General features: G+C 71.8%; 108 protein-coding genes and 3 pseudogenes. 30 read left to right on the forward strand and 81 right to left on the reverse strand.

From position 1 onward, the window contains the following. The 3 genes from M8C13_RS22765 to def all read right to left on the reverse strand — a co-directional run. Window positions 1-751 (reverse strand): transcription antitermination factor NusB (locus M8C13_RS22765; protein WP_374213118.1); only part of this gene is annotated, 751 nt, incomplete at its 3' end. Next, on the reverse strand, window positions 751-1,677 hold the full coding sequence (fmt, locus tag M8C13_RS22770; protein WP_252482698.1) for a methionyl-tRNA formyltransferase: 927 nt from the start codon (window positions 1,675-1,677) through the stop codon (window positions 751-753). The genes fmt and M8C13_RS22765, both read right to left, overlap by 1 nt. A gap of 1 nt (window position 1,678) precedes the next feature. Further along, window positions 1,679-2,233 (reverse strand): peptide deformylase, encoded by a 555-nt coding sequence (gene def / locus M8C13_RS22775; protein ID WP_252482699.1) that lies wholly within the window; start codon window positions 2,231-2,233, stop codon window positions 1,679-1,681. Window positions 2,234-2,360: 127 nt separating this feature from the next. Between def and M8C13_RS22780 the strand changes: the two genes are divergently transcribed. Further along, window positions 2,361-2,957, forward strand: a complete 597-nt coding sequence (locus M8C13_RS22780) for an RNA polymerase sigma factor (RefSeq protein ID WP_374213119.1) — start codon at window positions 2,361-2,363, stop codon at window positions 2,955-2,957. Continuing rightward, window positions 2,957-4,312 carry a hypothetical protein gene (locus M8C13_RS22785; protein ID WP_252482700.1) on the forward strand — a complete coding sequence of 452 codons (1,356 nt, stop codon included), beginning with the start codon at window positions 2,957-2,959 and terminating at the stop codon, window positions 4,310-4,312. Before M8C13_RS22780 ends, M8C13_RS22785 begins: the two co-directional genes overlap by 1 nt. 4 nt (window positions 4,313-4,316) lie before the next feature. On the opposite strand, the gene M8C13_RS22790 is transcribed toward M8C13_RS22785, so the two are convergent. The 16 genes from M8C13_RS22790 to M8C13_RS22865 all read right to left on the reverse strand — a co-directional run bounded on the left by M8C13_RS22790 (window position 4,317) and on the right by M8C13_RS22865 (window position 21,454). Next, complete coding sequence (locus M8C13_RS22790; RefSeq protein WP_252482701.1) at window positions 4,317-6,323, reverse strand: primosomal protein N'; 2,007 nt, start codon at window positions 6,321-6,323, stop codon at window positions 4,317-4,319. 51 nt (window positions 6,324-6,374) lie between these two features. Then, window positions 6,375-6,740, reverse strand: coding sequence for a DUF5615 family PIN-like protein (locus M8C13_RS22795; RefSeq protein ID WP_252482702.1), 366 nt, complete (start codon window positions 6,738-6,740; stop codon window positions 6,375-6,377). After that, on the reverse strand, window positions 6,737-6,967 hold the full coding sequence (locus M8C13_RS22800) for a DUF433 domain-containing protein (protein WP_252482703.1): 231 nt from the start codon (window positions 6,965-6,967) through the stop codon (window positions 6,737-6,739). The genes M8C13_RS22795 and M8C13_RS22800 overlap by 4 nt, the downstream gene beginning before the upstream one ends. A gap of 212 nt (window positions 6,968-7,179) precedes the next feature. Then, window positions 7,180-8,376, reverse strand: a complete 1,197-nt coding sequence (gene metK, locus M8C13_RS22805; RefSeq protein ID WP_252482704.1) for a methionine adenosyltransferase — start codon at window positions 8,374-8,376, stop codon at window positions 7,180-7,182. Window positions 8,377-8,440: 64 nt separating this feature from the next. Next, complete coding sequence (gene coaBC / locus M8C13_RS22810; RefSeq protein WP_252482705.1) at window positions 8,441-9,691, reverse strand: bifunctional phosphopantothenoylcysteine decarboxylase/phosphopantothenate--cysteine ligase CoaBC; 1,251 nt, start codon at window positions 9,689-9,691, stop codon at window positions 8,441-8,443. Beyond that, window positions 9,688-9,975, reverse strand: a complete 288-nt coding sequence (gene rpoZ, locus M8C13_RS22815) for a DNA-directed RNA polymerase subunit omega (RefSeq protein ID WP_252482706.1) — start codon at window positions 9,973-9,975, stop codon at window positions 9,688-9,690. Before rpoZ ends, coaBC begins: the two co-directional genes overlap by 4 nt. Beyond that, window positions 9,972-10,586 carry a guanylate kinase gene (gmk, locus tag M8C13_RS22820; protein ID WP_252482707.1) on the reverse strand — a complete coding sequence of 205 codons (615 nt, stop codon included), beginning with the start codon at window positions 10,584-10,586 and terminating at the stop codon, window positions 9,972-9,974. Before gmk ends, rpoZ begins: the two co-directional genes overlap by 4 nt. After that, entirely contained in the window at window positions 10,583-10,900 is a 318-nt protein-coding gene (mihF, locus tag M8C13_RS22825) for an integration host factor, actinobacterial type (RefSeq protein WP_252482708.1), read from the reverse strand. The genes gmk and mihF overlap by 4 nt, the downstream gene beginning before the upstream one ends. A 344-nt stretch (window positions 10,901-11,244) precedes the next feature. Beyond that, window positions 11,245-12,081 (reverse strand): orotidine-5'-phosphate decarboxylase, encoded by an 837-nt coding sequence (pyrF, locus tag M8C13_RS22830; protein WP_252482709.1) that lies wholly within the window; start codon window positions 12,079-12,081, stop codon window positions 11,245-11,247. Continuing rightward, window positions 12,078-15,395: a carbamoyl-phosphate synthase large subunit gene (carB, locus tag M8C13_RS22835; RefSeq protein WP_252482710.1), complete on the reverse strand. Its 3,318-nt coding sequence runs from the start codon at window positions 15,393-15,395 to the stop codon at window positions 12,078-12,080. Before carB ends, pyrF begins: the two co-directional genes overlap by 4 nt. Beyond that, window positions 15,395-16,525, reverse strand: coding sequence for a glutamine-hydrolyzing carbamoyl-phosphate synthase small subunit (carA, locus tag M8C13_RS22840; protein ID WP_252482711.1), 1,131 nt, complete (start codon window positions 16,523-16,525; stop codon window positions 15,395-15,397). The genes carB and carA overlap by 1 nt, the downstream gene beginning before the upstream one ends. Next, a complete protein-coding gene (locus tag M8C13_RS22845; protein ID WP_252482712.1) occupies window positions 16,522-17,025 on the reverse strand; it encodes a transporter in 504 nt (167 codons plus the stop codon). Before M8C13_RS22845 ends, carA begins: the two co-directional genes overlap by 4 nt. Continuing rightward, entirely contained in the window at window positions 17,025-18,326 is a 1,302-nt protein-coding gene (locus M8C13_RS22850; RefSeq protein ID WP_252482713.1) for a dihydroorotase, read from the reverse strand. Before M8C13_RS22850 ends, M8C13_RS22845 begins: the two co-directional genes overlap by 1 nt. Beyond that, the gene (locus M8C13_RS22855) at window positions 18,323-19,255 is read right to left on the reverse strand and encodes an aspartate carbamoyltransferase catalytic subunit (RefSeq protein WP_252482714.1); all 933 of its coding nucleotides are present in this window, start codon (window positions 19,253-19,255) and stop codon (window positions 18,323-18,325) included. The genes M8C13_RS22850 and M8C13_RS22855 overlap by 4 nt, the downstream gene beginning before the upstream one ends. After that, complete coding sequence (pyrR, locus tag M8C13_RS22860; protein WP_308202842.1) at window positions 19,252-19,854, reverse strand: bifunctional pyr operon transcriptional regulator/uracil phosphoribosyltransferase PyrR; 603 nt, start codon at window positions 19,852-19,854, stop codon at window positions 19,252-19,254. The genes M8C13_RS22855 and pyrR overlap by 4 nt, the downstream gene beginning before the upstream one ends. Window positions 19,855-19,963: 109 nt before the next feature. Beyond that, window positions 19,964-21,454, reverse strand: coding sequence for an alkaline phosphatase family protein (locus tag M8C13_RS22865; protein ID WP_252482715.1), 1,491 nt, complete (start codon window positions 21,452-21,454; stop codon window positions 19,964-19,966). Window positions 21,455-21,797: 343 nt separating this feature from the next. On the opposite strand from M8C13_RS22865, the gene M8C13_RS22870 reads away from it, so the two are divergent. Beyond that, window positions 21,798-22,286: a transcriptional regulator gene (locus tag M8C13_RS22870; protein WP_016698573.1), complete on the forward strand. Its 489-nt coding sequence runs from the start codon at window positions 21,798-21,800 to the stop codon at window positions 22,284-22,286. Window positions 22,287-22,850: 564 nt separating this feature from the next. Here M8C13_RS22870 and M8C13_RS22875 read toward each other — a convergent pair. The 10 genes from M8C13_RS22875 to M8C13_RS22915 all read right to left on the reverse strand — a co-directional run bounded on the left by M8C13_RS22875 (window position 22,851) and on the right by M8C13_RS22915 (window position 29,174). Further along, on the reverse strand, window positions 22,851-23,639 hold the full coding sequence (locus tag M8C13_RS22875) for a hypothetical protein (protein ID WP_252482716.1): 789 nt from the start codon (window positions 23,637-23,639) through the stop codon (window positions 22,851-22,853). 16 nt (window positions 23,640-23,655) lie between these two features. Further along, window positions 23,656-23,970, reverse strand: a complete 315-nt coding sequence (locus M8C13_RS22880) for a hypothetical protein (RefSeq protein WP_252482717.1) — start codon at window positions 23,968-23,970, stop codon at window positions 23,656-23,658. Window positions 23,971-23,983: 13 nt separating this feature from the next. Further along, entirely contained in the window at window positions 23,984-24,721 is a 738-nt protein-coding gene (locus M8C13_RS22885) for a hypothetical protein (protein ID WP_252482718.1), read from the reverse strand. After that, window positions 24,718-25,152 (reverse strand): hypothetical protein, encoded by a 435-nt coding sequence (locus M8C13_RS22890; protein WP_252482719.1) that lies wholly within the window; start codon window positions 25,150-25,152, stop codon window positions 24,718-24,720. The genes M8C13_RS22885 and M8C13_RS22890 overlap by 4 nt, the downstream gene beginning before the upstream one ends. Before the next feature lie 67 nt (window positions 25,153-25,219). Continuing rightward, entirely contained in the window at window positions 25,220-25,348 is a 129-nt protein-coding gene (locus tag M8C13_RS44650; RefSeq protein ID WP_256509532.1) for a hypothetical protein, read from the reverse strand. 258 nt (window positions 25,349-25,606) lie between these two features. Further along, a complete protein-coding gene (locus M8C13_RS22895; protein WP_252482720.1) occupies window positions 25,607-26,215 on the reverse strand; it encodes a hypothetical protein in 609 nt (202 codons plus the stop codon). Then, window positions 26,212-26,964, reverse strand: coding sequence for a hypothetical protein (locus M8C13_RS22900; RefSeq protein ID WP_252482721.1), 753 nt, complete (start codon window positions 26,962-26,964; stop codon window positions 26,212-26,214). Before M8C13_RS22900 ends, M8C13_RS22895 begins: the two co-directional genes overlap by 4 nt. Before the next feature lie 85 nt (window positions 26,965-27,049). Continuing rightward, the gene (gene nusB, locus M8C13_RS22905) at window positions 27,050-27,475 is read right to left on the reverse strand and encodes a transcription antitermination factor NusB (protein WP_252482722.1); all 426 of its coding nucleotides are present in this window, start codon (window positions 27,473-27,475) and stop codon (window positions 27,050-27,052) included. Next, complete coding sequence (gene efp, locus M8C13_RS22910) at window positions 27,475-28,038, reverse strand: elongation factor P (protein WP_252482723.1); 564 nt, start codon at window positions 28,036-28,038, stop codon at window positions 27,475-27,477. Before efp ends, nusB begins: the two co-directional genes overlap by 1 nt. 41 nt (window positions 28,039-28,079) lie before the next feature. Beyond that, window positions 28,080-29,174, reverse strand: coding sequence for a Xaa-Pro peptidase family protein (locus M8C13_RS22915; RefSeq protein WP_252482724.1), 1,095 nt, complete (start codon window positions 29,172-29,174; stop codon window positions 28,080-28,082). 40 nt (window positions 29,175-29,214) lie between these two features. Here M8C13_RS22915 and M8C13_RS22920 point away from each other — a divergent pair, with 40 nt between their 5' ends. Beyond that, a complete protein-coding gene (locus tag M8C13_RS22920; protein ID WP_252482725.1) occupies window positions 29,215-29,610 on the forward strand; it encodes a hypothetical protein in 396 nt (131 codons plus the stop codon). 132 nt (window positions 29,611-29,742) lie between these two features. On the opposite strand, the pseudogene M8C13_RS22925 reads toward M8C13_RS22920, so the two are convergent. The 9 genes and pseudogenes from M8C13_RS22925 to M8C13_RS44655 all read right to left on the reverse strand — a co-directional run bounded on the left by M8C13_RS22925 (window position 29,743) and on the right by M8C13_RS44655 (window position 37,145). Further along, window positions 29,743-30,281 (reverse strand): annotated as a pseudogene (locus M8C13_RS22925) (GNAT family N-acetyltransferase). A 36-nt stretch (window positions 30,282-30,317) separates the two neighbouring features. Continuing rightward, a complete protein-coding gene (locus M8C13_RS22930) occupies window positions 30,318-30,881 on the reverse strand; it encodes a GNAT family N-acetyltransferase (RefSeq protein WP_252482727.1) in 564 nt (187 codons plus the stop codon). Beyond that, entirely contained in the window at window positions 30,878-31,306 is a 429-nt protein-coding gene (gene aroQ / locus M8C13_RS22935; RefSeq protein WP_252482728.1) for a type II 3-dehydroquinate dehydratase, read from the reverse strand. Before aroQ ends, M8C13_RS22930 begins: the two co-directional genes overlap by 4 nt. After that, window positions 31,303-32,409: a 3-dehydroquinate synthase gene (gene aroB / locus M8C13_RS22940; protein ID WP_252482729.1), complete on the reverse strand. Its 1,107-nt coding sequence runs from the start codon at window positions 32,407-32,409 to the stop codon at window positions 31,303-31,305. Before aroB ends, aroQ begins: the two co-directional genes overlap by 4 nt. Beyond that, entirely contained in the window at window positions 32,406-32,996 is a 591-nt protein-coding gene (locus M8C13_RS22945) for a shikimate kinase (RefSeq protein ID WP_252482730.1), read from the reverse strand. Before M8C13_RS22945 ends, aroB begins: the two co-directional genes overlap by 4 nt. Then, window positions 32,993-34,180: a chorismate synthase gene (aroC, locus tag M8C13_RS22950; RefSeq protein ID WP_252482731.1), complete on the reverse strand. Its 1,188-nt coding sequence runs from the start codon at window positions 34,178-34,180 to the stop codon at window positions 32,993-32,995. The genes M8C13_RS22945 and aroC overlap by 4 nt, the downstream gene beginning before the upstream one ends. 25 nt (window positions 34,181-34,205) lie before the next feature. Further along, on the reverse strand, window positions 34,206-34,877 hold the full coding sequence (locus tag M8C13_RS22955; protein WP_252482732.1) for an A24 family peptidase: 672 nt from the start codon (window positions 34,875-34,877) through the stop codon (window positions 34,206-34,208). A 1,258-nt stretch (window positions 34,878-36,135) separates the two neighbouring features. After that, window positions 36,136-36,588 (reverse strand): PTS glucose transporter subunit IIA, encoded by a 453-nt coding sequence (locus tag M8C13_RS22965; RefSeq protein WP_252482733.1) that lies wholly within the window; start codon window positions 36,586-36,588, stop codon window positions 36,136-36,138. Then, window positions 36,585-37,145, reverse strand: coding sequence for a PTS glucose/sucrose transporter subunit IIB (locus M8C13_RS44655; RefSeq protein ID WP_308202843.1), 561 nt, complete (start codon window positions 37,143-37,145; stop codon window positions 36,585-36,587). Before M8C13_RS44655 ends, M8C13_RS22965 begins: the two co-directional genes overlap by 4 nt. On the opposite strand from M8C13_RS44655, the gene M8C13_RS22975 reads away from it, so the two are divergent. The 4 genes from M8C13_RS22975 (at window position 37,026) to M8C13_RS22990 (ending at window position 40,393) form a co-directional block, all read left to right on the forward strand. Beyond that, window positions 37,026-37,829: a GntR family transcriptional regulator gene (locus tag M8C13_RS22975; RefSeq protein ID WP_252482735.1), complete on the forward strand. Its 804-nt coding sequence runs from the start codon at window positions 37,026-37,028 to the stop codon at window positions 37,827-37,829. The two genes, M8C13_RS44655 and M8C13_RS22975, sit on opposite strands and share 120 nt — an antisense overlap. Window positions 37,830-37,842: 13 nt before the next feature. Beyond that, window positions 37,843-39,138 carry a PTS transporter subunit EIIC gene (locus tag M8C13_RS22980; RefSeq protein ID WP_252482736.1) on the forward strand — a complete coding sequence of 432 codons (1,296 nt, stop codon included), beginning with the start codon at window positions 37,843-37,845 and terminating at the stop codon, window positions 39,136-39,138. 27 nt (window positions 39,139-39,165) lie between these two features. After that, window positions 39,166-39,444, forward strand: a complete 279-nt coding sequence (locus tag M8C13_RS22985; protein WP_252482737.1) for an HPr family phosphocarrier protein — start codon at window positions 39,166-39,168, stop codon at window positions 39,442-39,444. A gap of 160 nt (window positions 39,445-39,604) precedes the next feature. Then, window positions 39,605-40,393: an SGNH/GDSL hydrolase family protein gene (locus M8C13_RS22990; protein ID WP_252482738.1), complete on the forward strand. Its 789-nt coding sequence runs from the start codon at window positions 39,605-39,607 to the stop codon at window positions 40,391-40,393. 26 nt (window positions 40,394-40,419) lie between these two features. On the opposite strand, the gene M8C13_RS22995 is transcribed toward M8C13_RS22990, so the two are convergent. From M8C13_RS22995 to M8C13_RS23030, 8 genes and pseudogenes are all read right to left on the reverse strand, one after another. After that, window positions 40,420-41,325 carry a shikimate dehydrogenase gene (locus tag M8C13_RS22995; RefSeq protein WP_308202844.1) on the reverse strand — a complete coding sequence of 302 codons (906 nt, stop codon included), beginning with the start codon at window positions 41,323-41,325 and terminating at the stop codon, window positions 40,420-40,422. After that, the gene (gene mltG / locus M8C13_RS23000) at window positions 41,312-42,502 is read right to left on the reverse strand and encodes an endolytic transglycosylase MltG (RefSeq protein ID WP_252482739.1); all 1,191 of its coding nucleotides are present in this window, start codon (window positions 42,500-42,502) and stop codon (window positions 41,312-41,314) included. Before mltG ends, M8C13_RS22995 begins: the two co-directional genes overlap by 14 nt. Then, window positions 42,499-43,011, reverse strand: a complete 513-nt coding sequence (gene ruvX, locus M8C13_RS23005) for a Holliday junction resolvase RuvX (RefSeq protein ID WP_252482740.1) — start codon at window positions 43,009-43,011, stop codon at window positions 42,499-42,501. The genes mltG and ruvX overlap by 4 nt, the downstream gene beginning before the upstream one ends. After that, window positions 43,008-45,689, reverse strand: a complete 2,682-nt coding sequence (gene alaS / locus M8C13_RS23010) for an alanine--tRNA ligase (protein ID WP_252482741.1) — start codon at window positions 45,687-45,689, stop codon at window positions 43,008-43,010. The genes ruvX and alaS overlap by 4 nt, the downstream gene beginning before the upstream one ends. Window positions 45,690-46,001: 312 nt before the next feature. Continuing rightward, a pseudogene (locus M8C13_RS23015) lies at window positions 46,002-46,214 on the reverse strand (hypothetical protein); the annotation flags it as partial. Then, window positions 46,211-46,627, reverse strand: coding sequence for a DUF948 domain-containing protein (locus M8C13_RS23020; RefSeq protein WP_252482742.1), 417 nt, complete (start codon window positions 46,625-46,627; stop codon window positions 46,211-46,213). The gene M8C13_RS23020 and the pseudogene M8C13_RS23015, both read right to left, overlap by 4 nt. Before the next feature lie 138 nt (window positions 46,628-46,765). Continuing rightward, the gene (locus tag M8C13_RS23025) at window positions 46,766-47,371 is read right to left on the reverse strand and encodes a hypothetical protein (RefSeq protein WP_252482743.1); all 606 of its coding nucleotides are present in this window, start codon (window positions 47,369-47,371) and stop codon (window positions 46,766-46,768) included. Continuing rightward, a complete protein-coding gene (locus M8C13_RS23030) occupies window positions 47,368-48,726 on the reverse strand; it encodes a replication-associated recombination protein A (protein ID WP_374213120.1) in 1,359 nt (452 codons plus the stop codon). The genes M8C13_RS23025 and M8C13_RS23030 overlap by 4 nt, the downstream gene beginning before the upstream one ends. Window positions 48,727-48,818: 92 nt before the next feature. On the opposite strand from M8C13_RS23030, the gene M8C13_RS23035 reads away from it, so the two are divergent. Further along, window positions 48,819-49,880: a hypothetical protein gene (locus tag M8C13_RS23035; protein WP_252482744.1), complete on the forward strand. Its 1,062-nt coding sequence runs from the start codon at window positions 48,819-48,821 to the stop codon at window positions 49,878-49,880. 137 nt (window positions 49,881-50,017) lie between these two features. Next, window positions 50,018-51,649 carry an alkaline phosphatase gene (locus M8C13_RS23040; protein WP_252482745.1) on the forward strand — a complete coding sequence of 544 codons (1,632 nt, stop codon included), beginning with the start codon at window positions 50,018-50,020 and terminating at the stop codon, window positions 51,647-51,649. Window positions 51,650-51,700: 51 nt separating this feature from the next. Here the strand turns inward: M8C13_RS23040 and M8C13_RS23045 are convergent, their stop codons facing one another. Beyond that, window positions 51,701-55,273, reverse strand: coding sequence for a S8 family serine peptidase (locus M8C13_RS23045; protein WP_252482746.1), 3,573 nt, complete (start codon window positions 55,271-55,273; stop codon window positions 51,701-51,703). Window positions 55,274-55,381: 108 nt separating this feature from the next. Here M8C13_RS23045 and M8C13_RS23050 point away from each other — a divergent pair, with 108 nt between their 5' ends. Further along, a complete protein-coding gene (locus M8C13_RS23050) occupies window positions 55,382-56,131 on the forward strand; it encodes a metallophosphoesterase (RefSeq protein WP_252482747.1) in 750 nt (249 codons plus the stop codon). Here the strand turns inward: M8C13_RS23050 and M8C13_RS23055 are convergent. From M8C13_RS23055 to aspS, 6 genes are all read right to left on the reverse strand, one after another. Next, on the reverse strand, window positions 56,112-57,209 hold the full coding sequence (locus M8C13_RS23055) for an alanine--glyoxylate aminotransferase family protein (protein ID WP_252482748.1): 1,098 nt from the start codon (window positions 57,207-57,209) through the stop codon (window positions 56,112-56,114). The genes M8C13_RS23050 and M8C13_RS23055 overlap by 20 nt on opposite strands. Before the next feature lie 10 nt (window positions 57,210-57,219). Next, window positions 57,220-58,029 carry an SGNH/GDSL hydrolase family protein gene (locus M8C13_RS23060; RefSeq protein ID WP_252482749.1) on the reverse strand — a complete coding sequence of 270 codons (810 nt, stop codon included), beginning with the start codon at window positions 58,027-58,029 and terminating at the stop codon, window positions 57,220-57,222. A gap of 74 nt (window positions 58,030-58,103) precedes the next feature. Then, window positions 58,104-59,432, reverse strand: coding sequence for a pyridoxal phosphate-dependent aminotransferase (locus tag M8C13_RS23065; RefSeq protein ID WP_252482750.1), 1,329 nt, complete (start codon window positions 59,430-59,432; stop codon window positions 58,104-58,106). An 87-nt stretch (window positions 59,433-59,519) separates the two neighbouring features. Then, on the reverse strand, window positions 59,520-60,728 hold the full coding sequence (locus tag M8C13_RS23070; protein ID WP_252482751.1) for a hypothetical protein: 1,209 nt from the start codon (window positions 60,726-60,728) through the stop codon (window positions 59,520-59,522). Between the two features lie 209 nt (window positions 60,729-60,937). Then, a complete protein-coding gene (locus tag M8C13_RS23075; protein ID WP_252482878.1) occupies window positions 60,938-61,879 on the reverse strand; it encodes a DUF389 domain-containing protein in 942 nt (313 codons plus the stop codon). 5 nt (window positions 61,880-61,884) lie between these two features. Next, on the reverse strand, window positions 61,885-63,675 hold the full coding sequence (gene aspS, locus M8C13_RS23080; RefSeq protein ID WP_252482752.1) for an aspartate--tRNA ligase: 1,791 nt from the start codon (window positions 63,673-63,675) through the stop codon (window positions 61,885-61,887). 166 nt (window positions 63,676-63,841) lie between these two features. Between aspS and M8C13_RS23085 the strand changes: the two genes are divergently transcribed. Next, the gene (locus M8C13_RS23085; protein ID WP_252482753.1) at window positions 63,842-64,888 is read left to right on the forward strand and encodes a zinc-binding dehydrogenase; all 1,047 of its coding nucleotides are present in this window, start codon (window positions 63,842-63,844) and stop codon (window positions 64,886-64,888) included. Window positions 64,889-65,059: 171 nt separating this feature from the next. Then, complete coding sequence (locus M8C13_RS23090; protein WP_252482754.1) at window positions 65,060-66,403, forward strand: threonine/serine exporter ThrE family protein; 1,344 nt, start codon at window positions 65,060-65,062, stop codon at window positions 66,401-66,403. Between the two features lies 1 nt (window position 66,404). On the opposite strand, the gene M8C13_RS23095 is transcribed toward M8C13_RS23090, so the two are convergent. Genes M8C13_RS23095 through M8C13_RS23130 form a run of 8 tightly spaced genes read right to left on the reverse strand, consistent with a single transcriptional unit; the run spans window position 66,405 to window position 76,971 of the window. Further along, on the reverse strand, window positions 66,405-67,961 hold the full coding sequence (locus M8C13_RS23095) for a 4-coumarate--CoA ligase family protein (RefSeq protein ID WP_252482755.1): 1,557 nt from the start codon (window positions 67,959-67,961) through the stop codon (window positions 66,405-66,407). Window positions 67,962-68,005: 44 nt separating this feature from the next. Continuing rightward, complete coding sequence (locus M8C13_RS23100) at window positions 68,006-69,160, reverse strand: acyl-CoA dehydrogenase family protein (RefSeq protein WP_252482756.1); 1,155 nt, start codon at window positions 69,158-69,160, stop codon at window positions 68,006-68,008. 5 nt (window positions 69,161-69,165) lie between these two features. Beyond that, window positions 69,166-71,133 carry a biotin carboxylase N-terminal domain-containing protein gene (locus tag M8C13_RS23105; protein WP_252482757.1) on the reverse strand — a complete coding sequence of 656 codons (1,968 nt, stop codon included), beginning with the start codon at window positions 71,131-71,133 and terminating at the stop codon, window positions 69,166-69,168. Between the two features lie 11 nt (window positions 71,134-71,144). Next, window positions 71,145-72,743, reverse strand: coding sequence for an acyl-CoA carboxylase subunit beta (locus M8C13_RS23110; RefSeq protein ID WP_252482758.1), 1,599 nt, complete (start codon window positions 72,741-72,743; stop codon window positions 71,145-71,147). Then, the gene (locus M8C13_RS23115; RefSeq protein WP_252482879.1) at window positions 72,740-73,888 is read right to left on the reverse strand and encodes an acyl-CoA dehydrogenase family protein; all 1,149 of its coding nucleotides are present in this window, start codon (window positions 73,886-73,888) and stop codon (window positions 72,740-72,742) included. Before M8C13_RS23115 ends, M8C13_RS23110 begins: the two co-directional genes overlap by 4 nt. Window positions 73,889-73,893: 5 nt before the next feature. After that, entirely contained in the window at window positions 73,894-75,582 is a 1,689-nt protein-coding gene (locus M8C13_RS23120) for an acyclic terpene utilization AtuA family protein (RefSeq protein ID WP_252482759.1), read from the reverse strand. Then, window positions 75,575-76,363: a TIGR03084 family metal-binding protein gene (locus M8C13_RS23125; protein ID WP_252482760.1), complete on the reverse strand. Its 789-nt coding sequence runs from the start codon at window positions 76,361-76,363 to the stop codon at window positions 75,575-75,577. The genes M8C13_RS23120 and M8C13_RS23125 overlap by 8 nt, the downstream gene beginning before the upstream one ends. Next, the gene (locus M8C13_RS23130) at window positions 76,360-76,971 is read right to left on the reverse strand and encodes a TetR/AcrR family transcriptional regulator (protein ID WP_252482761.1); all 612 of its coding nucleotides are present in this window, start codon (window positions 76,969-76,971) and stop codon (window positions 76,360-76,362) included. The genes M8C13_RS23125 and M8C13_RS23130 overlap by 4 nt, the downstream gene beginning before the upstream one ends. 189 nt (window positions 76,972-77,160) lie before the next feature. On the opposite strand from M8C13_RS23130, the gene M8C13_RS23135 reads away from it, so the two are divergent. From M8C13_RS23135 to M8C13_RS23160, 6 genes are all read left to right on the forward strand, one after another. Further along, window positions 77,161-77,598, forward strand: coding sequence for a nuclear transport factor 2 family protein (locus tag M8C13_RS23135; protein WP_252482762.1), 438 nt, complete (start codon window positions 77,161-77,163; stop codon window positions 77,596-77,598). Between the two features lie 63 nt (window positions 77,599-77,661). Then, window positions 77,662-78,192: a hypothetical protein gene (locus M8C13_RS23140; RefSeq protein ID WP_252482763.1), complete on the forward strand. Its 531-nt coding sequence runs from the start codon at window positions 77,662-77,664 to the stop codon at window positions 78,190-78,192. Next, window positions 78,189-79,274, forward strand: a complete 1,086-nt coding sequence (locus M8C13_RS23145; RefSeq protein WP_252482764.1) for a hypothetical protein — start codon at window positions 78,189-78,191, stop codon at window positions 79,272-79,274. The genes M8C13_RS23140 and M8C13_RS23145 overlap by 4 nt, the downstream gene beginning before the upstream one ends. Next, the gene (locus M8C13_RS23150; RefSeq protein ID WP_252482765.1) at window positions 79,267-80,583 is read left to right on the forward strand and encodes a hypothetical protein; all 1,317 of its coding nucleotides are present in this window, start codon (window positions 79,267-79,269) and stop codon (window positions 80,581-80,583) included. The genes M8C13_RS23145 and M8C13_RS23150 overlap by 8 nt, the downstream gene beginning before the upstream one ends. A 41-nt stretch (window positions 80,584-80,624) precedes the next feature. Beyond that, the gene (locus M8C13_RS23155; RefSeq protein ID WP_252482766.1) at window positions 80,625-81,206 is read left to right on the forward strand and encodes a DUF4865 family protein; all 582 of its coding nucleotides are present in this window, start codon (window positions 80,625-80,627) and stop codon (window positions 81,204-81,206) included. A gap of 43 nt (window positions 81,207-81,249) precedes the next feature. Beyond that, complete coding sequence (locus M8C13_RS23160; protein WP_252482767.1) at window positions 81,250-81,798, forward strand: GNAT family N-acetyltransferase; 549 nt, start codon at window positions 81,250-81,252, stop codon at window positions 81,796-81,798. Between the two features lie 227 nt (window positions 81,799-82,025). Here the strand turns inward: M8C13_RS23160 and M8C13_RS23165 are convergent, their stop codons facing one another. Continuing rightward, the gene (locus tag M8C13_RS23165; RefSeq protein WP_252482768.1) at window positions 82,026-82,499 is read right to left on the reverse strand and encodes a helix-turn-helix domain-containing protein; all 474 of its coding nucleotides are present in this window, start codon (window positions 82,497-82,499) and stop codon (window positions 82,026-82,028) included. Window positions 82,500-82,829: 330 nt separating this feature from the next. Here M8C13_RS23165 and M8C13_RS23170 point away from each other — a divergent pair, with 330 nt between their 5' ends. Next, window positions 82,830-83,345: a PaaI family thioesterase gene (locus M8C13_RS23170; protein WP_252482769.1), complete on the forward strand. Its 516-nt coding sequence runs from the start codon at window positions 82,830-82,832 to the stop codon at window positions 83,343-83,345. Window positions 83,346-83,360: 15 nt separating this feature from the next. On the opposite strand, the gene M8C13_RS23175 is transcribed toward M8C13_RS23170, so the two are convergent. The 3 genes from M8C13_RS23175 to M8C13_RS23185 form a co-directional block, all read right to left on the reverse strand. Continuing rightward, a complete protein-coding gene (locus tag M8C13_RS23175) occupies window positions 83,361-84,416 on the reverse strand; it encodes an Rv2578c family radical SAM protein (RefSeq protein WP_252482770.1) in 1,056 nt (351 codons plus the stop codon). 229 nt (window positions 84,417-84,645) lie between these two features. Further along, window positions 84,646-85,581 carry a PLP-dependent cysteine synthase family protein gene (locus M8C13_RS23180; protein ID WP_252482771.1) on the reverse strand — a complete coding sequence of 312 codons (936 nt, stop codon included), beginning with the start codon at window positions 85,579-85,581 and terminating at the stop codon, window positions 84,646-84,648. Further along, on the reverse strand, window positions 85,578-86,363 hold the full coding sequence (locus tag M8C13_RS23185; protein WP_252482772.1) for a helix-turn-helix domain-containing protein: 786 nt from the start codon (window positions 86,361-86,363) through the stop codon (window positions 85,578-85,580). The genes M8C13_RS23180 and M8C13_RS23185 overlap by 4 nt, the downstream gene beginning before the upstream one ends. 75 nt (window positions 86,364-86,438) lie before the next feature. On the opposite strand from M8C13_RS23185, the gene M8C13_RS23190 reads away from it, so the two are divergent. Beyond that, window positions 86,439-87,410, forward strand: a complete 972-nt coding sequence (locus M8C13_RS23190) for an aldo/keto reductase (RefSeq protein WP_252482773.1) — start codon at window positions 86,439-86,441, stop codon at window positions 87,408-87,410. Window positions 87,411-87,426: 16 nt separating this feature from the next. Here the strand turns inward: M8C13_RS23190 and M8C13_RS23195 are convergent, their stop codons facing one another. Beyond that, window positions 87,427-88,281: an SDR family oxidoreductase gene (locus M8C13_RS23195; protein WP_252482774.1), complete on the reverse strand. Its 855-nt coding sequence runs from the start codon at window positions 88,279-88,281 to the stop codon at window positions 87,427-87,429. Window positions 88,282-88,409: 128 nt separating this feature from the next. On the opposite strand from M8C13_RS23195, the gene M8C13_RS23200 reads away from it, so the two are divergent. Beyond that, entirely contained in the window at window positions 88,410-88,772 is a 363-nt protein-coding gene (locus M8C13_RS23200) for a helix-turn-helix domain-containing protein (RefSeq protein WP_252482880.1), read from the forward strand. Window positions 88,773-88,930: 158 nt separating this feature from the next. Here the strand turns inward: M8C13_RS23200 and M8C13_RS23205 are convergent, their stop codons facing one another. Beyond that, complete coding sequence (locus M8C13_RS23205) at window positions 88,931-89,545, reverse strand: TIGR03086 family metal-binding protein (RefSeq protein WP_252482775.1); 615 nt, start codon at window positions 89,543-89,545, stop codon at window positions 88,931-88,933. A gap of 144 nt (window positions 89,546-89,689) precedes the next feature. Here M8C13_RS23205 and M8C13_RS23210 point away from each other — a divergent pair, with 144 nt between their 5' ends. From M8C13_RS23210 to M8C13_RS23220, 3 genes are all read left to right on the forward strand, one after another. After that, entirely contained in the window at window positions 89,690-91,243 is a 1,554-nt protein-coding gene (locus M8C13_RS23210) for an MFS transporter (protein WP_252482776.1), read from the forward strand. Window positions 91,244-91,276: 33 nt separating this feature from the next. Further along, on the forward strand, window positions 91,277-91,900 hold the full coding sequence (locus M8C13_RS23215; RefSeq protein ID WP_252482777.1) for an alpha-ketoglutarate-dependent dioxygenase AlkB: 624 nt from the start codon (window positions 91,277-91,279) through the stop codon (window positions 91,898-91,900). Window positions 91,901-92,434: 534 nt separating this feature from the next. Beyond that, on the forward strand, window positions 92,435-92,818 hold the full coding sequence (locus tag M8C13_RS23220) for an ATP-binding protein (RefSeq protein ID WP_252482778.1): 384 nt from the start codon (window positions 92,435-92,437) through the stop codon (window positions 92,816-92,818). 101 nt (window positions 92,819-92,919) lie between these two features. Here the strand turns inward: M8C13_RS23220 and M8C13_RS23225 are convergent, their stop codons facing one another. Then, window positions 92,920-93,225 (reverse strand): iron-sulfur cluster biosynthesis protein, encoded by a 306-nt coding sequence (locus M8C13_RS23225; RefSeq protein WP_252482779.1) that lies wholly within the window; start codon window positions 93,223-93,225, stop codon window positions 92,920-92,922. A 127-nt stretch (window positions 93,226-93,352) separates the two neighbouring features. Between M8C13_RS23225 and M8C13_RS23230 the strand changes: the two genes are divergently transcribed. Beyond that, window positions 93,353-93,964 (forward strand): TetR/AcrR family transcriptional regulator, encoded by a 612-nt coding sequence (locus tag M8C13_RS23230; RefSeq protein ID WP_252482780.1) that lies wholly within the window; start codon window positions 93,353-93,355, stop codon window positions 93,962-93,964. A 742-nt stretch (window positions 93,965-94,706) separates the two neighbouring features. Here the strand turns inward: M8C13_RS23230 and M8C13_RS23235 are convergent. From M8C13_RS23235 to M8C13_RS23245, 3 genes are read right to left on the reverse strand one after another with little or no spacing between them, the layout of a single operon-like run. Then, window positions 94,707-95,342 (reverse strand): hypothetical protein, encoded by a 636-nt coding sequence (locus M8C13_RS23235; RefSeq protein WP_252482781.1) that lies wholly within the window; start codon window positions 95,340-95,342, stop codon window positions 94,707-94,709. Beyond that, window positions 95,339-96,607, reverse strand: a complete 1,269-nt coding sequence (gene hisS, locus M8C13_RS23240; RefSeq protein ID WP_252482782.1) for a histidine--tRNA ligase — start codon at window positions 96,605-96,607, stop codon at window positions 95,339-95,341. The genes M8C13_RS23235 and hisS overlap by 4 nt, the downstream gene beginning before the upstream one ends. 10 nt (window positions 96,608-96,617) lie before the next feature. After that, window positions 96,618-97,319, reverse strand: coding sequence for an MBL fold metallo-hydrolase (locus M8C13_RS23245; RefSeq protein WP_252482783.1), 702 nt, complete (start codon window positions 97,317-97,319; stop codon window positions 96,618-96,620). A gap of 184 nt (window positions 97,320-97,503) precedes the next feature. On the opposite strand from M8C13_RS23245, the gene M8C13_RS23250 reads away from it, so the two are divergent. The 4 genes and pseudogenes from M8C13_RS23250 to M8C13_RS23260 all read left to right on the forward strand — a co-directional run bounded on the left by M8C13_RS23250 (window position 97,504) and on the right by M8C13_RS23260 (window position 102,728). Then, complete coding sequence (locus M8C13_RS23250; RefSeq protein ID WP_252482784.1) at window positions 97,504-98,355, forward strand: peptidylprolyl isomerase; 852 nt, start codon at window positions 97,504-97,506, stop codon at window positions 98,353-98,355. Between the two features lie 679 nt (window positions 98,356-99,034). Next, a pseudogene (locus M8C13_RS45810) lies at window positions 99,035-100,222 on the forward strand (sorbosone dehydrogenase family protein); the annotation flags it as partial. A 141-nt stretch (window positions 100,223-100,363) separates the two neighbouring features. Beyond that, window positions 100,364-101,881, forward strand: coding sequence for a LamG-like jellyroll fold domain-containing protein (locus tag M8C13_RS45815; protein ID WP_374213128.1), 1,518 nt, complete (start codon window positions 100,364-100,366; stop codon window positions 101,879-101,881). 49 nt (window positions 101,882-101,930) lie between these two features. Then, window positions 101,931-102,728 (forward strand): FkbM family methyltransferase, encoded by a 798-nt coding sequence (locus M8C13_RS23260; protein WP_252482786.1) that lies wholly within the window; start codon window positions 101,931-101,933, stop codon window positions 102,726-102,728. Window positions 102,729-102,737: 9 nt separating this feature from the next. On the opposite strand, the gene M8C13_RS23265 is transcribed toward M8C13_RS23260, so the two are convergent. The 10 genes from M8C13_RS23265 to ruvC all read right to left on the reverse strand — a co-directional run bounded on the left by M8C13_RS23265 (window position 102,738) and on the right by ruvC (window position 113,126). After that, window positions 102,738-105,032, reverse strand: a complete 2,295-nt coding sequence (locus M8C13_RS23265) for a bifunctional (p)ppGpp synthetase/guanosine-3',5'-bis(diphosphate) 3'-pyrophosphohydrolase (protein WP_256509533.1) — start codon at window positions 105,030-105,032, stop codon at window positions 102,738-102,740. Between the two features lie 212 nt (window positions 105,033-105,244). Next, window positions 105,245-106,162 carry an FKBP-type peptidyl-prolyl cis-trans isomerase gene (locus tag M8C13_RS23270; protein WP_252482787.1) on the reverse strand — a complete coding sequence of 306 codons (918 nt, stop codon included), beginning with the start codon at window positions 106,160-106,162 and terminating at the stop codon, window positions 105,245-105,247. Window positions 106,163-106,284: 122 nt separating this feature from the next. Next, complete coding sequence (locus M8C13_RS23275) at window positions 106,285-106,455, reverse strand: hypothetical protein (RefSeq protein WP_252482788.1); 171 nt, start codon at window positions 106,453-106,455, stop codon at window positions 106,285-106,287. Between the two features lie 188 nt (window positions 106,456-106,643). Beyond that, window positions 106,644-107,204 carry an adenine phosphoribosyltransferase gene (locus tag M8C13_RS23280; RefSeq protein WP_252482882.1) on the reverse strand — a complete coding sequence of 187 codons (561 nt, stop codon included), beginning with the start codon at window positions 107,202-107,204 and terminating at the stop codon, window positions 106,644-106,646. Between the two features lie 53 nt (window positions 107,205-107,257). Further along, a complete protein-coding gene (gene secF / locus M8C13_RS23285) occupies window positions 107,258-108,520 on the reverse strand; it encodes a protein translocase subunit SecF (RefSeq protein ID WP_252482789.1) in 1,263 nt (420 codons plus the stop codon). 1 nt (window position 108,521) lies between these two features. Then, a complete protein-coding gene (gene secD / locus M8C13_RS23290; RefSeq protein WP_252482790.1) occupies window positions 108,522-110,222 on the reverse strand; it encodes a protein translocase subunit SecD in 1,701 nt (566 codons plus the stop codon). Window positions 110,223-110,392: 170 nt separating this feature from the next. Beyond that, the gene (gene yajC / locus M8C13_RS23295; RefSeq protein ID WP_374213122.1) at window positions 110,393-110,746 is read right to left on the reverse strand and encodes a preprotein translocase subunit YajC; all 354 of its coding nucleotides are present in this window, start codon (window positions 110,744-110,746) and stop codon (window positions 110,393-110,395) included. A gap of 129 nt (window positions 110,747-110,875) precedes the next feature. Then, the gene (ruvB, locus tag M8C13_RS23300) at window positions 110,876-111,907 is read right to left on the reverse strand and encodes a Holliday junction branch migration DNA helicase RuvB (RefSeq protein ID WP_252482883.1); all 1,032 of its coding nucleotides are present in this window, start codon (window positions 111,905-111,907) and stop codon (window positions 110,876-110,878) included. Between the two features lie 27 nt (window positions 111,908-111,934). Continuing rightward, entirely contained in the window at window positions 111,935-112,531 is a 597-nt protein-coding gene (gene ruvA, locus M8C13_RS23305) for a Holliday junction branch migration protein RuvA (protein WP_252482792.1), read from the reverse strand. Window positions 112,532-112,535: 4 nt separating this feature from the next. Further along, window positions 112,536-113,126, reverse strand: a complete 591-nt coding sequence (gene ruvC, locus M8C13_RS23310; protein WP_252482793.1) for a crossover junction endodeoxyribonuclease RuvC — start codon at window positions 113,124-113,126, stop codon at window positions 112,536-112,538. Between the last annotated feature and the right edge of the window lie 39 nt (window positions 113,127-113,165).

The following is a 113,165-nucleotide window of genomic DNA, read 5'->3' on the forward strand; positions in this document are numbered from 1 at the left end:
CCGCGCCGGGGTCCAGGTGCACGCCGTAGGGCGAGTAGGGGGCTTCCTCGCCACCGGTGATGGCGGCCAGCTCCTCGGCGGTGACCTCGCCGGGACGCGCGGCCAGGTGCACGGCGGGCCGGGCGTCGTCGGCGGCCAGCGCGGCGGCCAGTTCGGCCTTGTCCGGGCCGAGCGCCTCGGCGAAGGCCTGGGCGATCCACTTGGGGTGGGCGTTGGCGAAGGCCAGGTGCCCGACCGGGTCGCTGTCCTCGTCGGGGGCGAGCTCGGCGACCCAGGCCTCCTCGTCCTGCTGGGCGACCCGGCGCAGCACCGCGTTGGCGAAACCGCCGGCGCCGGTGCCCAGCTCCAGGCGGACCAGGTCCACGGTGGAGGCGACCGCGGCGTGCGCGGGCACGCGGGTGCGCAGCAGCTGGTAGGCGCCCAGCCGCAGCGCGTCCAGCGCGACACCGTCCACTTCGGCCAGTGGCCGGTCGCTGCACGCCTGCAGGACCGCATCCAGGAGGCCCTGGGCACGGCAGGCGCCGTAGGTCAGCTCGGTGGCCAGCCCGGCGTCGCGGCCGTGCAGCCGCCGGTCGCGGAGCAGGCCGGGCAGCACGAGGTTGGCGTAGGCGTCGCGTTCGCGGACGGCGGTCAGGGTGTCCAGGGCGGCTTTGCGGGCCGGGTCGGTCTCCGGCGGACGGCGCGGCCCCGAGCGCCGGCGCGGGGGTCCGCTGCGGTCCGAGCGGGCCTGCCGACGGTTGGGCTGGTGCATCATCCGAGCCGTTCTCCCTGTTCCGGCCGCACGCCCCGAGCCCAGTCGGTGGCGGCCATCCGTTTCTTGCCCTGGGCCTGGACCTCGCCGAGGGCGAGTGGTCCGGTCGCGGTGCCGACGAGCACCCTGCGTTTCTCCACCCGCAGCTCGCCGGGCGGCAGCGCCTCGGCTTCGACCGGGGTGAGTGGTCCGAGTTTGAGGCGTTCGCCGCGGAACTCCGCCCAGGCCCCCGGTTCGGGGGTGACCGAGCGGACCAGCCGGTCCACCGCGGTGGCCGGCTGGGTGAAGTCGGCCTTGGCGTCCTCCACGGTGACCTTGCCCGCGTAGGTGACGCCCTCCTCCGGCTGCGGCCGGGCTTCCAGGGTGCCGTCCTCGATGCCGTCCATGGTCGCGGTGAGCAGCCGCGCGCCGGAGATGGACAGGCGGTCCAGCAGCTCACCGGCGGTGTCGCGGTCCCGGACGGTCTCGGTGACCACGCCGAAGACGGGTCCGGCGTCGAGGGGTTTGACGATCCGGAAGGCGCTGGCCCCGGTGATCTCGTCACCGGCCTTGATCGCGGCCTGCACCGGGGCCGCGCCGCGCCAGGCGGGCAGCAGCGAGAAGTGCAGGTTCACCCAGCCGTGTCTGGGGATGTCCAGGGTGCGCTGAGGCAGCAGCGCCCCGTAGGCGACCACCGGGCAGCAGTCGGGGTCCAGCTCACGCAGCCGCGCCAGGAACTCGGGGTCACCGGCCTTCTCCGGGGTGAGCACCTCGATGCCGTGCTCGTCGGCGAGCGCGCCGACCGGGGAGCGGTGCAGGCTGCGGCCACGGCCGGCGGGCGCGTCGGGGCGGGTGACCACGGCCACCACCTCGTGCCGCGGCGAGTCGATCAGGGCACGCAGGGAGGGCAGCGCCACCTCGGGCGTGCCGGCGAAGACCAGGCGCATGTCAGCGACCCCCGCCGAAGAGCGGGTGCGGGCTCTGCTTGATCACCGGGGCGGCGGTGTCCTGGCCGAACCAGCCGGACTCGCGGATCTGCTTGAGCGCGAGCTTGCGGGTCTCGGCGTCCAGCCGGTCCACGAACAGCACCCCGTCCAGGTGGTCGGTCTCGTGCTGGATGCAGCGGGCCAGCAGGTGGGAGCCCTCGACCTCGACGGGTTCGCCGTGCATGTTCCAGCCCTTGGCCACCACGTGCAGGTGGCGGCGGCAGTCCCAGCGCAGGCCGGGGATGGACAGGCAGCCCTCGGGGCCGTCCTGCTCGTCCTCGCCGACCACGTCGAAGGCAGGGTTGATCAGGTGTCCGGCGAAGCCGTCGCAGTGGTAGGTGAACACGCGGAGCCCGACCCCGATCTGCGGCGCGGCCAGCCCGGCCCCGCCCTGGCCCTCCATGGTGTCCCACAGGTCCTTGACCAGGTGGCGCAGCTCGGCGTCGAAGTCGACGACCTCGGTGGCGGGGGTCCGCAGCACCGGGTCCCCGAATAGCCTGATCGGCTGGACTGTCACACGGCTCCCTTCAGGGCGGTTCGGACTGGTCGAGTCTAGAGGTTGAAAATAATCCGCAACGTTGGACGCCGAGCGGTCACTTACCCATGTGACGGCGTTCGTGAGACAGAACTGGGGTGCGATGGTCTTGGCCCAACCTGTCGGCCAACCTGAGCCGGTTCCGCGAGCTGACGGGCGCGATGACGATCGGGTCCTGTGGCAGCGGGCGGCGGCGGATGACCGCAACGCCTTCGGTGAGCTGTTCGAGCGGCACGCCGAGGCGGTGTGGAACCACGCCTACCGGCTGACCGGGTCCTGGTCCGCGGCCGAGGACCTGACCTCCACCACGTTCCTGACCGCCTGGCGCAAACGGGCGGAGCTCACCCTGGTCCGCGAGTCCGCGCTGCCCTGGCTGTATACGGTGGCGGGCAACCTGGCCCGCACCGAGTTCCGCCGGGCCGGGCGGTTCCGGCGGGCGCTGTCCCGGATGCCGCACCTGCACGTGGTCCGCGACCACGCCGAGGACGTGGCGGACCAGGTCGACGGCGACCGGAAGCTGCGCAAGGTCCTGGCGGCGGTGGACGAGCTGCCCAGGGCCGAACGCGAGGCCGTGCAGCTGTGCCTGCTCGGCGAGCTGTCCATCGCCGAGGCCGCCGAGGCCCTCGGGGTGGCCGAGGTGAGTGTGCGTTCCCGGATATCCCGTGCCCGCAGCCGGCTGCGTGGCCTGCTGGAGGAGGAGCTGTGATGGACGACAAGTTCGAGCTGCCTCCGCGGCGGGAGCTGCCGGAGGACATCAAGGACCGGATGCGCGCCACGGTGCGGATGCGGATGGACGACCCGCGGTTCGAGCCGGAGGGCAGGGGCCGCCGGTTCATCGCCGCCGCGGCGGCGATCCTGGTGGTCGCGGTCGGGGCGGCCGTGGTGGTGCAGTCGGTGCAGGACGACCACGCCGCCAACGACGCCAAGGAGACCACCACCTCGCCGAACCCGACCGAGGGGTTCCAGAGCGGCAACCAGGCCATGGCGGACCGCTCCCTGGTGGACCGCTGCTGGCGGGCGGCGATGGCCAGCCCGCAGGCCGAGCGCTACCCCAAGCGCCGCGAGGAGTGGATGGGCGGGCGGCAGATGAACTGGGGCCAGGTGCGGCAGGTCGGGTTGCGGCTCGGCAGACAGGTCGCGGCCTGCGAGGCCAGTGAGACCACGGTGTGGCTGTCCGAGCCGCAGACGCCACTGGCCCCGGACGACCCGACGCCGATCCGGCTGATGATGCTCACCCCCAACGGCGGTTCGGCGGTGAACGTGCGCTCCGGGGTCGGCAAGACCGTCGTCGGGGTGGACCAGTCCGCGCGCGGCGGCAAGGTGGCCGCCCTGGAGCCCTTCGACGTGCTCTACGGGGTGAGGGTCGGCGAGCCGCGGCAGCTGCCCGGCGGCGCGAAGGTGCACGTGGGCACGCAGGCGCCTGGGGAGCAGTACAAGTTCAACGACGTGGAGTACCCGAACCCGCAGGGGCCGCTGGTCACCGTGCTGGACCGGCCGCTGCCGCCCGCCGAGCGCACCTCGGTGGCCGGGAAGAAGCTGGCCGAGTGCATCACCAACGAGCGGACCAAGCACTTCGACCCGATGGTTGACGCGGAGCTGCTCGTTCCCGGCGCCTACGTCGAGTACACCGCCAAGAACGGCAGGCAGCAGTGGGCGGTGGCGGCCCGGTACAAGGGCCGGACCGCGACCTGCAGCTGGGAGACCCGGTTCAAGGACTACCGGATGAACATCGGCCACTCCTTCCACAAGCCGTTGGAGGAGTCCGCCGATGTGATCAGTTTCGGCGACCCGCTCCAGGTCGACGAGGGGCAGCCACCGGGCAAGGAGAGCTGGACCATCTCCCCCGGTTTCAGCGGGTCGGTGTCCGAGCAGGCGGCGGAGCTGAGCATGAAGCTGCCCAACGGCAAGCAGCTGAACGTCACGCTCAAGAACGGCACCTACATCGCCATGGTGCCGGGTGAACCGGTGCGCTGGTCCGAGATCGACATCCCGCGGATCACCTACGAGGCGAAGGACGTCACCGGCAAGGTCATCGGCTCGGGACCGCTGTACCCGGAGTAGCGGCTCAGAGCAGTTCGAGTGGATCGAGCCGGACCCGGACCAGGTCCGGCTCTTTTCGCGCGGTGCGCGCGGCGACCGCGTCGTGCAGGGCGGCCGAGAGCGCCCGGCCGTCGGTGCGCGGGGCGCGGATGAGCGCGCGTTCGCGTTCCTCCTCCTGGCCGCGGGTCTCCAGGGGCACCGGGCCGAGGATCTGCGCGCTGGGCGGCAGGACCAGGCCGTCGAGGAAGTCGTTGACCGCGGCGGGGGTGCCGTCCACGGTGGCGATGCGCACCGCGGGCGGGAAGCTGAGCTCGGTGCGCGCGTCCAGCTCGGTCTCGGCGTGCCAGACCGGGTCCCAGCGGACCAGGGCCTGCACCACGGGCAGGCTGGAGTCGGCGATGACCACCACCCGGCCGCCCTCGGCGGAGCCGCGGACCAGTGCGGCGGCGGTGAGCCAGCGGCGCAGCGCCTCCTCGGTGGCGCGCAGGTCGGCCCGCGCCAGCATGGCCCAGCCGTCCAGCAGCAGCGCGGCCCCGTAGCCGCCTTCGACGTAGGGTTCCGCGCCGGGGGTGGCCACCACCAGCGCGGGCTTGGCCGGCACCTCGGCGAGCACCTCCTCCGCCCCGGAGGTGCGCACCGGGACCCCGGGAAAGGCCCGGCCGAGCTCTTCGGCGGTGCGTTTGGCCCCCACCACCACGAACCGCAGCCGCCGCGAGCCGCAGGCCGGGCAGGAGAACCCCGCCTCGGTCGCCCCGCACCACCGGCAGGCGGCAGGCCGCGGCACGTCCCCGCCCCCCGAGGGCAGCGCCAGCGGCCCTGAGCAGCGACGACAGCGGGCGGGCGCCCGGCAGCCGCCGCAGGCCAGCGCGGGCACGTAGCCACGCCGGGGCACCTGCACCAGCACCGGCGCACCCGCGGCCAGCGCGCCGCGGGCGGCCTCGAAGGCCACCGAGGGCAGCCGCGCGGCCCTGGCGGCGGCGTCCCGGGCCTCCTGCCGGTCGTCCTCGCCGATGGAGGTGACCCTGGGCGCGGCGGCGCGCAGCTGCTCGCGGGCGGCGACGATCTCGTGCGCCCACCCGGTGCGCACCAGCAGCGCGGCCTCCGCGGTCCTGGCGAACCCGGCGACCAGCAACGCCGCCCCGGTGGCGTGCGCGCGCAGCATCAGCACGTCGCGGGTGTGCGGGTAGGGCGAGCGCTGGTCGGCATGGAGGTCGTCCCCGTCGTCCCAGACCACCAGCAGCCCGGGGTCGACAACCGGCGCGAACGCCGCGGCCCTGGTGCCCACCACGACCTTGACCGCCCCGCGCCGCACCGCCAGCCACCGCTTGTACCGCTCGGCGGGCCCGAGCTCGGCGGCCAGCGCCACCACCCCGGCCTCCCCCAGCACCCGCACACAGGCCGCGTGCACCCGAGCGAGGTCCCGGTGGTCGGGCACCACCAGCACCGCCCCCCGCCCTGCCGCGGCCACCTGCGCCGCCGCCTCGGCCAGCCGCGCCGGCCAGTCCTCCCCCGGCAACGCCTGCCACACCGCGTGCGCGGGCCGGTTCCCCCGCAACGCCTCCAGGAACGCCCCGCCCCGGGGATAGCGCGCCCACCCGGCCGGGTCCGGCGGCTCGGGCAGCGGCGCGGGCTCGCGCGGCGGGGCCGCCTCGGCCTTGGCGTGCCGGGGCGGGATGGCCAGCCGCAGCACGTCGATCAGGGTGCCCGCGTACCGGTCGGCCACCGCACGGGCCAGCGAGAGGATCTCCGGGGAGAGCACGGGTTCGGCGGAGAGCACCCGGTCCAGGTAGGCGAGCTTGCCCTTGTGCCCGGACTCGGCCACCCGCTCCAGCAGGTACCCGTCCACCAGCTGCCCGGCGAAGCGCACCCGCACCCGGCACCCGGGCACCGCGTCCTCGGCGTACTTGTCCGGCACCAGGTAGTCGAAGGGCCGGTCCAGGTGCGCGAGCGGGACGTCAACGCAGATCCGCGCCACCGGCTCGATGGCGGCGGGCTGCTGTTCCCCACGTCGGTACGCGCCTGGTTTGGCCACCTACCTGGTCTATCAGACGACGCCGACAGTCCACTGTGGCGGGTCAGCGCGTCACATGGGCAGACGGCGAACCCGGATCCGGCCGTTGCCGATCGACACAACCGCTCCGGCGAGCAGATCCTCGTGCACCGCGGGCAGGTTTGCCACGAGCAGCCCGCCTTGCTCCTGCGGGGTGCGGTGGTCGGCGGACCGCAACAGGACCAGCGACGGCGACTTGAGTCCGGCGACGGCGAGCATGACGGTGAAGTCGGTGTCCGCCGAGACGATCACCAGTCCGTGGTCGATCGCGAAGTCGAGGATCTCCTGGTCGCTCGCAGCGAGCATGCCGTGGTCGCGCACGTGGGTCGCGGTGTGCCCGGCCTGCTCAAGCCATGTGGCGATCTTGGGCGAGAGGTTCGCGTCGACGAGGAAGTTCATGCGGATTCAGCGAGCGGGAGTTCACGCTCCGCGACCGCGACCGCGGCGAACTCCAGGGCGGCCAGCACATCCGCGACTTCCAGGTACGGATAGTCATCGATCACTTGCTCGATGTTACGGCCAGCCGCGAGTTGGCCAAGCACCGCCGCCACCGTGACCCGGGTGTCCCGGATGCACGGCAACCCGTTCATGCGGGTTGGGTTGATGGTGATGCGCTCAAAGGCCACCTTCGAAGTCTATCTGTCACCTTGTTCTCTCAGTGCACAAGGTTGCACGCGTGCATCACAAAGTTGCAGGCGTGCATGTCTCCTGGTTCGGCCAAAGTCCCTGGCTGAACGCTCGATACCCGCCAGGCACCAACGCTAGATCGGCCAACCCCCGGACACGGCAACGGCCGAGCGCACCCGGGTGGGTGGGCTCGGCCGTTGTCAGGTCAAGCTCAGACCAGCAGGCCCTTGAGGGCGTCGGCGCGGTCGGTGTTCTCCCACGGCAGGTCGAGGTCGGTCCGGCCGAAGTGCCCGTACGCGGCGGTCGGCGCGTAGATCGGGCGCAGCAGGTCCAGGTCGCGGATGATCGCGGCCGGGCGGAGGTCGAAGACCTCGGTGATGGCCTGCTGGATCTTCTCCGGGTCCACGGTCTCGGTACCGAAGGTCTCCACGAACAGGCCCACCGGGGCGGCCTTGCCGATGGCGTAGGCGACCTGGACCTCGGCGCGGGTGGCCAGGCCGGCCGCGACGACGTTCTTGGCGACCCAGCGCATGGCGTAGGCGGCCGAGCGGTCGACCTTCGACGGGTCCTTGCCGGAGAAGGCGCCGCCGCCGTGGCGGGCCATGCCGCCGTAGGTGTCGACGATGATCTTGCGGCCGGTCAGGCCCGCGTCGCCCATGGGGCCGCCGATGACGAAGCGGCCGGTGGGGTTGACCAGCAGGCGGACGTCGCTGGTGTCGAGGTCCAGGCCGGCCAGCTCGGGCAGCACGACCTGCTCGCGGATGTCGACGGCGAGCATCTGCTCCAGGTCGATGTCGGCGGCGTGCTGGGAGGAGACGACCACGGTGTCCAGGCGGACCGGGCGGTCACCGGCGTACTCGATGGTGACCTGGGTCTTGCCGTCGGGGCGCAGGTAGGGCAGCACGCCGTCCTTGCGGACCTTGGTCAGGCGGCGGGACAGGCGGTGCGCCAGCGCGATCGGCAGCGGCATCAGCTCCGGGGTGTCGGTGCTGGCGTAGCCGAACATCAGGCCCTGGTCGCCGGCGCCCTGCTTGTCGATCTCGTCCTCGGCGCCCTCGACCCTGGACTCGTGCGCGGTGTCCACACCCTGCGCGATGTCGGGGGACTGCGAGCCGATGGCGACGTTCACGCCGCAGGAGTGGCCGTCGAAGCCCTTGGCCGAGGAGTCGTAGCCGATCTCCAGGATCTTCTCCCGCACGATGGTCGGGATGTCGGCGTAGGCCTCGGTGGTCACCTCGCCCGCGACGTGCACCTGGCCAGTGGTGATCAGCGTCTCCACCGCGACCCGGCTGCGCGGGTCCTTGGACAGCAGCCCGTCGAGGATCGAGTCGCTGATGGCGTCGCAGATCTTGTCCGGGTGCCCCTCGGTCACGGACTCACTGGTGAACAGACGGCTGTTCTGGCTCACGGTTCTCCCCTGGAGACAAGTTAGGTATGGCTAAGTAGCTTAGTGGGGGTGCCTAGAGCATGGCTCACAGGCGGGCAGAGCCGGAAAGCCGCGCGATCGCGTCCCACACTGTGGACGCGAACCGGGCTTTCGAGCCCTGTGGGATGGGCGCCTCTGCGCCGTCTGCCGTGAGCAGCCATCCCTGGTTGTGCTCGACCTCGAAGGCCTTGCCGTCGCCCACCGCGTTGACGACCAGCAGGTCGCAACCCTTGCGGGCGAGCTTCGCTCGTGCGTGGTCCAGCACATCGCCGCCTGGATCTCCAGTCTCCGCGGCGAACCCGACGACCAGTTGCCCCGGGCGTCGTCCCTTGACCAGCTCCACCAGGATGTCAGGGTTTCGCCGGAGTTCAAGCGGGTGTGGCTCGGAACCTTCGGTTTTCTTAATTTTGTGATCCACGAACTCTGCCGGTCGGAAGTCGGCGACGGCGGCGGCCATGACCACCACGTCTGCCTGTTCCGCGGCCTCGAGCATGGCCGCGCGCAGCTGCTCGGCGGTGCTCGCGGAGACCATGGTCACGCCTGCGGGGTCGCTGAGCGCGCCGCCGGTGACGGTGGAGACCAGGGTCACCTGCGCGCCGCGCTGGGCGGCGACCCTGGCCAGCGCGTAGCCCTGTTTGCCGGAGGACCGGTTGGTCAGGTACCGCACCGGGTCCAGGGGCTCGCGGGTGCCGCCGGCGGAGATGGCCACCCGCACGCCGGTGAGGTCACGGGGCAGCGCGTCGGGGCGCTCCAGCAGCAGGGTGGCCAGCGCGACGATCTCACTGGGCTCGGGCAGGCGGCCCTTGCCGGTGTCCTTGCCGGTCAGCCGCCCGGCGGCGGGTTCGGCGACGATCACGCCCCGGGAGCGCAGGGTGGCCACGTTGGCCTGGGTGGCCGGGTGCTCCCACATCTCGGTGTGCATGGCCGGGACCATCAGCACCGGGCAGCGCGCGGTGAGCAGCGTGCCGGTGAGCAGGTCGTCGGCCATGCCCGCGGCGGCCTTGGCCATCAGGTCGGCGGTGGCGGGGGCGACGAGGACCAGGTCGGCGCTCTGCCCGATGCGCACGTGCGGGACCTCGGGCACGTCGCTGAACACGCCGGTGGCCACCGGCTGGCCGGACAAGGCTTCAAAAGTGGCGGCGCCGACGAAGCGGAGAGCCGCCTCGGTCGGCACCACGCGTACCGCGTGGCCGGACTCGGTCAGCCTGCGCAGGACCTCGCAGGCCTTGTAGGCGGCGATCCCGCCGCCCACGCCGAGCACGACCCGCGGCCGGTGCTCTGCTGGGGTGGAACTCACTCGCCTTCGGTGTGTTCGAGCACACCGGCGTGGATCTCGCGCATGGCGATGGACAGCGGCTTCTCCCGCGCGCCCGGCTCCACCAGCGGTCCGACGTACTCCAGCAGGCCCTCGCCGAGCTGCGCGTAGTAGTCGTTGATCTGGCGGGCCCGCTTCGCGGCGTAGATCACCAGCGCGTACTTCGAGGTGACCTTCTCGAGCAGGTCGTCGATCGGCGGGTTGGTGATGCCCAGCGGGGTGTTGGCCGGATCGGCCAGCACGCCCAGCTCAGTGGGGATGCTCACTCGCATGCTCCTGCGGTCGTGTTGCGCACCGGATGAGTATCAGTGCCGGTCAACAAGGTTACCAAGTCCTCGGCGGCGCGTTGCACGTCGTGGTTGACGATCACCACGTCGAACTCGGCCTTGGCCGCCAGTTCCTCCCGGGCGGTGTCCAGGCGGCGGCGCACGACCTGCTCCGGTTCGGTGCCGCGACCGACCAGCCGGCCGACCAGCACCTCCCAGCTCGGCGGCGCCAGGAAGACCTGGACGGCCTCGGGGGCGGCCTGCCGGATGGCCCGCGCGCCCTGGAGGTCGACCTCGACCAGGATGGGAAGTCCCTGGTCAAGACGCTGCTCGATCGGTCCTTTCGGGGTGCCCGAGCGGTGCGTGCCCCGGTGGATCTCCGCCCACTCCAGCAGCTCCCCGGCCTCGATCATGCGATCGAACTCGGCGGGGCTGACGAAGTGGTAGTCCTGCCCGTCCACCTCACCGGGGCGCGGGGCCCTGGTGGTGGCGGACACGCTGAACCACAGGTCGGGCATGATCTTGCGCAGCCGCCCGACCACGCTGCTCTTACCGACGCCCGAGGGGCCGGCCAGTACTACCAGCCGGCCCCTCGTGGTTGAGTCAGTCACTCGCCGCTGAACTCGGTCAGCAGCGCCTTGCGCTGCCGCTCACCGAGTCCGCGAAGACGACGGCTCGCCGCGATCTCCAACCGCTCCATGATCTGAGCGGCGCGAACCTTGCCAACGCCGGGAAGGGCCTCAAGAAGGGCCGAGACCTTCATCTTGCCCAGGACCTCATCGGTCTCCGCGGCCGCGAGCACGTCCTTGAGAGTGGTGCCGCCGCGCTTGAGGCGCTCCTTGAGCTCCGCGCGGGCACGACGAGCCGCAGCCGCCTTCTCCAACGCTGCGGCCCGCTGCTCCTCGGTCAGCTGGGGAAGGGCCACGTTATTCCTCCGTATGTGGGGTGTCCTCTGGAAAGGTGCCGCGACCGTACCGAGGGCTTCCGACTCGGCACAACGCGGGTCCGGATTCTCTGGCGCAAGCTAGCGCTGGAGTAGTCCCGTCCTCCGCCGGAAATCAGCCTGAGGGCTGAATCCCGTGCGCCGGGTCGTCGTTCTCGCGACGGACTTGGTTCGATGTCGTCCTTCGAAATTTCCGGTTCCGGCCTGGTTTCGCACCCAGTTCGGGACGCCGTTCTCGTCGGCCGTATCTGGCACCGGCCGCAACTACTACCAGCTCAGACCCTGTTGACGCCACCCGCCGCGGTCGGTCGCCTCGATCTTGTAGGTCACACGGAGGACGGCGCGGCCACGTCGGCGAGAGTTTTGCGAGCAGCCCCGCGAAGTGCTGCGACGTCCGGACCGTGCCGCAGGATGTCCCGCGAACTGGTCGGCAGGACCAGTGGCAGGGCGTCCCCGAAGACCGATTTCAGCTCCGCCGGACCGGCCCCCTGCGCCCCGTAGCCCGGCGCCAGAATAGGGCCGTTGAGCTGCGACAACTCCAGTCCGTGACGACCGACGGTGGCCCCGATGACCACGCCGATCGCGCCCAGCGGGGCGGCGCCGGAGTTGACCTCCGCCGCCGCGTCCACAATGGACTGTGAGATCGTTTTGCCGTGCTCGGTGCGCGCGGACTGGACGGTCCGCGCCTCCGGGTTCGATGTGAGCGCCAGCACGAAAATTCCCCTGCCGTTTTCCTGCGCGGCGCGCACGGCCGGGTCCAGAGAACCGAATCCCAAATACGGCGAAAGTGTCACCGCGTCCCCGGCCAAAGGTGAACCTTCGGTCAGATATGCGGCGGCATAGGCGGCCATGGTGGACCCGATATCACCCCGTTTGGCGTCCACGAGCACCAGGGCGCCCGCCGCCCTGCCCTCCGCAATCACCCGTTCGAGTACCGCCACGCCCCGGGAGCCGTAGGCCTCGAAGAAGGCGGCCTGCGGCTTGAGCACGGCCACCTCCCCGGCCAGGGCCTCCACCGCGGTCAGCGCGAAGCGCTCCAGCCCGGCCGCGTCGGCGGTCAGGCCCCAGTCGGCGAGCAGGCCGGGGTGCGGGTCGATGCCCGCGCACAGCGGTCCCCTGGCGGAGACCGCTGCGTGCAGGCGAGCGCCGAAGGCGGCGGTCACCGGGCGTCCTTGAGGGCGGCCTGCAGCGCCTGCAGCGGCCGGACCTCGATATCGCCCCTGATCAGGGCTTCGATGCCGTGCACGGCCGCGGCGGCGCCCTGCACGGTGGTGATGCACGGGATGTCCTTGGCCACCGCGGCGGTGCGGATCTCGTAGCCGTCGATGCGCGGCCCGGAGTTGCCGTAGGGGGTGTTGATGACCATGTCCACGCCGCCCTCGTTGATGAGTTCGACGATGTTGCGGCCCGCGGTCTCGCCCTGGCCCTCGAAGTGCTTCCTTACCACGGTGCACGGGATCCCGTTGCGCCGGAGGACTTCGGCCGTGCCCTCGGTGGCAAGGATTTCGAACCCGAGGTCGGCCAGCCGCTTGATCGGGAAGACCATGGCCCGCTTGTCCCGGTTGGCCACCGAGACGAAGACCTTGCCGCTGGTGGGCAGCGAGCCGTAGGCGGCGGCCTGGGACTTGGCGAAGGCCTTGCCGAAGGAGACGTCGATGCCCATCACCTCGCCGGTGGACTTCATCTCCGGCCCGAGCAGCGAGTCCACGCCCTTGCCCTCAGGGGTGCGGAAGCGGTGGAAGGGCAGCACGGCCTCCTTGACCGCCACCGGCGCGTTGGCAGGCAGCTCGGCGCCGTCGCCGGCGGCCGGGAGCATGCCCTCGGTGCGCAGCTCGGAGATCTTGGCCCCGAGCATCACCCGCGCGGCCGCCTTGGCCAGCGGGACCGCGGTGGCCTTGGAGACGAAGGGCACGGTGCGGGAGGCGCGCGGGTTGGCCTCCAGCACGTAGAGCACGTCGTCCTTGAGCGCGTACTGCACGTTGAGCAGGCCGCGCACGCCGATGCCGCGGGCGATGGCCTCGGTGGAGCGGCGGACCGCCTCGATGTCGGTGCGGCCCAGGGTGATCGGCGGCAGCGCGCAGGCGGAGTCGCCGGAGTGGATGCCGGCCTCCTCGATGTGCTCCATCACCCCGCCCAGGAAGACCTCCTGGCCGTCGCAGAGGGCGTCCACGTCGATCTCGATGGCGTCGTCGAGGAAGCGGTCCACCAGCACCGGGTGCTCGGGGCTGACCTCGGTGGCGCGGGCGATGTAGCCGGCCAGGGACTGCTCGTCGTAGACGATCTCCATGCCGCGCCCGCCGAGCACGTAGGAGGGGCGCACCAGCACCGGGTAGCCGATCTCGTCGGCGATCTTCTTGGCTCCGGCGAAGGAGGTGGCGGTGCCGTACTTGGGCGCGGGCAGGCCGGCGCCGACCAGCACGTCGCCGAAGGCGCCGCGGTCCTCGGCCAGGTGGATCGCCCCGGCCGGGGTGCCCACCACGGGCACACCGGCGTCGGTGAGCCGCTGCGCCAGGCCCAGCGGGGTCTGCCCGCCCAGCTGCACGATGACCCCGGCCACGGTGCCGGAGCGCTGCTCGGAGTGCACCACCTCCAGGACGTCCTCGAAGGTGAGCGGCTCGAAGTAGAGCCGGTCGGAGGTGTCGTAGTCGGTGGAGACGGTCTCCGGGTTGCAGTTGACCATCACCGTCTCGTACCCGGCCTCGCGCAGGGCGAGCGCGGCGTGCACGCAGGAGTAGTCGAACTCGATGCCCTGGCCGATCCGGTTGGGCCCGGAGCCGAGGATGAGCACCTTGGGCTTGTCCGGCTGCGCGGTGACCTCGCACTCGGCCTCGGGGTCGAGCTCGTAGGCGGAGTAGTGGTACGGGGTCTTGGCCGCGAACTCCGCGGCGCAGGTGTCCACCGTCTTGTACACCGGGCGCACGCCGAGCCGGTGCCGCAGGGTGCGCACCCCGTCCTCACCGGCCAGCTCCTCGCGCAGCACCGCGATCTGCCGGTCGGACAGCCCGGCCCGCTTGGCCCGGCGCAGCAGCGGCTCGTCGAGCACCGGCGCGGCCAGCACCTCGGCGCGCAGCTCCACCAGGGACAGGATCTGGTCGATGAACCAGGGGTCGATGCCGGAGGCCTGGTGCACCTGCTCGACGGTGGCGCCCAGGCGCAGCGCCAGGTCCACGGTGTAGAGCCGCCCGTCGTGGCCGCGTTCGAGCTTGGCCAGCACGGACTCCAGGGTGGCGTCCTCGGGGTCGGGCCTGGTCCAGAACCCGGCGGCCTTGGTCTCCATGGAGCGCAGCGCCTTGCCGAGGGCCTCGGTGAAGTTGCGGCCGATGGACATGGCCTCGCCGACGCTCTTCATGGTGGTGGTCAGCGTGGGGTCCGCGCCGGGGAACTTCTCGAAGGCGAAGCGCGGGACCTTGACCACCACGTAGTCCAGGGTCGGCTCGAAGGAGGCCGGGGTCTCCTGGGTGATGTCGTTGCGGATCTCGTCCAGGGTGTAGCCGATGGCCAGCTTGGCGGCGATCTTGGCGATCGGGAAGCCGGTGGCCTTGGAGGCCAGCGCGCTGGAGCGGGAGACCCGCGGGTTCATCTCGATGACGACCATGCGGCCGGTCTGCGGGTGGATGGCGAACTGGATGTTGCAGCCGCCGGTGTCCACGCCGACCGCGCGCAGCACGTCGATGCCGACATCGCGCATGTGCTGGTACTCGCGGTCGGTCAGGGTCATCGCGGGCGCGACGGTGACCGAGTCGCCGGTGTGCACGCCCATCGGGTCGATGTTCTCGATGGAGCAGATGACCACCACGTTGTCCCGGTGGTCGCGCATGAGCTCGAGCTCGTACTCCTTCCAGCCGAGCACGCTCTCCTCGATGAGCACCTCGGTGACCGGGCTCTCCGCCAGGCCGGTGGCGGCCAGCCGCTCCAGCTCCTCGTCGGTGTAGGCCATGCCGGAGCCCAGGCCGCCCATGGTGAAGGAGGGGCGGATGACCACCGGCAGGCCGACCTCGGCGACGGTGGCGCGGACCTCCTCCATGGTGTGGCAGACCCGGCTGCGCGGGGTCTCACCGCCGATGGAGGCGACGATGTCCTTGAACTTCTGCCGGTCCTCACCGCGCTCGATGGCCTCGATGTCGGCGCCGATCAGCTCGACGTTGTACTTCTCCAGGGTGCCGCGCTCGTGCAGGGCGATCGCGGTGTTGAGCGCGGTCTGCCCGCCCAGGGTGGCCAGGATGGCGTCCGGGCGCTCCTTGGCGATGACCTTCTCCACGAACTCCGGGGTGATCGGCTCGACGTAGGTGGCGTCGGCGAACTCCGGGTCGGTCATGATGGTGGCCGGGTTGGAGTTGACCAGCGAGACGCGCAGGCCCTCCTCCCGCAGCACCCGGCACGCCTGGGTGCCGGAGTAGTCGAACTCGCAGGCCTGGCCGATCACGATCGGGCCGGACCCGATCACCAGGACGTGCTTGATGTCGGTGCGTTTCGGCATCAGTTCTTCCCGTCCTTGTTCGCCATCAGGCTCACGAACTCGTCGAAGAGGGGCGCGGCGTCGTGCGGACCGGCCGCGGCCTCGGGGTGGTACTGCACGCTGAAGGCGGGCACGTCGAGTGCGCGCAGGCCTTCCACGGTGTCGTCGTTGGGGCAGTAGTGGCTGATCATCGCGGCGCCGAACTCGGAGTCGAAGCGCTCGCCGGGAGTGCCCTCGACTGCGAAGCCGTGGTTCTGCGCGGTGATCGCGACCTTGCCGGTGGCCACGTCGATGACCGGGATGTTGATGCCCCGGTGCCCGTAGCGCATCTTGTAGGTGCCGCGGCCCAGGGCGCGGCCGAGGATCTGGTTGCCGAAGCAGATGCCGAACAGCGGCAGCTTGCGGCCGAGCACCTCGCGGGTGACCGCGACGGCGTGGTCGGCGGTGGCCGGGTCGCCGGGCCCGTTGGACAGGAACACCCCGTCGGGGTTGAGCGCGAGGATGTCCTGGATGCCGGAGCCGACCGGCAGCACGTGCACCTCGATGCCGCGGGCGGACATCATCCGCGGCGTGTTGGCCTTGATGCCCAGGTCCAGCGCGGCCACGGTGTACTTCTTCTCGCCGATCGCGGGCACCACGTAGGTCTGCTCGGTGGTGACCTCCCCGGCGAGGTTGGCGCCCTTCATCTCCGGGGCCTGGCGGACCCGCCCGATGAGCTCCTCGGCCCCGGCCAGGTCAGACCCGGAGAAGATGCCGGCGCGCATCGCGCCGCGCTCGCGGATGTGCCTGGTCAGGGTGCGGGTGTCCACTCCGGCGATGCCGACGATCTCCTGCCGCACCAGTTCGTCGTCCAGGGAGCGGGTGGCCCGCCAGTTCGACGGGGTGCGGGCGGGGTCGCGGACGACGTAGCCGGCCACCCAGATGCGGCTGGACTCGTCGTCCTCGTCGTTCCAGCCGGTGTTGCCGATCTGCGGGGCGGTCTGCACCACGATCTGCCGGTGGTAGGAGGGGTCGGTGAGGGTCTCCTGGTAGCCGGTCATGCCGGTGGAGAAGACGACTTCGCCGAGCGAGGTGCCGGTGGCGCCGTAGGCCTCGCCGCGGAAGGTTCTGCCGTCTTCCAGCACGAGCACGGCGGCGTTTCGCGAACTCATCGAGCAGCCTTCCCTTGAGGAGTGAGGGCGGTGACCCAGTCGGCGTAGCCGGTCTTGTCATCGCCGCGGAAACCGGTGTCCAGCAGGTGGTCGCCGTGTTGCCAGGTGACCACGAGCAGCCCGTTGCGGCCGACCACCTTGCCGGCCAGCCCGCGCGCGGTGCGGGCCGCGCGGACGGCGTCGGTGTCGATCCACAGTGGACTGGCACCGGTGCGGTCGAGCAGGAGTCCTTGCGGGTACAGGGTCGCGGTGGCCTCGGCGCGGTGGCCGAGGTCGCCCGCGGTGATCCGGTCCACCCAGTTCTCAGCCGCGGTGGTGCCCACGTAGACGCCGGTCTCCGGCGGGAGCACCGGGTCCACTGTGGACAGTTCCGCGGGCGGGGCGGGGAACGGGGGCAGTTCGGCGGCTTGGCGGCGGGAGCGCTTGCGCCAGCCGTGCAGCATGCCGTAGGCGCACAACAGGATCAGCGCGAGCACGGCGAGGGTGAGCAGCAGGCGCATCAGGCGCGCACCTTCCCGTCGGCGGCGGTGACCTTGCCGCGCAGCATGGTCAGCACCACCTTGGCGGGCAGTTCCATGCCCTCGAAGGGCGTGTTGTCGGCAACGGAGGCGAACTCCTTGCCGCGCACGGTCCACCGGGCGTCCGGGTCGACCAGCACCAGGTTGGCCGGTTCGCCCTCGGCCAGGGGGCGGCCCTGGTCGGGCAGCCCGGCGATGGCGGCCGGGCGCTCGCTCATCACGCGGGCCACGCCGCGCCAGTCCAGCAGGCCGGTCTCCACCATGGTCTGGGCGATGACGGAGAGCGCGGTCTGCAGGCCGAGCATGCCGGGGCGGGCCGCGGCCCACTCGCAGTCCTTGTCCTGCACCGCGTGCGGGGCGTGGTCGGTGGCCACGCAGTCCACCACGCCCTCGGCCAGCGCGGCGCGCAGGGCCTGCGCGTCACTGGCCGCGCGCAGTGGCGGGTTGACCTTGTTGACCGGGTCGAAGGTCTCCAGCCGCTCGTCGGTGAGCAGCAGGTGGTGCGGGGTGACCTCGGCTGAAATCAAGTCGAGCCGCGCACTCTGCCTGTTCTTGGCCCAGCGCAGCACGTCCACGGTCCCCGCGGTGGAGACGTGGCAGATGTGCAGGCGCGCCCCGGCGTGCTGGGCGAGCAGGCAGTCACGGGCCACAATGGACTCTTCGGCCGCGGCGGGCCAGCCCTGGAGACCGAGGCGGGCCGCGTTCTCCCCTTCGTGGGCCTGCGCGCCGACGGTGAGCCGGGGCTCCTCGGCGTGCTGGGCGATCACCGCGTCCAGTGCCTTGCTGTACTCCAGCGCCCTGCGCATGATCAGCGGGTCGTGCACGCAGTGCCCGTCGTCGCTGAACATCCGCACGTTCGCCTTGGACTTGGCCATGGTGCCCAGCTCGGCGAGCTTGGTGCCGGCCAGGCCGACGGTGACCGCGCCGACCGGGTGCACGTCGACCAGGCCGACCCGCTGCCCCTGCGCGTGCACGTGCTCGACGATGAGCGCGTTGTCGGCGACCGGGTCGGTGTTGGCCATGGCGAAGACCGCGGTGTAGCCGCCGAGCGCGGCGGCGGCCGAGCCGGTGGCGATGGTCTCGGTGTCCTCGCGGCCGGGTTCGCGCAGGTGCACGTGCAGGTCGACGAACCCGGGCAGCAGCACCTGGCCGTTGGCCTCAATGACCTCGGCGTCCTCGGCCGTAAGGTCCGCGCCGATGCCGGCGATCACGCCGTCGCGGACGAGCACGTCCACCGGCTCGCCGTCGCCGTAGAGCTTGGCGCCCTTGATCAGGGTGCTCACGCGACCGCCTCCTCTCCGGCCAGCAGGTGGTACAGAACCGCCATCCTCATGTGCACTCCGTTGCTGACCTGGTCGGTGATGGCCGCGCGTGGCGAGTCGGCGACCGCGGAGGCGATCTCCATGCCGCGCAGCATCGGGCCGGGATGCAGCACGACCGCGTGCTCGGGCAGCATCCGCAGCCTGGCCTCGTTGAGGCCGTAGGCGATCGAGTACTCCTTGGCGCTGGGGAAGAACCCGCCGTGCATCCGCTCGGCCTGCACGCGCAGCAGCATCACCGCGTCCAGCGCGGGCAGTTCGGCGTCCAGGTCGTAGCAGACCGGCACCCCCCACTGCTCGATGCCGGCGGGCACCAAGGTGGGCGGGGCGATGAGCACGACCTCGGCGCCGAGGGTGCGCAGCAGGTGCACGTTGGAGCGGGCCACCCGGCTGTGCAGCAGGTCGCCGACGATGCCGATCCGCCTGCCGGCCAGCTCGCCGAGGCGTTCGCGCAGGGTGGCCGCGTCCAGCAGCGCCTGGGTGGGGTGCTCGTGCATGCCGTCCCCGGCGTTGATCACCACCGTGCCGGTGCCCGCCAGCCAGCCGGCCAGCCGGTGCGCGGCGCCGGAGGCGGGGTGGCGCACGATCACGCAGTCCGCGCCGATGGCGGAGAGGGTGAGCGCGGTGTCGCGCAGGGACTCGCCCTTGTTCACCGAGGAGGCGCTGGCCGAGACGTTGACCACGTCGGCGCTCATCCACTTCCCGGCGACCTCGAAGGAGACCCTGGTGCGGGTGGAGTTCTCGTAGAACAGGGTGATCACGGTGCGCCCGCGCAGGGTGGGCAGCTTGCGCACCTCGCGGCCGAGCAGGGTGGTCTTGAGTTCCGCGGCGGTGTCGAGCAGCGTGGTCGCCGAGCTCACGTCCAGCGTCGCGGTGGAGAGCAGGTGCTTCACCGCTGGTTGTCTCCTTCTTCGCTCCGGCGCAGCACGACCGCGTCGTGGCCGTCCACTTCGGACAGCAGCACGGCCACCTCCTCGGTGCGGGAGGTCGGCACGTTCTTGCCGACGTAGTCGGCGCGGATGGGCAGTTCGCGGTGGCCGCGGTCGACCAGCACGGCCAGCTGCACGGCGCTGGGGCGGCCGTGGTCGCGCAGGGCGTCCAGGGCGGCGCGGATGGTGCGGCCGGAGAAGAGCACGTCGTCGACCAGGATCACCAGGTGGTCGTCGATGCCGCTTTCCGGCAGCCGGGTGCGTTCCAGGGGCCGGTTGGGGCGGCGGCGCAGGTCGTCGCGGTAGAGGGTGACGTCCAGGGAGCCCAGCTCGACCTCGACGCCGCTGAAGTCGGCGATCCGCTCGGCCAGCCTGCGGGCCAGTGGGGCGCCGCGGGTGTGGATGCCGAGCAGCGCCACGGGCGCGCTGCCCGCCGCGTCCAGCGCGGTCTTCTCGATGACCTGGTGGGCCATCCTGGCGATGGTGCGCGCGACATCGCCGACCGAGAGCAGCTCGCGCTCTCCGGCCGGGTCCGCCGCGCCACCCCGCTGCGGGCGTGGCACGAGGGAGACCTCCTTCTCCGCCTCACGGGACGGGTCCTTAAAGGATGTGTCCGCACGGTAACAAACAAGACGGGGACCGGCGAAGCACCACCGGTCCCCATCTGTGGTTTCAGGGCTGCCGAGTGACAGAAACCTCGTCTACCGCCCAGTACCAGTTGTTCACGCCACTGAGCCGGAGCCCGATTCGGGCGGTTTTCGCACCACTGGGTAGTTGAACGGTCACTGATTCGCGCCCACCGGTGGTGTCGGCGGTCCATTTCCGCACTTCGGCCGGTGTGCCGCCGTCGACCTGCAGAAGAAGCTGCCCGAGTTGGCCGCCTTCCTGCCGGTAGTAGTGGGTCAGGTCCACCTTGAGCCTGCTCCCGGTCCCGGTGTCGGCCGGGGTCCAGAGGGTGGAGTCGAACTTCTTGCCGGTGGCATCGGCGGTGTCGGCCCACTCGTCGGAGTCGGCGACGGCGATCACGCCGCGGCCGCGGACGAAGGTCTCCCGGTTCTGCCCGCCCTGGGTCAGCGACCAGAACGCGTCGGAGGTCAGCGTCCAGCCTCGCCACTCCGGCACGCCCCCGGCGGGCATGGCGGCGTTGTCCACGCTCCAGCCGCCGGGCAGCTCCTGGGTCCAGCCGAGCACCGAGGCCGGGATCTGTTCCGTCTGCGCGGGCTTGAGCCGCGCGCCCTCGAAGGCGTCGGTGACCGGCGCGAACAGCGAGCGTCCGGCCAGCTTGGCGTCAGGGGTCACGCCGAGGTGGGTCAGCGCGGTGTGCGCGGCGTCGACCAGCCGGGTCGTGGTGGGCTTGGCCGCGGGCACGCCGTCGCCGGTGGCCAGGACGAAGGTGGACCGCTCGTCCAGGCTGGCTCCGCCGTGGCCGCCGCCGGGGGTGTGGCCGTGGTCGGTGGTGATCATGACCAGCCACTTCTCCGCCGACCGGGTCGCGCGGGCGGCGACGGCGTCGAGCAGTCGCTTGACGTAGCCGTCCACCTTGGCGATCTCGGCGAGGTACTCGGGGCTGGCCGCGCCCTTGTTGTGCCCGACGATGTCCTGCTGCCCGAGGTAGACGAAGCTCGCGTCCGCCTTGTCCTCGCGCAGGTGCGCCTCGGCGCGCTCGACGATGGTGGCGTCGTGGGCGACGTAGCCGTCCCGGTCGCCATCGAGGACGATCTTGGTATCCAGCTTGCCGCCGATGATCCGGTCGCCGATCGGCTTCCAGTCCATCGCCGCCCAGGTGTCCCGGCTGGGGTCGGCGGCCTCGACCCGGCTGAGCCAGTCCGGGTGCTCGGCCAGGCGGTTGCCGGTGAAGCTGTTCTCCTTGACGCCGTGCTGGTCGGGCCAGGTGCCGGTGAGGATGGTGGACCAGCCGGGGCCGGAGGAGGTGGCGGCCATCGGGCCGGCGTAGAGCAGGCTGCGCGCGTCGGTGCCGGTGCGCTGCAGGCCCTGCAGGGTCGGCGCCTTGGCTTCGGCGATCTTGGACACCAGCAGCCCGTCGATGCCGATGACCAGCACCTTCGGCGTCTGTGCCGCGGCGGCGACAGGTGAAATCGCGGTGAGCAGTAGCCCGATCGCCGCAGCGATCGCCCCCGCTGAGCTACGCAGTGGTAGCCGCATGCATCCTCCTTCGAAGTGGTCTAGACGTGTTATGGAACATTGCCGTCTACGAGGAGCCAACTAGCGAAGACCGGCCATCACCCGAATGACCGCAGGGTGAACGACACCCCGTCACCAACTTGCTCACGGGCTGACACAGAGCCGGTTACTGCCCGCTCAACTGGGGCGATGACGTGCGAAGGGTCAACCATCCGGGTGGTTGCGCCCCGCTCGCCCGCATGCCGCAACGAGATCAGCTTGACCTGGTGACTTCGACGAGTAACCATTACTCTCCGTATTGATCTGAGCTTTCCCCGCGGTAAGTGGTACCGGCTGACGGGGCGAACGAACGGAGAACCGCCACATGGGCGACTACGCCAAGGCGCTGGGTGCCAAGCTCCGCGCGATCCGTCAGCAGCAGGGCCTGTCCCTGCATGGCGTGGAGCAGAAGTCGGGCGGTCGCTGGAAGGCCGTTGTCGTCGGCTCCTACGAGCGCGGGGACCGTGCCGTCACGGTGCAGAAACTGGCAGAGCTGGCCGACTTCTACGGCGTCCCGGTGGCGGAGCTGCTGCCGGAGGGCCGCGTCCCCTCGGGCGCCGAGCCGGCCACCAAGATCGTGATCAACCTGGAGCGATTGCAGCAGCTACCAGCGGAGAAGGTCGGTCCGCTGGCCCGCTACGCCGCGACCATCCAGAGCCAGCGCGGGGACTACAACGGCAAGGTCCTCTCCATCCGGACCGAGGACCTGCGTTCGCTGGCGATCATCTACGACATGTCCCCCGGTGAGCTCACCGAGCAGCTCATCGACTGGGGCGTGCTGCCCCCCGAGGCCCGTCCGGCCAAGGAGGACTGAACGCCCAGGGACCGTGTCCTGAGGGTGGCTGTCGTGGAGCCATCACCAGGCCAAGGCTCTGAACTGCGACAACCGTGTCCGCACAGCGACACGGCAGCACCAACGATCGCCCGCGTGGTGGGAGACTCGACCCCTCCTCGACCTCCCACCACCTCCACCAACCCGGCTGACGACCGTCTCCCCATGCCCCGGCCAGCGTCGCCGCATGTCGCTGCGGCCCGCCTGTGAACGGGCTGGACTTTCCTGAGCACTCGTCCCGCGTCAGGGTTGATCTCGCCGACCGGCGGCTGTGCCGTGTCGCGATACGCCACTGAACGGCTTCCAGTCGCTCCACTTCCCGCCGGAAGGCTTCAGCAGCAGGCTCCTGCCGGTAGCGCGTGCGCGCGGACCTGTCTGGCGATCTCCGGCACGACCTCCAGCCAGACCGCGGACGCCGTGGCCACGCTGACGAGCGGGGTGGGATCGGCCCGGCTTGACGCCACCTGCAGCCCCTGAGCCGCGTGAACTTCGCCGGTCGTGTTACTGGAGCTCATCGATGGGTTCGCCCTGCTCCACCTGGCATCGTCACCGGTTGAGGGACCAATCGGCGTCGCCATCCTTGACACTGCCATCGTTGTAGGTGCCGGTGGACGGGTCCGGCCATTTGCCGCCGGGAAAGAAGCTGTTGTCGACCGCCTCGCCTTTGAGGCTGACCAGGTTCTGCGCCTGACCGCCCAGGAAGGTGACCAGCGCACCAAGCATTGTCATGAGCGTCGTCGTGGTAAAGCTGATCTCGCCCAGGATGAGTGCGAGGCCGGCCCATGAGAAGACAGCGGAGCCGAACGCCGCGATGGCAACCACAACGGCAGCGATGACCTTCGCCAGGAGCAGACTGATTCCCACGTAGAAAGCCAGCCCGGCTCCCGCGCTGAGCATCAACGCGGTCGAGGTCTTGTCAGCGATGGTGGCAATCTTGTTTGCGGCGTCGCCCTGAGGTTTGATGTTGGCCTTGTAGGCTGTTGCCGCCTGGCCGATCCAGGAGTTGGCCGCGGGCATCGCCTCGGGCTTCAGCTGGCCGACGACGTTGGTGGCACGGCCCCGAACGTCCTGCCACTCCAGGGAGTAGGCGAAGAAGTACAGCGGAGCGGCGACGCCGACTGCGATGTCCTTGACCAGCACGCAGAAGTGGTATCCCGCACTGTAGATCTGCTCGGCGCACCACTCGATGGCATCCCGTAGAAACTCCGGCATCATCGCCACCTGGGGCTGCGTGCGAATCGCCATGCGGAGGCCGGCCAGTTGAACCTCCAAGTCGTCGATCCCCTTGTCCACCTTCGCCTTCACCGCGTTGAACTGTGCCGGACTGAAAGCCATCGCGACGTCTCCCCCTTCAGTAAAGACCCTTGATCTTGTGCAGGTTGGCGGCCTCTTCCTGCTCGTAGGTGTTGGCCACCTGGCGCAGGGTGTTCGCGACCTCACCTATCCGCTCGACGCCCTCGGTCGACCTGCCGACCACCTGGTCGATCACATCGGTGTAGGTGTCGAAGACGAGTTGAAACACCCCCGCCTGTATCCGGTTGAGACGCATGGCCTCTGCCATCGAGGCGATCTTGCCCAATTCGCCAGCCTGCGCGTCCCACACGCCGGCTTCGTTGCGCAGTGCCGCGGTCGCGGCGCGGATGTGGTCCGCGGTCGGCGGTGCCATACCAGTTGGCCCTTCAGTCGAGGAGGCGGTCTGGGCTGTTCAGCAGCGCCACGGTCTCGGCCAGCATGGCGTCCACCCTGGCCATCGGATCCGTCCGTGACTTGCGCTGCGAGTTCTCCAGCGCTTCTTTGGCCATCTGGAGGGCCTCGCCGAGTGCGTTCATCAGCCGGGCGGCGGTCTGATCGGCTACCCAGCGCGGGTCCGCTGTGCAGGAGACCAGCCCACCCGGGGACAGGGCGAGCGCGAGCTTGCCGGACCGATCGGTACCGGTCGCATCAGGACTGTCGGTTTCCGAGGCCAAGGAGTCGAGCTTGTCGAAGGTCTTGAGCGCGTCTTCGGCAACCACGTCCAGCGATCGAGGCGACCCGAAGTCGGAGAGCCGGTGAGCTGGGGGCGGCGCCGACACTCGTCCGGTTGTACCCGGTGCCGCTTTCAGTTGATCGAGCTGGTTCTTCCAGCCGTCCGTGGCCAACGTCTCCGACCAGGTAGTCATCCGCTGCCTGATCGCTGCCTGGAACGCCTCCAGCAGCGCCGCCCCGAAGGCTTCCGCCCGGAGTCGGCGTGCCCAGTCGTTGTGCACACGGAAGGAGGCAGGCAGGCCGTCTGGTCCCACCGTGACCTGGACCGTCCCGCTGGTGTCGGAGCCCTCCGCCTGGCGAGGCATGGCTACCTCGGCGTCACGCAGCAGCGCCTGCATCGCCGCGGTCTGGTGCTGGAGCTGCGCGAGTTTCGAAAGCAGCTCATCGCTCATGGCCGTTTCCTTCCGGTGGAGTCGTGCGAAGCGGGCGGGGCGCCGACTACCCGGTGGGCTGCGCGCAGGAGCGGGAGCATGATGAACGCACCACCGAACAGGAGATATGACAGACCTGCACCGGTGAGCTGGGAGGCAATCGCCAACCCCCATGCGGCGATAGCCGTCAACCACAGCAGCACCACGGTGGCGATCCGCGTCCGCCTGGATGTCCGCGCCGACAGACCCGTGAGCACCGCCCCCGCGGCCAGCGCCACCATCACCGCCACGACGATCAATCGTGAACCGGCCGGACCGAACGGCGCTTCACTGGCCGCGATCGGACTGATGGACCAGACGACCAGGCCAGTCGCGAACAGGATCTCGGCGATCACCACGACGATCAGCGCGTCACGATGTTCGGCTCGGGCTCTTCGGTCGGCACTGGGCATGCGGTCTCCCCTCCCAAGCGAGTTCCATTCCCCGCCGAGCTCACCAACCACCGTCCGCGGCGTGGTGTCAGTCTCGGCGAACGCCCAGCTCCCCCAGGTAGCCCTTCGCGCGGTTGACGTAGGAGTCGGAGGCTACGACCGGCGTCTCGTCCAGCACCTTGCTGACCGGGTCATGTCGCACAGGGTCAGTTCGCATGTCGCGCGTATGCGTCGAGTTCCCTGGCCGACCACTTGGCCTCGTCTTGGACGACCCTGGCGATCTGCGGGCATTGTCCTTGTTGACCTTGAAGTCCGGCTCCGCCGTCGGCTGCCAGAGACACACTGGTGCCCCGGTCCCGTTCCCCTCGTGCACGATCTGCCCCCTTGTACGCGTCCCCGTACAGACAGTCACCGTACACGGGGCCGTCCGCGACTACGCAAGTGTCGAGTCCGCACCACCCACCCCGTCACCGCCTCAGGCCGCCCCGCGCGCCAGTGCACGCTGGACCCGCGCCGCGGCCTGCGGCAGACGTAGCTGGAGCACCGAGCCCTCGGCGAAGGTGATCTCCAGGACCCTCGGCATCGGCACTCCCCGGCCGGCGAACGGCGCGCGCACCCCGGCGATCCGCCCCGCGGGCAGGTCCAGGCCGGTGGTGAACACCGTGGCCGGGTTCTTGGGCTGGAACAACTTGGTCGGGTAGACGACCGCGACCCGCTGGTCGGTGAGGACCAGGCGGGCTTCGCCCCGGCTGTGCGCGAGGTGGTCGGCCAGCCGGATCGCGTCGGCGGCCGGGTCGGTGGCGGCGGCCCAGTAGCCGATGGTGGGGTCCTCGGCCCAGTCCTCGGCGGGCGCGGGGCTGGTGGCGGTGATCTTCGCGGGCAGCGGCCAGCGGTGGCGGCCGAGGTCCAGTTCCGGCATCGCGGAGATCGGTTCGTGCGGCAGGCGGGTCTGCCCGGCGAGCCAGGCGCAGACGTAGCCGCGCACCGGTGGGCAGCCCAGCAGCAGCCGCTCCCCCGGCCGGATCCAGAACTGGGTGAGCTCCGCCTCGACGATCTTGTCCTCGGGGTCCAGTGGCTTGGTCATCGCGCCCCGTTCGTCAGCTCGACCACGCGGGCGGCGAGCTCGGGGTCGGCCAGCCGGAAGTCGACGCCGGAACCGTCCACAAGGGACACTCGCAGGCAGGGTTCGCGCTTGCGGTCCACCGCGTGCACCGCGGCAATCCGCTGGCGGGGGATCTCGGCGAGCGGGACGAGGTCGGGCACGGGCACAGGTTCGCCTTCCACGTGAGACCCATAAGTTCGGCGGGTGTCGGCGACAATCTTGGCGATGTCCCGGCCGACGTCGAGCAGTCCCTTGCCGAAGCCGGTGGCCTTGCCCAGCAGTGAGCGGGTCTGCGGGGCGGGCCCGGGTTCCGGCGGCGGTTCGGGTGCGGGGCGGGGGCCGAGCACGGCGAGCCGGGTGCTGGTCAGCATCCACAGCCTGCCCACCCTCTTCCCCGGCGCCACGCCGAGCCGCGCGACGGTGGCTTCGGCCAGGCAGCCGGGCCGGGGCCCGAAGATCAGGTGGTCGGCTTCCGGTGGCTTGTCGCTGCTGCTGTCGTTGCCGCCGCCGAGCAGCACCTCGCCGATCCCGGTGAGCACGAACCCGCCCACGCCCCTGCCGACCGCGCCGACGCCTCGGACCAGGGCGTTCTTGCGTGGCTGGCCGAGTGGGTCGAGGCCGTCGACGTCGTAGTAGAAGACCTGGCCGCGGACGGCCCAGAGCAGCCGTTCGCCCGGTTGGCAGTGCTGCCGGGCGAGCAGTCCTGGCCCGAGTGGCCGGGAGAAGTCCATCGCCGCCTGTCCCCCTGGGGTCGGACGCGCCGCAGGGGCGCCCCGGTCCGGGACGCCCCTGCGGCGGGTTGGCTCTGGTGCCGCCTCAGCCGTTGTTGGCGGCGCGCAGGTGGTCGGCGATGCCGGCGATCCGGCCGAGCACGCCGTTGACGAACCGCGGGGAGTCGTCGGTGGAGAGCGCCTTGGCCAGTTCGATCGCCTCGTCGATGGCGACCGCGTCGGGCACGTCGGTGGCCCACAGCAGCTCGAACAGGCCCAGTCGCAGCACCGCCCGGTCGACCGCGGGCATCCGGGACAGGCTCCAGCCCTCGGAGTGCTCGATGATCAGCTCGTCGATGCGGTCACGGTGGCTGGTGACGCCTTCCACCAGGGTGACGGTGTAGTCGTTGACCGGCGGCACGTCCGGCGAGCCGACCCGGCCGGAGAGCAGCGTGACCGGGTCGAGGCCGCGCTGGTCGGCCTCGAACAGGACGTCCACCGCGCGCTTGCGGGCTTTGCTCCTGGCGCCCATCAGGAGTTGACGCGTCCGAGGTAGCGCCCGTCCCTGGTGTCCACCTTGACCTTCTCGCCGGTGGAGACGAACAGCGGGACCTGGATCTCCGCGCCGGTCTCCAGGGTGGCCGGCTTGGTGCCGCCGGTGGAGCGGTCGCCCTGCAGGCCGGGGTCGGTGTGCTGGATGACCAGCTCGACCGAGGCGGAGAGCTCCACGTACAGCGGGGCGCCCTCGTGCGAGGCGACCATCGCGTTGGAGTTCTCCAGCAGGTACTTCGCGGCGTCGCCGACGACGGCTTCGCTGACCGGGATCTGGTCGTAGGTGTCCAGGTCCATGAACACGAACTCGCTGCCCTCGCGGTAGAGGTAGGTCATCTCGCGACGGTCGACGGTGGCGGTGTCGACCTTCACGCCCGCGTTGAAGGTCTTGTCCACCACCTTGCCGGAGAGCACGTGCTTGAGCTTGGTCCGCACGAACGCGGGGCCCTTGCCCGGCTTGACGTGCTGGAACTCGACGACCGTCCAGAGCTGGTTTTCGATCTTCAGAACCAGCCCGTTTTTGAGGTCGTTGGTCGTGGCCACGGTAAGGGGATCTCCTGTTGTCGTGAACGAGGTTCGTGCGGCTAGACGACCACAAGATCCTTAGTGGTCAGGGTGAGCAGCTCGGGCGCGCCCTCGCGCACCACGAGCGTGTCCTCGATGCGGACGCCGCCCCGACCGGACAGGTACACGCCAGGTTCGACGGTGACCGCCATGCCGGCGGTCAGTGTACCTACGCCCAGCTTGGACAGGCTCGGAGCCTCGTGGATCTCGAGTCCGACGCCGTGGCCGAGGCCGTGCAGGAACCGCTCGCCGTGCCCAGCGGCCTCGATGACCTCGCGCGCGGCGGCGTCCACCGCGGCGACCTCCACACCGGGGGCCAGCGCGGCCCGCCCGGCCGCCTGCGCGGCCGCGACCAGCTCGTAGAGCTCCCGCTGCCAGTCGGCGGCGCGGCCGAGGACGAGGGTGCGGGTCATGTCGGAGTGGTAGCCGCCGAACCGCGCGCCGAAGTCGAGTTTGACCAGGTCACCGGATTCCAGCACGGTGTCGGTGGGCCGGTGGTGCGGGACCGCGGAGTTGGCCCCGGCGGCCACGATGGTCTCGAAGGAGGGTCCGGCCGCGCCGTGTTCGACCATCCGGTCCTCCAGCTCCCGCCCGACCTCCTTCTCAGTGCGGCCGGGCCGGAGCCCGCCGTGGGAGATCAGGTCGGCCAGGGCCCGGTCGGCGGCCGCGCAGGCCATCCGCAGCGCCTCGACCTCGTCCTCGTCCTTGACCAGCCGCAGCTTCTCCACCAGCTTGGGCGCCCTGGTCAGCTCGATCTTCCCGGCCGCCGCGGCGAGGGTGTCGTAGCCGTCCACGGTGACGTGGTGGCTCTCGAACCCGACCCGCCCGGCCCCGAAGGCGGCCAGCAGCGCCACGTCACAGGGCCGGTCGATGCGCCGTTCCAGGTCGGGGACCTGGGCCGCGGACTGGGTGAGGTAGCGCCCGTCGGTGCAGAACAGGCTGCCGCGCTCCTCGGCGGGGTCGTCGGCCGCGGCGACGAGCAGGGCGGCGTTGGAGCCGGTGAAGCCGGTGAGGTAGCGGACGTTGAGCAGGTTGGTGACCAGCATGGCGTCCAGCTGCCGGGCGCGCAGTTCAGTGCGCAGCGCGGCACGGCGACGGGCGTGCGACTCGGGCATGAGTGGAGCCTACGGTGCCCGCGCGATACTGTGCGCCCTCATGCGGACCTGGGTGTGGCGGGCACTGGTGCTGGCGCTGCTGCACGCCGCCGCGCAGACCGCGGTGGCCGCCATCCGGATCCACAACCCCCCGGCCACCACCCTCGCCCAGATCCTCACCCTGAGTTTCCTGGTGGCCCTGACCCTGGCCTGGGGCACGGTCGACGGCCGCCGCCGCCCAGCCTGCGCGATGACCTGGTTCTACACCGGCCTGCTGGCCGGCCCCATCGCCGGTTTGCTGGGCGTGCTGGCCCAGTCCACCCTGCTGGACGCCACCGGCCTGGAGTCCCTGGGCACCGCGATGACCGGCGGCGCGGCCTTCACCGCCCTGCTCATCGCGGCCCCAGCCCTGCTGGGCACCGTCCTGGGCCGCCGCCCCAGCCACCCAGCGACCTGACCCAGCCGGTCTGCCCCAGCCGGTCTGCCCCAGCCCGTCTGACCCTGCCCGCATGTCCCAGCCCGCCTGCTCCAGCCCAACCACAGCCCCGCCGCGCCCGGCCCAGTCCGCGGGTCGGCCCCCCGTCGCCGGTCAGCGTCTGGGCAGCGCGCCCATCCTCGGTGTGACCTGCCCCAGCCGCACCATCACCCGGTGCTCGGCCCCGTAGTGCCGCCCGGTGGCGACCTCGAGGAAGCCCAGCCGCCCGGCCAGCCGCAGGCTCGGCTCGTTCTCCGGCCGCACCAGCGCCCACACCGCGGGCAGCCCCAGCTCCCCGAACCCGAGCTCCAGCAGCGCCCGCGCCGCCTCCCGGCCAGTCCGCTTCCCCAGTGGGCGGACCCGATGGACCAGCCGGTCTCCACCAGCGGCGCGGGCAGCTCGTGCGAGGGCCGCAGGTGCCCGTAGCCGATGACCGTTTCATCCAGCCAGAACGTCCAGTACCCCATGCCCTCGGGGTAGTCGGCGGCGGTCCGCTCCAGCGCCCACTCCCGCACCGCCCCCGGCTGGGACAGGTCCCGTCCGAGCCAGCGGGAGGCGTCGGGGTCGGCGAAGACCTCGGCGAGCCGGGGCGCGTCGGCGAGTTCCAGCGGCCGCAGCACCAGCCGCCGGGTCCGCAACACCGCCGCGGTCATCGGTCACCTCCAGTCACGGGCCGCCCTCGCCCCTGGTCAGCGGTCACTCCCGGCCGGCCAGCCGGCGTCTCCCACTGGCCAGCGGGCGCCCGGGCGCAGGGCCACGTGCGCCTCCACCTGGTGGCCGAGCTTCTCCCGCCAGCCGACGAAGACGAACCCGGCCCGCTCGGCGAGCCGTTTGCTGGGCAGGTTGTCCGGGTGGATCAGCGCCCACACCGCGGGCACGCCCACGGTCTCGTGCGCGTGCCGGACCAGCTCCCGCACCGCCTCGGTGGCCAGCCCCTTGCCGCGGTAGCCCCCGCCCAGCGCCCAGCCGATGGAGACGAACGGCGGCGGGAACTGCCGGAACCCGGCCAGCCGCCCGAACCCGGCGACCACCCCGTCCACCTCGAACACGCAGTGCCCGAGCCCCTCGGCGCGTTCCTCGGCCAGGTTGGTGGTCAGCAGCGCCCGCAGCGCGCCCGGATCGGCCAGCTCGACCGAGGTGTAGGGCGAGCCGTCCCGTCCTTCGTCAGCGAAGGCGGTGATCAGGGGTTCCTCATGCTCGGCGCGCAACGGCCGGAGCACGAGGCGGTCGGTGCGCAGGACCGGCAAGCTCATGCGTTTCCGGCCAGCCACCGCAACGCCAGCGCGTAGCCGTCCACTCCCAGTCCGACGATCACCCCCGCGGCGAGCTCGGAGATGTAGCTGTGGTGCCGGAACCGCTCCCGCTTGTGCACATTGGAGATGTGCACCTCGACCAGTGGCGCGGTAAGCGCGGCGCAGGCGTCCCGCACCGCGATCGAGTAGTGCGTCCACGCCCCGGCGTTGAGCACCACGGGCCGCTGCGCGTCGGCGGCCTCGTGCAGCCACTCGAGCATCTGGCCTTCGTGGTCGGTCTGCCGCACTTCGACCTCGATGCCCAGCTCGGCCCCGGTGCGCTGGCACAGGGCGATGAGGTCGTCGTGGGTGGTGCTGCCGTAGATGACGGGTTCGCGGGTGCCGAGCCTGCCGAGGTTGGGGCCGTTGAGCACGAGCACGTTCACAGCAGCACTCCCCCGCCCGCGCTGTCGTCCTTGGCGATGGCCGAGTAGGCCCCCGCGAGCAGGCTCGGGTCGGGGCCTTCCAGCTTGCCGGGTTTGGCCAGCCCGTCGAGCACCACGAACCGCAGCACCCCGGCCCGGTTCTTCTTGTCCGAGCGCATGCCCTCCATCAGCTGCGGGAAGGCGTCGGCGTCGTAGCTCACCGGCAACCCGAGGGACTGGAGCACGCTGCGGTGCCGTTCCACGGTGGCGTCGTCGAGCCGTCCGGCGGCGCGGGCGAGCTCGGCGGCGTACACCAGCCCGACGCTGACCGCGGCCCCGTGCCGCCACCGGTAGCGCTCACGCCGCTCGATGGCGTGCGCCAGGGTGTGCCCGTAGTTGAGCACCTCCCGCAGCGAGGACTCCTTGAGGTCGGCCGAGACCACGTCCGCCTTGACCTGGATCTTGCGCCGCACCAGTTCGGCCAGCACCTCCCCTGTCGGGTCCAGCGCGGCCTGCGGGTCGGCCTCGATCAGGTCGAGGATCACCGGGTCGGCGATGAACCCGCCCTTGACCACCTCGGCCATCCCGGCGACCAGCTCGTTGCGCGGCAGCCCCTCCAGCGTGGCCAGGTCGACCAGCACCGCACTGGGCTCGTGGAAGACCCCGACCAGGTTCTTGCCCGCGTCGGTGTTGATCCCGGCCTTGCCCCCGACCGCCGCGTCGACCATGCCGAGCAGCGTGGTGGGCACGTGCACCACCCGCACCCCGCGCATCCAGGTGCCCGCGACGAACCCGGCCAGGTCGGTCACCGCCCCGCCGCCGAGCCCGATGACGACGCCGGTCCGGTCCAGCCCGATCTTGCCGAAGACCTCCCAGCAGAACGCGGCCACGCCCAGTGCCTTGCCGTCCTCGGCGTCGGGCACCTCCACGCGGTGCGCGTCGACCCCCGCCGCGGCCAGTTCGGCTCGCACCGTCTCGGCGGTCTCGGCGAGTGTCGGCTGGTGCACGATGGCCGCCTTGCCGACTCCCCGCAGCGTCTCCACCAGCTCGCCCAGCAGTCCCCGCCCGACGATCACGTCGTAGGGCGAGTCACTGGCAACCCGGATCCGCACCGGCTCGGTCATCGTGTTCCTTCCTCGATCCGCGCCTGCCGCCCACCATTGCCCTCCGGCGGTGCCGCCGCGGTTGTCCCGGGCGCCGCGGGTGCCGCGTCCAGTCCGGCGATCACCGCGTCGACGACCTCCTCCGGGGTCCGCGAGTCGGTGACCACCTCCACCGTGGCGACCTCCCGGTACAGCGGGAGCCGCGCGTCCAGCAACGCCTTGAACGTGGCCCGGGGATTCACCCCCGCCAGCAACGGCCGCGCCGTGGACAGCCCGGTGCGCCGCACGCCTTCGGCCATGCCGACGTTGAGGAACACCACGGTCTGCTCGGTCAGCCGCGCGCGGGTGCGTTCGGAGAGCACCGCGCCGCCGCCCAGGGACAGCACGCCGTCATGTTCGGCGAGCGCGTCGGCGATGGCCTGTTCCTCCAGCCGCCGGAACACGGGTTCGCCGTCGGTGGTGAAGATCTCCGAGACCGCCTTGCCCGCGGTCTGCTCCACCATGACGTCGGTGTCCCGGAAGACCAGCCCGAGCCGCTGCGCCAAGAGCTGACCGACCGTGGTCTTGCCGGATCCAGGCGGTCCGACGACCACCGCTCGCGGGCTCACCGGCGGTGCTCCAGCGCCTTGAGGTAGGCCTCGACGTTGCGCCGGGTCTCCTCGACCGAGTCGCCGCCGAACTTCTCCAGCACCGCGTCGGCCAGCACCAGCGCGACCATCGCCTCGGCGACCACACCGGCCGCGGGCACCGCGCACACGTCGGAACGCTGGCTGATGGCCACCGCGGGCTCACCGGTCGCCGTGTCGATGGTGTCCAGCGCCCTGGGCACGGTGGAGATCGGCTTCATCGCGGCGCGCACGCGCAGAATCTCGCCGTTGGTGATGCCTCCTTCCAGTCCGCCTGCTCGGTTGGACCTGCGGTGCACTCCGCTCGGTCCGCCACCCGGTTCGATCTCGTCGTGCGCCTGGCTGCCGCGCCGCCGGGCGGTCTCGAACCCGTCGCCGACCTCGACGCCCTTGATGGCCTGGATGCCCATCAGCGCCCCGGCCAGCCGGGAGTCCAGCCGCCGGTCCCAGTGCACGTGCGAGCCGAGCCCCGGCGGCAGCCCGTAGGCCAGTACCTCGACCACACCGCCGAGGGTGTCGCCGTCCTTCTTCGCCGCGTCGACCTCGGCGACCATCGCCTCGCTCGCCGCCGGGTCGAACGCCCGCACCGGGCTGGCGTCCACCGCGTCCAGGTCGGCGGGCTGGGGCAGCACCCCGGCCGGGGCGGCGACGGTGCCGATGGAGATGACGTGGCTGAGCACCTCGGCGCCGAGGGTCTGCTTCAGGAACGCCTTGGCCACCGTGCCCAGCGCGGTGCGGGCCGCGGTCTCCCGGGCGCTGGCGCGTTCCAGCACCGGACGCGCGTCGTCGAAGCCGTACTTGAGCATCCCGGGCAGATCGGCGTGACCGGGCCGCGGCCTGGTCAGCGGCGCGTTGCGACCAAGGTTGGCCAGCTCTTCCGGATCAACCGGATCGGCGGACATGACCTTGTCCCAGCGGGGCCACTCCGAGTTGCCCACGCGGACCGCGACCGGCCCACCCTGGCTGCGCCCGTGCCGGACACCACCGAGGAACTCGACCTCATCGGCCTCGAATTTCATCCGGGCCCCTCGACCGTGGCCGAGTCTCCGCCGGGCGAGCTGGATGGCCAGCTCTCCCGTGGTGACTTCCACCCCGGCGGGCAGACCTTCCAACACGGCGACCAAGGCCGGTCCGTGCGACTCTCCAGCGGTGATCCAGCGCAACACGGGTCGATCCTGCCATGTCAGCCGGTTAGCCGAGGACTCCGCCCTGCCCCGCCAGCACCGTGACCAGCCAGGTCGCGGCCAGCAGTCCGGGCCCGTGCGGCACCCCGGCCGGCGCGGGCGGCGCCCGCACGCGTAGCCGCCGAACAAGATCAGCGACCGCGGTCACCGTCCCAGCCACCGCCGCGACCACGATCAGCGCAGGCCACGACACCGCGGCCGCCACCGCACCGAGACTGGCGGAGAGCTTCACATCCCCGGCCCCGAGCGAGCCGGGACTGAACAGATGCACGACCAGGTGTGTGAGGAAGAACAAGGCGCCGCCCAGCGCGGCGCGTACCGCCATCCCACCATCCGGGCCCAATACCGCGGCCAGCGTGACCAGCACCGCGAACACCGGCACCGCGGTGAGGGTGAGGACATCCGGCAGCCGCCGATGTCGCAGGTCCACGGCCGTCAGTGGCACCGCGACCCAGGCGAGCGCGACCGGGACCGGCAACCAGGCCCAGGAGAGCAGGCCGGCCCCGGCCAAGCCGGCGGGGATCGCGGTCAGTACGGCGGTGGCGGGCACGAGCCAGGGCGGCGGGATGGCGGTGCCACGTGGGGTTCGGCGGAGCAGGGCATGGGTGGATGTTCCGGCGAGGAGGCCGAGGAGCGCGCCGAGAATGATTGTGATGAATGCGGGGAGGAGGTGGGGCATGGCATTGATGCTGCCATATTCAGCGGAGGGTTCCGACCACAAGCCGTCACTCGAAAGTGGGTATCTGCGGAATCAGGCGTCGGGGTTCGCCATTAGCGAACATTCACGAGGCTGTGGATAACTGGCGGCCTGTGGATGAGCGATTTGCGGAACCTTCCGGGCTGGTCGATATTGTGGAAATGGGGGGTCCCCCTCGCGCGCGGGCGGGGATTAGGAGGGAATTGGCGGAGATGGTGAGGCGGGGGTGGAGGCGGCTGGACGGGACGGAGCCGGGCGGGACTCGGCGAGGCAGGGTGCGGCCGGACCGGGCGAGGCGGGACGCGGCGGGGCGGGACGGGGTGGGGCGCGGCGGGGCGGGACGGGGCGGAACTTGGCGGGACGCGGCGCGGCCGGACGCGGTTCGGCGGGATGTGGGCCCGGGGGATGTGGGCCGGGGGCGCGGGCCGGCGGGATGGAGGCGGGGGCAATGCGGCGGTGCAAGGCGGGGCAGGACGTGGCGGGTTGGGAGGCGGTAGACAGGGAAGCAGCTGGGAGAAGCGGTGGGACGGGAGGTAGCGGGAGGGAGATGACGGCACGGGAAACGGCTGGGCAGGAGACGGTAGGCCGGGGAGCGGGAACAGGCGGCCGGTGGCACACAAAGCGGCCAGACGGAACGAAGTGAGCGTGCGAAGGAAGTGAGCGGGAAACGACTGTGCTGCGGCGGCCTTGGCCTCGCGACAGGTGGGGCGAGTTGCGGCAGAGCAAGGCGAGTCGGCGAGCGATGCGGCGGACGGGGATGAAAGGCCGAAGCAAGGCTGGGGAGTTCGCCGAGGGAAGGAACCGAGTCGGGTGAAGCGAACTAGACGGGATGGCAGACGAAGCCGGTCGGTGCGAAGTGGCCGGGCGAGGCAGAGCGAGCAGAAACGCGGCGGGACTGGACCGGACACAGGACCGGGAGGCAAGCAGGCGGGAGTTGGTGACCAATGACAGAAGTGGCAGTTCGGTAGTTCGATATCCGGAAGGTGGTGGCCGCACGGCTCGGCGACGGAGGCCGCAAGAAAGGCGAAAGGTCTGCGACGGCAAGGTGAGACAGCGGCTCCACCGCGTTAGGCGTCGCATCGCGGCGAGCAGTCAATGGCTGGCAGCGCAAAGCTGGAAACCGCTGAACGCTGAAAATCAGCGGCGACACCTGGCGCGAGAAAGCAGCCGACCTGGAATGAGTGGCCGAAAGACAAAAGGCCGCTCTCGGGTGGAGTTTCGCCGAGAGCGGCCGTCGTGTTCAGTTCCAGGTGAACAGCGGGTCGCCCGCGGTGACCGGGCCTGGTTCGCGCAGGTCGGTGAGCTTGTCCGCTGGGGCGTCCAGTGCGACCACCGGGCAGACCGGGGAGTAGCCGGTGGTCTCGATGTCCGCCGGGTTCCAGGTGATCATGGGCTGGCCGGCGCGGACCTTCTCGCCCTTGACCACGTGCTGGGTGAAGCCCTCGCCCTTGAGCTTCACCGTGTCGATGCCCAGGTGGACCAGGACCGCGATGCCGTTGTCGGTGGCCACGACGAAGGCGTGCGGGTGCAGGGTCACCACCGTGCCGTCGATCGGGGCCACCGCCTCGCCTGCCTCGCGGGCCGGGTCGACCGCGAGGCCGGGGCCGACCATGGCCTGAGCGAAGACCGGGTCGGGGACCTCGCTCATGGGCACCACGGTGCCCGTCACCGGGGAGAGGATCGACAGGGTCACATCAGGTCCTGGATGTCGTCGGCGAGGTTGTCCGCTTCCGGACCCACCACGACCTGCACCACGGTGCCCTGCTGCATCACTCCGTGCGCCCCCGCAGCCTTGAGCGCCGCCTGGTCGACCTTCCCGCCGTCGACCACCTCGCACCGCAGGCGGGTGATGCACGCCTCGATGTCCTCGATGTTCTCCGCTCCGCCGAGTCCGGCGAGAATCGCCGCCGCCTTGTCCGCCACCGTGACCTCCTCTGACTGTCCTGCTCGATCCGCGGTGTGCGGATGCTGCCACCAAGGCGACACGAAGCCATAACGGCCGTTGACACCCGTCGCGGTCGCGGAGCATCCTCCCGCACTAACTGGTTTAGACCGGACCGTACCAATCCACGGGCGGTGGGGCGAGACGGTGGTCCACGAGAAGGACCGGACAGCGACAAGGAGGTGTGCGTGGCCGGGGAGAGCAACATCGAGGACCCGTTCCTCGGACCGGCGGCACGCCTGGTGGAGGGGCCGACCCCCAAGCACGCGCAGCTGCGCGAGATCCTGCGCCGACTCGCCGAGGAGCACCTGCCCCCCGGCTCCCCGGTGCCCTCGGAACGGGATCTCGCCACGCACTATGGGGTCTCCCGGCTGACCGTGCGCGAAGCGGTCGGCCAGCTCGTCACCGAGGGCCTGCTCAGCCGGGTCCGCGGCAAGGGCACGTTCACCGCGCGTCCGCGGGTGGAGGCACAGCTGCACCTGGCCTCCTTCACCGAGGACATGCGGCGCCGGGGCATGGAACCGGCGACGGAGGTACTCGACTACGCCGAGGTGGTTCCCCCGGAGAACACCGCGGCGGCGCTGGGCCTGCGTCCGCACGAGCCCGCCTACTGGCTGTTCCGGCTGCGTACGGCCAACGGCACGCCGATGGCGGTCGAACGCGGCTGGTACAACCCGCGCGAGGTGCCCGGACTCCTGCAGCAGGACCTGTCCCGCTCGCTGTACGGCCTGCTGGCCGAGACCTATCGGGTGCAGTTGGACCACGGCCGCCAGACGGTCCTGGCCGACGGCGCCGATCCCGCCACCGCACGGCTGCTCGGGATCCGTCCCGGCAGTCCCGTGCTGGTCTTCCGCCGCGTCTCCACCTGCGGTGGGCGGCCGGTGGAGGACATGACCTCGTGGTACCGGGGCGATCTTTACCAGGTGACCATGCAGCTCGACCGGAACCTGCCCGGTTCCGGCTCCCACCCCGACCCGGGAGGTACCCGATGAGCGAGGAGCGGTCATGAGCGCCACTCCGGCGACCGGCGGTCGCGAAGTGAAGGGCCTGGCGACACTGCAGAAGCTGGGCCGCAGCCTGATGCTGCCCATCGCGGTGCTACCCGCGGCTGGTCTGCTCGCCCGCTTGGGCGACAAGGACATGCTCGGCTCGTTCACGTGGTTCCAGGACGCGGCGGCCGTGATCGCCGCGGCGGGTGGCGCGATCCTGGACGGGTTGCCGCTGCTGTTCGCGGTGGGCGTGGCCATCGGGTTCGCCCGCAAGTCCGACGGCTCCACCGCGCTGTCCGCGGTGGTCGGCTACCTGGTGATGCAGGGCGTGTTCAAGGCGCTCTCGCCGATCGTGCTGGAGAAAGCCGCCGAAGGCGCCAAGCAGCAACTAGTCGACTACAAGGTGCTCGGCGGCATCCTCGTCGGCATCATCAGCGCGTTGCTCTGGCAGCGCTACCACCGCATCAAACTGCCTCCCTACCTGGCCTTCTTCGGTGGCCGCCGGTTCGTGCCGATCCTGGTCTCGATCGTCATCGCGATCGTGGCGGTACCGCTGGCACTGGTCTATCCGGCCTTCGACTGGGGCCTGAAGCAGGTCGGCGAGGCGATCACCGCGAACGTGGTCATCGGCGGCGGCGCCTTCGGCGTGCTGAACCGGTTCCTGCTGCCGCTGGGCCTGCACCACATCGTCAACACCACCGTGTGGCAGGTCTTCGGCGACTTCACCGACGCCACCGGCAAGGTCGTGCACGGTGACTACAACCGGTTCCTGGCAGGCGACCCCAGCGCGGGCACCTTCCTCACCGGGTTCTTCCCGATCATGATGTTCGCCCTGCCCGCCGCGGCGCTGGCCATCTGGCACACCGCCAAGCCGGCGCAGCGCAAGCTGGTCGGCGGCATCATGCTCTCCGCGGCGCTGACCGCGTTCCTCACCGGCGTCACCGAGCCGCTGGAGTTCGCGTTCATGTTCGTCGCGTGGCCGTTGTACATCATCCACGCCATCCTGACCGGTGTGTCCCTGGCACTGGTGAACGCGCTGGACATCCACCACGGCTTCTCGTTCTCGGCGGGTGCGATCGACTACGTGCTCAACTTCGGCATCGCGCAGAAGCCGTTGTTGCTCATCCCGATCGGCCTGGCCTTCGCCGCGGTGTACTACTTCCTGTTCCGGTTCGTGATCACGAAGTGGAACCTGGCGACCCCCGGTCGCGAGGACGACACCACGGCGATCGACCCGAGTGCGGCCGCCGACGCCGCAGAGGACAAGAAGGCCGCAGAGGACAAGAAGGCCGCCCGGTCCACCAAGGGCTGAGCGGGCACTACCAAGGAGGAGTAGGACATGCCGGAACTGCGGGTCACGGTGGCCAGCCGAGTCGGTCTGCACGCACGGCCGGCCGCCGTGCTGGCCAAGACCGCGGCGGAGCAGCCGGTGCCGGTCACCATCCGCAAGGAGGGTGGCGAGCCGGTGGCCGCGGCCAGTGTCCTGGGGTTGATGACCCTGGGCGCCATGCACGGTGACGAGGTGGTGCTCGCCGCCGAGGGCGAGGGCGCCGAGGCGGCCCTGGCAGCGGTGGCCGCCCTCATCGGCACCGACCTCGACCAGGAGCAACCGGCCTGATCCCACTCCGCTGACGACCCCTGTGGATAAGTGTCGCGACACTTGTCCACAGGGGCTTTCGTTGTACACAAAGGGGTCAAGTGGGCCCGCGTGGCTCGCGATCGGGCAGGCCAGGGTGGTACTCCGGAATGGCACATCCCTTCCGCCCCCAGGAGTCCCCATGCGTGCCCTGCTCCCCTGTCTGCTCGCCCTGACCGCCCTGCTCTCCGGCCAACTGCCCGCCTTCGCCTCCGGTGGCGGCGAGTACGTGGCGCTGGGCGACTCCTACGCCTCCGGGGTGGGCGCCGGCGCCTACGAACGCGGCAGCGGCGCGTGCAGGCGAAGTCGCAACGCCTATCCACACCTGATAGCGAAGTCCTTACCGCCCAGCGCTTTCCACTTCCCCGCCTGCTCCGGAGCGTCCACTGTGGACGTGGTGGAGCGGCAGCTGGGCACACTCGGGGCGAGCACCGCGCTGGTGACGCTCACGGTGGGCGGCAACGACCTCGGCTTCACCGACGTCATGACCACCTGTGTCCTCAGTGGAGACTCCGCCTGCAAGCGCAGGGCGGACCGGGCCGCCGCCTTCGTCCGGGACGAGCTGCCGGCCCGCCTGGACCGCACCTACGCGGCCATCCGCGCGAAAGCCCCCAACGCCAGGGTGCTCGTGCTCGGCTACCCGCGGCTGTTCGAGGCGAAGTCCTGCTCCGGCGGGCTGAGCGCGGCCAAACGCGCGGCGCTCAACGCGGGCGCGGACCTGCTCGCGGACACCACCGCGGCGCGGGCCAAGGCCGCCGGGGTGCGGTACGTGGACGTGCGGGACCGGTTCGCCGGGCACGGCATCTGCGGCTCGCCGCGCTGGGTCAACCCACTGGTCTCCCCCACCACGGACTCCTTCCACGCCAACGCGCTGGGGCATGCCCACGGCTACGCGCCCGCGGCGCTGGAGAGCCGCTTAGCCGGGGCCTGAACGGCGGACGCGGGCCGCCGCCGGTGCTACAGCGGTAGTTCCAGCAGGTTGTCCGTGGCCGCGCGCAGGGCCGCGCGCATCGCCTCCCGGGGCGCCGGGCGGCCGGTGAACTGCTCGCACTGGCCGAAAGCCTGGTGCAGCAGCATGTCCAGGCCGGTGGCCAGGCGGTGGCCCTGGGCCAGGACCGCGGTGGCCAGCGGGGCCGGGAACGGGTGGTAGATCACGTCCAGCACGCAGGGGGCCGCGGCCAGTGCGGTGGCGTGTGGTTCGGTCGCGGCCGGTGGCACGGTGCTCACCAGGATCAGGGAGCTCGCGGCCAGGTCGGCGAGGTCGGTCTCGGAGAGGAGGGTCGTCTCGGTTTTCAGGCCTGCCCTGGCGGCGCAGTCGAGTGCGTCGGTGGCGCGGGCCGGGTCGCGGACCACCAGGGTGAGCTCGGTCAGGCCCAGTTCGGCCAGGGCGACGATCGCGGCCAGTGCGGTGCCACCGGCGCCGAGGATGGTCGCGTGGCCCCGGGTGACCGGGGTGAAGCCGCCCGCGGCGCGCAGGGCGCCGGTGACGCCGTCGATGTCGGTGCAGTCGGCGTGCCAGCCGTTGCCCGGCAACGGGGTCAGGGTGTTCGCGGCGCCGACCAGCCTGGCTCGTGCGGTGGCCTCGGTGGCGAGGTCCAGGGCACGGCGTTTGCCGGGCATGGTCACCGAGAAGCCGGCCCAGGCCGGGGTGGCCTGGGCGGCCTCGGCGAGCAGGCTCGGCAGGCGGTGCTCGTCGCATTCGACGCGCTCGTAGTGCCAGCCGGGCAGGCCGAGCGCGGCGAAGGCGGCGTTGTGCAGGACCGGGGACAGCGAATGGGCTACCGGTGAGCCCAGGATCGCCGCCCGGCGTGGACCAGCGAGTGCTCCGGTGCGTGCTCCGGCTGGCGACTCAGTAGGCGCCACGGGCCAGGGCCTCGCTGCGGTTCTGGTTGTGCTGGGCGTTGGTTTCGGCGAAACAGGAGGTGCCGTCCTTGTAGCACTTGACGAAGAAGATCCAGTTCCCGGCCTCGGGCTTGGTGGCGGCCAGGATGGCCTCGTTGCCGGCGGAGGCGATCGGGGTCGGCGGCAGGTTGGTGTTGGCGTAGGTGTTGTACGCGCCCGCTCGCTCCCGGTCCTCCTTGGTGGTGCGCACCAGCGGACGGTCCAGGGCGTAGTTGATGGTGGAGTCCAGCTCCAGCTTCATGTCCTTGGCCAGCCGGTTGTACAGCACCCTGGAGACCTTGGCGAAGTCCTTGGTGATGCCCTCGCGTTCGATCAGGGAGGCGATGATCAGCACGTCGTAGTCGCTGAACCCGGTGTCCCTGGCGATCTTGGGCAGGCCGACGGCCTGGAGCCGGGTGGCCGAGGTGCTCAGCACCGCCTTGAGCAGCTCCTCGGGCGTCGCGCCCGGCTTGACGTCGTAGCGGCCCGGCATGATCAGGCCTTCCAGGCGGTGCTTGGGGTCGGCCTTGGTGACGCCGCCGATCGCCCAGTCCGGCACGCCCAGGGACGCGGGGTCGGCCTTCTCCATGACCTCGCGGATGGCCTCGGCGCTGACGCAGGTGTCCTTGCCGTTGACCTTGGCGCAGCTGGCCTCGGCGATGCGGGAGAGGATGCCGGGGTTGATCTTGTCGCCGGGCAGCTTGGTGTCGTAGAGCTGGTAGCCGCCCTTGACCTCGAAGTCGCCGACGCGGGCTTCCTTCTCCAGCAGGCGGGCGCCCGCGGCCGCGCCGGACATCTTGGCCTTGAGCAGGTAGTAGCCGGGCTGGACGCCACCGAGCTTGGTGTTGGACTCGGCAGCCTCGGTGTAGGCGCGGGCGCTGGCGACCACGCCGGCGTCGGCGAGGGTCTTGCCGGTCTTGGAGATCGTGCCGGCCTCGATCTGCACGACCACGTCGGACTCGCCGGAGCCCTCGTAGTCGTCGTAGGAGCCGATGCCGATCAGTTCCAGCGCGCCCATCCACACCCCGACGCCGATGACCACGGCGGCCACCCCGGCGCCGATCAGCAACTTGGTGCGCTTGGCCTTCTTGTCACGGGCGGAGCGCTCCTCCGAGGAGTGCTGCCCCTCGTCGAACAACCCGAGATCGTCGCTGCTCACCGTTTCTCCTCGCCGCGTGCGGCCACCGCGTTGGCCCTGGCGTCCAGCCAGGACTGCAGGATCTCCACGGCGGCCGCCTGGTCGATGACGGCACGTTGCCGTTTGCCCTTGACGCCACGCTGACTGAGCATCCGCGCGGCACTGACCGTGGTGAGGCGTTCATCGGTCAACCGGACCGGCACCGGCGCGACGCGCTCGGCGAGCAGGTCGGCGTAGGCGGCCGCGGTCTGCGCCGCGTCGCCGTGCCGCCCGGCCAGGGTCCTGGGCAGGCCCACAACCACCTCGACCACCTCGTGTTCGGCGACGAGTGCGACCAGCTGATCCAGGTCCCGGCCGGTCTTCTCGTCACGCGACAGGGTAACCAGCGGGGTGGCGAGCATGGGAGCGGGATCGCTCAGCGCGATGCCGACCCGCACCGAGCCGACGTCCACGGCGAGCCGCCGCCCCGGGCCCACGTCGTGGGCGCCGGGGCGGTCGGGCTGGCGTGCTGGCTGGTCAGGCCGGGTCACGAGCCGCCCAAGGTCCGGTGCAGGGCGGCGATGGCGGCGGGCACGCCCGCCGGGTTGTCGCCGCCGCCCTGGGCCATGTCGGGCTTGCCGCCACCGCGGGCGCCCAGGTCACCGGCGAAGCTCGGCACGAGCTTGCCCGCGGCGTGGCCGAGGTCGCGGGCGGCGGCGGTGGTGGCCACCACGAAGGCGACCTTGCCGGCGTCCGGGTCGACCGAGAACAGCGCGACCACGCCGGGGCGGGAGCCCAGGCGGTTGCGCACCTCGGTGGCCAGGGCGCGCAGGTCACCGGCGGGGACGCCGTCGGTGATCTGTTCGGCGACCACGGAGAGCTCGCCGAGCTGGACGGCGCGGCCGGCGATGTCGCCCGCGGAGCGCAGCACCTCGCCGACGCGGAGCTGCTCGATGGTCTTCTCCGCGGCGCGCAGCTTGGCCAGCACGCCGGAGATCCGCTCGGGCAGCTCGGCGGCGGGCACCTTGAACTGGTCGGCGAGCTGGGTGACCAGCAGGTGCTCCTTGTTGATGTAGCGCACGGCGTCCATGCCGACCAGGGCCTCGACGCGGTGCACGCCGGAGCCGATGGAGGCATCGCCGACCAGCTTGACCACGCCGAGCTGGGCGATGTTGCGCACGTGGGTGCCGCCGCAGAGCTCGCGGGAGTACTCGCCCATGTCGACCACGCGGACGCTGTCGCCGTACTTCTCACCGAAGAGGGCGACCGCGCCCAGCTCCAGGGCCTTGTCCATGGTGGTGGTGAAGGAGTTGACCTCCACGTCCTCCTGCAGGTAGGCGTTCACCTCCTCCTCGACCTCGCCGAGCACCGAGGCCGACACCGGGGCGGGAGTGGTGAAGTCGAAGCGCATCCGGCCGGGCGAGTTGAGCGAACCGGCCTGGGCGGCGCGCTTGCCGTAGGCGCCGCGGACGGCGGCGTGCACCAGGTGGGTGGCCGAGTGCGAACGCTGGATGGCGCTGCGGCGGGCCACGTCGACCTCGGCCTCGAGCAGGTCGTCCAGGCCCACCTCGCCGGAGACCACGGTGGCGCGGTGCACGAACAGGCCGGGCACGCTGCGCTGCACGTCGGAGACGGCCAGTTCGGCCCCGGCGCCGAGCAGGCGGCCGGTGTCGGCGATCTGACCACCGCCCTCGGCGTAGAACGGGGTGCGGTCGAGCACCAGCTCGACCTCCTCGCCCTGGCCCGCGCTGCGCACCGGCTGGCCGCCGACGAGCAGGCCGACCACCCTGGCCTGGCCGGCCAGGTCGGTGTAGCCGAGGAACTCGGTCGGGCCGTGCTGCTCCAGCACCGAGCGGTACACGGTGAGGTCGCCGTGCCCGGTCTTGCGGGCGGCGGCGTCGGCCTTGGCGCGGTTGCGCTGCTCGGCCATCAGGGTGCGGAAGCCGTCCTCGTCGACGGTGAGGCCCTGTTCGGCGGCCATCTCCAGGGTGAGGTCGATGGGGAAGCCGTAGGTGTCGTGCAGCTGGAAGGCCTTGTCGCCGGGCAGCTTGGTGCTGCCGCCGGCGCGGGTCTGCGCGGCGGCGGTGTCGAAGATCTTCGAGCCGCTGGAGAGGGTGGCCAGGAAGGCCTCCTCCTCGGCGCGCATGACGGCGTCGATGCGGTCGAAGTCGGTCTTGAGCTCCGGGTAGGACGGGGCCATGGCGTCGGCGACGACCTTGGTGAACTCGCCCAGCACCGGCTCCTGCACGCCGAGCAGGCGGATGGAGCGCACGATGCGGCGCAGCAGGCGGCGCAGCACGTAGCCGCGGGCCTCGTTGCCGGGGGTGACGCCGTCGCCGACGAGCATCACGCCGCTGCGGGCGTGGTCGGCGATGACCCGGAAGCGCACGTCGTCGACCTGGTCGGCGCCGTAGCGGCGGCCGGAGAGCTCCTCGGCCTTGGCGATGACCGGGCGGATCAGGTCGGTCTCGTAGACGTTGGGCACGCCCTGCAGCAGCATGGCCACCCGCTCGATGCCCATGCCGGTGTCGATGCTCTTGGCCGGCAGGTCGCCGAGGATCGGGAAGTCGGTCTTGCCGGTGCCCTCGCCGCGGAGGTTCTGCATGAACACGAGGTTCCAGAACTCCATGTACCGGTCGCCGTCGGGCTCGGAGCCGTCACCGGAGTCGACGAACTCCGGACCGTACTCGGGGCCGCGGTCGATGAGGATCTCCGAGCAGGGGCCGCACGGTCCCGGCACGCCCATGGACCAGAAGTTGGGGCCCTTGCCGAGGCGGATGATCCGGGACTTGGGCACGCCGATCTTGTTGTGCCACAGGTCGTAGGCCTCGTCGTCGTCCTCGTAGACGGTGGTCCACAGCACCGACTCGTCCAGGCCGTAGCCGCCCTCGGACTGCGGCTTGGTGACCAGCTCCCAGGCCAGCTGGATCGCGCCGTCCTTGAAGTAGTCGCCGAAGGAGAAGTTCCCGGCCATCTGGAAGAACGTGTTGTGCCGGGTGGTCTTGCCGACCTCGTCGATGTCCAGGGTGCGCACGCACTTCTGCACGCTGGTGGCGGTCGGGGACGGCGGCGGGGCCTCGCCGAGGAAGAACGGCTTGAACGGCACCATGCCGGCGTTGACGAACAGCAGGTTCGGGTCGTCCAGGATCAGCGAGGCGCTGGGCACGACGCGGTGGCCGTTGCGTTGGAAGTGGTCGAGGAACCGCTGGCGGAGGTCATGGGTCTGCACGGGGAGTCCTAGGTGTGGCTGTGCGCGCACGGCGCGGGTTGACGGGTGGTCGGCGGGGGCGGCGAAGGGCAGGGGCGTCGGGGCTCAGCCCTCCGCCCAGCGCGCTCGCCGGTCCCCCTCCGATCCGCCTCGTGGCGACTCGTCCAGACCGGTCAGCCAGCCGGCGTCGGCGGCGCGGTGCGAACCGGTCTCGCGGACGGCGCGGCCCGGCTCGCGGGCTCCGGTGTCGCGGCCGGCGCTGTCCCGGGCGCCGGTGTCGCGGGCCGGGCGGTTGTGCCTGCGCGAGCGGGAGCCCAGCGGCTCCTGGGCACGGGCGACCACCTCGGAGAGCTCGTCCTCGCGTTCGGTCATGCCGGCGCGCACGTCGGCGCCGAAGGAGCCGACCGCGCCGGCCAGCTCACGCACGGCGTCGCCGAGGTTCTCCGCGATGCCGGCCGGGGTGAGCTGCCTGGTGGTGGCGGTGGCCTTGCGGGCGATCGCCACCCCGGCGGCCACGCCGAGACTGAGCCAGAACAGCCGCCTCATCGCTTACCACTCCTGCGGGTGGTGCGCCGGGAGTGCCGTCCGGTGGGCTCCATCGCGGCGGTGCGCTTGCGCCGGGCGCGCAGCGCCTTGCTGACGCCGTAGGAGAACGCGGCGGCCTTCACCAGCGGCCCGCCCAGCGTGGCGGTGAACAGGGAGGTCAGCGCGGAGACGTTGCCGCTGACGGCGCGCGCGTTCGCGGTGATCCCGTCCACCCGTTCCAGCTGGGTGTTGACGTGGGTGAGGGTGGTGTTGGCCCCGTCGAAGAGCGGATCGCTGTTCTCGTGCGCCTTGCGGATGGCGATGGTGGCCTCGTCCAGCGTGCGGCCCAGCTTCAGCAGCGGGATCGCGAGCAGCAGCACCAGCAGCACGAAGGCGCCTGCCGCGACCAATGCGGCAATCTGCCCTGGTGACACGAGCCCTCCATGCGTAAGTAGAAGTCGGGTACCCCAGCGCCGCGACGGGAAGGCCCACGCGCGGTCACGCAGGTCTTCAGGCGTGTCGCAGGCGCTGTGGATGATCGGGGACAGGTTACCGCGCCGGTGTCACGTGCCTCACCCCGGTTGCTGCTGGGTCAGCTCGGCGGCCACCGCCTCGGGCAACTCGGGGAAGGCGGCCACTCTCGGGTCCAGGCGCAGCAGGCTGGCCAGGCCGATGCGTTTCTGCTCGCCGACGGCCGCGGTCAGCCGCCGGGTGGCCAGCACGTGGAAGACCCACTGGTCCACATCCAGGGGGTTGGCGGTGGCCTTGTCCTGGTGCCGGAACAGGCAGAAGACGTAGGCGTCGGACTGCCGGGCGCGGGCGGCGGTGGTGTTGGTGGCGTGGTCCCAGCCCGCGGTGGGCCGGATGTCGAAGGAAATGTCGGAGAGCCGTTCCTGCCGCCAGCTCTGCAGGTAGGCCGCGGACTTGACCTCGATCCGCCAGCCCTGGGCGGTGCGCAGGTCGGCGGCGTCCCACTCGATCCGGGTGCCCCCGGTGACGCAGTCCAGGGCGAGGCCGACCAGGTACTCGGCGAGCACGCCGCGCATGGCGTTGCCGACCAGGTCGGAGCAGGACCAGCTCCAGAACCCGCGCAGGTCCGCCCCGGGTGGCGCGCCGGCGCCGGTGATCGGCTCGGCGCCGGTCTTGGGGGTCACGACCAGCGCGTCCAGCCCGGTCACGCCTGCTCCCCCCGGATCATGCGGCGCAGTTTGGGCACCCGGTCGGCCAGCACGCGTTCGGCGCCGCGGTCCACCGGTTCGTAGTAGTCGACGCCGACCAGGTCATCCGGCGGGTACTGCTGGGCGAGCACGCCCTCGGCGACGTCGTGCGGGTAGCGGTAGCCCTGGGCGTTGCCGAGCTTGGCCGCGCCCGCGTAGTGGCCGTCACGCAGATGGGGCGGGACCGGGCCGACCGAGCCTTTGCGCACGTCGGCCTGGGCGGCGCTGATGGCGGAGTTGACCGCGCCGGACTTGGGCGCGGTGGCCAGGTGGATGGTGGCCTGGGCCAGGGCGAGGCGGGCCTCGGGCATGCCGATCAGCTGCACGGCCTGGCTGGCGGCCACCGCGGTCTGCAGCGCGGTCGGGTCGGCCATGCCGATGTCCTCGCTGGCGTGCACGACCAGGCGGCGGGCGATGAACCGGGGGTCCTCGCCGGCTTCGATCATGCGGGCCAGGTAGTGCAGGGCGGCGTCGACGTCGGAGCCGCGGATGGACTTGATGAAGGCGCTGGTCACGTCGTAGTGCTGGTCGCCCTGGCGGTCGTAGCGGACCGCGGCCTTGTCCACGGTGGACTCGACGGTGGCCAGGCTGATCTCGGTGGCGCCGGTGCTGGCCGCGGCGTCGGCGGCGGCCTCCAGGGCGGTCAGCGCGCGGCGGGCGTCACCAGCGGCGAGGCGGACCAGGTGGTCCTCGGCGTCGGCGGCCACGGTGAGCGCGCCGCCGAGGCCGCGCGGGTCGGTGGCGGCGCGCTGGATGACGGCGCGGATGTCCTCGTCGGTGAGGGACTTGAGCTGGAGCACCAGTGAGCGGGACAGCAGCGGGGAGACCACGGAGAAGAACGGGTTCTCGGTGGTGGCGGCGACCAGCAGCACGGTGCGGTCCTCCACCGCGCCGAGCAGGGCGTCCTGCTGGGTGCGGGAGAAGCGGTGCACCTCGTCGATGAACAGCACGGTGGACTCGGCGGTGCGGCCCAGGCGTCGTTTGGCCTCGCCGATGACCTCGCGGACCTCCTTGACCCCGGCGTTGAGCGCGGACAGCGCGACGAACCGGCGGCCGGTGGCCAGCGAGACCAGGGTGGCCAGGGTGGTCTTGCCGGTGCCGGGCGGCCCGTAGAGCAGCACGGAGGCGGGCGCGGCGCCTTCGACCAGGCGGCGCAGCGGCGCGCCGGGGCCGAGCAGGTGCTGCTGGCCGACCACCTCGTCGAGGGAGCGGGGCCGCATGCGCACGGCGAGCGGGGCGTTGGCCGCGAGATGTTCCTCCGCCTTCTCCTGGGCTTCGGCCGCGAACAGGCCGCTTTCGAACAGACCGTCGTCCACGTGCGCGACGCTACCCGGAGAGACTGACAGTCGCGGTCCGCGGTGTGCGAGGATCAACACCCGTGCCGTCACCTGCCGTTGCGCTCAAGGTCGTGTTGCTCGCGGGTCCCTCGGGATCGGGCAAGTCCCACCTCGCCGCCCGGCTGGGCTGGCCGGTGCTCCGCCTGGACGACTTCTACCGCGACGGCGACGACCCGGCGATGCCGGTGGACGAGGCCGGCCGCGCCGACTGGGACCACCCCGACTCCTGGAACGCCGAGGCCGCGCTGGCCGCGATCGTGCAGCTGGCGAGCACCGGTGCGGTGCGGGCCCCGGTGTACTCCATCGGCGAGGACCGGCGGGTGGGCACCCACGAGGTCCGCGCGGACGGGCCGTTCTTCCTGGCCGAGGGGCTGTTCGCGGACCGGCTGGTGGCGGGCTGCCGGGCGGCGGGGGTGCTGGCGGACGGGATCGTGCTGGCGCCGAACCGGCTGGTGACCTTCGCGCGACGGCTGGTGCGGGATGTGGCCGAGGCGCGCAAGCCGTGGCCGCTGCTGGTGCGGCGGGGGTTGCGGCTGGTGCGGGAGCAGCCGGGGGTGGTGGCGCGGTGCACGGCGGCCGGGTTGCGCGGGGTGGCGCCGGGGCGGGCCGGGGTGGAGCTGGCGGCGATGGTGGCGGCGGCGCGGGGCGAGCGGGCGGCGGCGAGCGCGTCGGGCGAGCGGGCGGGGCTGGCGGCGGGCTCGCGGGATGAGCGGGCGGCGCTGGCGGTGGGCTCGCGGAATGAGCAGGCTGTGGCGGCGGTGAGCGCGCCGGACAAGCGGGCGGTGCTGCCGACGAGCGTGCGGGATGAGCGGGCGGCGCTGGCGGTGGGCGAGCAGGCGGTGCTGGCGGCGAGCGCGCCGGGCGAGCGGGCGGCATTGGCGGTGGGCGCGCCGGACGAGCAGGCGGCGCTCGCGGTGGGCTCGCGGGACCAGCAAGTGGCGGCAGAGGCGGCGCGGAAGCAGCGGGTCGCGGCCGAGACTGCGCGGGAACAGCGGGTCGCGGCCGAGACTGCGCGGGAACAGCGGGTCGCGGCGGTGGAAAGCGCGCTGGATGAACGAGTCGTGGCGGCGGAGAAGGCTCGGGAGCAACGAGTCGCGGTGGCGGAGGGCGCGCGGGTGGTTGCGGCGGGCTGAGTCGGCGCGGGCCTCGGGAGCTGGCGATACCGGTTTTTGGCTGCTGTGGCACCGCATTTCAACCGGCTAGTTGCCGCCGGATGAACACCTGAACGGCCGCCTTCTCGACCTGGCCCGGTCAGGCCAGAGTGCTGAACATGAATCATCCTCTGGACCGGCGGGCCGTGCTGCGCGCCACCGGAGCCGCGGCCCTGGGTGTGGCCGCCGCGACTGCTCTGCCCACCACGAGTTCGGCCGCTGCCGCTGACGTTCCGGTTTTTGGGCATGGCGTGGCTTCCGGCGATCCGTTGCCCACCGGGGTGTTGCTGTGGACCCGGGTCACCCCGACCGCCGAGTCGACGCCCGGTTCCGGCGCTGGGCCTGAGGTGCAGGTGCGGTGGGAGGTGGCCAGCGATGCCGGGTTCGGCTCGGTGGTGGCTTCCGGGGTCACCGTGACCGGGCCTGGGCGCGACCACACGGTCAAGGTCGATGTGGGCGGGCTGGCCCCGGCCACCGACTACCACTACCGGTTCACCGTCAACGGGGTGCGCTCCCCCGCCGGGCGGACCCGGACCGCGCCGGCGGCGGACGCGGCGGTGCGGCGGTTGCGGTTCGGGGTGGTGTCCTGCTCGAACTGGCAGGCCGGGCACTTCGCCGCCTACCGCTACCTCGCCGAGCGCGGGGACCTGGACGCGGTGCTGCACATGGGCGACTACCTCTACGAGTACGAACCGGGCGGATTCCCGGTCGGAGAGTACGTGCGGCCGCATATGCCGCCGCGCGAGATACTCAGTCTCGCTGACTATCGGCAGCGGCACGCTCAGTACAAGACCGACCCGCACCTCCAGCGCCTGCACGCCACCTGCCCCTGGATCTTGACCTGGGATGATCATGAAGTGGCCAATGATGCCTGGTCAGGGGGTGCGGGCAACCACACGCCGGGGACCGAGGGTGAGTACGCGGTGCGGCGGGCGGCGGCGCACCGGGCGTACTTCGAGTGGATGCCGGTGCGCAACGCCGGGGACCGGCTGTACCGGCGGCTGCGGTTCGGCACGCTGGCCGAGCTGTCCATGCTGGACCTGCGCACGCACCGCTCGCAGCAGGTCAAGGCGCTCTCCGGGGAGGTGGACCGGCCCGACCGCACCATCGCGGGCAGTGAGCAGCTGGCGTGGCTGATCGACGGGCTGGTGTCCTCCAGCGCGCAGTGGAAGCTGGTCGGGACCTCGGTGATGATCACGCCGACGCTGATCCCGCCGCTGCCCGCGGAGCTGCTCGGGCCGCTGCTGAAGCTGCTGGGCCTGCCGCAGGAGGGCGGGGCGGTGCTCACCGACCAGTGGGACGGCTACACAGCGGACCGGCGCAAGGTGCTGAAAGCCTTGGCGGAGAACAAGGTCACGGACACCGTGTTTCTCACCGGGGACGTGCACTCCTCCTGGGCGGCCGACATCCCGGCCGACGCTGGGTTGTACCCGTTGAGTCCGTCGCTGGCCACCGAGCTGGTGTGCACCTCGGTGACCTCGGACAACATCGACGATGTGCTGAAGGTGCCGCCGCGCACCGCGAGCCTGGTGGTGGAGAAGGCGCTGACCGGGCTGAACCGGCACATCAAGTGGGTGGAGTACGACTCGCACGGCGCCTCGGTGCTGGAGGTGACCCCGGCGGGCACGCAGATGGACTGGTACTACGTGGCCGACCGGACCAAGGCGGACAGCCCGGTGCGTCACGGCCGCTCGTTCCGGGTGAAGGCCGGTACCCAGCGGGTGCAGTCGGCGACCACTCCGATTGTGTGACAAGGGAACCCGGTGCCGCTGTCGCCGTGACAGCGGCACCGGGGTGCTCGCTCAGCCCACGCGGTAGGCGCGGACCACGGTCTCGGTGACCGAGCCGCCGTCGGCGTCGATCGCCTTGGTGCGCAAGGAGACGAACCCGCCTGCCGGGTTGGTCACCTTGGCGGTCCAGGAGTTCCCGGCGGGCAGCACCGGGACGGGTCGCCAGGTGGCGCCGTCGTCGGTGGAGACCTCCATGGTCACCGCCACCGCGCCGCGACCGCCGGAGCCCGCCTGGTGCGGGGCCGTGACGGTGAAGGCGAACTCGCCCGGCTTGGCCCGGTTGGCCAGGTCGAGGGGCAGGTCGTAGCGGATGTCCAGCAGTGGCAGCGAGGTCTCCTTCGCGGTCTGTCCACTGTGGAACTTCCAGGTGGCCGCGGCCTTGGTGCCCAGTTCCGCGCCGGGCAGTGCCCTGGTGGCTTCGGCGGTCAGCTCCAGCAGCTGGCGGCGGGCCGGGACATCCACGGTGGCGATACCGGGCACGTCGCTGCCGCCGACGCGCTTTCCGTTGGCGGACAACGAGGTGCTGCCCTTGTCGAAGTCCGGGCTGAAGTAGCCCAGCGCGCCGGGCTGGCTGAACATGGGCAGCTCGACCCGCAGCTTGTCGCCGGTGCGGGTGATCGCGGGCCGGGGCAGCTCCGGCCCGAACGGGCTGCCGAACAGCGTCAGCTTCGTGCTCTGCCCGGCCCGGTAGGTGGTGGGCAGGGTCTCCTGGATGCCGTAGGCCGCGGTCTGGGTCTGGCCGAGCGCCGCGCCGGTGATCCAGGGCAGGCCTGGGGTGTAGAGCACGTCCAGCTCGCCGGGCACCCGGACCGGGGCGACCGAGCCGAACCACATGTCGCCGACCCGCACGTTGGCCTGCACCGAGAGGGCCGACTCGCCGTTGCCGACCTGGGCCAGGCGGATGCGGGTCTTGCCGAGGTCGCGGGCGGAGTGCGACCAGGTGATCCCGTCCGGCAGGCCGCCGGTGACCCGGTCGTGCAGGACGTACAGGCTGGGCGGGTTGGCGATGCCGCGGATGGTGACGCTGCCGCCGGGCTGGGCGCGCAGCGCGGCGCTGGCCTCGCCGTAGATGTTGACCACCGGCCCGGTCCAGGCGGCCTGGTGCTCGGCGTAGGCGTCGTCCAGGATCACCCCGGCCGCACCGGCGGTGAAGGCGGCGGCGACCCGCCGGTTGACCTCCGCGGTGGGCTGGCGGCCCGGCTGCATCAGGGCGAACTTCTCCCGCACGCCGGCCTGGGCGATCTCCTCCGGGGTGCCGCCGCCGACGTCGGCGACCGTGGTGGTGCGCTCGCCGCGGAAGCCCAGGGGGTTGAGGTCACGCGGGTTGAGCTCGCGGTCACCGAGCTTGGCCGAGAGCAGCGGCCGGTTCCAGGAAGTGTTGCTGTACAACACAAGTCCGGGTGCCGGGGCGCTGGGCACCAGGTACTCCCGGCCCGGTTTGGACACCATGGCGACCCCGGCCTTGGGCTTGCCGGGCAGGTCGGAGAACAAGCCGACCTCGTGGCCGAGCTGGAACGGGGTCTGCACCGCCTCCGGGTCGTCCACCCGCACCTGGATCGGCTTGGCCTTGCGGCCATCGAGGACGATCTCGGTGTCCTTGTCGACGGTGACCTCCTGGAGGAGCTTGACCCGGTCGGTGAACACGCCGTTGGGCACGCCGGGCGGGTACTCGGTGTCGATCACCTGGGCGAGCACCCGGTAGCGGCCGACCGGCACGCCTTCGCTGTTGCTGTTCATGATCCGGGCGTGGCCGGTGTCCACGTTCTGCAGCACCACGTTGGTGAAGGCGTCGGTCTTGCCCTGGCGGCTGAAGGACTTCACGGTGAGGATGTGCTCGGCCGGTCGCCGTTCGGCCACCACCGAGGTGCGCAGTTCCACGCCGTCGCCGCTGGCGGTCAGCCGCGCCCCGACCAGGCCGGTGGCCTTGGTGAAGTCGGCGGTGACGGTGACCTCGGCCGAACCCTTGGCGGGCACGGTGACCTGCTTGGCGTCGGCGGTGAACAGGCCGCCGTGCGCGGGCAGGTCGAGCTTGAGGGTGACCGGGCGGTCGGAGTCGTTGGTGTAGCGCAGTTTCCGCTTCTCCGGCTGCTCGCCGCCGGTGGGCACGCTGCCCATGGACAGCGAGGCCGGTTCGACCCGCACCCGCTGCCGGTGCGCCCGCGCCAGGTCGAGCCTGCCGACGCCCTGGCCGAAGACGTTCACGCCGTCCAGCGGGGTGGCGGCGCCCATCAGCGCGGCCTTGAGCGCCTCGCCGGTCCAGCCCGGGTTCTGCTGGGCCAGCACGGCCGCGGCGCCCGCGACGTGCGGGGTGGCCATCGAGGTGCCGGAGATCCGCAGGTACTGCTCGCTGACCGCGTACTGCGGCATGGTCCCGGCGGCGCGGGCGGCCACGATGTCCACGCCGGGCGCGGTGATGTCCGGTTTGGCGGCGTGGTCGAGGTGGCGGGGTCCGCGCGCGGAGAACGGGGCGAGTTGCCCGGACTTGGTGCTGGCGGCCACGGTCAGCGCCGCGTCGGCCGCGCCGGGTGACTCCACAGCTGCCTCCGAGCCGTTGTTGCCCGCGGCGATGACGAACAGGGTGCCCTTGTCCGCCGAGAGCCGGTTCACCGCCTGGGACAACGGGTCCGTGCCGTCGGTGGGCGGGCCGCCCAGGCTCAGGTTGACCACCTTGGCGCCCTGGTCGGTGGCCCACTGCATGCCGGCCAGGATGGCGTCCTCGGGGCAGTACTCGTCGCAGACCTTGCCCACCAGCAGGTTCGCCTCATACGCGATGCCCCGGTAGCGGCCGCCGGAGGCCTTGCCGGTGCCGGAGATGGTGGAGGCGACGTGCGTGCCGTGGCCGTTGGTGTCCTGCACCGGCTGGCCCTCGATGAAGCTCGAGGAGGCGGCCACCCGGCCGGTCAGGTCGGGATGCCGCTGGTCGTAGCCGGAGTCCAGCACGCCGACCTTGACCCCGGCTCCGGTGCCCCCGGCCTGCCAGGCCTGTGGCGCGCCGATGACGCTCGCGCTCTGGTCCAGGTTGAGGGAAAGCCTGCGGTTGAGCCAGAACTTGCCCTCCGCGGCGCGCAGTGACGGCCCGGTCAGCGAGGCCCAGAACTCCCCGGCCCGCTCCTTCGGCTGCCTCAGCGCGGTGACGCCGAGTCCGGGCAGCTCACGGGTGACCGCGCTGGCCGCGGGCAGGTCGGCCGCGGCACGAGCCCGCGGCTGACGGGTCAGCAGCAGGGGCAGCGCGGTGTCGCGGTCGAAGCCCTGGCGCAGCAGCTCGGTGACGTTGAACAGGTTCTCGTCCAGGCGGTTCGCGCGCACCAGCGGCAGCGCGTCGGCCGGGTAGACGAACCGGCGGCCGTTGAGGATCACCTTGTGGAAGGCCAGGTCCTCGCGTCCGGCGGCGGGCCGCACCTGCACCACGTCCGCGCCGCGCACCACCACCTCATCGCCGCTGAGCAGGGTGAGCACGCGCTGTGGCGGCGCGGAGTCCGGTGCTGTCTCGGCCGCGCCCGCGACCGGGGTCAGCGTGGCCCCGGCCAGGGCGAGCAGCGCCGCGGTCGCGCCCCAACGGCGGCCGCGGCGGGAGTGTGTCCCCATTGATGCTCCCTCGTTGGCGAGAACTTCCGTGTTCTCGCTCCGCGAAAACTTACGAAGATCTCGCCTGTGAGGTTGCTCGGTAACAAGAACTCTGTGAGGTTCGGGGGCATGACCCGACTGGTGGCGGTGCTCTCCGACGTCCACGGCGTGCTGCCCGCCCTGGAAGCCGTGCTGGCCGAGCCGGACGTGCGGGCGGCCGACTTGATCGTGTTGACCGGTGATCTCGCGGCCGGTCCGATGCCCGTGCCGACCCTGGACGCCCTGGCGGCGCTGGGCGAGCGGGCGGTGTGGGTGCGCGGCAACGCCGACCGCGAGCTGGTCGCGCTGGCCGCCGACCAGACCCTGCCGGTGCCGGACGAGGTGTCCCGGTGGGCGGCGCGGCAGCTGCGCCCGGAGCACCTGGACCGGCTGGCCGGACTGCCGCACCCGGTCACCCTGGAGGTCGAGGGGTTCGGGCCGGTGCTGTTCTGCCACGGCACCCCGCGCGATGACGAGGAGATCGTGCTGGTGGACAGCCCGCTGGATCGCTTCGACCAGGTTCTGTCCACTGTGGACGAACAGGTGCGCACGGTGGTGTGCGGCCACACGCACATGCCCTTCGCACGCCTGGCCTCGGGCCGGATGGTGGTCAACCCGGGCAGCGTCGGCATGCCCTACGGCCGTTCCGGCGCGCACTGGGCGCTGCTGGCCGGTGGCGGGATCCAGTTGCGGCGCACCGAGTTCGACCTGGACGCCGCCTGCCGCCGGATCGCCGAGGAGTCCGGCTATCCGGAGGCGGCGGCCTGGGCCGAGTACTTCCTGCGCGCCAAGGCCACCGACCGGGAGGCCCTGGCGGTGTTCAGCCGAGCAGCGACCTGAGCGCGGCCAGCACCAGCGCGGGCTTGGCCGGGGTGGCGTTGGGGCCCATCAGCCCGATCCGCCAGACCCTGGTGGCATACTCGCCGACGCCCGCGCCGATCTCGATGCCGTAGTCGTGCAGCAGCCGGGTCCGCACGGTCGCGGAGTCCACGCCCTCGGGCACCCACACCGTGGTCAGCTGCGGCAGCCGGTGCCCGTCCGCGGCGAAGAGCTTGAGCCCCAGCTCGGCCAGCCCGTCCTGGAGCTGCTCCCCCGCGGCCCGGTGCCGGGCGTGCACCGCGGGCAGGCCCTCCTCCAGGATGCGGCCGAGTCCGGCGTGCAGGGAGGCGACCATCGCGGTGGGCGCGGTGTGGTGGTAGGTGCGGCCGCCACCGGCGCCGCCGCTGACGTAGTCGCCGATCAGCCCGAGGTCGAGGTACCAGCTGCTGGGCCGCTGCACCCGCTGTTCCCAGGCGCGTTCGGAGAAGGTGAACGGCGCCAGGCCCGGTGCCACGCCGAGGCATTTCTGGGTGCCGGCGTAGGCGATGTCCACGCCCCACTCGTCCAGGTTCAGGGGCAGCCCGGCGATGGAGGTGACGCAGTCGGCGATGACCAGGGCCCGCTCGTCCCTGGCGTGCACGGCCTCGGCGAGCCCGCCGATGTCGCTGAGCACCCCGGTGCTGGTCTCGGCGTGCACCGCGGCCACCAGGTCGGGTTTCGGGTGCGCGTCGAGCATGCGGCGGATGTCGATGGGCGCGCCCCACTCGTGGTCCACCCGCACCACCTGCGCGCCGTGCCGGGCGGCCACCTCGCACATGCGGTGGCCGAACAGGCCGTTGACGCCGATCACCGCGATCGTGCCGGGCCGCACGGTGTTGACGAAGGCGGCCTCCATGCCCAGCGACCCGGTGCCCGACAGCGGCAGGGTGCGCCGGTTCGCGGTGCCCCACACGGTGCGCAGCCGGTCGCAGGTCTCATCCAGGATGCGCAGGAACTCCGGGTCGAGGTGGCCCAGCAGCGGGGCCGCCAGCGCGAGGGTGGCCTCCGGGTAGGGGTTTCCCGGTCCGGGGCCCAGGAGCACACGATCAACCAACGCCATGCCCGGCACGCTACTCCCCGCCGCGCCGCCGCTGCCGCAGGTCCCGCCAGATGATCTGGGCGGCATAGGGCAGCAGGTCCGAGCCACGCCGCCACAGCCACGGCAGGCCCTTGAACACCAGCCAGCCGGCGTGGTGCAGCGGGGTGATCTTCACACCGCCCGCGCAGGTCATGGACACCGGTTCGGGCAGGTGGCAGCCCGCCGCCGCCAGGAGGTCGCCGAAGCCGCGGGCGAGCATCCGGTGGCCGAGCTCGGAGGGGTGCAGCCGATCCACGCTCCAGGCGGGCAGCTCGTAGGCACCGGGCAGCGCGTCCAGGTCCAGGCAGCCGATCCGGTGCCGGGCGACCACCTCGTCGGTGACCGCGTTGACCTCGGCGATCCGGGCGCGCAGCGCGCGGGCCAGCGGGCCGGGGATGCGGAAGACGCGGGCGTGGTCGTGGTAGCGGGCGGTGAGCACCACGGTCCCGGCCGCGGTGAGGCTGCCCACCACCTCGTCCAGGTCGTCCCGGATGGCCTGGGCGTCGAAGTCCGAGCGCAGGGTGTCGTTCATGCCGACCACCAGCACCGCGGCGTCCGGGCGGCGGGCCAGGGCCTGGGGCAGCTGCCGTTGGCGGACGCAGCGCATGCGCGCGCCCTGGAAGGACAGGTTGTGCAGCTGGGCGCCGAGCCCGGCGGCCAGCAGCGGGGCGAACCCGCGCCAGCCGCCGGAGACCCGGTCGCCGATGCCTACGGTGGTGGAGTCGCCGAGCGCGACCAGGCTGTGGACCGCTCGCCCGGCGGCGCCGGAATCGAGCGCCGGGGCGGTGAGCTCAACCGTCACGCTGCCACGATCGGGGCCTTCGGCTCACTGCCGGTGAGATCAGGGTGACCGGGTGGAGACAGGTCGGGGAACTTTCACCGCGACACCGCCATCCCGTGCTGGATGCCCGCGCCTGCCAGCCGGTCCACGGCCTCGGTGAGCACGTCCTGACCTGGGCCGAGGTACATCCGCATGTAGGGCAGCGGGGCCGCGGTGGGCGCGTAGGGCCAGGGCCAGGCGGGGGCGAAGAGCACGCCGGTGCGGGCGAAGACCTCGTCCCGGAAGCGGGCCTCGCCGTCGTCCAGGCCGGCGTAGGCGGCGGGCAGGGCGAAGAGCAGGTAGGAGGTGCAGGAGCCGGTGTGCACCGCGCCGGCGGGGTAGCCGAGGCGGGCGCTGAAGAGCCGGTCGACCAGGCGGCGCTTGGCCGCGTACTCCGCGCACTGGGCGGCCAGGAACGCCGTGCTGGCCGGGTCTGCCAGCCAGTCGGCCATGGCGTGCTGGTAGACCCCGCCGTACATCAGCGAGCTGTGCAGCCGGTACCGGTTGACCAGCAGGTCCAGCGTGGCGGGTTCGGCGGTCATCAGGCCCAGGCCCCAGCCGTTGCAGTGGAACTGCTTGCCCAGGGAGCGGACGGCGAGCCAGCGGCGGCGGGCGGCGGGCGGGGCGCCGGGCAGGCGGGAGAGCAGGACGCGCAGCGCGGAGGTGGGTTCGACCTCGGGGTCGTGCACGCCGAAGTAGGCGTCGTCGACCAGCAGGCCCGCGCCGTGCTGGTGCGCCAGGTCCACCGCGGCGGCGACGAACCCGGGCCGCCAGTTGACCGCGGTCGGGTTGTGCTGGGCGTTGACCACCACCATGGCCAGCCGCTGCCCGGGTTCGGCGCTGATCCGGTCGGCCAGGTCCTGGAGCTCCCCGGCCATCGGGCGGAACCCGGTCTCCGGGCGCAGCGGCAGGTAGCGGACCTGGTAGCCGAGGGTGTGGAAGACGCCCTCGTAGTCCCAGCTGGGCCCGGCGGCCACCACCACGGGGACCCGGCCGTCGGAGCCGAGCTCGTCGAGCAGGTAGCGGCCGAAGTCGAACATGGCGCCGCGGGTGCCGGTCCAGGTGGCGGCCACCTCGAAGTCCCGGCCCGGCTGGGCCACCGCTTCCAGGCGGTGCGAGCGGGTCACGTAGTCGCGGGCCACCTTGCGCAGCTTGGGCAGGCCGTACATGGACAGCTGGTAGCCGTGGGCGTGCAGCGGGCGCTCGTGCAGGTGGTCGAGCAGCCCGGCCGGGGCCTGGTTCCAGGTCTCGCCGAAGCTCAGGCACAGCGGGTCGCCGTGCCGGCAGCCCTGCTCCAGGTAGGCGCGCAGTAGGCCGACGTCGGGCATGCGGCTGGGCAGGATGTCGTCGGTGACGAGAGCGGCGAAGTCGGCACGAGTGGTCATGGCCGGTTCATACGACCGCCGTTGGCGAACGGTTCACCGGATTTCCAAGAATATCGTGATTATTCTTCCGAGACGGGTTTGCGCAGGTCAGCGGAAGGCCGGGTAGAGCGGGAGGGTTTCGGCGTCGGGTCCGAACCGGCGCACGATGGCGGTGGCGACCGCCTCGGCGTGCTCGGCCAGCTCGTGCCTGCCGGAGACCACCGCGTCGGCCCGCAGCCTGCGCCAGCGGGCGGCCAGCGCGGCGCTGCGGCGCGGGGAGAGCTGGTTGGCGTCGATGGGCCGGTCGGTCTCGGTGATCCGGGGCAGCAGCCACCAGGTGGACAGCCACACCCACAGCACCTGGGCGTCCAGCAGCCTGGGCAGCAGCACCGCGTCGTCGTCCAGGTCGGGCCACACCGTGCTGGCCTCCGAGCGCCAGGCGGCGAGCATGGCCTCGGTCATGCCCTGGGGCAGGGCGAAGGAGCACCAGCAGGACGGGAACGGCACCCGCAGGTAGGCCACGTCCAGGGCGACATCGCGCATGCAGCCCCACTCGAAGTCCAGGAACCGCACGCCCCGGTTGGTGACCAGGTTGTTGTCCGGGCACACGTCGGAGGGGCTGAACGCGCGGTAGCGGGTGCCGCCGAGCAGCCAGCCGGTGTTGCGGGCGGCCTCGGCCACCGCGTCGGAGGTCTGCACGCCGATGGCCTCGGCCAGCAGCGCGGGCAGTTCGGTGAGCGCGGTGCGGGCTTCCGGGGCGATCGGGTCGGTCCAGCTGCGCTGGCCGAGGCGGCGCATCAGCGCGTCGAAGTCGGCTTCGCGGCCCGCGGTGTTGGCGTGCACCCGGCCCAGCGCCCTGGCCCAGGCCAGCAGGGAGCGTTCGGCGGCGCGGGCGTCATCGCCGAGCAGCTTGTCGGCCAGGGTCGGCGCGCGGCCCAGGTCCTCCATGACCAGCAGCCGTTCGGCCGGTCCGTGCGCGATCAGCTCAGGGCTGACCCGCTCGCCGACGGACAGCGCGGTGAACAGCTGACTGCTGGCCGCTTCGTGGGCGAAGGGGTCGGCGGTCTGACCTGGAAGCAACGGGGTGCGATATCGCTTGATCACCAACGTGCGGGGCATGGCGAAAGGGGTTTCCACCACTCGCACGCGGAGCACGACCGACCGGTCGCTCCCGCCCAGATCCTCGGCATCACTCAGCCGGACGCTCGCACCGAAGCGGCGGCGCAGCACTGCCTGCGCAGCGGCGACCGTCTCGGCCACCTCCGCTGCCACCGCGTTGTGGACGTCCAGCGGGCCGGTGGAGATTTCCACGCTCATCGTTGTCGACCCTACCGGGCTTGGCTATCACGGATCGGCATGATCTGGTTACGCTCTGGCAAAGCTATCCCGACCAACGAGCCTGACGACATTGTCTTTCTGTTCCGATCTCGTTGCGGCGCAAGCCCTCTGCTGCGCGCCGATTCCACCCAGGCGGCGTACTACCAACGATGGACAAGGGTCCGGAAGTTCCTCGGACAGGGCTGTTTTCACCCTTCCGCGAGTGGTCGGCCGTTGTCCCGGCGGCGGTTCTGGCGGTTGCGCAGCAGCAGCACGAGCACCGCGGCCAGCACGATCCCGGCCAGGTTGACCAGCAGTTGCAGCCCGGACTGCCCGGCCCGCCCGTATTCTCCCAGCACCAGCGCCAATGCCGCGTAGCCGGCCGCGGGCACGGTGGTGACGGAAATGAAAACCCCTACCAGTGCGGCGGATTTCGACGAGGTCAGCGAGAGCATGCCCGCCGCGCCCGCGAGCAGCGCGACGATCAGGGAGAACGGGCCGACCTGGAAGACGAAGTCCACGTCGTGGTTGCTGGTCATGATCGATTCATTGAACAGTCCGGCGGCGTAACCGAGTGCGGCCAGTCCGGCGGTGATCACCACCGCGAACTGGAAGCCGAACACCAGTGCCGCGCTGGCCCTGCGGACCAGGTCCCAGCGTCGCCGGACCAGGCCGACGGCCAGGGCGGCCAGTGGTCCGAACTCCGGGCCGACGACCATCGCGCCGACGATGGTGACCGCCGAGTTGGTGATCACGCCGACCGCGGCGAGCAGACAGGCGATGGTGAGGAAGCCCAGGTAGGTGAGGTTGAGCCGGGACTCCTCGCCGGTGCGGGCGATCAGCTCCTCCCACACCACCGCGTCCGCGCCCTCGCCCGGCGCGGCGGCCTCGGCCCGGTCGGCGGCGTCGGAGAGCGCGGTGTCGATGCTTTCCAGGGTGATCGCGCCGTGGTGGTCAATGCCCAGCTCGCACAGCTCGGCCAGGAGGTCGTCCAGGGACTCCCTGGCCACGTCGGCCTCGATGACATCGCCCTGGGGGCGCACGCCCGCGCCGGGCAGCAGCACCAGGTGGGTGGCTCCCGCGCACGCGTCAAGCAGCCGGAGCACCGCTTCGGTGTGCTCCGGCTGGTTGACCACGCGCAGGTGCAGCAGCGAGCTCACGCGGTCGCGACGTCACCCTTGACGGCGGGCTTGGCGTCCACGCCCGCTTCCTTGCGCTGCTGCGCGGTGATCGGCGCGGGCGCGGCAGTCAGCGGGTCGAAGCCGCCGCCGCTCTTGGGGAAGGCGATGACGTCGCGCAGCGAGTCGGCCCCGGCCAGCAGCATGCAGATCCGGTCCCAGCCGTAGGCGATGCCGCCGTGCGGGGGCGCGCCGAACTTGAACGCGTCGAGCAGGAAGCCGAACTTCTCCTGGGCTTCCTCTTCAGACAGGCCCATCACGCCGAAGACGCGCTGCTGCACGTCGGCGCGGTGGATACGGATCGACCCGCCGCCGATCTCGAAGCCGTTGCACACCATGTCGTAGGCGTAGGCCAGCGCCGAGCCGGGGTCCTTCTCGAAATCGTCGAGGCAGTCCGGGGTGGGCGAGGTGAACGCGTGGTGCAGCGCGGTCCAGGAGCCCGAGCCGACCGAGACGTTGTCGGCGTCGGCCTCGGAGGTGGCCTCGAACAGCGGGAAGTCCACGATCCAGGCGAACTTCCAGTCCCCGTCCTTGATCAGCCCCAAGCGGTTGGCGATCTCCACGCGGGCCGCGCCGAGCAGCGCCCGCCCGGCCTTGGGGGTGTCCGCGGCGAAGAACACGCAGTCACCGGGCTTGGCGCCCACCGCGGCGGCGAGGCCGGCGCGCTCGTCCTCGGAGAGGTTCTTGGCGACCGGTCCGCCGAGGCTGCCGTCCTCCTGCACCAGCACGTAGGCCAGGCCCTTGGCGCCGCGCTGCTTGGCCCAGTCCTGCCAGGCGTCGAGCTGCTTGCGCGGCTGGCTCGCGCCGCCGGGCATGACCACCGCGCCGACGTAGGGCGCCTTGAACACGCGGAAGGGCGTGTTGGCGAAGTACTCGGTCATCTCGACCAGCTCGAGCTCGAAGCGCAGGTCCGGCTTGTCGCTGCCGTAGCGGGCCATCGCCTCGGCGTAGGGGATGCGCGGGATCGGCAGGGACAGCTCGACGCCGAGCACCTCACGCCAGATCGCGGCGATGATCTGCTCGCCGAGGCCGATCACGTCGTCCTGCTCGACGAAGCTCATCTCGATGTCGAGCTGGGTGAACTCCGGCTGCCGGTCGGCGCGGAAGTCCTCGTCCCGGTAGCAGCGGGCGATCTGGTAGTAGCGCTCCAGGCCGCCGACCATGAGCAGCTGCTTGAACAGCTGCGGGGACTGCGGCAGCGCGTACCAGGAGCCGGGCTGCAGGCGGGCCGGGACCACGAAGTCGCGCGCGCCCTCGGGGGTGGAGCGGGTCAGGGTGGGGGTCTCGATCTCGACGAAGTCGTTGCGGTGCAACACCTCGCGCGCGACCCGGTTGACCTCGCTGCGCATCCGCATGGCCTTGGCCGGTCCGCTGCGGCGCAGGTCCAGGTAGCGGTGCTTGAGCCGGATCTCCTCGCCGACCTCCAGGTGGTCGTCCAGCGGGAAGGGCAGCGGCGCGGACTCGTTGAGCACCTCGAGGCCGGTGGCCAGCACCTCGATCGCGCCGGTGGGGATCTCGGCGTTCTCGTTGCCCTCGGGCCGCCGGGCGACCTCGCCGACGATCTTGACGCAGAACTCCGCGCGCAGCCGGTGCGCCCGCTCGGCCATCTCGCCCTCGCGGAAGACGACCTGGGCGACCCCGGAGGCGTCCCGCAGATCGATGAAGATCACTCCGCCGTGATCGCGACGCCGCGCCACCCAGCCGGTGAGGGTGACGGTCTGGCCTGCATGCTCGGCGCGGAGTGCTCCGGCCTCGTGCGTGCGCAACACGGGTACTGATCTCCTAGGTCGGCGGAGTCGGCGGGAATGCTTCCCAGCAGGTTAGCCAACGCCCCCGGGGTGCCTGCCAGCAGGTTTCCCCGGCGGTCACCGGCGCGGCCGGCGCCCCGTCCCGGTAGCGTGCAAGCTACCAGCGGGTAACGACGGAGGGCCGGTTATGCGTGCGGCGAGGTTCGACCTGGAGACCGGGAAGTTCGGGCTGCACGAGGTCGAGGTGCCCGCGCCGGGGCCGGGCCAGGTGCTGGTGAAGGTCGCCGCGGCCGGGGTGTGCCTGTCCGACGTGCACATCATCGACGGCAGCCTGACCGGTTTCCGCACCGTGACCGGCCAGACCGTGATCACCTTGGGCCACGAGGTGGCGGGCACCATCGCCGAACTGGGGCCGGGCGTGCCGGAGTTCTGGCAGCCGGGCGCGCGGGTGGTGCTGGCCGCGGGCGACCGCTGCGAGCGCTGCCCGAACTGCCTGTTCCACACCGGTTTCTGCCTGCTGCCGCCCGCGCGCGGGGTGAGCTACGACGGCGGCTGGGCGGAGTACGTGCTGACCAGCCACCGCTCGGTGGTGCCGCTGCCGGAGAACGTGCCCTTCGAGCAGGGGGCGATCATCCCGGACGCGGTGTCCACCCCGTACGCGGCGCTGTTGCACCAGGGTGAGCTGTCGGTGGGCGAGGCGGTGGGCCTGTGGGGCATCGGCGGTCTGGGCGTGCACGCGGTGCGGATCGCCCGGCTGGCCGGGGCGGCCCCGATCATCGCCTTCGACCCGCTACCGCTGGCCCGCGAACGCGCCCTGGAAGCGGGCGCGGACCACGCCTTCGACCCGGCCGAGGAGGACCTCGAAGCCAAGGTCCGGGCGGTCACCGGCGGCCTCGGTCTCGACCTGGCGGTGGACCTGGTCGGCCATCCGGCGGTGCGGGCCGCGGCCGATGACCTGCTGGCCCCGCACGGGAAACTGGTCCTGGTCGGGATGACCCAGGCCCCGCTGCACCTGGAGCACGCGGCCCGGTTCAACGTCGCCCAGCACCAGGTCCGCGGCGCGTGGGGCTCGGAGCCGAAGGACCTGCACACCCTCATCCGCCTGGTCGCCTCCGGCCGGCTGGACCTCTCCGGCTCGGTCACCGAGGTCATGCCGCTGGAGGAGGCGCCGGAGGCGGTGCACCGGCTGGCGAACAAGATCGGCAACCCGATCCGGATCGTGCTCAAGCCTTAGCGTTTACCCCGCGTTCCGGCCCGGCACACGTGACCTTCGCGACACCGTGCAACGGCCGGGTCCGCTCGCGCGATGCCCTGGTCGGCGGCGTGCGGGTGGCGGAGGTGTGTGGTGGGTCTGCGGGGACTTCTGCTGCGGCGGGAACGGGTCGAACCGGCGATCATGAGTGCCATGTTGCACGGACCGAAGGTGCCGGATGCCTCCACAGTGCACCAGGTGCTGGACCTGGCGTTGCGCATCGGCGAGCTGCAACTGGCCTGCGGGGCCGGGGCCGCCGACGTCACCGCCACCATGCTCGCGGTCACCAACGCCTACGGCCTGCCGACCACCGACGTGGACGTCACGTTCACCTCGATCACCGCCTGCTGCCACCGCGGCAACCTGGCCGCCCCGGTGACCACCACCCGCGTGGTGCGCGCCCGCAGCCTGGACTACACCCGGCTGACCGCGCTGGAGCGCCTGGTGCGGGAGATCACCGCGGGCAAGATCACCGCCGATGAGGCGCTCACCGGCCTGGAGGCGGTCTCCACCGCGCCGCACCCGTACCCGCGCTGGGTGTCCACGCTGGCCTGGGCGGCGATGGCGGCGGCGGTGGCGGTGCTGCTGGGCGGCGGGCCGCTGCTGGCCGGGATCGCCGCGTTCACCACCGCGGTGATCGACCGGGTCGGCCGGATCGTGAACCGGCTGGCGCTGCCGTTCTTCTTCCAGCAGGTGATCGGCGGGGTGCTGGCCACCGGCATGGCGCTGGGCGTGCACGCGATGGATCCCGGCAGCCACCTGGTCCGGCCGTCGCTGGTGGTGGCCACCGGGATCATCGTGCTGCTGTCCGGGCTGTCCATCGTGGGCACCGTGCAGGACGCGATCACCGGCTACAACGTCACCGCCGCCGGCCGCGCCATGGAGGTGCTGCTGATGACCGCCGGTCTGGTCATCGGGGTGCTGCTGGTGCTGCGGCTGGCGGTCTCCCAGGGTCTGCACATCTCGGTGGCCGAACCGCCGCCGCCGCTGCTGGCGCACGTGCCGCAGATGATCGTGGCCGGTGGCCTGACCTCGTTCTGCTTCGCCTGGGCCAGCTACGCCACGCTGCGCGCGCTGTTCGTGGCCGGGCTGGCGGGCGCGGCGGGCACGGCGTCCTACGGGGTGCTGACCGTGCTGGGCACCGACGTGGTCATCGCCTCCGCGGGTGCGGCCATCCTGATCGGGTTCGTCGGCGGTGCGATCTCGCGGCGGCTGCGCATCCCGCCGCTGATCATCGCGGTCTCCGGGCTGACCCCACTGCTGCCGGGGCTGACCACCTACCACGCGCTGTTCCAGCTGGCGGTGGACCAGAACATCGGCAAGGGCGCGCAGTCGCTGATGCTGGCGGCCGGCATCGGACTGGCCCTGGCCGCGGGCGTGGTGCTCGGGGAGTACCTGGCCCAGCCGGTGCGCACCGGCCTTGGCCGGCTGGGCCGCACCCTGGCGGGGCCCCGGTTCTCCGGGCCGTTGCGGCCCACCGAGACCCCGCTGGAGTGAGTCAGCGGCCGCGCAGCTCGCGGCGCAGGATCTTCCCGGACAGCGCCCGTGGCACCGCGTCGATGAACTCGACCACCCGGATCTTCTTGTACGGCGCGACCTTCCCGGCCACGTACTCCATGACCTCCCGCTCCGCCAAGGCTTCCTGACCCGGCGCGCGCACCACGAACGCCTTGGGCACCTCCTCGCCCTCGGCGTCGCGGACCCCGATCACCGCGGCGTCGGCGACCCGGGGATCGGAGAGCAGCACGGCTTCCAGCTCGGCGGGCGGCACCTGGTAGCCCTTGTACTTGATCAGCTCCTTGAGCCGGTCCACGATGAAGAAGTTGCCCTCGGCGTCCACCCGGCCGATGTCGCCGGTGTGCAGCCAGCCGTCCTCGTCGATCATCGCCGCGGTGTCCGCGCCCCTGGCGAAGTAGCCCTTCATCACCTGCGGCCCGCGAATCCACAGCTCGCCGGCGCCGTCGGTGTCCTGCCCGGTGGCCGGGTCGACGATGCGGCATTCGGTGTTGGGCACCAGCTTGCCGACGGTGCCCTCGGGCGGGTGTTCATCGGAGTCGGGGACCACGTGGGAGACCGGGGACAGCTCGGTCATGCCGTAGCCCTGGGTGATCCGCACGCCGAGCCGGGTGGCGCACAGGTGGCCGGTGTCGGCATCGAGGGGGGCGGCCGCGCAGAGCACGGACTTCAGCGCGGAGAGGTCGAAGCGGTCGACCATGGGATGTTTGGCCAGGGCGAGCACGATCGGCGGGGCCACCGGCACCTTGGTCACCCGGTGCTCGGCCAGCGCGGTGAGGAACTGCTCCAGCTCGAACCGGGGCAGCACGACAACCGTTGTGCCGCACCGCAACGCGTGGTTGAGCAGCACGGTGATGCCGTAGATGTGGAACATCGGCAGGATGGCCAGGATCCGGTCCTCCGGGCCGGTGGGCTGCATCCCGCCGGCCTGGGCCATGTTGGCCACGATGTTGCGGTGGGTCAGCATGACGCCCTTGGCCTTGCCCGTGGTGCCACTGGAGTAGGGCATCACCGCCACGTCCTCGGCCGGGTTGATCTCCACCTCCGGCACCGGTCCGTCGGTGGCCATCAGCTCCAGGATCGAGCGGTGGCCCTCGGCGGTGTCGCAGACGAAGACGTGTTCGATCCCGGCCGCTTTCGCCGCGGGCACCGCGCGGTCGAGGAACAGCGAGATGGTGACCAGGAACCTCGCGCCGGAGTCGCGCAGCTGGGTGGTCAGCTCCTCGGTGGTGTACAAGGCGTTGACCGTGCTGACGACCGCGCCCAGGGTGGTGGTCGCGTAGAACACCACCGGGTAGGCCACCGTGTTGGGGCTGAACAAGGCCAGCACGTCGCCCTTGCCCAGCCCCTCCTGGTGCAGGCCCGCGGCGAGCCTGCCGACCGCGGCGTCCAGCTGGCCGTAGGTCAGCCGCATCCCGTCCGGTTTGCTCCCGTCCACCACCGCCAGGTGGTCGCCCCTCTCCCGCGCCCCGGCCAGCACGTAGGTGTGCACCGGCAGATCGGGGATCTCGACGTCGGGGAGCGGGCTGCGGTGGATCATGGCGACCTCCGGTGGCGTCGTTGCCGGGTGGGCCTTCTACCGTGTCAGTACGACTTGCCGAGGTCCAGGGTGTGCTGGGCGACGAAGTTGAGGATCATCTCCCGGCTCACCGGCGCGATCCGCCCGACCCTGGCCGCGCCGTAGAGGGTGCCGACCCCGTACTCGGTGGCCATCCCGTTGCCGCCGTGGGTCTGCACGGCGGCGTCCAGCGCGGCGATGGCGGCTTCGGCGGAGGCGTACTTGGCGATGTTGGCCGACTCGGCGGCGCTGGGGTCGTCCTGGTCGTAGGCCCAGGCGGCGCGCTGGGTGGCCAGCCTGGCCAGCTCGACCTCGATGTGCGCCTTGGCCAGGGGGTGCGAGATCCCTTGGTGCGAACCGATGGGCGAGTCCCACACCTTTCGGGTGCGCGCGTAGTCGGCCGCCTTGGCCAAGGCGTACCGCCCGATGCCGCAACCGTAGGCGGCCACGGTGATCCGCTCGGGGTTCAGCCCGGCGAACAACGCGGCCAGACCGGCGTCCTCCCCGCCCACCAAGGCATCCGCCGGCAGTTTCACCTCGTCGAAGAACAGGGTGAACTGCCGCTCCGGGGAGGTGATCTCCATCGGAATGGGGTGGTAGGAGTAGCCGGGTGCGTCCGTGGGCACCACGAACAGCGCGGGCCGCAGCTTGCCGGTGCGCGCGTCCTCCAGCCGGGCCACCACCAGGGTCGCGTCGCTCTCGTCGACCCCGGAGATGTAGTACTTGCCGCCGCTCAGGCGCCAGCCGTCGCCGTCGGCGCGGGCGGTGGTGACGATCCGGTGGGAGTTGGAGCCCGCGTCGGGTTCGGTGATGGCGAAGGACATCTTCAGCGACCCGTCGGCGAAACCGGGCAGCCAGTTCTTCTTCTGCTCCGGGGTGCCGGAGTTGGCGATGACGGTGGCCGCGATGGCCGGGGACACCACGAGCAGCAGCAGCGGGCAGCCCCCGGCGGCGAGCTCCTCGCAGACGATGGCCAGTTCGGTGATGCCGCCCCCGCCGCCGCCGTACTCCTCGGGCACGGCGACGCCGAGGTAGCCGAGCTGCCCGGCCTCGGCCCACAGTTCGGTGGTCCTCTCCCCCGCTTTCGCCTTCTCCACCCAGTAGCCGTGCCCGTACTTGGCGGCCAGCGCGGCCACCGAGGCCCGCAGCGCGCGCTGTTCGTCGGTCTCCCGGAAGTCCATGTCCGTCAGTCCTCCATCGGCTTCGGCCCGGTCGGGGCGGGTTCGATCACGGCGAGCACGGCCCCGGCCTCGACCTGGGCGCCCGCGGTCACGGCGAGTTCGGTGAGCACGCCGTCGGCTGGCGAGCGCACCGGGTGTTGCATCTTCATCGCTTCCAGCACCAGCAGCTCCTGCCCGGCGCGCACGGTGTCGCCGGGCGCGGCGGTGACCGCGACCACGGTGCCGGGCATCGGCGCGAGCAGTGATCCCTCGGCGTGCGCGGCGCCGGGTTCGGTGAAGCGCGGCAACCGGCGCAGGGTCACGGGTCCGAACGGCGAGTCCACGAACACCTGGTCGCCGTAGCGCGCCACGTGCAGCGTGCGCCGCACCCCGTCGACCTCCACCACCACCGACTCCGGCGCGGCGGAGACCACGTTCACCTCGGACAGGTTCTCGGTAATAATCCCGTTTCTGGTGAAGCGGTACTCGACCTCGATCGTCCCTTGTGGACTGTCGTAGGTCTTGACCTGGTTGGCCGAGTGCAGGTTCCGCCATCCGGCGGGCACGCGCGGCTGCACGGTGGCGGCGGCCCGGTTGGCCGCGGCCTCGGCGAGCGCGGCGGCCAGCGCGGAGATCCGCACCCCGCGCTCCTCGGCCAGTGGCAGGTCGAGTCCCGGGCGGGTGAGGAAACCGGTGTCCACCCGACCGGCCAGGAAGTCCGCGTCGCGCAGCACCCGGACCAGGAGGTCCCGGTTGGTGGCCGGGCCGTGGATGCGCGCCCCGGCCAGTGCGGCGGCGAGCCGGCGGGCGGCTTCGGCGCGGGTCGGGGCCCAGGCGATCACCTTGGCCAGCATGGGGTCGTAGTGGGTGCTGATGACCGAGCCGTCCACCACCCCGGCGTCCAGCCGCAGTCCGCGTTCGCCGGTGCCGGTGAACTCACTGTCCACTCCGGACACCGCGAAGCGGTGCAGCGGTCCGCTGCCGGGCCGCCAGTCCGCGGCCGGGTCCTCGGCGTAGAGCCGGACCTCGATGGCATGTCCGCGCGGCACCGGCCCTTCGGCGGGCAGCGGGCTGCCTTCGGCGATGGCGAGCTGCCAGGCGACCAGGTCGACGCCGAAGACGGCTTCGGTGACCGGGTGCTCCACCTGGAGGCGGGTGTTGGTCTCCAGGAAGTAGAACTCGCCCTTGGCCGAGACCATGAACTCCACGGTGCCCGCGCCCCGGTAGCCGATCGCCCGCGCCGCCGCCACCGCCGCCGCGGACATGGCCTCGCGCAGGGCCTCGTCCACCGCCGGCGAGGGCGACTCCTCCACGACCTTCTGGTAGCGGCGCTGCACCGAGCAGTCCCGCTCGCCCAGTGCCCACACCGCGCCGTGGGCGTCGGCGAGCACCTGGATCTCCACGTGCCGCCCGTGTTCCAGGTAGGGCTCGCAGAAGACGGTGCCGTCACCGAAGGCGCTGGCCGCCTCCGCCCGCGCCGCGGCCACCGCCCCGGCCAGCTCCTCGGGCGCGCGCACGATCCGCATGCCCCGGCCGCCGCCGCCGGCGGAAGCCTTGACCAGCAACGGGAACTCGGTCACGTCCCCGGGGTCGAGCTCGGGCAGCACCGGCACCCCGGCCTCGGCCATCAGCTTCTTGGCCTCGACCTTCGCGCCCATGGCCTCGATGGCCTCCGGCGGCGGGCCGATCCACACCAGCCCGGCGTTGAGGACGGCGCGGGCGAACTCGGCGTTCTCGGACAGGAAGCCGTAGCCGGGGTGCACCGCGTCCGCCCCGCTGCTGTGCGCGGCCGCGATCAGCGCCTCGGCCCGCAGGTAGGTCTCGCCGGGGGTCAGGCCGGGCAGGCGGACCGCGAGGTCGGCCTCGGTGACGTGCGGGGACTCGGCGTCGGCGTCGGAGAACACCGCCACCGTGCCGATGCCCAGCGCACGGCAGGTGCGGAACACGCGGCGGGCGATCTCGCCGCGGTTGGCGACCAGGACTCGGGTGATCACGTTGGGGGACCTCACATCCGGAAGACGCCGAAGTTCCTGGTGCCGCTGACCTGTCCACTGTGGATGGTCGAGAGGCAGATGCCGAGCACCGTTCTGGTGTCTCGCGGGTCGATCACGCCGTCGTCGTAGAGCCGCCCGGACAGGAACGGGGCCAGCGACTGCGCCTCGATCTGCCCCTCCACCATGGCCCGCAGGTTCTTGTCCGCCTCGTCGTCGTACGGCGCGCCCTTGGCCGCCGCGGCCTGCCTGGCCACGATGGAGAGCACCCCGGCCAGCTGGGCCGGTCCCATCACCGCGGACTTGGCGTTGGGCCAGGTGAACAGGAACCGGGGGTCGTAGGCCCGCCCGCACATGCCGTAGTTGCCCGCCCCGTAGGAGGCGCCCATCACCACGGTCAGGTGCGGCACGGTGCTGTTGGACACCGCGTTGATCATCATCGCGCCGTGCTTGATGATCCCGGCCTGCTCGTACTCCTTGCCGACCATGTAGCCGGTGGTGTTCTGCAGGAAGATCAGCGGCACGTCGGCGGTGTTGGCCAGCTGGATGAACTGGGTGGCCTTCTGCGCCTCCGCGCTGAAGAGCACGCCGCGCGCGTTGGCCAGGATGCCCACCGGGTAGCCGTGCAGGCTGGCCCAGCCGGTGACCAGGCTGGTGCCGTAGCGGGGTTTGAACTCGTCGAACTCCGAGCCGTCGACCAGCCGGGCGATCACCTCGCGCGGGTCGAAGGGCAGCCGCAGATCGCTGGGCGCGATGCCGAGCAGGTCCTCGGCGTCGTAGCGGGGTTCGACGCTGGCCCGGCTCGGACCGGGGCCGAGCTTGCGCCAGTTGAGCCGGGCCACGATGTCCCGGCCGATGCGCAGCGCGTCCCGCTCGTCCTCGGCCAGGTGGTCGGCCAGGCCGGAGACCGCGGCGTGCATCTCCGCGCCGCCCAGCTCCTCGTCGTCGGACTCCTCGCCGGTGGCCATCTTCACCAGCGGCGGCCCGCCGAGGAAGACCTTGGCCTGCTGCTTGACCATCACCACGTGGTCGGACATGCCGGGGATGTAGGCGCCGCCTGCGGTGGAGTTGCCGAAGACCAGGGTGATCGTGGGCAGTCCGGCGGCCGAGGCCCTGGTGAGGTCGCGGAACATCCGGCCGCCGGGAATGAAGATCTCGCTCTGGCTGGGCAGGTCCGCGCCGCCGGACTCGACCAGGCTGAGCACCGGCAGCCGGTTGGCCACCGCGATGTCCATGGCCCGGAAGGACTTCTTCAGCGTCCACGGGTTGCTGGCGCCGCCGCGCACGGTCGGGTCGTTCGCGGTGATCAGGCATTCCACCCCGTTGACCACGCCGATCCCGGTGACCAGGCTGGCCCCCACGGTGTAGTCGGTGCCCCAGGCGGCCAGCGGCGAGAGTTCCAGGAACGCCGAGTCCTCGTCGAGGAGCAGCTCGATGCGTTCGCGTGGCAGCAGCTTTCCGCGTTTGTGGTGCCGGTCCACGTACTTCGCGCCGCCACCGGCCAGCGCCTTGGCGTGTTCGGCGTCCAGCTCGGCGAGCTTGGCCAGCATGGCCTCCCGGTTCGCCACGTGCTCCGGCGCCGCGGTGTCCACTGTGGACTTCAAGACGGTCATGCCGTGTACCCCAATCGCCTGGCCGCGAGGTCGGCGAGCACCTCGCTGGCCCCGCCGCCGATGCCCAGGATCCGCGCGTCCCGGTAGTGCCGTTCCACCTCGGCCTCCCGCATGTACCCGAACCCGCCGTGCAGCTGCACCGCGGCGTCGGCCACGAACGAACACGCGGCCACCGCCGCGTTCTTGGCCAGGCACACCTCGGCCACCACCTCCTGCCCGGCGGCGGCGCGGGCGGCCACCGAGCGGGTGTAGGTGCGGGCCAGCTCGATCCGCTGGGTCATCTCCACCAGCTGGTGCCGCACCACCTGGCGACTGACCAGCGGGCGGCCGAAGGTCTCCCGCGCCTTCACCCACTGGACACTCAGATCTAGGCAGCGCTGGGCGGTGGCGTAGGCCTGCACGGCCAGGGTGATCCGCTCGGTCTGGAACTGCCGCATCAGCTCGGCGAACCCGGCGTTCTCCCCGCCCACCAGGTTGCCCACCGGTACGTGTGCGTCCACAAAGGACAGTTCGGCGGTGTCTGAGCAGTGCCAGCCCAGCTTCTCCAGCCTGCGGCTCACGGTGAACCCCGGCGTGTCCTTCTCCACCACGAGCAGGCTCACCCCGCCGTAGCCGGGTTCGCCGGTGCGCACCGCGGTGGTGACGAAGTCCGCGCGCGCCCCGGAGGTGATGTAGGTCTTCGCCCCGTTGACGACGAAGTGGTCCCCGTCGCGCACCGCGGTGGTGCGCAGCGCGGCCACGTCCGAACCCCCGTCGGGCTCGGTGACCGCCAGCGAACCGATCTTCTCCCCGGCCAGCGCAGGCCGCACGAACTTCTCCACCAGGTCCGCGCCACCTGCGGCCACGATGTGCGGCAGCGCGATGCCGTGGGTGAACAGCGCGGCCAGCAGCCCGGAGGAGCCACCGGCGGCCAGCACCTCCTCGTTGACCACCACCATGTCCAGGAGGTCGCCGCCGCTGCCGCCGACCTCCTCGGGGAAACCGATGCCCAGCAGGCCGATCGCGGCCGCGGCCCGGTGCAGCGAGCGTGGCACCTCCCCGGCGCGTTCCCAGTCGGCCAGGTGCGGCACGGCCTCCCGCTGGATGAACCGGTGCACGGTCTCCCGTAACGCCCGCCGCTCCGGCGTGCCGAACGGGTCGGATATCTCGTTCACCACAACACCTCCGGCACGTCGACAACCCGGGCCCGCAGCCATTCGCCGAGCGCCTTGGCCTGCGGGTCGAACCGGGTGGCCGAGGCCACCCCGTCGCCGAGCAGGCCGCGGAGGACGAAGTTCACCGCGCGCAGGTTCGGCAGCGCGTGCCGCTCGACGGTCAGCTCCGCGCACTCCGGCAGCAGTTCCTTGAGCCGCTCGACGGTGAGGTGGTGGAACAGCCAGCGGTAGGCCGGTTCCGAGCGCACCCACACGCCGAGGTTGGCGTCACCGCCCTTGTCCCCGGAGCGGGCCCCGGCGATCCGGCCAAGCGGTCCGCGCCGGGTCGGCTCGTGCCGCCCGAACGGCGCGGGTCCGCTGTCGGTCCAGGACGCGGAGAGCTGCTCTCCCACCGGTTCCTGGACTTCGACCCGGCTCCCGTCCGGCAGCACCGCCACCTGCGTCACCTCGGCGCGGTCCACGTAGGCGGCGGAGTACACGCCGAACGGGGTGCCGTCGCTGGGTGGCGCGGTCACGTGGAATCCCGGGTAGGAGGCCAGCGCCAGCTCGATCGCCGAGCGGGAGAACGCCTTGACCCGCTTGGGGTCGGTGTCCTTGATGGTGGCGTGCAGCAGCGCGCTGGCGGTCTCCTCGGTGTCCGCGTCGGCCCGGTCGGTGCGGGCCAGCGTCCAGGTCAGCCCCTGCCCGCCGACCGCCTGCTCCAGCTGGGCGCGCACCAGGTCGGCCTTGCGCTGCACGTCCAGTCCACAGAGGACGAACGTGGTGGCGTTGCGGAACCCGCCGAGCCGGTTCAGGCACACCTTGAGCTGCTCCGGCGGCGGCGCGCCGGTCACCCCGTGAATCCGCACCCGGTCGGGCCCGGCCTGCTCCAGCTGGATGGTGTCGAAGCGGGTGGTGACATCGGGCCCGAGGTAGGCCGGTTCGGCGATCTCGTAGAGCAGCTGCGCGGTGACGGTGTCCACGGTGACCGCGCCGCCGGTGCCCTCGTGCTTGGTGATCACCGAACTGCCGTCGGCGGCGAGCTCGGCGATCGGGAACCCCGGCTTGCGCAGGTCGGGCAGGTCGGCGAAGAAGGCGAAGTTGCCGCCGGTGGCCTGGGTGCCGCATTCCAGCACGTGCCCGGCCACCGTGGCCCCGGCCAGCGCGTCCCAGTCGGTGCGCGACCAGCCGAAGTGCGCGGCGGCGGGTCCGACCACCAGGGAGGCGTCGGTGACCCGTCCGGTGACCACCACGTCGGCCCCGGCGCGCAGGCACTCCGCGATACCCCAGGCACCGAGATAGGCATTCGCGGTCAGCGGCTCGCCGAAGCCGAGTTCGGCGGCCCGGTGCCGCAGGTCGTCGCCTTCGACGTGCGCGACCCGGACGTCCAGGCCCAGCTTTCCGGCCAGCGTCCGCAGCGCCGCGGCCAGCCCGGCCGGATTGAGCCCACCCGCGTTGGTGACGATCTTGACCCCGCGTTCCATGGCGAGGCCGAGGCTGTCCTCCAGCTGGCGCAGGAAGGTGCGCGCGTAGCCCAGCGAGGGGTCCTTGAGCCGGTCCCGGCCGAGGATGAGCATGGTCAGTTCGGCGAGATAGTCGCCGGTGAGGATATGCAGTTCGCCGTCATATAGTTGTTCGCGAACCGCGCTGAACCGGTCGCCGTAGAAGCCGGAGGCGTTGCCGATCCGCAGCACCTCGTCAGTCATCGAACCGCCCCGGCTCGCGGTCGGCTCCCGGCGGCCCGGCGAAGGCCTGCGCGATGCTCATCCACTTGGCCGCCACCGCCCCGGTGACGCTGAGCTTCACATCGGCCGGGTTGCGCCTGCGCACGACGAGCAGGCAGAACTCCAGCGCGGACCCGCTGACCCGGTCCTCGGCCTCCTCCGGTCCCCACTCCCACCGGTCGCCTGAGGGTCCGGTCAGCTCGACCCGGACCGGCTTGTCCGGCAACGGTTCCTGGCGCACCGCGAAGGCGAACCCCATGGTCCGCACGCCCAGGTGCGCGATGTGCCGCAGCCGGTCGGTGGGTTCGCGCCGGACACCCAGGGCGTCGGCCACATCCTGCCCGTGCGCCCAGGTCTCCATGATCCGCGCGGTGGCCATCGAGGTGGCCTTCATCGGCGGCCCGAACCAGGGGATCTTCTCCGTCGGCGGCACCGCGGCCAGCGCCTCGCGCAACGCGTTACGCCCGGCCCGCCAGCGCCCGAGCAGCGACTCCGGCTCCTCGCCGACCCCCTCGGCCGCGCCTTCCTCCACAAAGGACAGTGGGTTCGCGGTCTTCAGCGACTCGGCGAACCCGGCCGGGTCGGTGGCGGCCAGGATGGCCTGCCGGTCGGTCCAGGCCAGGTGCGCGAGCTGGTGCGCGATGGTCCAGCCCTCGGCAGGGGTCGGCGTGGCCAGCCCGGCCAGGTCGAGTCCGGCGACGAGGCGGTCCAGGTCACCGCCCTCGGCGTCGAGATCGGCCAGCAGTCCGGTCAGCGTGCTCATCGGCGTTGCCCTCCCAGCGCGTCATCCAGCATGGCCGCCCACTGCCGCACGATCCGCTTGCGGCGCTTGCCGTCGTCGGTGAGCAGGTTCGCCAGCGCCAGGCCGCGGATCAGGTCCAGCGTGGCCTGCACCGCCTCCCGCACCCCGGGCCTGGACTCGTCGACGCGGAGCAGCTCCAGGGCCAGCCGATGCGTCTCCCGGCCCAGCCGGGCCTGCAACGGCAGCACCAGCTCGTGCAGCTCCGGGTCGGTGCGGGCGGCGACCCAGAGCTCCAGCGCCGCGGTGAACAGCGGGCTGGCGTAGAAGTCGGCGAGCAGCTCGACCACCGCGGCGGTGTGCCCGCCCTCGGCGGGCGCGCTCGCGGCCTGCGCGCGCAGCTGTTCCACGCCCATCGCGCCCACGTACTCCACCGCGGCCGCGACCAGCTCGCCGCGGGTCCGGAAGTGGTGCAGCTGCGCGCCCCTGGACACTCCGGCGCGCTGGGCGACCAGGGTGGTGGTGGTCCCGGCCCAGCCACGTTCGACCAGCGCGTCCACGGTGGCCACCATCAGCTTGCGCCGCGTCTCACGGCTGCGGTCAGCCTGCCTCTGCCTGGTCGGCGCGCCCATGCCGGCAGAGTCTTCCGCCGAACTAACAAACAGTCAAGCCTGCTTGTTAGTTGCGCGCGCAGCGACCCACGTCACACCACTTCGGCCGCCAACCGGCTTGCACCGCCGAATCGTACGCTGTACCGTACGCCATACGAACTGCTGGCGTGGCCGCGCGCCCGCAGCTCAGCGCGAGAAGAAGGAGCCACCTTGACCCACACCCCCGTTCTGCCCACCGACGGCGCCGGTTTCGTCCCTGCCAGCGAGGACGTCGAAAGCGTGCTCGCCTGGTTCGCCGACTACGACGCCGCCGCGGGCGCGGGCGAGATCCAGCGGATGGCCGACATGGCGCTGTTCCCGATCAACGTGATCAGCACCGATGCCGAGGGCAACGCCTCGGCCGCTTCGTGGACCCGGGAGGTCTTCGTCGAGCGCTGGACCGAGATCCTCGGCGGCGGCCACGACATCGAGATGAAGTCGGTGCGCACGCCGCACTTCGTCAGCCGGGAGCTGGTGTTCGTGACCACCGACTCCACCTTCACCGTGGAAGGGCACACCCAGACCGTGCGCTACGGCGACCTGCTGGTGCGCGTCGGCGGGCGCTGGCTGTTCCAGACCATGGTGCAAGGCGGCTGGGGCCAGCAGTAACGATGCGCACGCTACGACGGGTCCGGCCTGCCGCGCGGGCCCGTCGTGGCGCACACTGCACGGGTGATCACCGTTGCGCTCAACCAGAACGCGGTGGCCGCGCTGCGCGGTCCCGGCCCGCGCGCCAGCGCGCTGCCGACGGAGCCGCTGCACGCCTCGCTGCACACGGCGGTCATCGAACCCGGCCTGGCCCGGCTCTCCGGCGCGCTGGTCTTCGCCGCGCTGGCCGGCTCCGGCATCCCGGCCGGTCCGGACCTGACCGGCCGGGAGTGCCTGGCCAACAAGCTGCACCTGGGTTACCACCTGCCGGTCTCCACCGGGGTCCCGGACGACGGCAGCGAGCTGGACGTGGACGAGGGCGACCAGCGGCTGATGCTGCGCCAGGGCATCCTGCTCGGCTTCGCGGTGTGCGAGCTGGCCGGGAAGCTGCCCGAGCCGGTGCCGGTTCGCTCGATCGTGTCGGTCAGCCGCGCTGCGGGAACTTTCCGCTTCCACCAGGTCCGGCCGGCCGAGCACTGGCTGACCGAGGAGCTGGACGACTACAAGGACGAGCGGATCGCCACCGTCGACTTCCGGCCCCCGACCGCGGCATGAGCGATATCGACTTCTACGCCGACCTGGTCGCCACCGGCGCGGTGCTCGGCGCCGACCGGCACTGGACCCCGGCCGAGCTGGACGAGCTGTTCGACGCGGACAACCGCGAGTACGTCGAAGCGGTCTCCACCGAGGCGCTGAACCTGGACTACGGGCTGCTGGAGTACTTCTGGGAACGGGAGTCCCCCCGCGCCCCGTGGCACGGCGTGCACCTGAGTGCCCAGGTGCACCGGCTGGCCATCGGCTGGGCCGACCCGCCCGCCCTGCTGAGTGAGAACTACGGCTCGTTCGAGCCGAACCCGTCCTTCGCCGAACTCCGCGCCGAGCTCGACCGCCGCGACATCCCCCTCATCGAGCTGCCCCAGGAGCTGCCGGCGCACCGCTCCTACTGGCAGCCGGACAGCCAGGCCGTGGTGGTCGAGATCATCGCCCAGGAGGAGTTCGTCACCTCGCCGTCGGAGGAGATCGGTTCGATCAACGGCATCTCCGCCCCCGGCCTGCTGCACAACCTGCCCCGCCCCCGCTTCGACGCCCTCCGCCAATCCCTCCACCAGCTGGCCGAGGCCAGCCCCGCCGCCCGCGAACGCTGGCTGGACAAGCACGCCACCGACGCGGACTGGTGGCGCGACCGGCTGACCGTGTTCGCGATCAAGCTCGGCTGGCGGGAAAGCGCCGAAGCGGTCTGGGTGCCGCTCTACCTGTGGTTCGCCGAAGCGGCCCTGCGCCGCGGCGCCCTGGATGCCGCCGAGCTGGCCCGCCGCGTCGCCGAGACCGCCGCCCGCCTGGACCTCTACACCGCCGAGGAGCTGCCCCCGCTGCTGCCCGGCGCCGACGAGCTGACCACCACCCTGCTCACCGGCCTGCCGCTGCACCGGGGCGAGGCCGACCAGCGCTGGGGCGTGCCCGGCCTGCCCGGCGAGGAGGTTCGCCCCCTGCTGCGGTCCCGGCAGCTGGTGGAGACCGCGGCCCGGCTGCGCCCGTTCCTGCGCGAGACCGCGGTCATCGCGGAGCTGGGCGAGTGGCTGCGGGTGTGGCCGGAGTTCGGCCGCGCGGCGGGCTTGTTAGAAATGCGCAGTGACTGATCTGGACTGTTACGTCGAAGCCCTGGCCACCGGCACGCTGCTGGGCATCGACCGGCACTGGGGCCCAGCCCAGGTCGACGCCCTGCTCGGCGGCGAGGGCCACGACGGCCTGAACGTGGACGCGCACAACTGGTGGCGCGACTACGGCCTGGCCGAGATCTTCTGGCAGCGCGGCTCCCTGGCCCACCACTGGCGCGGCCACCACTTCTCGCTGCAACTGCACCGGCTCCCGCACGACTGGTGCACCCCGAACGAGATGCTGCGCGCCCGCTACGGCGAGTTCCGCCCCCGCACCAGCTTCACCGACCTGCAAGCCGCACTGGCCGAACGCGACATCCCCCTGGTCGAGGTGCCCCGCCACGACGAGGACTACCGCGAGTACCGCCAGCCCAGCTCCGGCGCCACGGTGCTCGTGGTCAACCACCACCCCGACCCGGACCCCGACTACCCCACCCTGGCCTTCGGCGACCTCTACCGGATCGGCTCCGCCCCCGCCCTGCCCCACCTGGACCGCCCCCGCTGGGAAGCCCTCGGCCAGGCCCTCACCCCGGTCCCGGCCCTGTCCCCGCCCGAGCGCGCGGCCTGGCTCACCGAGCACGAACCCACCGGCCCGGACCAGAGCGCCTGGTGGCACGGCGTGCTCACCCACCTGTCCGACCTGGACAAGCCGTTCGAACCAGCCCAGGCCCCCCTGCTCCGGTGGTTCCTGCACGAGTCCCTGAGCCGCCCCGCCCCGGTCATCGCCGTGGCCCTGGACTGGCTGGAGGACCTGCGCGACACGTCGTCCCCACTCGCCAACGCCACCCAGCGCGCCACCAACAGCGCCGCGCCCACCGCGACCAGCGCCCCGCTCCGGCCCGACAGCACCGCCGCCATCACGACCAGCGCCCCGCCTCCGCCCGGCAGCACCGTGCCCACCGCGACCAACACTCCGCCCGTGCCCGGCAACGCCCCGTCCGCCCCCGGCAGCACCCCGCCCACCCCTGGCAGCACTCCACCCCCGCTCGACGCCACCCCGCCCACCCTCGCCAGCACCGCGCCCCTGGCTGACGACGCCCGGCCCGCCACCGCCACCGCCAGCGCCCTGCCCACCGCCGACGACATCGTCCGCCTCGCCCTGTCCGCCGCCCCCCTCTCCCCCGCCCAGACCCGCTGGGCCGACCCCGGCGTCCGCGGCCCCGACCTGCCCGCCCAGCTGCTGACCAGAGACCTGATCGCCGCCGCCGCCCGCCAGCGCCGCCACCTCACTTCCCCTGACCTGCGCGAACAGCTCCTCCCCTGGCTCGAGCTCTGGCCGGAACTGCGCTGACCCTCCCGCTCTGTACCTAGTAGTATGTACAGTACGGACCCATGCACGCGATGCGCTACGCGATCACCCTGCCCGCCGACTACGACATGGACGTCATCCGCGAGCGGGTGGCCACCCGGGGACACGCGCTGGACGAGTTCCCGGGCCTGGGCCTGAAGTCCTACCTGATCCGGGAACGCGGCGTGGCCGGCTCCCCGATCAACCAGTACGCGCCGTTCTACCTGTGGCGAACCCCGGCCGGGATGAACGACTTCCTGTGGGGCAAGGGTTTCCAGGGCATCTGCGACGACTTCGGCCGCCCCGTCGTCCAGCACTGGCTGGGCCTTGCCTTCGAACACGGCCCCGCCCACGCCGACTCGCCAATCTCCGCGACCACCGAGCTCACCACCCTCTGCACCGCCGAACCCTGCACCGCGGTCACCTCCGCCGTCGCCGACCTGGCCGCCCACGCCACCACCCCCGGCGTGCACTGCACCGCCCTGGCCATCGACCCCCGAACCTGGGAGCTGCTCCGCTACACCCTGTGGTGCGCCGAACCCCCGGCCGGGACAGGCATCCACTTCCAGGTCCTGCACCTGTCCCGCCCCGAGCTGGACCAGCTGCCCACCGGCCGCCACTGGTGAAACTCCCGCGCACACCCGGCCGGAAGTTGGCAGGATGCCACCCATGACCGCCCCACCCGAGCAGATCACCACGGACCGCCTGGTACTGCGCCGCCTCCACCTGTCCGATGTGGACGAAGTGCAGACCGTGGCCGCCGACGCGCTCCCCCACCTGCGCCCGTGGATGCCTTGGGCGGGAACGGAATACACCCGGGAGACCGCGACCAACTGGCTCACCTTCGTGCAAGAGGGATGGCGGACCGGCACCGCGTACAGCTACGGAATCACCCGGGCGGGCAACCTCATCGGCGCCACCGGCCTGGAACGCCGAATCGGCCCCGGCGGTCTGGAGATCGGCTACTGGCTACACCCGGCCCACACCGGCAACGGCTACGCCACCGAGACCGCCGCCGCCCTCACCCGCGCCGCGTTCACGTTGCCAGACATCACTTTCGTCCAAATCTGGCACGACCTGGCCAACACCCGCAGCGCCGCCGTCCCCAAACGCCTCGGCTTCACCGAAGTGGCCCGCCACGAGCCACCCCGCGAACCCCTGAGCCCCGGTAAGATCGGCGTGGACGTGGTCTGGCAACTGAACCGCCCCCCAAGCTGAACCCCAAACCCGACTCCAGGTTCACCAGTTCGAGCGACCCCAACCCGGAACCTTGCACTCTGATCGACTCGTTACCGCAGAGAGAGCAGTGGGCGGGGGCGGGGCAAGGTGACCCACGGCCCCACCCGGCCCGGGAGCGACGGCTGCCACCCCGGACCGTCGCCGACTGGCCGGAACCGTCGCCGACTGGGCCACCGGACCTGACCCCAGCCCCTGCCCCGGCGTCGTCAGCCCTGGCCCCGCCCCCGGCCTTCCGTGCCTCCGGCCCCGGCCCCAGGCAGGACCCCGGACAGCGCCCCGGGCACAGGCTCCAGGCCCGAGCCGGTGTCGGGAAGCTGATGGCCGTGCTCGCAGGTCAGGACGGCGCGCACCGTGCCGCCGCAGTCGCGATGCCGGAGCCGCAGCGGCGGTGACGCCGGGGCGACCAGGTGCTTGTCGCCCCACTGCATCAGCGCGGTCAGGACGGGCTGAAGCTCGCGACCCGCGGAGGTCAGGCGGTACTCGTGGCGGGCCCGCGCACCCGGGTCGCGGTATTCGTGGCGGGACAGGATCCCGTTGTCCACCAGGGTGTTCAGGCGGGCGGTGAGGATCGCTCGCGGCGCGCCGGTGTGCTGCCGGATGGTCTCGAAGCGGCGGTTGCCCAGGAAGACCTCGCGCAGGACCAGGATCGACCAGCGTTCGCCCAGGACCTCGAGGGACATCGCGACCGAGCAGGTCCGCGGAACGGCGCCAGCGCGGGGGGCCGCGCCAGCAGCGGCGACAGCGTCAGCACCAGTGGCCGAGCCAGCAGCGACGACCGAGCCAACGCTGGGGGCCGAGCCAGCACCAGGGACCGGGCCAGCACCGGCGACCGAGCCAGCGCTGAAGGCCGAGCCAGTACCCGGGACCGGGCAGGAACCGGGGGCCGTGCCGGAATCGGGGGCGCGAGCGGGACCAGAGGCTGGGGTGGCGTCGGGAGTGGGGACGGTCACGGCGGGAATTCTCGCACGAGCTGTGTTCGGATTGCGAACTCTGATGTTACGGTCTGGCGCATGAGCGAACTGGCGCCCGCGTCCTGGGGCGAGCCCCGGACCAAGACGGTCACCTGGTACGACCCGTTGGCACTGGCCAAGGCCGGCACGGGTTTGTCAGGGCTGGAGTTCCTGACCGGGATGGTCAACGGTGAGCTGGCGCCGCCGCCGATCGCCGGGCTGATGGGGTTCCGGGCGGTGTCGGTGCGCGAGGGCGAGGTGACCTTCGCCTGCACGCCGGACGAGTCCGCCTACAACGGGATCGGAGTGGTACACGGCGGACTGGTCTGCACCCTGCTGGACTCCGCGGCCGGGTGCGCGGTGCACAGCACGCTGCCGGCCGGGGTGGGCTACACCTCGGTGGAGATCAAGGTCAGCTACCTGCGACCCGTGCACGCCGACAGCGGTGAGCTGGTGGCGCGGGGCTGGGTGACCAAGCCGGGGCGGCGGATCGCGTTCGCGGAGGCCAGTGTCACCGACGCGGCGGGCAAGCTGGTCGCGACCGCCACCAGCAGCTGCCTGGTCATGACCCCCTGAGCCACAACCCTTGGGCTACAACAGGGTGAGCTGTTCCTGGTTGACCGGGGCGACGGGCGCGCCCTCGGGCAGGCTGCCTTCCGGCCACACCGCTTCCTCGTCGCCCGGCACCCCGGCGACCGCGCGGCCCCGGGGACCGTCCAGGCCGTGGCGGCGCAGCAGTGGGCCGACGCGTGCGGCGAGCCAGGCCCGGTAGCGCTTGTCGGCATAGCTGCCGCGACCGTAGATCCGCCGATAGCCCGCGACCCGGCCGGGATGTTCGCTGGCCAGCCATCGCATGAACCACTCGCGGGTGCCGGGTCGCAGGTGCAGCGCGAGCACCGTGACACCGCTGGCGCCCGCGGCGGCGATCTGGCGCAACAGCTCGTCCAGGTGCTCGGAGGCGTCGGTGAGCCAGGGCAGCACCGGGGCGATGAACACCCCGCAGGACAGTCCCGCGTCAGCGAGCCTGCGCACCAGGTCGAGGCGGGCCTGCGGGCTGGGCGTGCCGGGTTCCAGGCTGCGTTGCAGGTCGCGGTCCAGCAGGGCCAGGGACACGCCGAGCCCGACCGGCACCTGTTTGGCGGCCGCGGTGAGCAGCGGGATGTCGCGGGCGAGCACGGTGCCCTTGGTCAGGATGGACAGCGGCGTGCCGGAGTCGGCCAGCGCCCGGATGATGCCCGGCATCAGCTCGTAGCGGCCCTCGGCCCGCTGGTACGGATCGGTGTTGGTGCCCATCGCCACGTGCTCCCGCCGCCACCTCGGCCCGCGAACCTGCTTGGCCAGCACCTCGGCCGCGTTGACCTTGACGATCACCTGGCTGTCGAAGTCGCGGCCGGCGTCCAGGTCGAGGTAGGTGTGCGAGTTGCGGGCGAAGCAGTAGGTGCAGGCGTGCGCGCAGCCCCGGTACGGGTTGACCGTCCAGGCGAAGGGCATCGACGAGGCGGCAGGCACCCGGTTGAGCACCGACTTGGCGCGGACCTCGTGGAAGGTGACCCCTTCGAACTCGGGGGTGCGCACCGAGCGGATGAACCCGGACAGGGACAGCAGCGCAGGCTGCTCGGCGTCGACCCGTTGCGCTTCCCATCGCATGCGGGTGAGTCGAACATATGTTCGATTCGAACGCAACCGCGGTGGTACGAGCCAGGAACGGGGCGGTGGGTTCGGCGGGCCGCCATCGGCCGCTTCACGCAGTCCACAAAGGACACGAAGGCGTTCCGGGGCGTGACCGCGAAGCCACGCGCCGGATTCGGCCACGCGCCTGGTTCCCCGGCGGCGGCCGGAGGTCATCGTGCGGGCGGTCAGTGAGGTCGCGCGGTGATCACCACCCGTCCGCCATCAGCAGCACCACGGATCCGGACTCGCCGCGCTCGCGCATCCGGCCGGCCAGGTGCCGGGCCCCGTGCAGGCAGGCGCCGGTGCTGGCGCCCGCTGGACGGCCGGTGGTCTGGTGGAGCTCGCGCGCGGCGGCGGTGCTGGTGGAGTCCGGGACCGGGATGACCAGGTCCACCACCTCGCCGTCGAACGGGGGCTCGATCCGGGGGCGGCCGATGCCGTCGATCTTCGAGGGCATGCCGGTGGCGTAGTCGGCGCAGTCGGTGGCCCAGCCGGGGAAGTAGGCCGAGTTCTCCGGGTCGACCACGGCCAGGCGGGTGGGCGCGCCGGTGCGGCGCAGGTGCCTGCCGATCACGCGGGAGGTCGCGCCGGTGCCGACCCCGGCCACGATCCAGGCAGGCGGGGGCCGGTCGGCCGCGGCGAGGCCGTCCAGGATCTCGGCGGCCAGGTCGCGCTCCGCGCCTTCGTCAACGGCAGGGGCCAGGGTGTTGAGGTGGTCCAGGTGGTGGCCGCCGGACTCCTCCGCCAACCGCTGGGCGCGTTCGTACACCGCCAGCGGCGGGTCGGTCAGGTGGCAGGCGCCGCCGTGCCGCCGGATCCGGGCCAGTTTGGCCTGACTCGTGCGGGCGGGCACCACGGCGGTGAACGGGATGCCCAGCCACCGGGCGAAGTAGGCGAGCGAGACGGCCAGGTTCCCGCTGGTGGCCTCGACGATCGGCCGGCCGGGGCGGATTCGGCCGTGCCGCAGGGCGTGCCGGAGCAGGGCGCGAGCGAGGCCGTGTTTGAGGCTGCCGCTGGGTCGCCGCGACTCGTCCTTGACGAACAGCTCGACCCCGTTGTCCGGCAACGGATATCGCCGCAGCGGAGTGGGTTTCTCGTTGGCGCGGCTGGCTTCCAGCCGGGCGAGCGGATCGGCGGTCACACCGGCGCCTCCTCGGTGAGGTAGACCAGCAGGCGGCACTCCGGTGTCCCCGGCAGCGGCAGGCTCTCGTACGGCATGGTCAGCGGGCCCGCCACCGGATGCGTCCACCGCTGGACCCCGGTGGCCGCGGGCAGCACCGCCGCGGCGGCGAACCTGCGGCTGAACCCGGCGCCGAGCATGATGGCCAGTTCCTCGGCCAGCAGCGCCGCCCCGTAGTCGCCCAGGTCGGCCGCGGTGCGCAGTTGCGCGGCGTGCTCGTCGGCCACCTGCTCCCAGTCCGGGAACAGCTCGCGGGCGCGCGGGTCGGTGAAGACGAACCGGGTGAGGTTGGGTGGTTCCTCCGCCAGCAGGCCGGTCGGGTCCGCCAGCCGCCGGAACCCCTTGGTGGCCGCCACCACCTCGCCGCACGGAGTGAGGATGAGCGCGGGCGCGGGATCGAGGCGGTCCAGCAGGGCGAGCACGGTGGGCCGTAACTCCAGCGGCTCGGCGGCCAGCGCGCAGGTGTTGCCGGTGCCCGCCTTGATCAGCCGGTACAGGTGCACCCGCTCGTCCGGGGTGAAGCGCAGCGCGTCGGCCAGGGCGCCGAGGACCTGGCCGGAGGGATGCCGGTCGCGGCCGCGTTCCAGGCGGGTCAGGTACTCCACGCTGATCCCGGCCAGCTCGGCCAGCTCGCCGCGCCGCAGTCCGGGCGTGCGGCGACGCGGGCCGGCCGGCAGCCCGGCCTCGGCCGGGGTGACCGACTCCCGGCGGGCCCGCAGGAACCCGCCCAGCACGTTGTCCATGGGCATCGACCCTACGCGGAAAGGGGCCCTGGCAGGGCCTCCCATCCACAGGCCCCGGACAGCAGGATTTGCGGCATGCGGTACCGACTTTTCGGCCACACCGGCCTGCGCGTCTCCGAGCTCCTGCTGGGCACCATGGTCTTCGACGACCCCGCGGTGGCGCGCCGCATCATCGACGCCTACGCCGAGGCGGGCGGCAACGTGTTGGACACCGCCTCGGCCTACGGCGACGGCGAGTCCCTGCTCGGCGAGGTCCTGCGCGGGCGCGACCGGTTCGTGCTCGGCACCAAGTACACCCTCTCCCGCGACCACGCCGACCCGAACGCCTCCGGCAACCACCGCAAGAACCTCGTCGCCTCCCTGGAGCAGAGCCTGCGGCGGCTGCGCACCGACTACCTCGACCTGTACTGGGTGCACCTGTGGGACCGGCACACCCCGGTCGAGGAGACCATGCGCGCCCTCGACGACCAGGTGCGCGCGGGCAAGATCCGCTACGTCGGCGTCTCCGACGCACCGGCCTGGGTGGTGGCCAGGGCGAACACCCTGGCGCAGTGGCGGGACTGGACGCCCTTCGCCGGTCTGCAGGTGCCCTACAACCTGTTGCAGCGCGACATCGAGCGCGAGCTGCTGCCGATGGCCGAGGCGCTCGGGCTGAGCGTGACCGCGTGGGCGCCGCTGGCCTCCGGCAAGCTCACCGCCACCGCGGGCTCCTCCCGGATCGACCCGGCCACGCTCACCCCGCGCGAGCTCGCCGCCGCCGAGGCCGTCCGCACTGTCGCCGAGGAGGTGGGCGCGCGTCCGGCGCAGGTGGCCCTGGCCTGGCTGCGCAGCCGGTCCAAGGCGGTGCTGCCGCTGGTCGGGGTGAGCCGGGTCGAGCAGCTCACCGAGAACCTGGCCGCACTGGACCTGGTGCTCTCCCAGGACGCCCTGGACCGGCTGACCGCGGCCGCGCCGTTCGAGCTGGGCTTCCCCGGCGAGTTCATCGCCCAGTGCGAACCGGCCCCGTTCTGCTTCGGCGACACCGCGACCAGGGTCGACGGCCGCTGACCAGGCGGGCAGCCCGCTAGCCGCGCACCGCGTCCGCGACGAACTCGCGCAGCGACACCGCGGGCTGCCCGATCAGCTTCTCCAGGTCCCCGCGCGGCACGTCCAGCTCGCCCTGACCCAGCGCGCGGTAGAAGTCGACGATCAGCTCGACCAGGCCCGCGGGCAGTCCAGCGCCGAGCATCCCGGTCCTGGCCTCCTCCGGGGTGACCTCGGCGTAGGCGATGTCCTTGCCGGAGGCTTCCGCGATCAGCTTGGCGAAGTCGGCGTAGCTGTAGGACTCCGGCCCGCCCAGCTCATAGGTCGTGTTCTGGTGGCCGTCGGTGGTCAGCACCGCGGCCGCGGCCCGCGCGAAGTCCTCGCGCGCGGCCGGGGCGAACCGCCCGCCCTTGCTGGAGGTGGCCAGCACGCCGGTGGCCAGCGCGCCCGCGATGGTGCCCAGGTCGTTCTCGAAGTACCAGTTGTTGCGCAGGATCGTGTACGGGATGCCGCTGGCCTTGATCAGCTCCTCGGTGGGCCCGTGGGTCTGGGCCAGTGCGATGGTCGCGGTGTCCGCCGAGGTCAGCGAGGTGTAGTGGATGTGCTTCACCCCGGCGGCCTTGGCGGCCTCGATCGCGTTGGCGTGCTGGCGGAGCCGCTCGGCCGCGCTCTCCCCGTCGGTGGAGATGATCAGCAGCTTGTCCGCGCCGGCGAAGGCCGCGACCAGGGTCTCCGGGCGGTCGAAGTCGCCCTCGCGCAGCTGGATGCCCAGGTCGGCGCCCTTGGCCGGGGTGCGGACGCTGCCGACCACCTGTTCGGCCGGGAGCTTGGTCAGCAGGTGCTTGACCACGAGCCTGCCGAGCTGTCCGGTAGCGCCGGTCACCACGATCGTCATTGCTGTCTCCTTGGCAGTGGGGTGCTCTTCCACCCCCTCCAACCGGCCACTGATCCCGATACTTCCCCAAAGTTAGTAATGACTTTGAAGTCAGTTACTATCCAAAGGGAACCAAAGGAGTCGACGTGCTGGATTTTGATCCGACCGACCGGAACTGCCCGGCCCGGCAGCTGCTCGACCGCATCGGCGACCAGTGGACGGTGCTGATCGTGCTGTCGCTGTGCGCGGGGCCGAGGCGGTTCACCCAGATCGGCGAGGTGGTCAGCGGCATCTCGCAGAAGGTGCTCTCCCAGACGCTGCGCAGCCTGGTGCGCGACGGCATGCTCACCCGCACCGCCTACGCCGAGGTGCCGCCCAGGGTGGAGTACGCGCTCACCCCGCTCGGGCACAGCCTCGCCGACACCGTGTCCTACCTGGACCGATGGGCTCGCGAGCACATGGCCGAGGTGCTGGCCGCGCGCGCGGAGTTCGACCAGGCCAAGGCCTCCTAGGGCGTGTCCTCACAGTCCCGCCCGCGATAGCCGCGCCGGTGCGGCCGCTGGCGGCACGGCCGGAACGCCCGAATACGTCCGGTATGAGGCCGTCCCGGCCGCACCGCCAGCGACCGAACCGATCACGACTCTCGCAGACGGGACTGTGAGGACACGCCCTAGGCGCTCCACCGGGACCGGCCGCGCCAGGCCGGGTCGCGGCCGAGGAAGGCGAGCAGGAACTCCGCCGCGCCCGCGTCCGGCCCCTCGCTGACCACCGGGCCGAACCGGTGCGGCCGGTCGGCCTGGCTGACGAACAGCGGCGCCAGCTCCAGCAGCTCCCTGGCCAGGGACTCCGGCAGCGGCAGGTCGCCGTCGCAGGCCACGGCCAGGTCCCAGCCGTGCGCCGCGACCTCCACCGCGCCGGTGGTGACCACCAGCGTCGCGGTGATCGGACAGCCGGCCACCGCGACCAGGTCAGGGCCGCCCTCCGCGCGCCGCCAGCTGCGCACCAGCCGGTCGGCGTGCACCCGGACGCTGTCCAGCAGGTCGGCGGCGGGTTCCTCGCGGCGGGCCGGGGTCAGCGCGACCTGACCGAGGTCGGCGGCCTCGGCCAGCGCGGCCATCGAGTCCTCCAGGTGCCGCAGCAGCGCTCGCACGTCCCAGTCCCGGCACGGGGTCGGCCAGCTCAGCCTCGCCGGGGTCACCAGGTCCAGGCCGCCCATGGCGTACCGGACCGAGCGCGTCAGCAGCTCGACCCCGCCCAGCAGCGCTCCCCCACCTGTCCCGGTCATCGCGGCCCGGCCTCCTGTCCGCGCCACGGTCGCAGCGCTTGTCAGTACAGACCCGGAAACCGGCCGGGAGTCATCGGCCACCGATGAGTTTTCCGTCCGGGACGGGTCACAACCGGTGAGACCCACACACGGGAAGGCCTCACGATGACCACCACCTCGCCCAGCCGGGCCGGCCGCCGGGAATGGCTCGGGCTGGCCGTGCTGGCCCTGCCCACCCTGCTGCTCGCGCTGGACATGAGCGTGCTCTACCTGGCGTTGCCGCAGCTCAGTCGCGATCTCGGCGCGGACGGCACCCAGCAGCTGTGGATCATGGACAGTTACGGGTTCATGATCGCCGGGTTCCTGGTGACCATGGGCACCCTGGGCGACCGGATCGGGCGGCGCAAGCTGCTGCTGATCGGCGGGGCCGCCTTCGGCGCGGCCTCGGTGCTGGCGGCACTGTCCACCAGCCCGGAGATGCTGATCATCACCAGGGGTGTGCTGGGCATCGCCGGGGCCACCCTGATGCCCTCCACGCTGGCGCTGCTGACCACCATGTTCACCGATGCCCGGCAGCGCGGGGTGGCGATCTCGGTGTGGATGAGCTGCTTCATGGGCGGCTCCGCGCTCGGGCCGATCATCGGCGGGGTGCTGCTGGAGCGGTTCTGGTGGGGGTCGGCGTTCCTGCTGGGCGTGCCGGTGATGCTGGTGCTGCTGGTGACCGGGCCGCTGCTGCTGCCGGAGTACCGCAAGCCGGATGCCGGGCGGATCGACCTGGTCAGCGTGGGGCTGTCGCTGGCCGCGATCCTGCCGGTGGTGTACGGGCTGAAGGAGCTGGCCAAGAACGGCCCCGCAGTGGTCCCCGCGCTGGCGATCGTGACCGGGCTCGTCTTCGGCGTGGCCTTCGCGCGTCGGCAGCGGCGGTTGCCCGATCCGGTGCTGGACCTGCGGTTGTTCGCCAACCGGACCTTCTCCTCGGCGCTGGTGGTGTGGCTGGGCTTTGGCGTGATCCAGGGCGGCAGCTACCTGTTCTTCACGCTGTACCTGCAGACCGTGGTCGGGCTGACGCCCTTGCAGGCCGGGTTGTGGCTGGTGCTGCCCGCCACGGCGATGGTGGCCGGGTCAATGGCCGCGCCGATGATCGCGCGGCGGGTCCGGCCGGGACTGGTGATCGCCAGCGGGCTGGGCGTGGGCGCGGTGGCGTACCTGTGGCTGACCGGGCTGGACGGGTCGGCTTCGCTGTCGGTGCTGCTGCCGGGGCTGGTGGTCTCGCTGATCGGACTCGGGCTGGCCGCCGCGCTGGGCACCGAGCTGATCGTCGGCGCGGCGCCCGCCGAGCGGGCCGGATCGGCGGCCGCGCTGTCGGAGACCAGCGGCGAGCTGGGGATCGCGCTGGGTGTGGCGCTGGTGGGCAGTGTGGTGACCGCGGTCTACCGCGACGCCCTCACCTTGCCTGCCGGACTGCCGGCCGAGGCCGCCGAGACCGCCCGCGAGGGCATCGCGAGCGCCCTGGCCGTCGCCGGCCGCCTCCCCGAGGCCGCACCCTTACTCTCCGCAGCCAGAGACGCCTTCACCACCGCCGTCACCACGATGGCGGGACTCAGCGCACTGGGGTTTGCCCTGCTGGCAGCCCTGGCCGCTCTCACCCTCCGCAACACCACCCCACCTGATTCAGCGAACCATGGTCACACGATGGAAGATTGCCCCCAAAGAATATAGAACACGTGTTCGATCGCGGGCTAATCTCGAGTCATGACCCCAGCCCTGCAAGCCTCCCTCTTCGACCAGGCCGAACCCGGCCTGGCCCCCTTGCCCCAGGCCCAGCGCACCCACCTCGCGCACGGCGCCTGGATCGACGTCCTGCCCGCCTGGCTGACCGGCGCCGACGAGCTGTTCGAGCACCTGGTCCACGAGGTGCCCTGGCAGGCCGAACGCCGCCAGATGTACGACCGCGTCGTCGACGTCCCCCGTCTGCTCTGCTTCTATCCGGAGTCCGCCGCCCTGCCCAGCCCGGTGCTCACCGCCGCCCGCGACGCCCTCAACCAGCACTACGCCGCCGAGCTCGGCGAACCCTTCCGCACCGCGGGCCTGTGCTACTACCGCGACGGCCAGGACAGCGTCGCCTGGCACGGCGACACCCTGGGCCGGGGCGCCACCGAGGACACCATGGTCGCCATCCTCTCCGTCGGCGCACCCCGCCCGCTCTTACTCCGGCCCCGAGGCGGCGGCGAGACGATCCGCCGCTCGCTGGGCCACGGCGACCTGATCGTCATGGGCGGCTCCTGCCAACGAACCTGGGAACACGCCATCCCCAAGACCAGCAAACCGGTAGGCCCCAGGATCAGCATCCAGTTCCGCCCCCGAGGCGTCCGCTAGCCCGCACTCCGCGACCGCGACTCACAACCCACCGCCCCCACACGCTGAACCAGCCGCGCCCAATCCCCACCCTGACCGCGCAGCTCAATGCACCCAGTCTGGCCCGCACCACTCAGACCGCGACACCCTGTCCACCACCCTCGGCCAGCCCAGTCGCACACAAGCCGAGCCCCGCTCTGCCCACCCCGCTCTGCCCAGCCCCGAACCGGGCATCCCCGGTCTCCAAGCCCCGCACCACCCAGCTCAGCACCACCCTCCGCCAGCCCACGCCACCGGCCCGCCCCACCCATCCCCGGGCGCCCCGACCAGCACCACCCCGCCTCACGGTCCAACAACACCGAACGCCAACAACCACACCCACCACCAACCCCAGCCGTCCACCTCGCCCACCACCCCAAGCCCGGCCACCCGCCACCTCCCCCATCCAGCGACGCTTGCGCCGATCACTCCGGCGCGATGGGACGTCAGCCGCCGGTTATGGGTACATTTCTCCGTGACCCAGGGCGAGGACGGCCTGGAGATAGGACCGCCGAGATGAACGCCCGGCCTGCGGAGAGCAGCACCGCCCTGGAGGTCTCAGCGGCGGCGTGCCGTCAGGCGCGGCTGCTGGTGCGGGCGACGTTGGCCGGCTGGGGCGTGACCGGCGCGGTAGTCGAGGACGCGATGCTGGTCGCCAACGAGCTGGTGGCCAACGTGGTCGACCATGCCCAGGGTCCACTGCGCCTCGAACTGCTGCCCAGGACGGGCGGCGTGCTGATCCGGGTCAGCGACGGCAGCCCGACGCCGCCTCAGTTGCACCGGGGCCCGGTGGACTCGGTGCGCCGGCGCGGCCTGCAACTGGTCGAGGCGCTCTCGGTCCGCTGGGGCCACCAGCCGACCGGCCAGGGCAAGATCGTCTGGGCGGAGCTGACCGACTAGACCCGGCCCGGCGAGAACCGGACCAGCGGGCGACCTGCCTCGGCCAAGCCCCGCCGGTCCGCGACGGTGACCTCCTTCGTCCCGGGTAGCCGGTTGGTTCGCTAGTTGCTCACGGGCGGCGCGGCCTGCTCGCCCAAAGCGAACGACAGCTGCCCCTGCTCGTCGACCTCCGCGTCCAGGATCTTGTCGTCCAGGAACTCGGCGGCCTGGGGGTCCAGGAAGACGTGGGCGCCCTCGCCGACCAGCACCTGGTCGTCCTGTTCCGGCGCGGGGGCGATGGTCATCTGCAGTTCACCGGGGTGATCCACACCGGAGGCGGAAAAGCGCAGGCCAGAGCCGTCGGGCACGCCATCGGCGGCCATGATGGTGCGAACGACCTCGATGGCCGTGGGCGTGAGAGCGAGCATCGGTGGGTTCCCTCCGTAGTCGGCACGGCTGTCGAAGTGGGCCACGCTAGTCGCGGTCCTTGCGCCGCGCAGCGCCAACCTTTGGCGTGTACTTGCGGTACACCCCGCTAGTGCGCACTATTGGTTCATGCCCTTGCCGCGCTACTTCCGGTTACCCACCGAGCGCCGTCGACACGTCCTGGATGTCGCTCGAGCGCATTTCGCCACCGACGGCCTGGGCACCGCCTCCTACAACAAGATCATCGCCGCCGCGGGAATCTCCAAGACCAGCGCCTACCAGTACTTCGACGGCCGGGACGACCTGCTCACGGCAGTGGTCGCCGACGCACGCGAACGCCTGGCCGACACCCTCGGCACCTGGCCAGGCACGCTCACCCGCGCCGACTTCTGGCGAGAGCTGCGCGCAGGCGCCACCCGCCTGCTCGCCCACCTGCAAGCCACCCCAGCGGACCTGGCGGTAGCCGTGGCGACGATCACGGTCGACGCGGACCGCCGCCTGGAGGAATGGCTGGACGCGATGCTCGCCGACGGCCGCGCGCTGGGACTCGTGCAACCGGAAGTGGATCCAGAGCTGATGCGGGCCGCCACGGCCGCGGTGGTCCGGGCCGCGAACGGGTGGCTGGCGACCCGGCTGGATACCGCGCGACCACGGGTGCCAGCGGAGCCACAGGTGCCGGCGGAGTTGTGGCGGCTGCTGGTCGGGTTGTGGTCCGCGCCGGAGCCGGTCGACGCGGACTGAACCGGCGGCTGGCTCCGAGCGGCCCGAATCGCCACAGGGCGAGCGGACGCCGCCAGAGCACACCCGAACTGCCCTCACCCCAACTGCGCCACGCCGACCGAGCCGTCGCCGACCGACCTCACGCCGACCCACGCCGACCCGCGCCGACCCGCGCCGACGCCGATCGAGCCCGCGCCGCGCCAGCCCGGCCGGGTCGCCCCCACTCGACCAGCCGGGCCGCCCCCAGCTGGCCGACTCCAGCCAGACCAGCCCAGTCCGACTGAACCCACGCGGCCGAAGCCGACGCGGATCGAGCCCGGCCAGCGCGGATCGGTCCATCCAGGCCTGTCCAGCGCGAGATCGGTCCGTTCATGCCCAGCCCAGCCCATCCCGCGCGCGGGCCGTTGCACGCCGCCCGAGCCGGTGCACGCTGGCGTGGGGTGCTGCACCCCACGTGGGCTGCTCCGTGCCTCGTGGGCCGTTGCACGCCGCCCGGCCGCTGCACGCCGCGTGGGCTGCTGCATTCTCCGTGGCCCGTTGGAGCCCGCCCGGGACGCTGCACGCCGCCCAGCCCACGACATCCCGCGCGCGGGCTGCTGAATGCCGCGTGCGCAGCCGTGTCGCTTCCCGCGGCCTCCGCTGCCCCGCCCGCGCCTCCGCTTCCTCTGCGGAACGCTTTTCAAGCCGAAAAGGTTGCTTTCCGTCTTGATCTTCGGGCTGGGCCGGGTGTCATCCGGTCCGGCCTGCGCGTCCGACCGCCGGCTCAGCCGAGGCTGGTGACGAACTTGGCTACTGCGTCGGGGCGGAGTCGTTGGGCCATTCTGCCCTGGGGGGCGAGGCTGGCCAGGCGGTACAGGGGGCGGTCTGGGGCGGCGTCGCCGCGGGCCTCGGAGCGGAGCTGGGCCACCAATAGTTCCGAGTAGACCAGGGCGTGGGCCTCGCCTGCGGTGGCCAGCACGTCGGCCAGGCGGCGCAGGGCCAGGATGCCGAGTTCGCGGCCGCCGACGCCGGCGTAGGTGGCCAGGGCGAGGTTGAGGGTCTGGTTCTTTGGCGGGCCGGAGATCAGCAGGCCTACTGTGCGGGCGCCGCGGACGTCGGTGACCAGCAGTTCCAGCCGGCTGGCGGCGCGCAGGTCGACGCGGCGGGTGCCGATCGCGCGGACCGACACCACCCCGTCCTGCAGCCACACCTTGCGCCGGGCCTCGGTGACCGCGAGCAGCACCAGCGGCAGCGCGACGATCGCCGCCGCGATCAAACCGACCACCGCGCCGCCGAAGAGCCCGAACAGACCACCGAGGGCACCGCCCAGCAGCACCGCGCCGATGGCCACCGCGCCGGCTCGTCTGCGCAGCAGCGCGGAGTCCAGCAGGTTCAGCGGGATCCGTTCGCCGGGAGTCACTCCGGCCGCGCCAGCGCCGCGCGGACCTCGGCCACCACGTCCTCCAGCGGCACCGGCCGCTGGTCGCCGCTGGCCAGGTCCTTGAGCTGGGCGATGCCCTCGGCCAGGTCGCGGTCGCCGAGCACCAGCGCGAACCGGGCGCCCGACTTGTCCGCGGCCTTCATCGCGCCCTTGACGCCCCGGCCGCCGTAGGCGAGGTCGGTGCGCACGCCGGCCGCGCGCAGCGCGCCGCCGACGGCCACCAGCCGCGACCGGGCCTGCTCGCCCAGTGGCACGCCGAAGACCTCGCAGCGGGCCGCGTCGCCGACCGCCAGTCCCTCGGCCTGGCAGGCCAGCACCGCGCGGTCCACGCCGAGCCCGAAGCCGATGCCGGAGACCGGCTGCCCGCCGAGCTGGGCCATCAGGCCGTCGTAGCGGCCGCCGCCGCCGATGCCGGACTGCGCGCCGAGGCCGTCGTGCACGAACTCGAAGGTGGTCTTGGTGTAGTAGTCCAGGCCGCGCACCATGCGCGGGTTCTCCACGAACTTCACGCCCAGGTCGCCGAGGTGGCCCTTGGTCCGCTCGTAGTGCTCGCGGCACTCCGGCGAGAGGTGGTCGACCATGAGCGGCGCGTCGGCGAGCAGCTCGCGGACCTCGGGGCGCTTGTCGTCGAGCACGCGCAGCGGGTTCAGCTCGGCGCGGGCGCGGGTGGCCTCGTCCAGGGGCAGCTTGGCCAGGAACGCCTGGAGCTTCTCCCGGTAGGCGGGGCGGCAGGTGTTGTCACCGAGAGAAGTGATCTCCAGCCGGAAACCGGTCAGGCCGAGCGCGCGGAACCCGGCGTCGGCCACCGAGATGACCTCGGCGTCGATGGCCGGGTCGTCGATGCCGATGGCCTCGATGCCGACCTGCTGCAGCTGCCGGTACCGCCCGGCCTGCGGGCGCTCGTAGCGGAAGAACGCGCCCGCGTAGTACAGCTTCACCGGCAGCTGGCCGCGGTCCATGCCGTGTTCGATCACCGACCGGATCACGCCCGCGGTGCCCTCCGGCCGCAGCGTCACCGAACGGCCGCCGCGGTCGGCGAAGGTGTACATCTCCTTGCTGACCACGTCGGTGGACTCGCCGACCCCGCGGGCGAACAGCGTGGTGTCCTCGAACAGCGGCAGCTCGATGTAGCCGTAGCCGGCGCGCCGGGCCTGCTCGGTCAGGGTGTCGCGGACGTGCAGGAAGGCCGCCGAGTTCGGCGGGTAGTACTCGGGAATGCCCTTGGGAGCGGCGAAGGTGCTCATCGGTAGTGCGTCACAGTCCTCGGGTCGGGAAGGCCGGTGCGCCGCCGCCGGTCAGCCCCGTCAGGAACGGGTTGCCTGCGCGCTCGCGGCCGATGGTGGTCGGGCTGCCGTGGCCGGGCAGCACCACGGTGTCGTCGGGAAGCGGCAACACCTTGGCGCGCAACGACTCCATGATCTTGCCGGAGTCGCCGCCCGGCAGGTCGGTGCGTCCGATGGAACCGGCGAAGAGGGTGTCGCCCGACAGCAGCAGCCGTCCGCCCTCCTCCGCGCCGGTGCGGAAGCACACCGACCCGCCGGTATGGCCTGGTGTGTGGTCGACGGTGAAGCTCAGCCCGGCGATCTCCAGCTGCTGGCCGTCGCCGAGCTCGCGGATCTCGTTCGGCTCGCGCAACGCCAGCTTGCCGCCGAAGAAGTCGGCGGCGTCCACGCCGAACCCGCGGGCCGGGTCGCTGAGCAGCGCGCGGTCATCCGGGTGGATCCAGGCCGGCACGTCGTGGCCGTCGCAGACCGGGGTGACGGAGAAGACGTGGTCGAGGTGGCCGTGGGTGAGCAGCACGGCCACCGGGGTGAGCCGGTACTGGCGCAGGGCCTGCTCGATCAGCTCCTCGGCGTCCTGCCCGGGGTCCACGATGACGCAGGCCTCGCCCTCGTCGGCGGCCAACAGGTAACAGTTGGCGGCGAGGGGGCCGGCGGGGAACCCGGCGACGAACACGGAGGAACCTCCTGGTCGACTGCGACTGGATTGTCCCCTTAGCCTAGCGAGCGCCCCGAGCCGGTTTTCGCGGGTCGAACCAACGGACGACGGGTACCGCCACACTGGCCTTACACGATCCGATCTAGACTCCGCGCGCCACCACCACACCAACCAACAGGTCGACCCCCAGGGGAGGATCCACGTGCCGAGCAACGAGCAGCGGCGCCAGGCTGCCAAGCGCAAGCTGGAACGGCAGCTGGAACGCCGGGCGGCGCGCGCCAAGCGCCGTCGCGTGATCGGCGTGACGGTGACCGTCGTCGCCGTACTGGCTGTCGTTGGCGGCGTCTACTGGTTGGCGACTTCGGAGAGCAGCACCGACGCCTCGGCGAACCCCTCGGACACCTCGACCACGCCACCGCCCCCGCCGGGCAAGCAGTCCGAGGGTCCGTGCAAGTACACCGAGACTCCGGCCGAGCCCGCGGCGAAGGAGGCCGGTCTCCCGCCGGATGCGAACCCGACGCCGGACAAGGGCACGGTGCAGGCGGACTTCAAGACCAGCCAGGGTGTCATCCCGCTGACCCTGGACCGGGCCAAGGCCCCGTGCACGGTGCAGAGCTTCACCCACCTGATCGCGAAGAAGTACTACGACAACACCACCTGCCACCGCCTGACCACCGGCGAGGGCCTGAAGGTGCTGCAGTGCGGCGACCCGAAGGGCACCGGCCAGGGCGGCCCCGGCTACACGATCAAGGACGAGAAGCCGAAGGACCTGAAGGCCGGTCCCAAGGAAGGCGTCAGCATCTACCCGCGCGGCACCCTGGCGATGGCCAAGACGCAGGCCCCGGACAGCGGCGGCAGCCAGTTCTTCATGGTCACCGGCGACTCCCAGCTCCCGCCGGAGTACACCGTCTTCGGCTCGGTGAGCGAAGAGGGCATGAAGGTCCTGGACAACGTCGCCGCCGCCGGCGCCGAAGCCGGTGAGCCCGGCGCCCCGCCCGGTGACGGCAAGCCCAAGCTCGAGACCAAGATCGAGACGGCGACGCTGAAGGGCTGATCCCCTCGCGACAGAAAGAACGCCCGGCCGGGTTTTCCCTGGCCGGGCGTTTTTTGTGGCCGGACGCCCGGAGGGACGGGACGAGGCGGGGCACGGCAAGGCGAGGCGAGGCGGGGCATGACGGGGGCGCGACAAGGGCATGGCGGGGCGCGGCAGGCGGAGCGGAGCGGGGCGGGGCGCGGCAGGTTAGGCGCGGCAGGCGGGACGCGACAGGCGGCACGGGGCGGGGCACGGCAGGCGGAGACGCGGCGGGGCGGTGCGGGCGGGGCGGGCGCGGCGGGGCAGGGCGCGGCAAGGCGGGGTGCGGCAAGGCAGGGCAGAGCAAGGCGGGGTGCGGCAGGCGGAGGCGAGGCGCGACAGGCGGGGCGGGACGCGGCGCGACAGGCAGGGCAGGGCGGCGTCTGGCGGGGCTTGGCGGCGTTTGGCGGCTCTTGGCCGGGAACTGGCGGCGTTTGGCGGGGCCTGAGCTCTCCTGGCTGGTTTTTGGGTCGTGGCCTGGCGCCTTGATTTCGATTGACACTGAAGTCACAGGGGCTATAGACTAATATGGCGGCTTGGTATAGGCCGATGAGCTGCCCTGATGGCGGATTGCTACCGCTTGGTTGCGCAGGGTAGTTGTTGGGGGCCGCGGGCGGGGGCCGGGTGGTCGCTTTGTCGGTGCGAGCCTTGGGGACCCGGAATGTCTGTGCTGCGCGTGCTTCTCGCTGCCCTGCTGACCTTGACCTGTCTGGTGGGACTGCCCGCCGCGACCGCCTCGGCCACGCCACCGGGGTTTGTCGACTCTGTCGCGTTGTCGGGATTGCACGCGCCGACCAATGTGGCCTTCGCCGCGGACGGGCGGGTTTTTGTCGCGGAGAAACGTGGCATTGTGAATGTGTTCGACGGGTTGGGTGATCCGACGCCGACCGTGTTCGCCGATTTGCGCACCCAGGTGCAGGACTACTGGGACCGGGGATTGCTGGGGCTGGCGTTGCATCCGCGGTTTCCGGTGGTGCCGCACGTGTACGTCGCCTATACCTACGACGCGATTCCCGGGGGTGTGGCACCGGCTTGGGGGGACACCTGTCCTGATCCGCCGGGGGCGACCGTGAATGGGTGTGTGGTGCAGGGGCGGGTGTCCCGGTTGGTGGCCAGTGGGAATACCGGGACCGAGCAGGTGGTGCTGACCTCGTGGTGTCAGCAGTTTCCCAGCCATACCGTGGGTGAGTTGCGGTTCGGGGCTGATGGGGCGCTCTATGTGAGCGCCGGGGACGGGGCCAGCTTCAACTATGCCGACTGGGGGCAGACCAAGAATCCGTGCGCGGATCCGCCTGGGGCCGCCGGGTCCAGCCTGTCGCCGCCCGCGGCGCAGGGTGGGGCGGTGCGGGCGCAGGCGGTGCGACGGCCAGCTGGGCAGCCTCGGGTGTTGAACGGGTCGGTGATTCGCATTGATCCGGATACCGGGGCCGGGTTGCCGGGGAATCCGTTCGCGGGGAGTTCGGATCCGAACGCACGGCGGGTCACCGCTTATGGGTTGCGGAATCCGTTCCGGTTCACGGTGCGGCCGGGGACTTCGGAGCTGTGGGTGGCCGATGTGGGGTGGGGCACCTGGGAGGAGATCAACCGGGTGGTCAATCCGGCCGATGCCACCGCGGAGAACTTCGGCTGGCCTTGTTATGAGGGCACGGCTCGGCAGGGCGGTTATGACGGGGCGAACCTGGACTCCTGCGAACAGCTCTACGCGGGGGCCGGGCAACAGGCTCCCTATTACGCCTATCGGCATGACGGTTCGGTGGTGGCCGGGGACGGGTGCCCGACCGGGAGCTCTTCGGTGACGGGGCTGGCTTTTGAGCAGGGCAGCGCTTATCCGGCGGAGTATCGGGGGGCGTTGTTCTTCGCGGACTCCTCGCGGGGTTGTGTGTGGGCGATGCGCACCGGGGCGAACGGGTTGCCGGATCCGGCGCGGATCGTCACCGTCGCCACCGGGGTGCGGATTCCGGTGCAGATCCTGCGCGGACCGGGCGGGGACATGTTCTACCTGGCGCTGGGGGCGGGTGAGCTGCGGCGGTTGAGCTATCCGGCGGGCAACCGGGCGCCGACGGCGGTGGCGACCGCGACCCCGGCCAGTGGGCCCGCGCCGTTGACGGTGCGGTTCGACGGGTCGCGGTCCACCGATCCGGACGCCGACGCGCTGACCTACGGCTGGGACCTCGACGGGGACGGCGCCTATGACGACTCGACGCTGCCCCGGCCCAGCTGGACCTACGGTCAGGTCAGCCAGGTGACCGTGCGGCTGCGGGTGACCGATCCGGCCGGGTTGTCCGGGACCACCTCGGTGACGGTGACCGTGGGTCAGCCGCCGCCGCAGGACCCGGTGCCGGTGATCGCCAGTCCTACGGCGGCGCTGCGCTGGCAGGTGGGGCAGCGGATCCCGTTCAGCGGCAGCGCCACCGATCCGCAGGACGGACCGTTGCCCGCCTCGGCGCTGACCTGGCGGCTGGTGTTGCACCACTGTCCGAGCAACTGCCACACCCATCCGGTGCAGAGCTTCACCGGGGTGGCCGGTGGGGAGTTCTTCGCGCCGGACCACGAGTACCCGTCGTTCCTGGAGCTGGTGCTGACCGCGCGGGACTCCGGCGGGCGGGAGGCCAGCAGCTCGGTGCGGCTGGACCCGCGGACGGTGCAGCTGAGCTTCGCCACCGACCCGCCGGGGTTGCAGCTGACCACGTTCTCCCAGACCCAGGTCACCCCGTTCACCAGGACGGTCATCGTCGGGTCGGCGAACTCGGTGTCCGCGCCCAGTCCGCAGACGTTGTCCGGCACCAGCTTCGGGTTCACCTCCTGGTCCGACGGCGGCGCGAACAGCCACGTGGTCACCGCGCCGGCCACCGCGACCACCTACACCGCGCGCTACCGGGCCAGTGGGCTGCTCGCGGAGTACGGCTTCGACGCGGGCAGCGGGAGCACCGCCGCCGATGACAGCGGCAGTGGGCGCACCGGCACGGTCACCGGCGCGCAGTGGGTGACCACCGGCCGGTTCGGGCGGGCGCTGCGCTTCGACGGGGTCGACGACTGGGTCACCGTGCCCGGCCACACCAGCCTGTCCCCGGCCCGGTTCACCCTCTCCGCCTGGGTGCAGCCGAGCGCGGCGAGCACGCAGTGGCGCACGATCGCGTTGCGGGAGACCACGAACGGGCTCAGCTACGGCCTCTACGCCAGTTCGCCGTCGCGGGGCCCTGGCGCGGCGGCGCGGGTCGGCGGGGTGGAGCGGGACACCGCGAGTGCGACCGCGTTACCGGCAGGCCAGTGGTCGTATGTGAGCGCGACCTACGACGGGAGCGTGCTGCGGCTCTACGTCAACGGCTCGCTGGTGGCCAGCCAAGCGGTGGCCGGGTCGGTGACCGCGTCCACCGGGGTGTTGCGGATCGGCGGGAACGCGGTGTGGCGCAACGAGTTCTTCGCCGGGCTGATCGACGAGGTGCGGCTCTACGACCGGGCGCTGAGCCCGGCCGAGCTGGCCGCGGACCAGGCCAGGCCGGTGAACTGAGCGCGGTCCCGGCCTGGACTCCCGGGGCGGGGACTGCTAGAGATCTCGCGTGAGCACGGAGACGATCCAACTGCACTGCGTCAACTCGTGGGAGGCCGCGTTCCTGCGCGAGGAGGTGCGCGGCTACTTCACCCCGGAGGTCGATCTCCGGCCGGGGGCGACCGTGCTCGACGTGGGCGCCAACATCGGCGTCTTCGCCGCGGCCGTCTACGAGCGGCTGGGCGGTGACGTGCGGCTGTTCGCCTTCGAGCCGATGCCGCCGCTGCACGCGACGCTGGCCCGCAACGCCGAGGAGTTCTTCGACGGCAAGCTGACCGCGCTGCCCTACGGGCTGGCCGCCGCCGAGCACGAGCTCGACTTCAGCTACTTCCCGGCCGCGACGATCTTCTCCTCCTCGCTGCGCGACGCGGGCAACATCGAGCAGGAGCGGCGGCGGGTCACCGCCAGCGTGGTGGAGATGATCCGGCAGGGCGGCATGGGACCGGCGCTGCGCCGGGTGCCCGCGCCGGTGCTGCGTTTCCTGGTGGGCCGCAAGCTGCGGGTGATGCGCGAGCTGGAGACCCACCGGGTGCGGGTCCGGCCGCTCTCGGCGGTGATCGAGGAGCAGGGCATCGAGGCGATCGACCTGCTCAAGATCGACGTCGAGGGCGCGGAGCTGGACGTGCTGCACGGCATCGAGGACCGGCACTGGCCGCTCATCCGGCAGTCGGTGGTCGAGGTCGAGGGCTGGGCGGCCAACCGCGACCGGATCAGCGAGGTGTTCACCGCGCGCGGCTACACCGTGCGGCCCGAGCAGGACCCGGCGCAGCGGGCCGCCGACATCGGCATGGTCTTCGCGGCCCGCTAGCGGCCTGGTTCAGCTGGCCGAGGTGACCCGGTACACGTCGTAGACGCCCTCCACGTTGCGCACCGCCTTGAGCACGTGGCCGAGGTGTTTCGGGTCGCCCATCTCGAAGGCGAACCGGCTCACCGCGACCCGGTCCCGCGAGGTGGTCACCGAGGCGGAGAGGATGTTGACCCGTTCGTCGGCGAGCACCTTGGTGATGTCGGAGAGCAGCCGGTGCCGGTCCAGGGCCTCGACCTGGATGGCGACCAGGAACACCGAGGACGCCGAGGGAGCCCATTCGACCTCCAGGAGGCGTTCCGGGCTGGCCTGGAGCTCCTCGCTGTTGGTGCAGTCGGTGCGGTGCACGCTGACCCCGCCGCCCCGGGTGACGAAGCCGAGGATCTCATCGCCCGGCACCGGGGTGCAGCAGCGGGCGAGCTTGACCCACACGTCGCTGGTGCCCTTGACCACCACGCCGGCGTCCACGCCGCGGCGGCGCTGCACGGTGGAGGGGGTGGCCCGGTCGGCCAGCTCCTCCTCGGCGTGCTCCACCCCGCCGAGCAGGGCGACCAGGCGCTGCACCAGGTGGCGGGCGGAGACGTGGCCCTCGCCGACGGCGGCGTAGAGGGAGCTGACGTCGAGGTAGCGGAGCTCGCGGGCCAGCGCGGTGACCGAGTCGGCGGAGACCAGGCGCTGCATGGGCAGGCCGACCCGGCGGACCTCCTTGGCGATCTGGTCCTTGCCGGCCTCGATGGCCTCTTCGCGGCGTTCCTTGGCGAACCACTGCTTGATCTTGGTCTTGGCGCGCGGGCTGGCCGCGAACTGCAACCAGTCGCGGCTGGGTCCCGCGCCTTCGGCCTTGGAGGTGAAGATCTCCACGACCTCGCCGTTCTCCAGCTTGCGCTCGAGTGCGACCAGGCGGCCGTTGACGCGGGCGCCGATGCAGCGGTGCCCGACCTCGGTGTGCACCGCGTAGGCGAAGTCCACCGGGGTGGAGCCTGCGGGCAGGGTCACCACGTCGCCCTTGGGGGTGAAGACGAAGATCTCCTTGACCGCGAGGTCGTAGCGCAGCGACTCCAGGAACTCGCCAGGGTCGGCGGCCTCCCGCTGCCAGTCCAGCAGCTGGCGCATCCAGGCCATCTCGTCGACCTCGACGCCCTTGTGGGTGCCGCGGGTCTCCTTGTAGCGCCAGTGCGCGGCGATGCCGTACTCGGCGGTGCGGTGCATCTCGTAGGTGCGGATCTGCACCTCGAGGGGTTTGCCATCGGGGCCGATCACGGTGGTGTGCAGGGACTGGTAGACGCCGAAGCGGGGCTGGGCGACGTAGTCCTTGAACCGGCCGGGCATGGGCTGCCAGAGCGCGTGCACCACGCCCATCGCGGCGTAGCAGTCGCGCACCTCGTCGACCAGGATGCGCACGCCGACCAGGTCGTGGATGTCGTCGAAGTCGCGGCCGCGGACGATCATCTTCTGGTGGATGGAGTAGTAGTGCTTGGGGCGGCCTTCCACCCTGGCCAGGATGCGCGCGGACTCCAGGTGCCCGGAGAGCTCGTCGGTGACCTTGCGCAGGTGCTTGTCCCGGCTGGGCGCGCGGTTGGCGACCAGGCGGACGATCTCGTCGTACTTCTTGGGCTGCAGGATGGCGAAGGCCAGGTCCTCCAGCTCCCACTTGACCGTGGCCATGCCCAGGCGGTGGGCCAGCGGGGCGAGGACCTCCAGGGTCTCGCGGGCCTTGCGGGCCTGCTTCTCCGGGGCCAGGAAGCGCATGGTGCGCATGTTGTGCAGCCGGTCGGCGAGCTTGATCACCAGCACCCGGGGGTCGCGGGCCATGGCGATGACCATCTTGCGGATGGTCTCGGCCTCGGCGGCGGCGCCCAGCTTGACCTTGTCCAGCTTGGTGACGCCGTCGACGAGGTGGGCGACCTCGTCGCCGAACTCCTCGCTGAGGGCGTCCAGGGAGTAGTCGGTGTCCTCGACGGTGTCGTGCAGCAGCGCGGCGACCAGGGTGATGGTGTCCATGCCGAGCTCGGCCAGGATGGTGGCCACCGCGAGCGGGTGCGTGATGTAGGGGTCGCCGGACTTGCGGCGCTGTTCCCGGTGCTTGTCCTCGGCGACGTCGTAGGCGTGCTGGAGCAGCGCGAGGTCGGCCTTGGGGTGCAGTTCGCGGTGCACCGCGGCCAGGGGTTCGAGGACCTGTTTGACCGGGGCGGCGCGCTGCGCGGTGATCCGCCGGGCCAGCCGTGCGCGCACCCGCCGGGTGGCTGAGGGCGGCGGCGCGGGGAGCGCCGGCTGCGCCACTACGGAGGCTTCGACGTCTTGGCTCAAGTGCACGCTCCCGGATTTCCTCGGGTTGCCGAGGCCACCGACCCCGGTAACCGAGGATAACGCCACAGGTCGTGCGGGACGCGCGGGTGTTCGACGAACGTGAAGAGTGACACGACGAACAGCGTCCGGCTTACCGCTGGACCGATCATTTTTCGCCGTGTGTGCGGTCCCGGTCACCGTGCGTGTGCACCGGCGACCGGAACCGCACCCGGTCAGTGGGCGGCGAGCACGTCCACCACGTGTACCAGCGTGTCGGTCTGGCCCTGGGCGGGCGGGACGACCAGGAGCACCCGGCTGCCGGCGCGGACCCCGGAGAGTCCGGCGATCAGGCCGTCAGGGGTCTTGCCGGGACGCAGGGTGAAGGCGGCGGGCTTGCCCTTTCGCCAGGAGGAGTCGACGACCTCGCCGGTGCGCCAGGCCACGGTGGTGTGCTGGACGATCGCGGTCTGCCCCGGCCAGACCCGGGGGCCGCGGCCTTCGACCAGGGTGCGGGACTCCGGCCACCGCGGCGGCTGCGCCGCGGGGATGGTGATGGCGGGCTGGCGGCCGTCGACGCGTTCGACCGAGGGCAGCCGCCGGGTGTCGTAGGGGCGGCCGGGCTTGCCCACGGCGGAGGCGGCGCTCTGGTAGGTGCCGTAGACGTCGACGACGAAGACCAGGGTGTCGTCCTTGAGGATGCCCGCCTCCGGGATACCGCCGCGCGGGCCGTAGCCCCAGTCCGGCGGCACGGTCAGCACGACCCGGCTGCCCGCGCGCACGCCGAGCAGGCCCTGGTCCCAGCCCTTGATCAGCTTGCCGACACCCAGGGGCACGTCGAAGGGCGCGGTCCCGCCGTAGGAGTGCTCGACGAGCTTGTTGTTGCGCCACACCTTGAGCAGGTAGTGCGCGAAGAGGATCTCGCCCTTCATGGCGGCCGGGCCGCGGCCGGGGATGGCGGTGCGCACGTCCAGGGTGGCGGACGGGGTGACCGCGGAGGGGATCTCCAGGACCGGTTCGTGGCCGAAGGCGCCGGCGACGAAGGGACGGTCGTGCGCGGGTCCGGCGGCCGCGGTGGCGGTGCCGAGCCCGAGGGCGGCGCTGAGGCCGACGGCCAGCAGCACCAGTGTTCTGCGTGTCAGTGAGTGAGCCACGAGGCACCGTAACCAGGGCGGTAGGGCGCGGGGCACCACCGAAGAGAGCAGCCCCGCCGCGCTGGTGCGCGACGGGGCTGCTCAGGTGCGCGGACGCCGGGTGGCGGTCGGCGTCCGCGTGGTCAGCGCCGGCAGATGTCGGTGGCCAGTGCCGTGAGGGCCTGGCCGGCGTCCTTGCACCAGCCGCTGGCTCCCGCTTTGCTCTCGGTCGCGCCGAGGACGAACAGCAGGGCGGTGGTGGCGATCGCGGCGGTGAACACGCTGCCAACTCGACGTACGACGGTTGAGTTCATAGTGAATCCCCCGTTGGTGTGGTGGCCGGGCGGTGGCGGCTCGGCTCGGTGTGCCACAGATCTCCAGATTAGCCCGAACGAGGGACCTTGGAATTGTCTTTAGGTGCACTGATTCCAGGCTGTCACGGCACGGACACACGCCGGCGGCGCCAGGGAAGCCCTGACGCCGCTGGTGTGGTTGGTCTGGTTCAGACGGTGCGAAGTGCCGTGACCTGGTAGCCCTCCAGGGCGGCGCGGCCGTTGAGGGCGGCGATCTCCAGGACCACCACGATCCCGGCGACCACTCCCCCGGCCTGCTCGATCAGCTGGCAGGTGGCCGCGGCGGTGCCGCCGGTGGCGAGCACGTCGTCGATGACCGCGACCCGCTGGCCGGGCCGGATGGCGCCTTCGGCGAGCTCCAGCTCGGCGGTGCCGTACTCGAGCTGGTAGCTGACCTTGGCCGCGACCGAGGGCAGTTTCCCGGCTTTGCGGACCGGGACCACGCCGACGCCGCAGCCGTAGGCCACCGGGGCGGCCAGCAGGAACCCGCGAGCCTCGACGCCGGCCACCACCTCGGCCTGCGGGCAGGCCGCGGCCAGGCCGTAGACCAGAGCGCCGAGTGCCTTCGGATCGGCCAGCATCGGGGTGAGGTCGCGGAAGAGCACGCCGGGCTGCGGGAAGTCGGGGACGTCCCTGATCAGGTCCAGCGCGCCCTCGAGGTCACCGGCCAGGGTCAGCTGCTTGACCACGGCCTGCTGGGCCTGCGCCATGGCCTCGCCGACGCCACGGGTGGCCTCGGCGAGGTCGGGCTGCTGTGCTCCGGTCACCGGCCGCGCTTACCGGTCGGGCGGGCCTTGGGCGCGGCGCGGCGGGCGTCGCTGGCCTTGGCGGTGCGGCCGGGCACGGCGGAGGCCGCGCTGATCGCCTGCTCGCGGCGCAGCTCGGCGTCCAGGCTGTCCTCGTCGGTCGGCTCGAAGGTCTCGCCCGCGGCGGCCGCCTCGGCCTTGCGGGCCAGGTTGGCCCGGCGCGCGGCGACCCGCTGGGCCTGCTGCTGGTACTTCGGCTCGGTCAGCTTCAGCGTCACCAGCAGCGGCGAGGCCAGGAAGATCGAGGAGAAGACACCGGAGATCATGCCGGTCATCTGCACCAGCGCGAGGTCCTTGAGCGTGCCCACGCCGAGCAGGCCGACGCCGATGGCCAGCAGCGCGAACACCGGCAGCACCGCGATCAGCGAGGTGTTCAGCGAGCGCACCAGGGTCTGGTTGACCGCCAGGTTGGTGGCCTCGGCGTAGGTGCGCCGGGTCAACCCGAGCAGGCCGCGGGTGTTCTCCTTGACCTTGTCGAAGACGACCACCGTGTCATAGAGCGAGAAGCCGAGGATGGTGAGCAGGCCGATCACCGTGGCCGGGGTGACCTCGAAGCCGACGATGGAGTACACGCCCGCGGTGACGATGAGGTCGAAGGCCAGCGCGGCCAGCGCGCTCAGCGCCATCCACTTCTCGAAGTAGAAGATCAGGAACAGCGTGACCAGCACCAGGAACACCGCCAGGGCGATGATCGCCTGGTTGGTGATCTCCCCGCCCCAGGAGCCGGAGACGGCGCTGTCGCTGATCACCGTCGGCACGCTCTGCCCGTTCACGTCCTTGGGCTTGAGCTGGGTGAACAGCGCGTCGCGCAGCTTGGTGACCTGCTCGGCGTTGAGCGCCTCGGAGCGGATCTGGATGGTCTGGCTGGTGCCGGTGCCCGCGGTCTGCACCGAGGCGGCTTCCTTGCCCAGGGTCTGCTGGTAGACGTCCTTGACCTGCTGGTCGGTGATGGCCGGGCCGCTGACGCTGGAGGTCGGCATGGACAGCTTGGTGCCGCCCTTGAAGTCGATGCCCAGCTCGAAGCCCTTGAACACCATCGAGCCGAGGCAGATCAGGAACAGCAGCGTGGTGGCGATGTACCAGACCTTGCGCTTGCCGACGATGTCCAGCGCGCCGTTGCCCAGGTAGAGCCGGGTGAAGAAGGCTTCCTTCTTCTTCGGTCGCTGGGTGCTTTCCAGGTCGGGGGCCACCACGGCTCCGCTCTCGTTCTGTTCAGCCATCTCAGGCCTCCTTCACGGCTGCGCCGGCCGGGGCGGCCTTGCGGTAGGTCGCGTTGAACCGCTGTGCCTCGCCGAGCCCGGACAGGCCGGGGCGGGAGAGGAACTTGGAGTGCGAGGCCAGCGCGACCAGCGGGTGGGTCACCAGGAACACGATCACCAGGTCGAGCACGGTGGACATGCCCAGGGTGAAGGCGAAGCCCTTGACCTGGCCGACGGCCAGGATGTAGAGCACCGCGGCGGCCAGGAAGCTGACCGCGTCGGCGGAGAGGATGGTGCGGCGGGCGCGGACCCAGGAGCGGGGCACCGCGGAGCGGAAGCTGCGGCCCTCGCGCACCTCGTCCTTGAGTCTTTCGAAGAAGACGATGAAGGAGTCGGCGGTGATGCCGATGGCGATGATGAACCCGGCCACGCCGGCCAGGTCCAGGGTGAAGCCGACCCAGCGGCCCAGCAGCACCAGCACCGCGAAGACGACCAGGCCGGTGAGCACCAGGGACAGCGCGGTGAGGATGCCCAGCGCCCGGTAGTAGAACAGGCAGTACAGCAGCACCAGGGCCAGGCCGATGGCGCCGGCGATGAGACCGGCCTGCAGCGAGGCCAGGCCGAGGGTGGCCGAGACGGTCTCGAACTCCGACTGCTCGAAGTTCAGCGGCAGCGAGCCGTACTTGAGCGCGTTGGCCAGCTGCTGGGCCTCGTTCTGGGTGAACTGGCCGGTGATCTGGGTGCTGCCGCCGACGATGGCCTCGTTGATCGAGGGCGCGGAGACGACCTTGGTGTCGAGCACGAACGCCGCGCGCTTGCCGACGTTCTTGGAGGTGAAGTCGGCCCAGGTCTTCACGCCGTCGCCGTGGAAGTTCAGGGTGACCACGAAGCCGGGGCCCTGGGAGTTGGCCTGCGCGCTGGCGTCGGAGATCTGCTTGCCGTCGAGGAACACCGGGCCCAGGATCAGCTTCTCGGTGCCCTTCTCGTCACAGGTGACCAGGGGCAGCTTCGGGTCGTCCAGGCCGGTGAGTGGGTCGGCGGCCTTGCAGTCCAGGGTGGCCAGGGCGATCTGCTGGGCCTGCTGGTCGCTCAGCAGCGCCGGGTTCTGGCGGAGCTGCTTGGCCTGCTTGATGGCTTCGGGACCGGCCTTGGGCTGGCTGGGCGCGCTGCTGGGCGGCGCGGCGGAGGAGCTGCTCGGCTGGGTGGAGCCGGCGGGCTGCTGGGCGGGGGCGACCCGGCCCTGCGGCTTCGGCGCGGAGGTCGGCGTGCCGGTGCCGGCGCCGGGCGCGGAGGTCGGCGGGGTGGAGCCGCCGGTCTGGTTGCCGGGCGCGGGCTGGTTGGTCGCCGGGACCGCGCCGATGACCGCGCGGAAGCCGAGCACCGCGGTGCGGCCCAGGCTGCGGGCCTCGTCCGGGTTGTTGCCGGGGACCGTGATGACCAGGTTGGTGCCGTCCTGCACGACCTCGGCGCCGGAGATGCCGGAGCCGTTGACGCGGCGGTCGATGATCTCGCGGGCGAGGTTGAGCGACTCCGCGGAAGGCGGGGCGCCGGACTCCGACCGCGCGGTCAGCGTGACCCGCGTGCCGCCCTGCAGGTCGATGCCCAGCTTCGGCTTGGCCTGCCCGTCACCGGTGAAGAACACCAGCGAGTACAGCACGACAACGATCAGTCCGAAGGCGGCGAGGTTTCGCCACGGGCGTACATGCCCAGCCGGAGGTGCCACGGTACGTCGGTCTCCTCAAGCCAACGGGGCCGTGCGGTGGACCCGTTGCCGATGGTCAGTGGATGTGGACCGCTCTGTCCGCATCGGGCGAGGCAGGGCGGTGCGCCCCCGCCACGCTGCACGCGGGGGCGCCAGAGCCTAGCGCGCCAGTAAATCCTGGCGTTAGCGTCTTACCGGTTGTTCTTGCCCTGCTCAAGGGGCGGGGCGACCTCGGCCTTGCTCTCGTTGGACTTGTCGGCCGCCGTCTTGTCGGCGGCGGGAGTCACGGGAAGCTCGTCCTCGTCGACCTCGAGCTCCTCCTCGTCATGCAGGTCCTTGACCTTCTCGCGCACCGCGGCGCGCACCCACTCGGTGGTCACCCCGGGGGCGATCTCCAGCTTGATGGTGGTGTCGTCCTCGGCGTCGACCACCGTCGCGTACAGACCGGAGGTAGTCATGACCCGGTCACCAGGCGCGAGCGAGCTCTGCAGCGACTGCTGTTCCTGGATGGCCCTCTTCTGCTTGCGGACGCTCAGGAACATCATGACCCCGAGCCCGACAATGAGGAGCGGGAAGATAAATGACGGGTCCATCATTCTCCGTTCGGCGGAGGCCGGCCCTGGTGGCCTGACATCCGGTTTTGTTCGGGTATGCGGGTACGAGTGTGCCAGGTGTCACTCGCCGGGAGCCTGGGGCGGGGGTTCGAGCCCGAGGTGGCGCCACGCGGACACGGTAGCGACCCGCCCGCGCGGTGTTCGCGCGAGCATGCCGGCCCGCACCAGGTACGGCTCGCAGACCTCCTCGACGGTGGTCGGCTCCTCACCCACCGCCACGGCCAGGGTAGACACCCCGACCGGGCCGCCTCCAAACGACCGCACCAAAGCACCCAGAACGGCACGATCCAGGCGGTCCAGGCCGAGCTCGTCGACGTCGTAGACCTGGAGCGCGGCCATGGCGATGTCCCTGGTCACGGCCCCGTCGGCGCGGACCTCGGCGTAGTCGCGGACCCGGCGCAGCAGCCGGTTGGCGATGCGCGGGGTGCCGCGGGAGCGCCCGGCGATCTCCACCGCGCCGTCGGGGCGCAGGTCGACGCCGAGGATGCTCGCGGAGCGTTTGAGGATGAGCTCCAGCTCGCCGGGGACGTAGAACTCCATGTGCGCGGTGAAGCCGAAGCGGTCGCGCAGCGGGCCGGTCAGCGAGCCGGACCGGGTGGTGGCGCCGACCAGGGTGAACGGGGCGATGTCCAGGGGGATGCTGGTGGCGCCGGGGCCCTTGCCGACCACCACGTCCACCCGGAAGTCCTCCATGGCCAGGTAGAGCATCTCCTCGGCGGGGCGGGCGATGCGGTGGATCTCGTCGATGAACAGCACGTCGCCCTCGGCCAGGTTGGACAGCATCGCGGCCAGGTCGCCGGCGCGTTCCAGGGCGGGGCCGGAGGTGATCCGCAGCGCGGCGCCCAGCTCGGCGGCGATGATCATGGCGAGGCTGGTCTTGCCGAGTCCGGGCGGGCCGGAGAGCAGCACGTGGTCGGGTGGGGAGCCGCGCCGCATGGCGCCGCCGAGGACCAGTTCGAGCTGTTCGCGGACCCGGCCCTGGCCGACGAACTCGGTCAGGTTCCTCGGCCGCAGCCCGGTCTCGTCCTCGCGTTCGCCGGTGCCTGCGTAGGGCGAGAGGGGGGTGTCCTCCTCGGTCTCGCCCACGAACACCGCGTCGTCTTCGTACACCGCGCTCCCCTACTTCTTGCGCCCGAGTCCGGCCAGGGCCTTGCGCAGCACGGTGGCGGTGTCCCCGCCGCCGTCGGCGAGCACCGCCTCCACCGCGCCCTCGGCCTGTTTGGCCGGGAAGCCCAGTCCCAGCAAGGCTTCCACCACCTGGGCGCGCACGTGGTCGTGGTCCTGGCCGGGCAGTTCGGGGCTGCTGCTGGGGATCAGCGCGCCGACCTTGTCCCGCAGCTCGATGACCAGGCGCTCGGCGCCCTTGCGGCCGACGCCGGGGACCTGGGTGAGCACGGTGAGGTTGCCCTCGGCCAGCGCGGCGCACAGCTTGTCCGGCTCCAGCACGGCGAGCACGGCCAGCGCGAGCTTGGGGCCGACGCCGGTGACGGTCTGCAGCAGGCCGAAGAGCTCGCGGGCCTCGTCGGTGGCGAAGCCGAAGAGGGTGAGGGAGTCCTCGCGCACGACCAGCGTGGTGGACAGCCGGGCTTCCTCACCGCGGCGCAGGGTGGCCAGGGTGGCGGGGGTGGTGCGCACGGCCAGGCCGACGCCGCCGACCTCGATGACGACGTGGTCGAGGCTGATGGAGAGCACCTGGCCGCGTACCGAGGAAATCACGTGATCACTTGTTCCTTGTCCGGGCGGGCTTGGCCGCCGTCCTGGCCGCGGCGGCGAGCCGGGCCTTGTGCGCCTGGGCGAGTTGGGCGGCCCTGGCCTGGGCCTCGGCCAGCCTGGACTGCATGGGCGCGCGCCAGATGTGGCAGATGGCCAGGCCGAGGGCGTCGGCGGCGTCGGCGGGCTTGGGCGCCTCGGTCAGCCCGAGCACCTTGGTGACCATGGCGGTGACCTGGGCCTTGTCCGCGCGGCCGGAGCCGGTGAGCGCGGCCTTCATCTCGCTGGGGGTGTGGAAGGCCACCGGCAGGTCGCGCCGGGCCGCGCACAGCGCGATCACCCCGCCGGCCTGGGCGGTGCCCATGGCGGTGCGCACGTTGTGCTGGCTGAAGACCCGTTCCACCGCGATGACGTCTGGCCGGTAGCGCTCCAGCCACAGCTCGGCGGCGTCGGCGATCTGCAGCAGCCGCACCGCCAGGGGGGCGTCGACCGGGGTGCGGACCACGTCCACGGCGACCGCGCGGACGGTGCGGCCGGTGCCGCCGTCGACCACGGCGATGCCGCAGCGGGTCAGGCCGGGGTCCACTCCCAGCACGCGCACGCAGACCAACTCCCGATCACCTGGCGAACACTCGTTCGA

Source organism: Crossiella sp. SN42, from assembly GCF_023897065.1.
GTDB lineage: Bacteria > Actinomycetota > Actinomycetes > Mycobacteriales > Pseudonocardiaceae > Crossiella.

Bases quoted from the DNA above. Each gene is read 5' to 3' on its own strand.
- fmt (WP_252482698.1), bottom strand. From the start codon at position 1,677: ATGCGCCTGGTCTTCGCCGGCACGCCCGAGGTGGCGCTGCCCTCCCTG.
- M8C13_RS22785 (WP_252482700.1), top strand. From the start codon at position 2,957: ATGGACGACAAGTTCGAGCTGCCTCCGCGGCGGGAGCTGCCGGAGGAC.
- M8C13_RS22795 (WP_252482702.1), bottom strand. From the start codon at position 6,740: ATGAACTTCCTCGTCGACGCGAACCTCTCGCCCAAGATCGCCACATGG.
- carB (WP_252482710.1), bottom strand. From the start codon at position 15,395: ATGCCGAAACGCACCGACATCAAGCACGTCCTGGTGATCGGGTCCGGC.
- carA (WP_252482711.1), bottom strand. From the start codon at position 16,525: ATGAGTTCGCGAAACGCCGCCGTGCTCGTGCTGGAAGACGGCAGAACC.
- M8C13_RS22845 (WP_252482712.1), bottom strand. From the start codon at position 17,025: ATGCGCCTGCTGCTCACCCTCGCCGTGCTCGCGCTGATCCTGTTGTGC.
- M8C13_RS22865 (WP_252482715.1), bottom strand. From the start codon at position 21,454: ATGCGGCTACCACTGCGTAGCTCAGCGGGGGCGATCGCTGCGGCGATC.
- M8C13_RS22870 (WP_016698573.1), top strand. From the start codon at position 21,798: ATGGGCGACTACGCCAAGGCGCTGGGTGCCAAGCTCCGCGCGATCCGT.
- M8C13_RS22875 (WP_252482716.1), bottom strand. From the start codon at position 23,639: ATGGCTTTCAGTCCGGCACAGTTCAACGCGGTGAAGGCGAAGGTGGAC.
- M8C13_RS22880 (WP_252482717.1), bottom strand. From the start codon at position 23,970: ATGGCACCGCCGACCGCGGACCACATCCGCGCCGCGACCGCGGCACTG.
- M8C13_RS22885 (WP_252482718.1), bottom strand. From the start codon at position 24,721: ATGAGCGATGAGCTGCTTTCGAAACTCGCGCAGCTCCAGCACCAGACC.
- M8C13_RS22890 (WP_252482719.1), bottom strand. From the start codon at position 25,152: ATGCCCAGTGCCGACCGAAGAGCCCGAGCCGAACATCGTGACGCGCTG.
- M8C13_RS44650 (WP_256509532.1), bottom strand. From the start codon at position 25,348: ATGCGAACTGACCCTGTGCGACATGACCCGGTCAGCAAGGTGCTGGAC.
- M8C13_RS22895 (WP_252482720.1), bottom strand. From the start codon at position 26,215: ATGACCAAGCCACTGGACCCCGAGGACAAGATCGTCGAGGCGGAGCTC.
- M8C13_RS22900 (WP_252482721.1), bottom strand. From the start codon at position 26,964: ATGGACTTCTCCCGGCCACTCGGGCCAGGACTGCTCGCCCGGCAGCAC.
- nusB (WP_252482722.1), bottom strand. From the start codon at position 27,475: ATGGGCGCCAGGAGCAAAGCCCGCAAGCGCGCGGTGGACGTCCTGTTC.
- M8C13_RS22915 (WP_252482724.1), bottom strand. From the start codon at position 29,174: ATGCCCGAGTCGCACGCCCGTCGCCGTGCCGCGCTGCGCACTGAACTG.
- M8C13_RS22920 (WP_252482725.1), top strand. From the start codon at position 29,215: ATGCGGACCTGGGTGTGGCGGGCACTGGTGCTGGCGCTGCTGCACGCC.
- M8C13_RS22930 (WP_252482727.1), bottom strand. From the start codon at position 30,881: ATGAGCTTGCCGGTCCTGCGCACCGACCGCCTCGTGCTCCGGCCGTTG.
- aroB (WP_252482729.1), bottom strand. From the start codon at position 32,409: ATGACCGAGCCGGTGCGGATCCGGGTTGCCAGTGACTCGCCCTACGAC.
- M8C13_RS22955 (WP_252482732.1), bottom strand. From the start codon at position 34,877: ATGCCCCACCTCCTCCCCGCATTCATCACAATCATTCTCGGCGCGCTC.
- M8C13_RS22980 (WP_252482736.1), top strand. From the start codon at position 37,843: ATGAGCGCCACTCCGGCGACCGGCGGTCGCGAAGTGAAGGGCCTGGCG.
- M8C13_RS22985 (WP_252482737.1), top strand. From the start codon at position 39,166: ATGCCGGAACTGCGGGTCACGGTGGCCAGCCGAGTCGGTCTGCACGCA.
- M8C13_RS22990 (WP_252482738.1), top strand. From the start codon at position 39,605: ATGCGTGCCCTGCTCCCCTGTCTGCTCGCCCTGACCGCCCTGCTCTCC.
- M8C13_RS23040 (WP_252482745.1), top strand. From the start codon at position 50,018: ATGAATCATCCTCTGGACCGGCGGGCCGTGCTGCGCGCCACCGGAGCC.
- M8C13_RS23045 (WP_252482746.1), bottom strand. From the start codon at position 55,273: ATGGGGACACACTCCCGCCGCGGCCGCCGTTGGGGCGCGACCGCGGCG.
- M8C13_RS23050 (WP_252482747.1), top strand. From the start codon at position 55,382: ATGACCCGACTGGTGGCGGTGCTCTCCGACGTCCACGGCGTGCTGCCC.
- M8C13_RS23055 (WP_252482748.1), bottom strand. From the start codon at position 57,209: ATGGCGTTGGTTGATCGTGTGCTCCTGGGCCCCGGACCGGGAAACCCC.
- M8C13_RS23065 (WP_252482750.1), bottom strand. From the start codon at position 59,432: ATGACCACTCGTGCCGACTTCGCCGCTCTCGTCACCGACGACATCCTG.
- M8C13_RS23070 (WP_252482751.1), bottom strand. From the start codon at position 60,728: ATGAGCGTGGAAATCTCCACCGGCCCGCTGGACGTCCACAACGCGGTG.
- M8C13_RS23085 (WP_252482753.1), top strand. From the start codon at position 63,842: ATGCGTGCGGCGAGGTTCGACCTGGAGACCGGGAAGTTCGGGCTGCAC.
- M8C13_RS23090 (WP_252482754.1), top strand. From the start codon at position 65,060: ATGTTGCACGGACCGAAGGTGCCGGATGCCTCCACAGTGCACCAGGTG.
- M8C13_RS23095 (WP_252482755.1), bottom strand. From the start codon at position 67,961: ATGATCCACCGCAGCCCGCTCCCCGACGTCGAGATCCCCGATCTGCCG.
- M8C13_RS23100 (WP_252482756.1), bottom strand. From the start codon at position 69,160: ATGGACTTCCGGGAGACCGACGAACAGCGCGCGCTGCGGGCCTCGGTG.
- M8C13_RS23110 (WP_252482758.1), bottom strand. From the start codon at position 72,743: ATGACCGTCTTGAAGTCCACAGTGGACACCGCGGCGCCGGAGCACGTG.
- M8C13_RS23120 (WP_252482759.1), bottom strand. From the start codon at position 75,582: ATGACTGACGAGGTGCTGCGGATCGGCAACGCCTCCGGCTTCTACGGC.
- M8C13_RS23125 (WP_252482760.1), bottom strand. From the start codon at position 76,363: ATGAGCACGCTGACCGGACTGCTGGCCGATCTCGACGCCGAGGGCGGT.
- M8C13_RS23130 (WP_252482761.1), bottom strand. From the start codon at position 76,971: ATGGGCGCGCCGACCAGGCAGAGGCAGGCTGACCGCAGCCGTGAGACG.
- M8C13_RS23145 (WP_252482764.1), top strand. From the start codon at position 78,189: ATGAGCGATATCGACTTCTACGCCGACCTGGTCGCCACCGGCGCGGTG.
- M8C13_RS23155 (WP_252482766.1), top strand. From the start codon at position 80,625: ATGCACGCGATGCGCTACGCGATCACCCTGCCCGCCGACTACGACATG.
- M8C13_RS23160 (WP_252482767.1), top strand. From the start codon at position 81,250: ATGACCGCCCCACCCGAGCAGATCACCACGGACCGCCTGGTACTGCGC.
- M8C13_RS23165 (WP_252482768.1), bottom strand. From the start codon at position 82,499: ATGTCCCTCGAGGTCCTGGGCGAACGCTGGTCGATCCTGGTCCTGCGC.
- M8C13_RS23170 (WP_252482769.1), top strand. From the start codon at position 82,830: ATGAGCGAACTGGCGCCCGCGTCCTGGGGCGAGCCCCGGACCAAGACG.
- M8C13_RS23175 (WP_252482770.1), bottom strand. From the start codon at position 84,416: ATGCGATGGGAAGCGCAACGGGTCGACGCCGAGCAGCCTGCGCTGCTG.
- M8C13_RS23185 (WP_252482772.1), bottom strand. From the start codon at position 86,363: ATGGACAACGTGCTGGGCGGGTTCCTGCGGGCCCGCCGGGAGTCGGTC.
- M8C13_RS23190 (WP_252482773.1), top strand. From the start codon at position 86,439: ATGCGGTACCGACTTTTCGGCCACACCGGCCTGCGCGTCTCCGAGCTC.
- M8C13_RS23195 (WP_252482774.1), bottom strand. From the start codon at position 88,281: ATGACGATCGTGGTGACCGGCGCTACCGGACAGCTCGGCAGGCTCGTG.
- M8C13_RS23205 (WP_252482775.1), bottom strand. From the start codon at position 89,545: ATGACCGGGACAGGTGGGGGAGCGCTGCTGGGCGGGGTCGAGCTGCTG.
- M8C13_RS23210 (WP_252482776.1), top strand. From the start codon at position 89,690: ATGACCACCACCTCGCCCAGCCGGGCCGGCCGCCGGGAATGGCTCGGG.
- M8C13_RS23215 (WP_252482777.1), top strand. From the start codon at position 91,277: ATGACCCCAGCCCTGCAAGCCTCCCTCTTCGACCAGGCCGAACCCGGC.
- M8C13_RS23220 (WP_252482778.1), top strand. From the start codon at position 92,435: ATGAACGCCCGGCCTGCGGAGAGCAGCACCGCCCTGGAGGTCTCAGCG.
- M8C13_RS23225 (WP_252482779.1), bottom strand. From the start codon at position 93,225: ATGCTCGCTCTCACGCCCACGGCCATCGAGGTCGTTCGCACCATCATG.
- M8C13_RS23230 (WP_252482780.1), top strand. From the start codon at position 93,353: ATGCCCTTGCCGCGCTACTTCCGGTTACCCACCGAGCGCCGTCGACAC.
- hisS (WP_252482782.1), bottom strand. From the start codon at position 96,607: ATGAGCACCTTCGCCGCTCCCAAGGGCATTCCCGAGTACTACCCGCCG.
- M8C13_RS45815 (WP_374213128.1), top strand. From the start codon at position 100,364: ATGTTCTACCTGGCGCTGGGGGCGGGTGAGCTGCGGCGGTTGAGCTAT.
- M8C13_RS23275 (WP_252482788.1), bottom strand. From the start codon at position 106,455: ATGAACTCAACCGTCGTACGTCGAGTTGGCAGCGTGTTCACCGCCGCG.
- M8C13_RS23280 (WP_252482882.1), bottom strand. From the start codon at position 107,204: ATGGCGCAGGCCCAGCAGGCCGTGGTCAAGCAGCTGACCCTGGCCGGT.
- secF (WP_252482789.1), bottom strand. From the start codon at position 108,520: ATGGCTGAACAGAACGAGAGCGGAGCCGTGGTGGCCCCCGACCTGGAA.
- yajC (WP_374213122.1), bottom strand. From the start codon at position 110,746: ATGATGTTCCTGAGCGTCCGCAAGCAGAAGAGGGCCATCCAGGAACAG.